Origin of the sequence: Herbidospora cretacea (assembly GCF_001570605.1) — a bacterium.
Taxonomy (GTDB): domain Bacteria; phylum Actinomycetota; class Actinomycetes; order Streptosporangiales; family Streptosporangiaceae; genus Herbidospora; species Herbidospora cretacea.
Map to the genome: position 1 here is coordinate 570,832 of NZ_BBXG01000001.1, position 108,814 is coordinate 679,645.

The 108,814-nt window shown below is 72.0% G+C and carries 112 protein-coding genes and 2 riboswitches (1 of these 114 cut by a window edge); of the genes, 60 read left to right on the forward strand and 52 right to left on the reverse strand.

Annotation, left to right across the window (positions count from 1 at the left end; translation table 11 throughout):
• On the forward strand, positions 1-694 hold the 3' portion of the coding sequence (locus tag AW270_RS01825) for a PEP/pyruvate-binding domain-containing protein (protein ID WP_061289720.1). The gene continues 629 nt to the left of window position 1, outside the view; the window shows 694 of its 1,323 coding nt (coding positions 630-1,323); its start codon lies beyond the left edge, outside the window; the stop codon is at positions 692-694.
• Here the strand turns inward: AW270_RS01825 and AW270_RS01830 are convergent, their stop codons facing one another.
• From AW270_RS01830 to AW270_RS01840, 3 genes are all read right to left on the reverse strand, one after another.
• Positions 695-1,825 (reverse strand): AI-2E family transporter, encoded by a 1,131-nt coding sequence (locus AW270_RS01830; RefSeq protein WP_245674528.1) that lies wholly within the window; start codon positions 1,823-1,825, stop codon positions 695-697.
• A gap of 165 nt (positions 1,826-1,990) precedes the next feature.
• Complete coding sequence (gene mctP, locus AW270_RS01835) at positions 1,991-3,589, reverse strand: monocarboxylate uptake permease MctP (RefSeq protein ID WP_061289723.1); 1,599 nt, start codon at positions 3,587-3,589, stop codon at positions 1,991-1,993.
• A complete protein-coding gene (locus AW270_RS01840; RefSeq protein ID WP_245674529.1) occupies positions 3,586-3,744 on the reverse strand; it encodes a DUF3311 domain-containing protein in 159 nt (52 codons plus the stop codon). The genes mctP and AW270_RS01840 overlap by 4 nt, the downstream gene beginning before the upstream one ends.
• Positions 3,745-4,081: 337 nt before the next feature.
• Between AW270_RS01840 and AW270_RS01845 the strand changes: the two genes are divergently transcribed.
• The 6 genes from AW270_RS01845 to AW270_RS01870 all read left to right on the forward strand — a co-directional run bounded on the left by AW270_RS01845 (position 4,082) and on the right by AW270_RS01870 (position 12,815).
• Complete coding sequence (locus AW270_RS01845; protein ID WP_061289729.1) at positions 4,082-6,205, forward strand: anthranilate synthase component I; 2,124 nt, start codon at positions 4,082-4,084, stop codon at positions 6,203-6,205.
• 86 nt (positions 6,206-6,291) lie between these two features.
• The gene (locus AW270_RS01850) at positions 6,292-7,407 is read left to right on the forward strand and encodes an amidohydrolase family protein (RefSeq protein ID WP_061289732.1); all 1,116 of its coding nucleotides are present in this window, start codon (positions 6,292-6,294) and stop codon (positions 7,405-7,407) included.
• A 54-nt stretch (positions 7,408-7,461) separates the two neighbouring features.
• Entirely contained in the window at positions 7,462-8,355 is an 894-nt protein-coding gene (locus AW270_RS01855) for an ABC transporter ATP-binding protein (RefSeq protein WP_061289735.1), read from the forward strand.
• Entirely contained in the window at positions 8,352-9,137 is a 786-nt protein-coding gene (locus AW270_RS01860) for an ABC transporter permease (protein WP_061289738.1), read from the forward strand. The genes AW270_RS01855 and AW270_RS01860 overlap by 4 nt, the downstream gene beginning before the upstream one ends.
• Before the next feature lie 23 nt (positions 9,138-9,160).
• Complete coding sequence (gene thyX, locus AW270_RS01865) at positions 9,161-9,871, forward strand: FAD-dependent thymidylate synthase (RefSeq protein WP_061289741.1); 711 nt, start codon at positions 9,161-9,163, stop codon at positions 9,869-9,871.
• Positions 9,872-9,956: 85 nt separating this feature from the next.
• Positions 9,957-12,815 carry a CLIPPER-2 domain-containing protein gene (locus AW270_RS01870; RefSeq protein ID WP_082801214.1) on the forward strand — a complete coding sequence of 953 codons (2,859 nt, stop codon included), beginning with the start codon at positions 9,957-9,959 and terminating at the stop codon, positions 12,813-12,815.
• Here the strand turns inward: AW270_RS01870 and AW270_RS01875 are convergent.
• Together AW270_RS01875 and AW270_RS01880 are read right to left on the reverse strand one after the other, a co-directional pair.
• The gene (locus AW270_RS01875) at positions 12,812-13,123 is read right to left on the reverse strand and encodes a ubiquitin family protein (protein ID WP_061289746.1); all 312 of its coding nucleotides are present in this window, start codon (positions 13,121-13,123) and stop codon (positions 12,812-12,814) included. The genes AW270_RS01870 and AW270_RS01875 overlap by 4 nt on opposite strands.
• Positions 13,124-13,164: 41 nt before the next feature.
• Positions 13,165-14,280: an FAD-binding oxidoreductase gene (locus AW270_RS01880; protein WP_061289749.1), complete on the reverse strand. Its 1,116-nt coding sequence runs from the start codon at positions 14,278-14,280 to the stop codon at positions 13,165-13,167.
• 375 nt (positions 14,281-14,655) lie between these two features.
• Between AW270_RS01880 and AW270_RS01885 the strand changes: the two genes are divergently transcribed.
• Together AW270_RS01885 and AW270_RS01890 are read left to right on the forward strand one after the other, a co-directional pair.
• Positions 14,656-15,342, forward strand: a complete 687-nt coding sequence (locus tag AW270_RS01885) for a gamma-glutamyl-gamma-aminobutyrate hydrolase family protein (RefSeq protein ID WP_061289752.1) — start codon at positions 14,656-14,658, stop codon at positions 15,340-15,342.
• A gap of 91 nt (positions 15,343-15,433) precedes the next feature.
• On the forward strand, positions 15,434-16,300 hold the full coding sequence (locus AW270_RS01890) for an alpha/beta hydrolase (RefSeq protein ID WP_061289755.1): 867 nt from the start codon (positions 15,434-15,436) through the stop codon (positions 16,298-16,300).
• Here the strand turns inward: AW270_RS01890 and AW270_RS01895 are convergent.
• On the reverse strand, positions 16,297-17,478 hold the full coding sequence (locus AW270_RS01895) for an acyl-CoA dehydrogenase family protein (RefSeq protein ID WP_061289758.1): 1,182 nt from the start codon (positions 17,476-17,478) through the stop codon (positions 16,297-16,299). The two genes, AW270_RS01890 and AW270_RS01895, sit on opposite strands and share 4 nt — an antisense overlap.
• Before the next feature lie 8 nt (positions 17,479-17,486).
• Positions 17,487-18,086 carry a class I SAM-dependent methyltransferase gene (locus tag AW270_RS01900; protein ID WP_061289761.1) on the reverse strand — a complete coding sequence of 200 codons (600 nt, stop codon included), beginning with the start codon at positions 18,084-18,086 and terminating at the stop codon, positions 17,487-17,489.
• Positions 18,087-18,260: 174 nt separating this feature from the next.
• Between AW270_RS01900 and AW270_RS01905 the strand changes: the two genes are divergently transcribed.
• The 10 genes from AW270_RS01905 (at position 18,261) to AW270_RS01950 (ending at position 30,076) form a co-directional block, all read left to right on the forward strand.
• Positions 18,261-19,871, forward strand: a complete 1,611-nt coding sequence (locus AW270_RS01905) for a sensor histidine kinase (protein ID WP_082801215.1) — start codon at positions 18,261-18,263, stop codon at positions 19,869-19,871.
• A complete protein-coding gene (locus AW270_RS01910; RefSeq protein ID WP_061289764.1) occupies positions 19,868-20,533 on the forward strand; it encodes a response regulator in 666 nt (221 codons plus the stop codon). Before AW270_RS01905 ends, AW270_RS01910 begins: the two co-directional genes overlap by 4 nt.
• A 10-nt stretch (positions 20,534-20,543) precedes the next feature.
• Entirely contained in the window at positions 20,544-21,113 is a 570-nt protein-coding gene (gene clsA, locus AW270_RS01915; RefSeq protein ID WP_061289767.1) for a cardiolipin synthase ClsA, read from the forward strand.
• A gap of 16 nt (positions 21,114-21,129) precedes the next feature.
• Positions 21,130-23,634 carry a mannose-1-phosphate guanyltransferase gene (locus tag AW270_RS01920; protein ID WP_061289770.1) on the forward strand — a complete coding sequence of 835 codons (2,505 nt, stop codon included), beginning with the start codon at positions 21,130-21,132 and terminating at the stop codon, positions 23,632-23,634.
• Positions 23,635-23,820: 186 nt separating this feature from the next.
• Positions 23,821-24,354, forward strand: a complete 534-nt coding sequence (locus AW270_RS01925; RefSeq protein ID WP_061289773.1) for a zinc-ribbon and FHA domain-containing protein — start codon at positions 23,821-23,823, stop codon at positions 24,352-24,354.
• A gap of 2 nt (positions 24,355-24,356) precedes the next feature.
• Positions 24,357-25,010, forward strand: a complete 654-nt coding sequence (gene ftsR / locus AW270_RS01930) for a transcriptional regulator FtsR (RefSeq protein WP_061289776.1) — start codon at positions 24,357-24,359, stop codon at positions 25,008-25,010.
• Positions 25,011-25,095: 85 nt separating this feature from the next.
• Positions 25,096-25,566: a bifunctional nuclease family protein gene (locus AW270_RS01935; RefSeq protein ID WP_157521615.1), complete on the forward strand. Its 471-nt coding sequence runs from the start codon at positions 25,096-25,098 to the stop codon at positions 25,564-25,566.
• Between the two features lie 146 nt (positions 25,567-25,712).
• A complete protein-coding gene (locus AW270_RS01940; protein ID WP_061289782.1) occupies positions 25,713-26,333 on the forward strand; it encodes a MerR family transcriptional regulator in 621 nt (206 codons plus the stop codon).
• Between the two features lie 40 nt (positions 26,334-26,373).
• Positions 26,374-26,479, forward strand: a riboswitch (glycine riboswitch).
• A riboswitch (glycine riboswitch) is annotated at positions 26,480-26,581 on the forward strand.
• A gap of 36 nt (positions 26,582-26,617) precedes the next feature.
• Positions 26,618-29,458, forward strand: a complete 2,841-nt coding sequence (gene gcvP / locus AW270_RS01945; RefSeq protein ID WP_061289785.1) for an aminomethyl-transferring glycine dehydrogenase — start codon at positions 26,618-26,620, stop codon at positions 29,456-29,458.
• A 129-nt stretch (positions 29,459-29,587) separates the two neighbouring features.
• A complete protein-coding gene (locus AW270_RS01950) occupies positions 29,588-30,076 on the forward strand; it encodes a hypothetical protein (protein ID WP_061289788.1) in 489 nt (162 codons plus the stop codon).
• 80 nt (positions 30,077-30,156) lie between these two features.
• Here the strand turns inward: AW270_RS01950 and AW270_RS01955 are convergent, their stop codons facing one another.
• Complete coding sequence (locus tag AW270_RS01955; RefSeq protein ID WP_061289790.1) at positions 30,157-30,495, reverse strand: hypothetical protein; 339 nt, start codon at positions 30,493-30,495, stop codon at positions 30,157-30,159.
• A gap of 95 nt (positions 30,496-30,590) precedes the next feature.
• Here AW270_RS01955 and AW270_RS01960 point away from each other — a divergent pair, with 95 nt between their 5' ends.
• On the forward strand, positions 30,591-31,181 hold the full coding sequence (locus AW270_RS01960) for an alpha/beta hydrolase family protein (protein ID WP_061289793.1): 591 nt from the start codon (positions 30,591-30,593) through the stop codon (positions 31,179-31,181).
• 21 nt (positions 31,182-31,202) lie between these two features.
• Here the strand turns inward: AW270_RS01960 and AW270_RS01965 are convergent, their stop codons facing one another.
• The gene (locus tag AW270_RS01965; RefSeq protein WP_061289796.1) at positions 31,203-31,403 is read right to left on the reverse strand and encodes a DUF5999 family protein; all 201 of its coding nucleotides are present in this window, start codon (positions 31,401-31,403) and stop codon (positions 31,203-31,205) included.
• A gap of 281 nt (positions 31,404-31,684) precedes the next feature.
• On the reverse strand, positions 31,685-32,251 hold the full coding sequence (locus AW270_RS01970) for a TetR/AcrR family transcriptional regulator C-terminal domain-containing protein (protein ID WP_061289799.1): 567 nt from the start codon (positions 32,249-32,251) through the stop codon (positions 31,685-31,687).
• A gap of 104 nt (positions 32,252-32,355) precedes the next feature.
• Between AW270_RS01970 and AW270_RS01975 the strand changes: the two genes are divergently transcribed.
• The gene (locus AW270_RS01975) at positions 32,356-32,736 is read left to right on the forward strand and encodes a hypothetical protein (protein ID WP_245674530.1); all 381 of its coding nucleotides are present in this window, start codon (positions 32,356-32,358) and stop codon (positions 32,734-32,736) included.
• 88 nt (positions 32,737-32,824) lie between these two features.
• The gene (locus AW270_RS01980) at positions 32,825-33,601 is read left to right on the forward strand and encodes a VOC family protein (RefSeq protein WP_061289805.1); all 777 of its coding nucleotides are present in this window, start codon (positions 32,825-32,827) and stop codon (positions 33,599-33,601) included.
• Positions 33,602-33,689: 88 nt separating this feature from the next.
• Here AW270_RS01980 and AW270_RS01985 read toward each other — a convergent pair whose 3' ends face one another.
• From AW270_RS01985 to AW270_RS01995, 3 genes are all read right to left on the reverse strand, one after another.
• A complete protein-coding gene (locus AW270_RS01985; protein WP_061289807.1) occupies positions 33,690-34,946 on the reverse strand; it encodes an RNA polymerase sigma factor in 1,257 nt (418 codons plus the stop codon).
• A gap of 158 nt (positions 34,947-35,104) precedes the next feature.
• Positions 35,105-35,407: a hypothetical protein gene (locus tag AW270_RS01990; protein ID WP_061289810.1), complete on the reverse strand. Its 303-nt coding sequence runs from the start codon at positions 35,405-35,407 to the stop codon at positions 35,105-35,107.
• Between the two features lie 48 nt (positions 35,408-35,455).
• Positions 35,456-36,562: an AMP-binding protein gene (locus tag AW270_RS01995; protein WP_061289813.1), complete on the reverse strand. Its 1,107-nt coding sequence runs from the start codon at positions 36,560-36,562 to the stop codon at positions 35,456-35,458.
• A 51-nt stretch (positions 36,563-36,613) separates the two neighbouring features.
• On the opposite strand from AW270_RS01995, the gene AW270_RS02000 reads away from it, so the two are divergent.
• The 5 genes from AW270_RS02000 (at position 36,614) to AW270_RS02020 (ending at position 41,039) form a co-directional block, all read left to right on the forward strand.
• Complete coding sequence (locus AW270_RS02000; RefSeq protein ID WP_082801247.1) at positions 36,614-37,528, forward strand: o-succinylbenzoate synthase; 915 nt, start codon at positions 36,614-36,616, stop codon at positions 37,526-37,528.
• On the forward strand, positions 37,525-39,165 hold the full coding sequence (gene menD, locus AW270_RS02005; RefSeq protein WP_174549833.1) for a 2-succinyl-5-enolpyruvyl-6-hydroxy-3-cyclohexene-1-carboxylic-acid synthase: 1,641 nt from the start codon (positions 37,525-37,527) through the stop codon (positions 39,163-39,165). Before AW270_RS02000 ends, menD begins: the two co-directional genes overlap by 4 nt.
• Positions 39,166-39,174: 9 nt before the next feature.
• On the forward strand, positions 39,175-39,771 hold the full coding sequence (locus AW270_RS02010; protein ID WP_061289819.1) for a DedA family protein: 597 nt from the start codon (positions 39,175-39,177) through the stop codon (positions 39,769-39,771).
• A 101-nt stretch (positions 39,772-39,872) separates the two neighbouring features.
• Positions 39,873-40,406 carry a flavin reductase family protein gene (locus AW270_RS02015; protein ID WP_082801217.1) on the forward strand — a complete coding sequence of 178 codons (534 nt, stop codon included), beginning with the start codon at positions 39,873-39,875 and terminating at the stop codon, positions 40,404-40,406.
• 18 nt (positions 40,407-40,424) lie between these two features.
• Positions 40,425-41,039, forward strand: a complete 615-nt coding sequence (locus tag AW270_RS02020; RefSeq protein WP_061289823.1) for an IMPACT family protein — start codon at positions 40,425-40,427, stop codon at positions 41,037-41,039.
• Here AW270_RS02020 and AW270_RS02025 read toward each other — a convergent pair.
• Together AW270_RS02025 and AW270_RS02030 are read right to left on the reverse strand one after the other, a co-directional pair.
• The gene (locus tag AW270_RS02025) at positions 40,998-42,182 is read right to left on the reverse strand and encodes an MFS transporter (RefSeq protein ID WP_061289826.1); all 1,185 of its coding nucleotides are present in this window, start codon (positions 42,180-42,182) and stop codon (positions 40,998-41,000) included. The genes AW270_RS02020 and AW270_RS02025 overlap by 42 nt on opposite strands.
• Positions 42,183-42,210: 28 nt before the next feature.
• The gene (locus AW270_RS02030) at positions 42,211-43,419 is read right to left on the reverse strand and encodes an isochorismate synthase (protein WP_061290169.1); all 1,209 of its coding nucleotides are present in this window, start codon (positions 43,417-43,419) and stop codon (positions 42,211-42,213) included.
• Positions 43,420-43,584: 165 nt separating this feature from the next.
• On the opposite strand from AW270_RS02030, the gene AW270_RS02035 reads away from it, so the two are divergent.
• On the forward strand, positions 43,585-44,394 hold the full coding sequence (locus AW270_RS02035; protein WP_061289829.1) for a GDSL-type esterase/lipase family protein: 810 nt from the start codon (positions 43,585-43,587) through the stop codon (positions 44,392-44,394).
• Between the two features lie 5 nt (positions 44,395-44,399).
• On the opposite strand, the gene AW270_RS02040 is transcribed toward AW270_RS02035, so the two are convergent.
• The 5 genes from AW270_RS02040 to AW270_RS02060 all read right to left on the reverse strand — a co-directional run bounded on the left by AW270_RS02040 (position 44,400) and on the right by AW270_RS02060 (position 48,612).
• Positions 44,400-45,005, reverse strand: coding sequence for a response regulator transcription factor (locus tag AW270_RS02040; protein ID WP_061289832.1), 606 nt, complete (start codon positions 45,003-45,005; stop codon positions 44,400-44,402).
• Complete coding sequence (locus AW270_RS02045; protein WP_061289835.1) at positions 45,002-46,039, reverse strand: sensor histidine kinase; 1,038 nt, start codon at positions 46,037-46,039, stop codon at positions 45,002-45,004. Before AW270_RS02045 ends, AW270_RS02040 begins: the two co-directional genes overlap by 4 nt.
• Positions 46,036-46,770: an ABC transporter permease gene (locus AW270_RS02050; protein WP_061289838.1), complete on the reverse strand. Its 735-nt coding sequence runs from the start codon at positions 46,768-46,770 to the stop codon at positions 46,036-46,038. The genes AW270_RS02045 and AW270_RS02050 overlap by 4 nt, the downstream gene beginning before the upstream one ends.
• 31 nt (positions 46,771-46,801) lie before the next feature.
• Positions 46,802-47,497 carry an ABC transporter ATP-binding protein gene (locus AW270_RS02055; protein WP_061289841.1) on the reverse strand — a complete coding sequence of 232 codons (696 nt, stop codon included), beginning with the start codon at positions 47,495-47,497 and terminating at the stop codon, positions 46,802-46,804.
• Positions 47,498-47,595: 98 nt separating this feature from the next.
• Entirely contained in the window at positions 47,596-48,612 is a 1,017-nt protein-coding gene (locus AW270_RS02060; protein ID WP_061289845.1) for an Rv2578c family radical SAM protein, read from the reverse strand.
• Positions 48,613-48,745: 133 nt separating this feature from the next.
• Here AW270_RS02060 and AW270_RS02065 point away from each other — a divergent pair, with 133 nt between their 5' ends.
• Both AW270_RS02065 and erm read left to right on the forward strand, forming a co-directional pair.
• Positions 48,746-49,012 (forward strand): DUF3040 domain-containing protein, encoded by a 267-nt coding sequence (locus AW270_RS02065; RefSeq protein WP_061289847.1) that lies wholly within the window; start codon positions 48,746-48,748, stop codon positions 49,010-49,012.
• Between the two features lie 458 nt (positions 49,013-49,470).
• Complete coding sequence (erm, locus tag AW270_RS02070) at positions 49,471-50,196, forward strand: 23S ribosomal RNA methyltransferase Erm (protein ID WP_063819072.1); 726 nt, start codon at positions 49,471-49,473, stop codon at positions 50,194-50,196.
• On the opposite strand, the gene AW270_RS02075 is transcribed toward erm, so the two are convergent.
• Positions 50,189-51,289 carry an FAD-dependent monooxygenase gene (locus AW270_RS02075; RefSeq protein WP_061289853.1) on the reverse strand — a complete coding sequence of 367 codons (1,101 nt, stop codon included), beginning with the start codon at positions 51,287-51,289 and terminating at the stop codon, positions 50,189-50,191. The two genes, erm and AW270_RS02075, sit on opposite strands and share 8 nt — an antisense overlap.
• A 57-nt stretch (positions 51,290-51,346) precedes the next feature.
• Here AW270_RS02075 and AW270_RS02080 point away from each other — a divergent pair, with 57 nt between their 5' ends.
• A complete protein-coding gene (locus tag AW270_RS02080) occupies positions 51,347-51,919 on the forward strand; it encodes a TetR/AcrR family transcriptional regulator (RefSeq protein ID WP_061289856.1) in 573 nt (190 codons plus the stop codon).
• Here the strand turns inward: AW270_RS02080 and AW270_RS02085 are convergent.
• From AW270_RS02085 to AW270_RS02095, 3 genes are read right to left on the reverse strand one after another with little or no spacing between them, the layout of a single operon-like run.
• Entirely contained in the window at positions 51,916-52,506 is a 591-nt protein-coding gene (locus AW270_RS02085; protein WP_174549834.1) for an ArsR/SmtB family transcription factor, read from the reverse strand. The genes AW270_RS02080 and AW270_RS02085 overlap by 4 nt on opposite strands.
• Positions 52,507-52,537: 31 nt before the next feature.
• Positions 52,538-54,148: a penicillin-binding transpeptidase domain-containing protein gene (locus AW270_RS02090; RefSeq protein ID WP_245674531.1), complete on the reverse strand. Its 1,611-nt coding sequence runs from the start codon at positions 54,146-54,148 to the stop codon at positions 52,538-52,540.
• A gap of 44 nt (positions 54,149-54,192) precedes the next feature.
• Complete coding sequence (locus tag AW270_RS02095; RefSeq protein ID WP_245674532.1) at positions 54,193-54,840, reverse strand: lysophospholipid acyltransferase family protein; 648 nt, start codon at positions 54,838-54,840, stop codon at positions 54,193-54,195.
• Positions 54,841-55,105: 265 nt separating this feature from the next.
• Here AW270_RS02095 and AW270_RS02100 point away from each other — a divergent pair, with 265 nt between their 5' ends.
• Positions 55,106-56,218, forward strand: coding sequence for a winged helix DNA-binding domain-containing protein (locus AW270_RS02100; protein WP_061289862.1), 1,113 nt, complete (start codon positions 55,106-55,108; stop codon positions 56,216-56,218).
• On the opposite strand, the gene AW270_RS02105 is transcribed toward AW270_RS02100, so the two are convergent.
• Both AW270_RS02105 and AW270_RS02110 read right to left on the reverse strand, forming a co-directional pair.
• Complete coding sequence (locus AW270_RS02105) at positions 56,215-56,964, reverse strand: ABC transporter permease (protein ID WP_061289866.1); 750 nt, start codon at positions 56,962-56,964, stop codon at positions 56,215-56,217. The genes AW270_RS02100 and AW270_RS02105 overlap by 4 nt on opposite strands.
• Positions 56,965-56,969: 5 nt before the next feature.
• On the reverse strand, positions 56,970-57,929 hold the full coding sequence (locus tag AW270_RS02110) for an ATP-binding cassette domain-containing protein (RefSeq protein WP_061289869.1): 960 nt from the start codon (positions 57,927-57,929) through the stop codon (positions 56,970-56,972).
• Positions 57,930-58,244: 315 nt separating this feature from the next.
• Here AW270_RS02110 and AW270_RS02115 point away from each other — a divergent pair, with 315 nt between their 5' ends.
• From AW270_RS02115 to AW270_RS02135, 5 genes are read left to right on the forward strand one after another with little or no spacing between them, the layout of a single operon-like run.
• Complete coding sequence (locus AW270_RS02115) at positions 58,245-59,462, forward strand: RNA polymerase sigma factor (protein ID WP_061289871.1); 1,218 nt, start codon at positions 58,245-58,247, stop codon at positions 59,460-59,462.
• Complete coding sequence (locus AW270_RS02120; protein WP_061289874.1) at positions 59,462-60,268, forward strand: NAD-dependent protein deacetylase; 807 nt, start codon at positions 59,462-59,464, stop codon at positions 60,266-60,268. Before AW270_RS02115 ends, AW270_RS02120 begins: the two co-directional genes overlap by 1 nt.
• Before the next feature lie 58 nt (positions 60,269-60,326).
• Positions 60,327-60,824: a SigE family RNA polymerase sigma factor gene (locus tag AW270_RS02125; protein WP_061289877.1), complete on the forward strand. Its 498-nt coding sequence runs from the start codon at positions 60,327-60,329 to the stop codon at positions 60,822-60,824.
• Positions 60,821-62,005, forward strand: a complete 1,185-nt coding sequence (locus AW270_RS02130) for a TolB family protein (protein ID WP_061289880.1) — start codon at positions 60,821-60,823, stop codon at positions 62,003-62,005. The genes AW270_RS02125 and AW270_RS02130 overlap by 4 nt, the downstream gene beginning before the upstream one ends.
• Before the next feature lie 53 nt (positions 62,006-62,058).
• Complete coding sequence (locus AW270_RS02135; RefSeq protein WP_439649031.1) at positions 62,059-62,850, forward strand: phosphotransferase family protein; 792 nt, start codon at positions 62,059-62,061, stop codon at positions 62,848-62,850.
• Here the strand turns inward: AW270_RS02135 and AW270_RS02140 are convergent.
• From AW270_RS02140 to AW270_RS02150, 3 genes are read right to left on the reverse strand one after another with little or no spacing between them, the layout of a single operon-like run.
• Positions 62,802-63,209, reverse strand: coding sequence for an ACT domain-containing protein (locus tag AW270_RS02140; protein WP_061289887.1), 408 nt, complete (start codon positions 63,207-63,209; stop codon positions 62,802-62,804). The genes AW270_RS02135 and AW270_RS02140 overlap by 49 nt on opposite strands.
• Positions 63,206-64,150 carry a tyrosine-type recombinase/integrase gene (locus AW270_RS02145; protein WP_061289890.1) on the reverse strand — a complete coding sequence of 315 codons (945 nt, stop codon included), beginning with the start codon at positions 64,148-64,150 and terminating at the stop codon, positions 63,206-63,208. Before AW270_RS02145 ends, AW270_RS02140 begins: the two co-directional genes overlap by 4 nt.
• 5 nt (positions 64,151-64,155) lie before the next feature.
• Positions 64,156-65,373, reverse strand: coding sequence for an RNA polymerase sigma factor (locus tag AW270_RS02150; protein WP_245674533.1), 1,218 nt, complete (start codon positions 65,371-65,373; stop codon positions 64,156-64,158).
• A 25-nt stretch (positions 65,374-65,398) separates the two neighbouring features.
• On the opposite strand from AW270_RS02150, the gene AW270_RS02155 reads away from it, so the two are divergent.
• Both AW270_RS02155 and AW270_RS02160 read left to right on the forward strand, forming a co-directional pair.
• Positions 65,399-65,794, forward strand: coding sequence for a YciI family protein (locus AW270_RS02155; RefSeq protein WP_061289894.1), 396 nt, complete (start codon positions 65,399-65,401; stop codon positions 65,792-65,794).
• Positions 65,791-66,555 (forward strand): class I SAM-dependent methyltransferase, encoded by a 765-nt coding sequence (locus tag AW270_RS02160; RefSeq protein ID WP_061289896.1) that lies wholly within the window; start codon positions 65,791-65,793, stop codon positions 66,553-66,555. The genes AW270_RS02155 and AW270_RS02160 overlap by 4 nt, the downstream gene beginning before the upstream one ends.
• Here AW270_RS02160 and AW270_RS02165 read toward each other — a convergent pair.
• From AW270_RS02165 to AW270_RS02190, 6 genes are all read right to left on the reverse strand, one after another.
• Positions 66,536-67,240, reverse strand: a complete 705-nt coding sequence (locus tag AW270_RS02165; RefSeq protein ID WP_061289898.1) for a response regulator — start codon at positions 67,238-67,240, stop codon at positions 66,536-66,538. The genes AW270_RS02160 and AW270_RS02165 overlap by 20 nt on opposite strands.
• Positions 67,237-68,373: a sensor histidine kinase gene (locus tag AW270_RS02170; RefSeq protein ID WP_061290175.1), complete on the reverse strand. Its 1,137-nt coding sequence runs from the start codon at positions 68,371-68,373 to the stop codon at positions 67,237-67,239. Before AW270_RS02170 ends, AW270_RS02165 begins: the two co-directional genes overlap by 4 nt.
• Positions 68,374-68,444: 71 nt before the next feature.
• Positions 68,445-68,990, reverse strand: coding sequence for a TrmH family RNA methyltransferase (locus AW270_RS02175; RefSeq protein WP_061289903.1), 546 nt, complete (start codon positions 68,988-68,990; stop codon positions 68,445-68,447).
• Positions 68,987-69,577 (reverse strand): class I SAM-dependent methyltransferase, encoded by a 591-nt coding sequence (locus AW270_RS02180; RefSeq protein ID WP_061289907.1) that lies wholly within the window; start codon positions 69,575-69,577, stop codon positions 68,987-68,989. The genes AW270_RS02175 and AW270_RS02180 overlap by 4 nt, the downstream gene beginning before the upstream one ends.
• Before the next feature lie 72 nt (positions 69,578-69,649).
• Positions 69,650-69,988: a TraR/DksA family transcriptional regulator gene (locus AW270_RS02185; protein ID WP_061289910.1), complete on the reverse strand. Its 339-nt coding sequence runs from the start codon at positions 69,986-69,988 to the stop codon at positions 69,650-69,652.
• 169 nt (positions 69,989-70,157) lie between these two features.
• Positions 70,158-70,658, reverse strand: a complete 501-nt coding sequence (locus AW270_RS02190; protein ID WP_157521616.1) for a hypothetical protein — start codon at positions 70,656-70,658, stop codon at positions 70,158-70,160.
• A gap of 406 nt (positions 70,659-71,064) precedes the next feature.
• Between AW270_RS02190 and AW270_RS38355 the strand changes: the two genes are divergently transcribed.
• Complete coding sequence (locus AW270_RS38355) at positions 71,065-71,319, forward strand: hypothetical protein (RefSeq protein WP_157521617.1); 255 nt, start codon at positions 71,065-71,067, stop codon at positions 71,317-71,319.
• Positions 71,320-71,358: 39 nt separating this feature from the next.
• Positions 71,359-73,605, forward strand: coding sequence for a protein translocase subunit SecD (gene secD, locus AW270_RS02195; RefSeq protein WP_061289916.1), 2,247 nt, complete (start codon positions 71,359-71,361; stop codon positions 73,603-73,605).
• Positions 73,606-73,651: 46 nt separating this feature from the next.
• Here secD and AW270_RS02200 read toward each other — a convergent pair whose 3' ends face one another.
• The 3 genes from AW270_RS02200 to AW270_RS02210 are packed head-to-tail and all read right to left on the reverse strand — an operon-like array spanning position 73,652 to position 76,499.
• Positions 73,652-74,599 carry a VWA domain-containing protein gene (locus tag AW270_RS02200; RefSeq protein WP_061289919.1) on the reverse strand — a complete coding sequence of 316 codons (948 nt, stop codon included), beginning with the start codon at positions 74,597-74,599 and terminating at the stop codon, positions 73,652-73,654.
• Positions 74,596-75,498 (reverse strand): DUF58 domain-containing protein, encoded by a 903-nt coding sequence (locus AW270_RS02205; RefSeq protein WP_061289922.1) that lies wholly within the window; start codon positions 75,496-75,498, stop codon positions 74,596-74,598. The genes AW270_RS02200 and AW270_RS02205 overlap by 4 nt, the downstream gene beginning before the upstream one ends.
• Entirely contained in the window at positions 75,495-76,499 is a 1,005-nt protein-coding gene (locus tag AW270_RS02210; protein WP_157521628.1) for an AAA family ATPase, read from the reverse strand. Before AW270_RS02210 ends, AW270_RS02205 begins: the two co-directional genes overlap by 4 nt.
• Before the next feature lie 188 nt (positions 76,500-76,687).
• Here AW270_RS02210 and AW270_RS02215 point away from each other — a divergent pair, with 188 nt between their 5' ends.
• The 7 genes from AW270_RS02215 to AW270_RS02245 are packed head-to-tail and all read left to right on the forward strand — an operon-like array spanning position 76,688 to position 82,359.
• Positions 76,688-77,377: a hypothetical protein gene (locus AW270_RS02215; protein WP_061290178.1), complete on the forward strand. Its 690-nt coding sequence runs from the start codon at positions 76,688-76,690 to the stop codon at positions 77,375-77,377.
• 25 nt (positions 77,378-77,402) lie between these two features.
• On the forward strand, positions 77,403-77,999 hold the full coding sequence (locus AW270_RS02220; RefSeq protein ID WP_061289929.1) for a TetR/AcrR family transcriptional regulator: 597 nt from the start codon (positions 77,403-77,405) through the stop codon (positions 77,997-77,999).
• Between the two features lie 24 nt (positions 78,000-78,023).
• The gene (locus AW270_RS02225) at positions 78,024-79,163 is read left to right on the forward strand and encodes an acyl-CoA dehydrogenase family protein (RefSeq protein ID WP_061289932.1); all 1,140 of its coding nucleotides are present in this window, start codon (positions 78,024-78,026) and stop codon (positions 79,161-79,163) included.
• 1 nt (position 79,164) lies between these two features.
• Positions 79,165-79,605, forward strand: a complete 441-nt coding sequence (locus tag AW270_RS02230) for an acyl-CoA thioesterase (RefSeq protein ID WP_245674534.1) — start codon at positions 79,165-79,167, stop codon at positions 79,603-79,605.
• Positions 79,602-80,708: a zinc-binding dehydrogenase gene (locus tag AW270_RS02235; protein WP_061289935.1), complete on the forward strand. Its 1,107-nt coding sequence runs from the start codon at positions 79,602-79,604 to the stop codon at positions 80,706-80,708. The genes AW270_RS02230 and AW270_RS02235 overlap by 4 nt, the downstream gene beginning before the upstream one ends.
• 34 nt (positions 80,709-80,742) lie before the next feature.
• Positions 80,743-81,588 carry a DUF2268 domain-containing putative Zn-dependent protease gene (locus AW270_RS02240; RefSeq protein ID WP_061289938.1) on the forward strand — a complete coding sequence of 282 codons (846 nt, stop codon included), beginning with the start codon at positions 80,743-80,745 and terminating at the stop codon, positions 81,586-81,588.
• A 48-nt stretch (positions 81,589-81,636) separates the two neighbouring features.
• Positions 81,637-82,359, forward strand: a complete 723-nt coding sequence (locus tag AW270_RS02245; protein WP_061290182.1) for a sulfite exporter TauE/SafE family protein — start codon at positions 81,637-81,639, stop codon at positions 82,357-82,359.
• Here AW270_RS02245 and AW270_RS02250 read toward each other — a convergent pair.
• Together AW270_RS02250 and AW270_RS02255 are read right to left on the reverse strand one after the other, a co-directional pair.
• Positions 82,292-83,500, reverse strand: a complete 1,209-nt coding sequence (locus tag AW270_RS02250; protein WP_061289941.1) for an MFS transporter — start codon at positions 83,498-83,500, stop codon at positions 82,292-82,294. The two genes, AW270_RS02245 and AW270_RS02250, sit on opposite strands and share 68 nt — an antisense overlap.
• A gap of 68 nt (positions 83,501-83,568) precedes the next feature.
• The gene (locus tag AW270_RS02255; RefSeq protein ID WP_061289944.1) at positions 83,569-84,327 is read right to left on the reverse strand and encodes a DeoR/GlpR family DNA-binding transcription regulator; all 759 of its coding nucleotides are present in this window, start codon (positions 84,325-84,327) and stop codon (positions 83,569-83,571) included.
• A gap of 56 nt (positions 84,328-84,383) precedes the next feature.
• On the opposite strand from AW270_RS02255, the gene AW270_RS02260 reads away from it, so the two are divergent.
• Positions 84,384-85,352 (forward strand): helix-turn-helix transcriptional regulator, encoded by a 969-nt coding sequence (locus tag AW270_RS02260; RefSeq protein WP_061289947.1) that lies wholly within the window; start codon positions 84,384-84,386, stop codon positions 85,350-85,352.
• Positions 85,353-85,498: 146 nt separating this feature from the next.
• The gene (locus AW270_RS02265) at positions 85,499-86,254 is read left to right on the forward strand and encodes an alpha/beta fold hydrolase (RefSeq protein ID WP_061289950.1); all 756 of its coding nucleotides are present in this window, start codon (positions 85,499-85,501) and stop codon (positions 86,252-86,254) included.
• A gap of 12 nt (positions 86,255-86,266) precedes the next feature.
• Here AW270_RS02265 and AW270_RS02270 read toward each other — a convergent pair whose 3' ends face one another.
• Together AW270_RS02270 and AW270_RS02275 are read right to left on the reverse strand one after the other, a co-directional pair.
• Positions 86,267-86,944, reverse strand: a complete 678-nt coding sequence (locus tag AW270_RS02270) for a class I SAM-dependent methyltransferase (protein WP_061289953.1) — start codon at positions 86,942-86,944, stop codon at positions 86,267-86,269.
• Positions 86,931-87,545 carry a class I SAM-dependent methyltransferase gene (locus AW270_RS02275; RefSeq protein WP_245674535.1) on the reverse strand — a complete coding sequence of 205 codons (615 nt, stop codon included), beginning with the start codon at positions 87,543-87,545 and terminating at the stop codon, positions 86,931-86,933. Before AW270_RS02275 ends, AW270_RS02270 begins: the two co-directional genes overlap by 14 nt.
• 36 nt (positions 87,546-87,581) lie before the next feature.
• Here AW270_RS02275 and AW270_RS02280 point away from each other — a divergent pair, with 36 nt between their 5' ends.
• Both AW270_RS02280 and AW270_RS02285 read left to right on the forward strand, forming a co-directional pair.
• On the forward strand, positions 87,582-88,220 hold the full coding sequence (locus AW270_RS02280) for a TetR/AcrR family transcriptional regulator (RefSeq protein WP_061289959.1): 639 nt from the start codon (positions 87,582-87,584) through the stop codon (positions 88,218-88,220).
• 59 nt (positions 88,221-88,279) lie between these two features.
• Complete coding sequence (locus AW270_RS02285; RefSeq protein WP_061289961.1) at positions 88,280-88,852, forward strand: TetR/AcrR family transcriptional regulator; 573 nt, start codon at positions 88,280-88,282, stop codon at positions 88,850-88,852.
• A 574-nt stretch (positions 88,853-89,426) separates the two neighbouring features.
• Here AW270_RS02285 and AW270_RS02290 read toward each other — a convergent pair.
• Entirely contained in the window at positions 89,427-89,789 is a 363-nt protein-coding gene (locus AW270_RS02290; RefSeq protein WP_061289964.1) for a DUF1330 domain-containing protein, read from the reverse strand.
• Between the two features lie 356 nt (positions 89,790-90,145).
• On the opposite strand from AW270_RS02290, the gene AW270_RS02295 reads away from it, so the two are divergent.
• From AW270_RS02295 to AW270_RS02305, 3 genes are all read left to right on the forward strand, one after another.
• Positions 90,146-90,841, forward strand: a complete 696-nt coding sequence (locus AW270_RS02295) for an alpha/beta hydrolase (RefSeq protein WP_061289968.1) — start codon at positions 90,146-90,148, stop codon at positions 90,839-90,841.
• A gap of 79 nt (positions 90,842-90,920) precedes the next feature.
• The gene (locus AW270_RS40955) at positions 90,921-91,757 is read left to right on the forward strand and encodes a GNAT family N-acetyltransferase (RefSeq protein WP_061289971.1); all 837 of its coding nucleotides are present in this window, start codon (positions 90,921-90,923) and stop codon (positions 91,755-91,757) included.
• A 541-nt stretch (positions 91,758-92,298) separates the two neighbouring features.
• Complete coding sequence (locus tag AW270_RS02305) at positions 92,299-92,772, forward strand: pyridoxamine 5'-phosphate oxidase family protein (RefSeq protein WP_061290184.1); 474 nt, start codon at positions 92,299-92,301, stop codon at positions 92,770-92,772.
• Between the two features lie 162 nt (positions 92,773-92,934).
• Here the strand turns inward: AW270_RS02305 and AW270_RS02310 are convergent, their stop codons facing one another.
• Together AW270_RS02310 and AW270_RS02315 are read right to left on the reverse strand one after the other, a co-directional pair.
• Complete coding sequence (locus AW270_RS02310; protein WP_061289974.1) at positions 92,935-93,708, reverse strand: SDR family NAD(P)-dependent oxidoreductase; 774 nt, start codon at positions 93,706-93,708, stop codon at positions 92,935-92,937.
• Positions 93,677-94,219: a MarR family winged helix-turn-helix transcriptional regulator gene (locus AW270_RS02315; RefSeq protein ID WP_245674536.1), complete on the reverse strand. Its 543-nt coding sequence runs from the start codon at positions 94,217-94,219 to the stop codon at positions 93,677-93,679. The genes AW270_RS02310 and AW270_RS02315 overlap by 32 nt, the downstream gene beginning before the upstream one ends.
• Before the next feature lie 174 nt (positions 94,220-94,393).
• Between AW270_RS02315 and AW270_RS02320 the strand changes: the two genes are divergently transcribed.
• From AW270_RS02320 to AW270_RS02335, 4 genes are all read left to right on the forward strand, one after another.
• The gene (locus AW270_RS02320) at positions 94,394-97,594 is read left to right on the forward strand and encodes an efflux RND transporter permease subunit (RefSeq protein WP_061289977.1); all 3,201 of its coding nucleotides are present in this window, start codon (positions 94,394-94,396) and stop codon (positions 97,592-97,594) included.
• A 77-nt stretch (positions 97,595-97,671) separates the two neighbouring features.
• Positions 97,672-99,096: an adenylosuccinate lyase gene (purB, locus tag AW270_RS02325; protein WP_061289980.1), complete on the forward strand. Its 1,425-nt coding sequence runs from the start codon at positions 97,672-97,674 to the stop codon at positions 99,094-99,096.
• A complete protein-coding gene (locus tag AW270_RS02330) occupies positions 99,093-100,007 on the forward strand; it encodes a GNAT family N-acetyltransferase (protein ID WP_061289983.1) in 915 nt (304 codons plus the stop codon). Before purB ends, AW270_RS02330 begins: the two co-directional genes overlap by 4 nt.
• A gap of 44 nt (positions 100,008-100,051) precedes the next feature.
• Entirely contained in the window at positions 100,052-101,077 is a 1,026-nt protein-coding gene (locus AW270_RS02335) for a DUF4037 domain-containing protein (RefSeq protein WP_061290186.1), read from the forward strand.
• Positions 101,078-101,092: 15 nt separating this feature from the next.
• Here the strand turns inward: AW270_RS02335 and AW270_RS02340 are convergent, their stop codons facing one another.
• The 3 genes from AW270_RS02340 to AW270_RS02350 form a co-directional block, all read right to left on the reverse strand.
• Positions 101,093-101,815: an HAD family hydrolase gene (locus tag AW270_RS02340; RefSeq protein WP_169807236.1), complete on the reverse strand. Its 723-nt coding sequence runs from the start codon at positions 101,813-101,815 to the stop codon at positions 101,093-101,095.
• A gap of 236 nt (positions 101,816-102,051) precedes the next feature.
• Positions 102,052-102,822, reverse strand: a complete 771-nt coding sequence (locus AW270_RS02345) for a MerR family transcriptional regulator (protein ID WP_061289989.1) — start codon at positions 102,820-102,822, stop codon at positions 102,052-102,054.
• 85 nt (positions 102,823-102,907) lie between these two features.
• Positions 102,908-103,924 (reverse strand): tyrosine-type recombinase/integrase, encoded by a 1,017-nt coding sequence (locus AW270_RS02350; RefSeq protein ID WP_061290188.1) that lies wholly within the window; start codon positions 103,922-103,924, stop codon positions 102,908-102,910.
• Between the two features lie 58 nt (positions 103,925-103,982).
• On the opposite strand from AW270_RS02350, the gene AW270_RS02355 reads away from it, so the two are divergent.
• Positions 103,983-104,468, forward strand: coding sequence for a cupin domain-containing protein (locus AW270_RS02355; RefSeq protein ID WP_061289992.1), 486 nt, complete (start codon positions 103,983-103,985; stop codon positions 104,466-104,468).
• A 182-nt stretch (positions 104,469-104,650) separates the two neighbouring features.
• On the opposite strand, the gene AW270_RS02360 is transcribed toward AW270_RS02355, so the two are convergent.
• The 4 genes from AW270_RS02360 to AW270_RS02375 form a co-directional block, all read right to left on the reverse strand.
• Positions 104,651-105,292: a response regulator gene (locus AW270_RS02360; protein ID WP_061289995.1), complete on the reverse strand. Its 642-nt coding sequence runs from the start codon at positions 105,290-105,292 to the stop codon at positions 104,651-104,653.
• Positions 105,289-106,377, reverse strand: coding sequence for a sensor histidine kinase (locus tag AW270_RS41700; RefSeq protein WP_061289997.1), 1,089 nt, complete (start codon positions 106,375-106,377; stop codon positions 105,289-105,291). The genes AW270_RS02360 and AW270_RS41700 overlap by 4 nt, the downstream gene beginning before the upstream one ends.
• Before the next feature lie 10 nt (positions 106,378-106,387).
• Positions 106,388-106,963 (reverse strand): hypothetical protein, encoded by a 576-nt coding sequence (locus AW270_RS02370; RefSeq protein ID WP_061290000.1) that lies wholly within the window; start codon positions 106,961-106,963, stop codon positions 106,388-106,390.
• 630 nt (positions 106,964-107,593) lie between these two features.
• A complete protein-coding gene (locus tag AW270_RS02375) occupies positions 107,594-108,043 on the reverse strand; it encodes a hypothetical protein (RefSeq protein ID WP_061290003.1) in 450 nt (149 codons plus the stop codon).
• Positions 108,044-108,814: the final 771 nt, after the last annotated feature.

Sequence of the window (108,814 nt, forward strand, 5' to 3'; positions counted from 1 at the left end):
CCGCGACGCCTGCTACCTGGAGTTCACCTGGGAGAGCGGCCGGTTGTGGCTGCTCCAGGCGCGGCCGGGCCGCTTCACCGGCACCGCCGCCGTCGTGGTCGCCACCGCTCTCGCCGACGCCGGCGTCATCGGCAGGGAGGAGGCGCTGCGCCGCGTCTCCCCGCACGACCTGAGAAGGACGGCCCGCATCGTCCCGCCCGCCGACGTCCTGGCCCGGGGCCTGGGCGCCTGCCCCGGCGTGGCCGTCGGCCGCATCGCGACCAGCGCCGACGCGGCGGTCCGGATGGCCGCCGAGGGGCCGGTCGTCCTGGTGCGTCCCGAGACGTCCCCCCACGACCTGCGCGGCATGGCGGCCGCCGCCGGGATCGTCACGGCCCGGGGCGGCCGGGCCAGCCACGCGGCGGTGGTCGCCCGCGCGATGGGCAGACCGGCGGTGGTCGGCACGGCGGGCCTGCTCGTCGGGCCCGACTCGATCAGCGTCGCCGGCCGCGCCCTGGCGGCGGGGACCGTGGTCACCATCGACGGCACCAGCGGGGAGGTGGCCGTGGGCGAGCCCGCCGTGACGACCTCACTGGCCGAGGCCGAGGTGGAGCGCCTGCTCGGCTGGGCCGACGCCGTCTCCGGCGACACGTCCGGCCGCCCCGGCCCCGACCGTCTCAGAGCGGCTCACGACGCCCTGACCGCACAGGCGTGATCAGGCCGACCGGGGCCACCGCAGGTGGCGCGGGCGGCGGAGCGGCGCGGGCGGCGGCGGTTCCGGCGGAGCCGTGGGCGGCCCCGAGTCGGGGGAGCGGCCCTGGGAGTTGCGGATGAGGGCCACGATCACCGACGCCACCGGGGCCGCCAGGAACGCGCCGATGATGCCCGCGACGACGCTGCCCACCGTCAGCGCCACCAGGATCACCGCGCCCGGCAGGTCGAGCGCCTTGCCGTAGATCATCGGCGCCAGCACGTGCCCTTCGAGCTGTTGCACCAGGATCGTCACCGCGATCACGATCACGGCCACGATCCACCCCTTGGCCACGAACGCCACCACGGCCGCCAGCAGGCCTGCGAACAGCGCCCCGATGACCGGCAGGAACGCCCCGACGAACGTCAGCACCGCCAGCGGCAGCGCGATCGGCACCCCGAGGATCCACAGCGTGATGCCGATGAAGAACGCGTCGACGAACCCGACCGCCGCCACCCCCCTTACGTAGCGGCCGACCACGTCGAACACGACCCGGCAGGTGGTGAGGATGTGGGGGCGGCTGCCGCGCGGCGCGAGGTCGGCCACCCAGTGGACCAGGTGGTCGCCGCCGTGGACCAGGTAGACCGCCAGGATCAGGGCCAGCACCGCGCCGACCAGGATCTCGCCGACGGTGCGGACCCCCGTCCACGCTCCCGAGGCGATCTCCGTGCCGCGCTGCGACAGGTAGTTCTGGACGCTGGTGATGGCCTCCTGGATCCTCGTGTGGTCCAGCCCGAACCCGGCGGCGGTCTTCTGCAGGTCGGTGACGACCTGGCCGATGCTGGCGTTCAGCTCGGCGAACCCGTCGATGGTCGGCGGGACCAGCACCGCGATGAACGCGGCCAGCAGCACGATCACACCGATGAAGGCGCCCATGGTGGACAGCGTTCGGTTCAGGCCGATCCGCCGCAGCGAGCGGGCCGGAGGCATCATCAGCACCGTGATGAAGATCGCCAGAACGAGGCTGATCGCGACCGTCCTGACCTGGTAGATCACCCAAAGGATCACGGCCGTCAGGGCGAGGAGGACCAGGATCTGCCCCGCCTTCCTCGCGGCCCTGGCCAGGCCGTCTCCCGTTCCCACCGGATGCGCCATCGGCATTCCCTCCCCGTTACGTTCGGTGCTCGCCGATGATCGCAGAGATGCGGGGAGGCGGCTAGCTTCCGTCACCGGGGCGGGGCCGATCGAGCCCACCCCGGTGACCAACGTGCGTCGGCTGAGCCGTCTTTTGAATCTACGTTGTAAAGGCGACGTGAGGGATCACGTCGACCCGGCGAGCTCCACGTCCTCCTTGACCTCCGGGTCGCCCGCGTCGGCGGTGTAGTCGCGCGGCGCGGTGCCGTCCACGCCCTCCGACGCCCCCATGCGCCGGGCCAGCAGCGTCACCAGGGCGGCGACCACCAGGTTGACCAGCAGCGCCAGGAACCCGGCGTAGATCGTCATCGAGGTGTCGAGGCCGAGCTTGTTCAGCGGGAACGCCGACCCGCCGAAGTGGGCGTGGTTGTTGGCCGGGTTGGAGATGTTGTAGAGCAGCACCATCCCGGCCGTCATCCCGGCCGCCCAGCCGGAGATCAGCCCCACCCGGTGGAACCACCGCGTGTACAGGCCCAGCGCGACGGCCGGCAGCGTCTGCAGGATGATGACGCCGCCGATGAGCTGGAGGTCGATCGAGAACTGCGGGTCGATCAGCAGGATGCACAGCACCGCCCCGACCTTCACGACCAGCGAGGTCAGCTTGCTGACCCGGGCCTCCTGCGCGTCGGTGGCGTCGCGGCGGATGTATTCCTTGTAGATGTTGCGGGTGAACAGGTTCGCCGCCGCGATCGACATGATCGCGGCCGGCACGAGCGCGCCGATGCCGATGGCCGCGAACGCGACGCCGGTGAACCAGTCGGGGAACATCTGGTCGAACAGCTGCGGCACGACCGTGTTGACGTCCTTGCCGATCGGGGTGATCCCGGCCGCGATGGCCATGTAGCCGAGCAGCGCGATCAGCCCCAGCAGCAGGCTGTAGGCGGGCAGCGCCGACATGTTCCGCTTGATGACGTCCCGCGACCGCGACGCCAGCACCCCGGTCACGCTGTGCGGATAGAGGAACAGCGCCAGCGCCGAGCCGAGCGCCAGGGTGATGTACTGGAGCTGGTTGTTGGCGTTGAGCAGGATCCCGTCCCCGGGCGCCGGCGTCCCGGCGAACTTGTCCGCCGCCGCGTCGAAGATCGCCCCGAACCCGCCGAGCCGCGCCGGGATGTAGATGATCGCCACCAGGATCACGATGTAGATCAGCGTGTCCTTGACGAAGGCGATGAGCGCCGGTGCGCGCAGCCCGCTCTGGTAGGTGTAGGCCGCCAGGATGGCGAACGCGATGATCAACGGAAGGTCACCGGTCACCCCCATCGTCTTCAGCACGGCCTCGATGCCGATGAGCTGCAGCGCGATGTACGGCATCGTCGCCACGATCCCCGTGACGGCGACCAGCAGCGCGAGGGTGGGCGAGCCGAAACGTACCCGCACGAAATCGGCCGGGGTGACCAGACCGTGCACGTGGGACACCGACCACAGCCGGATCAGCACCAGCATGACCAGCGGATAGACCACCACCGTGTAGGGAACGGCGAAGAAGCCCATGGCCCCGGCCCCGAAGAGCAGCGCGGGCACCGCCACGAACGTGTACGCCGTGTAGAGGTCGCCGCCCACCAGGAACCAGGTGATCCACGACCCGAAGTTGCGCCCGCCCAGCCCCCACTCGTTCAGGGACGCCAGGTCGTCGGCCCGCCGCCACCGGGCGGCCACGAAGCCCATGCCGCTGACCAGTAGGAACAGCGCCGTGAAGATGACGATCTCGGTGATGTGCTCGTTCATCGGCGGGTCGCCCGGTAGACGAGGAGGGTGGCCGCCACGCTGACCAGGATGAACGCGAGCTGCAGCCAGTAGAACAGCGGGATGCCGAGGAGCCGGGGTTCAGCGTGGTTGAACAGCACCGGGATGAGCGGGATGACCACAGCAGGCAACAACACCCAGTTCCAGGGACTGCGGTCTGATCTGGGGGAGCGTGGTTCCGTCAACGGACTCTCCTTCCGACAAGTTGTCGATTGGAGCGTAAGTGACTCGCGTCACACTGGGAGCTCCCATCGACGAGCGGCAGGCTGGGCGCGCCGAGCGGTCATCTGCCCGACATGTAGGGTCCGGCGTGTTATTGTGTGCCGCATGCGAATTCCTCAGCAGCAGTGGTGGCGCCGCTAACGGCGGCCCCTAGCTCAGGTTTCTCGCGAATCGAAACAGGCCGCCCCGGAAGCAGGGCGGCCTTCTGTGTTTCCGCCCCCGGGGCCTCAACATCGGATCAAGGGGCGACACGTGGAGACCAGCGGTTACACCACGGCGGGCGGCATCGGGGTCGAGCGCGTGGTGCGCGCCGTCCCTGAGGCGGCTCTGGAGGAGATCGTCGACTCGCTCGGCACCCGCCGGGGCGGGGCGTTCTCCTCAGGCATGGACTATCCGGGCAGGTACAGCCGATGGGCGTTCGGCTACGTCGACCCCTGCCTCGAACTCGTCGCGAAGGGCCGCCGCATCTCGGCCCGCGCGCTCAACGACCGGGGCGCCGTCGTGCTCCCCGCCGTCGCGGCCTGTCTCCGCGCCGCCGGAGAGGTCGTCGGGACGCCGTCGGCCACCTTCGTCGAGGTCGAGGTCCACCCGTCCGACGAGTGGCTGCCCGAGGAGATGCGCTCCCGGCGGCCCACCGTCTTCACCGCGATCCGCGAGGTCATCGCCGCGTTCAAGGGCGACGACCAGCACCTCGGGCTCTACGGCGCCTTCGGCTACGACCTGGCCTTCCAGTTCGAGCCGATCCGCTACGCGCTCACCCGCCCCGACGACCAGCGCGACCTGGTCCTCCACCTGCCCGACCGCCTCGTGGTGATCGACCGGGTGAAGGAGACCGTGCTGGAGTACGGCTACGAGTTCGAGTACGCCGGGAAGTCGACCAGGGGCCTGCCGCGCGACGGCGACTCCCGCGAGCTGACCAGGGCGACCGACATCCCGGCCGACCCCGTCAGGGGCGCCTACGCCGACGTCGTGGCCAAGGCCAAGGAGAAGTTCAAGCGCGGCGACCTGTTCGAGGTCGTGCCCGGCCAGGTCTTCCACGCCCCCTGCGACGACCCGCCCGCCTTCTACCGGGGGCTGCGCACCAGCAACCCGGCCCCCTACGAGTTCATCATCAGCCTGGGCGAGGGCGAGCACCTGGTGGGCGCGTCCCCGGAGATGTACGTCCGGGTCACCGGCGAGCGGGTCGAGACCTGCCCGATCTCCGGCACGATCGCCCGGGGCGCCAACCCGGTCGAGGACGCCGAGGCGATCCGCACCCTCCTGTCCAGCGTGAAGGAGGAGTCGGAGCTGACCATGTGCACCGACGTCGACCGCAACGACAAGTCGCGCATCTGCGTGCCCGGCTCGGTCACGGTCATCGGCCGCCGCCAGATCGAGATGTACTCCCGCCTGATCCACACCGTCGACCACATCGAGGGCTACCTGCGCCCCGAGTTCGACGCCCTCGACGCCTTCCTCACCCACATGTGGGCGGTGACCGTCACGGGCGCGCCGAAGACGTGGGCGATGCAGTTCATCGAGGACCACGAGGCCACCACCCGCCGCTGGTACGGCGGCGCGGTCGGCTTCATCGGCTTCGACGGCTCCATGAACACCGGCCTGACCCTGCGCACCGCCCAGATCAAGAACGGCGTGGCGACGGTCCGGGCCGGCGCGACCCTGCTGTTCGACTCCGACCCCGACGCCGAGGAGCGCGAGACCGAGCTCAAGGCCAGCGCCCTGCTGGGCGCGCTGGCGGCGGTCGGCCGGGGCGAGGTCGCCCAGGAGGCCGTCGCCGCCGAGCAGCCGGGCGAGGGCCACACCGTGCTCCTCGTCGACTACGAGGACTCGTTCGTCAACACCCTGGCCGACTACTTCCGCCAGCAGGGCGCGAAGGTCGTCACGCTGCGCCACGGGTTCCCGCTCACCATGATCGAGGAGGTCGCGCCGACCCTGGTCGTGCTGTCGCCCGGCCCCGGCTGGCCGACCGACTTCGGCACCGAGCGGCTGATCGCCGCCCTCTACGAGCGGAAGCTGCCGGTCTTCGGGGTCTGCCTCGGCCTGCAGGCCATGGTCGAGCAGGCGGGCGGCCAGCTCGACCTGCTGCCCTACCCGGAGCACGGCAAGCGCGGGCAGATCAAGCGCGAGGGCGACAGCGCGCTGCTCGACGGGCTGCCCGAGACGTTCACCGCGGCCCGCTACCACTCGGTGCACGCCAAGCACCCGGCCGTGCAGGGCTTCACGGTCACGGCGGCGACCTCCGACGGCGCGGTGATGGCGATCGAGGACGTCGTCAACCGCCGGTTCGGCGTGCAGTTCCACCCGGAGTCGATCCTCACCACCGAGGGCGGCGCGGGGGCCAAGATCATCGCCAACGTGCTGAAGCTGGCGCGGTAAAGATCGCGCCGAACGCCTGACCGCCCGGCGCCACCGGCCCTAAAGTCCTGACCCTGTCGTAGCGGTCGTAAGAGGGGGACGAAGGAATGACGCCGGTGTTGCCGGGTCCGGTCCGGGCGGCGCTGGCGGCGCCTCTCGTCGACCACCACTGCCAGGGAGTCCGCCGCGACTCCCTGGTCAGGGCGCAGTTCGAGACGCTGATCACCCGGGCGGGCCATCCCGCCCCGCCCGGGACGACCCATTTCGACACCCCCGAGGGCATCGCGATCCGGCGCTGGTGCGCGCCCGTCCTCGGGCTCGACCCGCACGCCCCGGCCGCCGTCTACCTGGCCAGACGCACCGAACTGGGCGCGGCGGAGGTCAACCGGACGCTGCTGCGGGCCGCCGGGGTGGTCGCGTTCCTCGTCGACACCGGCACCCAGCCGGCGCCCGACCTGCTGTCGGTGGCCGAGACGGGGCGGCTCGGGGGAGCGGCCTCCGACGAGATCGTCCGGCTGGAGCGGGTCGAGCAGGACGTCGCCGAAGAAGGGCTCAGCGCGCCCGGCTACCTCGACCGGCTGCGGAGCGAGGTCGCGGCGCGGGCCTCCCGGGCGGTCGGGCTGTCGACCGTGATCGGCTACCGCTGCGGCCTGGACGTCGACCCGGTCAGGCCCTCGCGCGGAGCCGTGCTGGCGGCGGCGGGGCGGCGGGTGGCCGAGCCGAAGGCCACTCTCACCGACCCCGTGCTGCTGCGCCACCTGCTCTGGACCGGCGTGGACGTCGCGCGTGAACGGGCGATGCCGCTGCAGATCCCGTGCGGGACCTCCGGGGTCGAACCGGGCGTGCTGCACAAGTCCGACCCGACCGCGCTCGCGCCGTTCGTCAGGGTTCTGGGCCCGCTCGGGGTGCCGGTGATCCTGCTGCACTGCTCGCCCTACCACCGCGAGGCCGCGTTCCTGGCCGCCGCCTTCCCTCACGTGCACATCGACGTCCGCGACGGGCTCGCCGACGTGCTCGACCTGGCGCCGTTCCACAAGATCATGTTCGGCTCGGGCGGCTGGGGCGTCGCCGAGACCGTCTACCTGGGCGCCCTGCGCCACCGGACCGTGCTGGCCCGTGAGCTGGCCGCCCGGATCGAGTCGGGCGACTGGTCGGGCGGGGACGCGGAACGGGTCGCGGGGATGATCGGATCCGGGAACGCTCGTCGGATCTACCGACTCTAGATCCTCTTCAGGTAGGAGGAATGGCCGGATCAAGGACGAAAGACTTGAAAGGCCATGACTGCCATAGAGATCCGGAACCTCAGCAAGTCGTTCGGCGCCGTCCGCGCCGTCGACGACGTCTCCTTCACGGTGGAGGCCGGAACCGTCACGGGATACCTCGGTCCCAACGGTGCCGGCAAGACCACCACTCTGCGCTCCCTGCTCGGCCTGGTCACCCCCGACACGGGGGAGGCCCTGGTCAACGGGCAGAGGTACGCGTCACTCTCCCATCCGCTGGGCGAGGTCGGCGCGGTGCTGGAGGCCACCAGCTTCCACCCGGGCCGCACCGCCCGCGACCACCTGCGCATCCTGACGACCGCGGCGGGCCTCCCCGCCACCCGGCCCGACGAGGCGCTCGAACAGGTCGGCCTCGCCGACGCCGCCAGGAAGCGGGTCGGCGGGTTCTCCCTCGGCATGCGCCAGCGCCTCGCCCTCGCGGGCGCGCTGCTCGGCCAGCCGAAGATCTTCATCCTGGACGAGCCCGCCAACGGCCTCGACCCGGCGGGCATCCAGTGGCTGCGGGGCTTCCTGCGCCACCTGGCCCGCGACACCGGCGCGGCCGTGCTGGTCTCCAGCCACGTGCTGGCCGAGGTCGAGCAGACCGTCGACAACGTGGTCATCATCGCCAAGGGCCGCATGATCCGCCAGGGCACCCTGGCCGAGCTCACCGGCAACGGCGGCGGCGCGGTCCGGGTCAGGACCAAGGACGACTTCGCCCCCGCCCTGCGCGCCGCCGGCGCCCAGGTCGAGGAGGTCGAACCGGGCCTGCTGCGGGTCAAGGGGATGGACGCCGAGGAGATCGGCCGGCTGGCCCTCGACCAGCGCGTGCTGCTCACCGAGGTCATCCACGAGCGCTCCGACCTGCAGAGCGTGTTCCTCGAACTGACCGGCGAGGGGGCCGCGCCGTGACGAACCTGATCCGCGCCGAACTCCAGAAGCTGTTCACCACCCGGCTGTGGTGGGCGATGGCCCTGGTCATGTTCGCCTTCACCGCGTTCGGCCTGGCGTTCCTGATCGCCCAAGCCGGGGCCGCGCCGGCCAACGGCCAGCCCGGCCTGCCCGCGCTCGACGACCCGGCGTGGCTGCCGCTGGCCCTCAGCTTTGCGTCCGGGGCCAACATCTTCACGATGATCCTCGGCATCGTGCTGATGACCAGCGAATACCGCTACCAGACGATCACCGGCACGTTCCTCACCACGCCCCGGCGGGGCCGCGTCATCGCGGCCAAGCTCGGCGCCGGTGTGATCATCGGGGTGTTCTTCGCGGTCATCTCGCTGCTGTTCACCGGTGTCATCGCCATCACCGCCGTGCTCATCGGCGGCGGGTCGGTCGACCTGACCGGGGGCCGCATCCCGCAGCTCACCCTCGGGGTCTTCGCCACCCTGGTCCTGTACGCCCTGTTCGGCATCGGCCTCGGTGCGCTCGTGCGCAACCAGGTCGCGGCGCTGATCGGCGGCATCGTCTGGGCCTACGTGATCGAGTCGATCCTGGGCGCCTTCCCGGCCCTCCAGACGGTCGGCAAGTGGCTGCCCGGCGGCGCCGCGCAGGCGCTCATGAACATCGACTTCGACACCGGCCTCGGGCAGTCCAACCTCCTGCCCGCCTGGGGCGGCGCCCTCGTCCTGGTCGCCTACGCCCTGCTCTTCGCGGTCGTCGCCAACCTCACGACCACCCGGAGAGACATCACCTGAGACCAGGGCTAGGCTCGTGGCCCATGGTGAAGTTGCAAAGTGACGTATCCGTTGAACTGGTCAAACACAGCGCGTCCGACTCGGACGTGCTGTGGGCGGCCCGGGTCTCGACGGCGGGGGAGCAGTCGCTGGAGGAGGTCCACAAGGACCCCGAGAAGTCCAAGGGACTCATCAACTTTCTGATGCGCGACCGGCACGGCTCCCCCTTCGAGCACAACTCGATGACCTTTTTCATCAGCGCGCCCATCTTCGTGTTCCGCGAGTTCCACCGTCACCGCGTGTGGTCGTACAACGAGGAGAGCGGCCGCTACCGGGAGCTGCAGCCGGTCTTCTACGTGCCCGGCCCCGACCGGCAGCTCGTCCAGCAGGGCCGCCCCGGGAAGTACGAGTTCGTCGACGGCACCCCCGAGCAGCACGCCCTCGTCTCCGAGACGATGGAGGAGTCCTACCGGGCGTCCTACGCGGCGTACCAGAAGATGCTGGATGCGGGCATCGCCCGGGAGGTGGCCCGCGCGGTGCTCCCCGTCGGGCTGTTCTCCTCCATGTACGCCACCTGCAACGCCCGCGCGCTGATGCACTTCCTGTCGCTGCGCACCAAGGACGAGCGGGCCACCGTGCCCTCGTTCCCGCAGCGCGAGATCGAGATGGTCGGCGAGAAGATGGAGGCCCTGTGGGCCGGGCTGATGCCGCTCACCCACGCCGCCTTCAACGCCAACGGGCGCGTGGCCCCGTGAATTGAGTAGGCGGGTGCTCACGCGCCCGCACCAGGGCTGACCCGATTCTGCGACAACGAGCATCGCGGAAAAGGAGCACCCTGACATGAGGACAGTGCGGGCCGCCCTGACCGGGCTACTGGTCATGGCGGCCTTTCTCGTCGCACCACCCGCCCACGCCGCGACCGTCAGGGTCACGGTCCACCTCTACCGGGTCGTCGAGATCTCCTGCGACGAGGGCGCGACGGTGCCCTGCCCCAACGACTACTACCCGAAGTTCAAGATCGGCTCCGAGGACCTCTACGACGGCAAGGACGACTACTGCTGCGCCCACGGCACCGACTTCCGGACCAACTGGGTCCACTCGGCCGACGTCGACACCGGCCAGAACCCGATCGACATCCACATGGAGCTGTGGGACCAGGACGACTCCAGCGACGACGACCCCATCGACTGGGGCGCGCCGGGTGACCACGTCGACCTGAAGTTCGACCTGAACACGTGCGTCTTCACCGGCGGCGGGCTGACGGCGCAGCAGGGCGCGGGCGTCACCTCGCTCGCCGGTGAGAGCGAGCAGAGCGCCGTCGACTCGGCCCGCGGCTACTTCACCATCACCACCCCCGACTGCCTCCAGAAGGCCAAGACCACCGACGGCGACGGCGACGGTCTCATGGACGTCTGGGAGACCCCCGGCCAGGGCCTCGACGCCGACGGGAACGGCACGGTCGACCTGGACCTGGCCGCCATGGGCGCGCTGCCCTACCGCAAGGACCTGTTCGTCGAGGCCGACCACATGGAGGGCGCGGCCCCGCAGGCCGGCGGGCTCACCGATGTGGTCGACGCGTTCGCCGCCGCCCCGGTCGACATGTACGAACCGGGCAAATACCGGGGGGTCAACCTCCACGTGCTGAGCGGCGAGCAGGTGCCCCGCATCGACGTCGTGAAGTTCAACGACACCGGCCCCGGCCCGCTCGACGACTTCAACGACCTCAAGAGCGGCAGACCGGACGTCGACTGCGACGGCTTCCTCGGCACCGCCGCCGACCGGAGCAGCCCGAACTGCGAGAACATCCTGGACGCCCGCCGCAAGGTCTACCGCTACATGATCTTCGGCCACAAGTACGAGCAGTTCCCCGACTCCTCGGGCCAGGCCGAGATCGACGACGCCACCCTTCAGGGCGGCAACGACTTCATCGTCACCGCCGCCACCTGGGACTTCGACGACGACGCCGAACGGCGCGTGATCGAGTCGTCCACCTTCATGCACGAGTTCGGCCACACCCTCGGCCTGGGCCACGGCGGCGGCGACCACGTCAACTGCAAGCCCAACTACCTCAGCGTGATGAGCTACGCCTTCCAGTTCCCGCGCCGCGACCCCAACCGCCCGCTCGACTACAGCAGCGCCGCCAAGGGCACCGCCTTCACCACCCCGCTGGACGAGAGCGGCCTCGACGAGAGGAAGCGCCTCCACGCGACGCCGGACCCGGCCCGCAAGACGGTCTACGGCGTGAACGGCAAGCTCAGGGTCGCCGACGCCAACGACCAGCCGATCGACTGGAACGACACGAACGGCAACCAGGAGAGCGCCGCCAAGGCCGACATCAACTGGATCGACTCCATCGGCGACCCGGGCGAGGGCTGCAACATCAGGGCGACCCAGACCCTCGACGGTCACGACGACTGGGCCGGCATCCAGTACGACCCCCGGCTGAACGCGGGCTTCCTCGCCGACGGCGCACGCAACGACCTGCCCAGGGAACTGACCCAGACCGACTACAGGGCGATGGCGCAGCAGGCCGACGTCAGGCTCACCAAGACCGCCGACCGCGCCGAGGCGACCGGCGGGCAGACCATCTCCTACACCGTCGGCGTCACCGACCTCGGCCCCGGCCCGGCGAAGTCGATCGAGGTCACCGACACCCTCCCCGACGGGACGGTCCAGCGCCGCACGCTGCCCGACCTGGCCGCCGGCGCGACCACGACCACCCCGTTCACCTACCAGGTGCCGTGCGCGGTCACCGACGGGACAGTGATCACCAACACCGCCACGGTCACCGGCGCCGACGCCGAGGGCGTGCCCGACCCGTCGCGGACCGACAACACCGCCACCGCCTCCACGACCGCGCGGGCGCCCAAGCTGACCGTGACCCAGACGGCCACCCCGTCGGCCGGCGCGGGCGAGGCGATCACGTACACGATCACCTACGCGAACGCGGGCGGCGACGCCGCCTCGAACGTGGCCGTCACGGCGACCCTGCCGAAGGACGTCTACTACAGCACCGCCCTCGACCTGGGCGCCGGGCCGAGACCGGCCACCGCGACGCTCAACCCCGACGGCACCCGGACGCTCACCTGGAACCCGGGTACGGTGCCCGCCCACTCGGGCGACCAGAAGATCGTCTTCACCGCGCGGCCGACCCTGCTGGCCCTGCCGGGCGCGACCTTCACCGGGGGCGTGTCGATCGCGTACAGGAACGGGAGCGGGGCCTGCGTGTTCGCCCCGGTCACCGCCTCGTCGACGACCACGGTCACCGCGGTCGCACCGAGCCGCGACCCGATGCTCCCGCCCCTGTGGGCGCTGCGGACCGACCTGCGCACGGCCGAGACGCTCGCCCGGGTGCAGGCGACCGACACCCGCTGGGACGGCGCCGACGGGTCGGCGCCCGACGGCAGGCTGTCGCAGCAGGAGGCCGCGGCGGTGTTCTTCCCGCCGGTCACCCAGCCGCGCACGCTCCGCGCCGACCTGCTGGCCGCCACGCTCAACCTGGCGACCCGCAGGATCAACGCGGGCACCGTCGTCAGCACGCCCGTGACCAGGGCCCTCGGCCTCGGCACGGTCGGCGACGCCGTCCGCTACGCCCAGGCGACGCTGGCCCAGCCGCCGTCGCCGCCGAACCTCGTGCGGTACGCCAAGACCGGCGTGGTCCTCAACGAGGTCAACGCGGGGGTCGCGGAGCGCTACTAGTTCAGCGCCGGGAGCACGTAGACCTCGGCGCCCGGGGGGAGCTCGCAGTCGAGCCCTCCCAGGCGCCGGGCGTTCTCCCCGCACACGAAGATGCCGATGTGCCGCCGCAGCACGCCGTATTCGTCGCGCAGCCGCCCCTCCAGGTCGGGGTGGGTGCGGCGCAGCGTGTCGAGCGCACCGCCGAGCGTCGGGGTCTCCGACTCCTCGGGAGCCACGGCGAACACCCTCACCTGGGTGTCGTCGCCGATCCAGTGGCGCAGCGTACTGGGCAGCACGAAGGTCACCAGGGTGACCGGCCGGGCGTTCATCGCCCTATCGTGCCAGGGCGCGACGCGATCGCGGGCAGGGTTCAGGGTTCGCCCTGGATCGCGTCCCGGTGGATGCTCGACAGCGGCACCCCGCTATCGAGCAGCCGCCGCACGGTCGTGTTCACCATGGTCGCCGGCCCGCACACGTACACCTCGTGGCCGGTCCACGAATGGATGCGCGGCACCACCTCGTCGAGATCCCCTCTCATCCCGGTGTACGAGTCGTCCTGCGACACCACCGGCAGCACGCTGAGCCACGGGAAGCCCGACTCCATGCGGCGCAGGTCGGGCAGGTCGTAGAGCTCGGCGGCCCGGCGGGCGCCCACGATCATGGAGATGTTGGGCCGCCGCCCCGAGGCGATGACGTGCTCGACGACGGCCTTCAGCGGGGCGAGGCCGGTGCCGCCCGCCACGCAGAGGATGTCGCGGTCGCCGTCCGGCGGCGCCATGGTGCCGACCGGCGGCCCGAGGAGGACCTGGTCGCCGGGCTTGGTGTGCTGGGCCAGCGCGGTGCTCACCCAGCCGCCGGGCAGGGTGCGCACGTGCAGGGTGATCGTGTTGTCGGCCCGGGGCGCGTTGGCGATGGAGTAGGTCCGCCAGACGCGGGGCCAGCGGGCGACCTGCACGTTGACGTACTGACCCGGGGTGAAGTCCATGCGCTGGCCGGGCCGCAGCGTGACGACGGTGATGTCCGGCGCCCGGCGGTCGTGGTCGACCACCTCGGCCAGCCACCAGGCGGGGTTCACGCCCGCGTCGGCGTCGGCGGCCCCGATCATGAGATCGGCCGCCGCGGTGTAGGCGGCCACCCAGGCCGCCTCGATCTCCGCGTTCCAGATCTCGGCCGCGAAGCGTTTGATCGTCGCCAGCAACGCGTTGCCGACGGCGGTGTAGTGCTCGGCCATGACCCCGTATTTACGGTGGTCCCGACCGAGTTGTCCCAGATAACCCCCCAGGCTGTCCGGGCTGTCCAGCATCCAGACGATCCGGGTCAGCGAGCCGAACAAACGGTCTCGCGTGATGTCCATCGCCGGGGGGAACATGCCCCGGAGATGCGGACTCTGCGCGAACAGGCGGCCGTAGAAGTACGCGGCTGCTCGCTCCGCGACAGGCTCGACGACGGAGAAACTCTCTTTGACGAGGCGCGGATTCAACGACATGTATTGGTCCCACCCTTGTGACCGGAACAGGTTCTTCCGGTCTGCCGATCCACCTCCCTGACGGTTCCGGGTGAACGAGCGCGGCGGCCCCCCGGCTCATACCATCGCTCATTTGGGAGTCTTCCACTCGGAGATGGACGTCACAACTGATTCACCTCAAAGGAGACTGCCTGTAACGGGTGTGTCATCCTCCGTGACTACTGGTCGCGACATTTTCGGACAAGAAACGCGAATCCCATTCGCGTTGTCATGGGACGTCCTGACCCCTTGTGGAACGCGCTGTGAATCTGCCGCAAGAGGCCGGGATACGTGACAAAACCGAAATCATGTGCGCCATGATGGGCATGCCGTCGCGCGCAACTCACTGGAGACCCCATGGCCCGTCCGATCATTGGCATCACCAGCTACCTTGAGGCCGCCCGCTGGGGTGCGTGGGTGCGGGAGGCCGTGGTCTCCCCGCAGGGATACTCGCGGGCCGTGGAGAAGGCCGGCGGAGTGCCGGTCCTGCTGCCCCCGCTGCTGCCCGCCAACGCCGACGACCACCTGCGCGGCCTCGACGGTGTGCTGCTGGCCGGCGGCATCGAGCTCGACCCCGCGCTCTACGGCGAGCCCCGCGAGCCGCGGGTCGACGAGCCCCAGGCCCACCGCGACCGTTTTGAGATCGCCCTGGCCAAGGCCGCCGTCGCGGCGGGCAAGCCGGTGCTGGCGGTCTCGCGCGGCATGCACGTGCTGAACGTGGCGCTGGGCGGTTCGCTGATCCCGTGGCTGCCCGACGTGGTCGCGCACGACCGCCACGCGGGGGCGAGGCACACCGTGATCGTCAGCGTGTCCAGCAAGATCGGCAAGGCCGTCGGCGACCGCATCGAGGTGAACGCGCCCCACCACCAGGCGGTGAAGAAGCTCGGCCAGGGCCTGCTCGCGGTGGCGTGGGGCGACGACCAGATCGTGGAGGGCGTCGAGCTCCAGGGCCACCGTTTCTGCGTGGGCGTCCAGTGGCACCCGGAGCGCGGCGCCGACAACCGCCTGATGGAGTCCCTGATCGAGGCCGCCCAGCCCTTCTAAGGAAGGGGATGGCCGGATGTGCGCGGATCCGAACGGAATCACCCGGTAGTCAGACCGGGGCGCGTGCCGCCCCTGTTCTAGGGTGCGACCCATGACATTGCACGACCGCGCCCGCGCGTACCTGGACCGATTCCCCCCGGCCGTCGACTACGTCCCGCCGACCCTCGCCGAGATCCAGGAGAGCCGTCCCGTCGACGGCGACGCCGAGGGCCGGAGCCCGCGGATCCCGCTCCACGAGATCACCGGCACCGAGATCGCCGGGGTGCCGGTGCGGGTCTTCCGGCCCGCGCCCGGGGACCTGCCGGTCGTCGTCTACATCCACGGCGGCGGTTTCGTCTTCGGCAGCGCCGACGTCGACGACCCGATGTGCCGCGACCTGGCCGTCCGGACGGGCGCGCTGGTGATCTCGGTCGACTACCGGCTCGCGCCCGAGCACCCGTTCCCGGCCGCCGTCGACGACTGCTGGGCCGTGGTGGAGCGGGTCGTCCGCGACCACGAGAGGGTCGCGGTCATGGGCGAGAGCGCGGGGGCCAACCTCGCCACCGTCTGCGCCGCCCTCGCGCGCGACGCGGGCCTGTCCCTCACGCACCAGATGCTGATCTATCCGTGCACGGAGATGCGTACCGACACCCAGGGCTTCGAGGACCAGGGCCACCACAACTTGGAGACCGACCGGGTGGCCTGGCTGTTCGACCAGTACGCCGGGACGGCCGACCGCACCGACCCCCGCTTCGCCCCCGCGCTGCTGAAGGACAAGGAGGGCCTGGCCCCGGCCACGGTCATCACCGCCGAGCACGACCCGCTGACCGCCGAGTGCGAGCGGTACGCCGCCGAGCTCCACGCGGAGTACCGCTGCTTCGACGGCTCGCTCCACGGCTTCTTCGGCCTGCCCGGCTTCTTCCCCGAGGCGGCCGAGGCCAGGCAATTGGCCGCCGACCGGCTCAGGGCGTCGTTCTAGAACGACCGGGGCAGCCCGAGCACCTGCGTCGCCAGGTAGTTGAGCAGGAGTTCCTCGGTGACCGGCGCGACCAGCCCGATCCGGGCGTCGGCGAGCAGCCGGGCCACCGGGTACTCCAGCGAGTAGGCCATCCCGCCGTGGGTCTGGAACGCCGCGTCGGCCGCCTCCCAGAACGCCTGGGAGGCGGTCAGCTTGGCGATGTTGGCCTCGGTCCCGCACGGCTCGCCGCGGTCGAACAGCCACGCCGCTTTGTAGAGCATCAGCCGGGCCAGCTCGATCTTGGCCTTCACCCGCGCGAGCGGGAACGCGATGCCCTGGTTCGACCCGATGGCCCGCCCGAACACCTCGCGCTCCTTGGCGTAGTCGACGCCCACCCGCAGCGCCACCTCGGCCCCGCCGAGCGCGGCGGCCCCGAGCAGGATGCGCTCGGGGTTGAGGATGTCCCACAGCACGACGGCCCCGCCGTGCACCTCGCCCACCACGTTGGCGGCCGGGACCCGCAGGTCGTCGAGGAACACCATGTTGGAGGGCGTCGTGTTCGCCCCCATCTTGGGGATCGGCCGGTAGGACAGCGTCCCCGCCGCCACCGCCTCGGGCACGTTCACCAGCAGCACGGTCAGCCCGCTGGTGCGCGGCCTGGCCTCGGCGGCCGGGATGGTCCGGGTGACGAGCAGCATCCACGTGGCCCGCTGCACCCCGGTGATCCAGATCTTCTGCCCGTTGACCACGAACTCCGACCCGTCGAGCCGCGCCGACGTGGTGATCGCCAGCGAGTTCGACCCGGCGTCGGGCTCGGTCAGCGCGAAACAGGTCTCGATCTCCCCGGCCGCCAGCCGGGGCAGCAGGTCGGCCTTCTGCGCCGGGGAGCCGTGCCGGGCGATGGTCATGGCCCCGAAACCGGGCGTCAGCACGTAGGTGAACGCCGACCCGCCGGCCGACCCGGACGCCGACAGCGTCTCGGTCGCCACCGTGAGCTCCAGCAGCCCCTGCCCGCCCCCGCCGAACTCCTCGGGGACGGCGAGGCCGAGCCAGCCACCCTTGGCGAGCTCGGCCCACACCTCCTCAGGCCACTTCTTCTCCGCCTCGCACCGCTGCCAGTAGGCCATGTCGTAGTGGGAGCAGATCTCCCCGATGCCGTCCTGTACGGCCCGCGCGCTCTCCGGCAGCCTGAAATCCATGCCGCATTCTAGAACGTGTTCTCCCGAGGCCGGCGCGCGTGGTAGACGAACGCCGGAGGCAGGTTCGGCCACACCGTCCGCCCCATCACGACCTCCTCGAACGACCCGAACAGCGACCGCCGGATCCGCAGCGCGGGCGGCAGCAGCATCGCGTGGACGTAGGCGAACATCGTGAACGCCCCGCCGGGAGCCATCGACCCGAGGATCGCCTTCAGCAGGCTGTCCTGCAGCTTCGGGGAGAACGCGGCCCACGGCAGGCCGCTGATGATCACGTCGGCCTTGGCCACGCCCCGGTCGGCCAGGAGCGCCGGCAGCCCGCACGCGTCGTCGACGACGACCTCGACCCCGGGGTGCCGGTCGGACAGGTGCGCCGCCAGTTTCGGGTTGATCTCCACCGCGAGGTGCCGCCCCCGCCCGCCCAGCCGGCGCTGGATCTCGGCGGTGAAGGAACCCGTTCCAGGTCCCAGCTCGACCACCACGGGGTCGCCCTGCTCGGGGATCGGCACGCACACCGCCTCGGCGAGCCGCCGGGAACTGGGGGCGATCGCGCCGACGGACGCGGGGGAGCGCATGAACTGCCCGAAGAAGAGGGCTGATTCGTTGGCCATACCTGCAAGGTAGGCGTCCGGGCGAGGTATGTGAGCCGTCCGACCGGCCAACTGAGCGGCCACTTGGCGGAGGCGAGACGCAGCCGGCCGCAGGACGGTTGTGGCTCGCCCACTGAATCCGCCCAATAGACAGGGAGGGATACGGGCTACCATTTGGGCCGCTACCGTGCATTCATGTCATACCTCCGGTGGCGCGTCACCTGGTGGCCGGACCTGGTCCTGGCCGCCTCCGGTGTCGCGCTCTCGGCGCTCGCGAGCGAGTCGTGGGCCGGGGACCCGGCCCCGCGCGGCTACCAGGTGGCGCTGATCGCGGTCTGCACCGGCCTGCCGCTGGCGTTCCTGCGGCACCGGCCGGTCGCGGTCGCGTTCGCGCTGGCCGCGCTCCTGCTCGCGTTCGACGACGCGGGGTCGGGGCTGGCCGACGGCATCCAGATCCTGCTGCCGATAGTGGTCGGCGTGGTGGCCCGCGAGCGCACCCTGTTCTGGACGGCCCTGGCCGCCACCGCGGCATGCCTGGCCACGGCCGTCAACCTGGCCGACCCGGGCGTCGCGTTCACCACCAACTACTGGTACTACGTCGTCGGCATCGTGCTGCTGCCGGTCCTCATCGGCCGCTACCTGCAGGGGGCGGCCGACCGGCGCGACCGGGGCGAGGAGCCCGCGCCGCTGCTCGACGTGCTGTTCGCCGCCGGGGGAGTGGCCTACGCCGTGCTCGGCACCTGGTCCTACTGGGACGGCCACGACATGCGCGTCGGCGGGGTCGGCCTGCTGGCGGTGCTGTCGGGGCTGGCGCTCGGCGCGATCCGCTGGCTGCCCGGGGCGGTGCTGCTGTTCGAGAGCGCGCTCGTGCTGCTGGCCGACAACCTGGTGCCTCCCGTCGCCGACACCCTCAGGGTGGTGCTGTTCGTCGCCCTGGCGGTGTTCGCCGGCCAGGCCACCTGGCGCTGGCTGGGCGCGGGCTACCTGCTGACCTGCGGGGTCACCCTGGCCACGGTGATCGACTCGCGCGGCGACGTCACCGGCCTGACCTACGGGGTCGTCGCCACCATGGTGCTGGCCCCGGCGGCCATCGGGGCCTATGTGGGGGTCCGGCGTACCGCCGCCAGAAGAGAGGAGGAGCTGCGGGCCGAACGGGCCCGCAGCGACCGCCTGGCCGAACGCGAGCGGATCGCCCGCGAGGTCCACGACATCGTGGCCCACCACGTCGGCGCGATCGTGCTCCGGGCGGGCGCCGCCCAGTACGCCGGCGCGGGCGGCCCGGCCGCCGAGGCGCTGGCCGACATCCGCGACACCGGCCACCAGGTCCTCGACGACCTGCGCGGCCTGCTCACGGTCCTGCGCGACCCCGGCCCGGGTGGGCTGCCGGGCACGGCCCTGCCGGTGGCCGACCCCGACGAGGTCATGCGCGACGCCGCCGCCCGGGTGACCGCCGCCGGCATAGAGGTGGTGCTGGAGATCGCCCCCGAGACGGCCAGGGCCGCGCTGGTGGCGCGCGCGTCGGCGGCCCGGATCGTCCAGGAGGGTCTGACCAACGTGCTCAAGCACGCAGGAGAGGGAAGCCGGGCGACCGTGCGCGTCTCGGCCGATGACAAGGAGCTCGAAGTAGAAATCCGCAACACCCCCGGCAGGGCCCCGACGAACCTCCCGTCGTCCGGGCACGGCGTGGCCGGCATGCGGGAACGCACCCGCGCGCTCGGCGGACGGCTGACCGCGGGCCCGCTGCCCGACGGCGGCTGGCGCCTGGTGGCCACCTTCGTCCTGCCGGTGGAGGTGGGGAACCGATGATCCGGGTCGTGGTCGCCGACGACCAGGCGCTGGTCCGCGCCGGGGTCCGCATGATGCTGGAGGCCGCCGGGGACGTGTCGGTCTGCGGCGAGGCCGCCGACGGCAACGACGCCGTCCGCGTGGTCGAGCGCGAACGCCCCGACGTCGTGCTGATGGACCTGCGGATGCCGCGCGTCGACGGCCTGGAGGCCACCCGCCGGATCCTGGCCGCCCATCCCTCGGCCCGCGTGGTCGTCCTGACGACCTTCGCCGAGGACGAGAACGTGTACGCCGCGCTGCGCGCCGGCGCGACGGGCTTCCTGGTCAAGGACGACCCGCCCGACCGCATGGTCGACGCCGTCCGCCGGGCCGCCCACGGCGAGCAGCTGCTGGCCCCCTCGGTCCTGCGCCGCGTGGTCGCCCGCGCGCTCGCCGCCGAGGACCGGCGCGCCCCCGAGCGCCCGTCGTTCCTGACCGACCGCGAGATCCAGGTCCTCACCCTGGTCGGCGCCGGACTGTCCAACCAGGAGATCGCCGCCCGGCTCCACGTCGGGGTGACCACGGTGAAGACGCACGTCGCGGCGCTCATGGAGAAACTGCGGCTGCGCAACCGCACGCAGGTCGCGGTGGTCGCCCACCGGCTGGGTCTGGTCGGCCCCGACTTCAGTCCGGCCGACATGTAGGGTCGGGGTCGTGACTACCGGCGAGGACCGGATCTGGACGATCCCCAACCTGCTGAGCTTCCTGCGGCTGCTCGGCGTCCCGGTCTTCCTCTGGCTCGTCCTCGGCCCCAAGGCCGACGGGTGGGCGATCGCGCTGCTGATGGTGGCGGGCTTCTCCGACTGGCTCGACGGCAAGCTCGCCCGCGCGTGGAACCAGACGAGCAAACTGGGCCGCTTCATCGACCCGGCCGCCGACCGCCTCTACATCCTGGCCACCCTGGCGGGCCTGGTGCTGCGCGACATCATCCCGTGGTGGCTGGCCGCCCTCGTGATCGGCCGCGACGTCCTGCTGCTGTTCACGGTGCCGTTCCTGCGCCGCATGGGCTACGGCTACACGCTGCCCGTCCACTTCCTCGGCAAGGCCGCGACCGCCAACCTGATGTACGCCTTCCCGCTGCTGTTCCTCGCCTCCCACCCCGGCTGGTATGCGGAGATCTGCGGGATTTTCGGGTGGGCGTTCGTCATCTGGGGTACGGGTCTGTACTGGTGGGCAGGGGTGCTTTACGTGGTGCAGGTGCGGCAGCTCGCACGCGTTTCCTGAAGAGGGTGATCATCCCGTGAAGGCCGTGGTGATGGCGGGCGGGGAAGGAACCAGGTTGCGGCCGATGACCGCCAACCAGCCCAAGCCTCTTCTCCCCGTGATCAACCGGCCCATCATGGAACACGTGCTGCGGCTGCTGAAGCGCCACGGCTACACCGAGACCGTCGTGACCGTCCAGTTCCTCGCGGCGCTGATCCGCAACTACTTCGGCGACGGCGACGAACTCGGCATGACCCTCCACTACGCCACCGAGGAGAGCCCCCTCGGCACCGCCGGGAGCGTCAAGAACGCCGCCGACCGGCTGCGCGAAGACCGCTTCCTGGTCATCTCGGGCGACGCGCTCACCGACATCGACCTGACCGACATGCTCCGCTTCCACCGCGAGAACCGGGCGCTGGTCACCATCGGCCTCAAGCGGGTGCCCAACCCGCTGGAGTTCGGCATCATCATCGTCGACGACCACGGACGCATCCAGCGCTTCCTGGAGAAGCCCACGTGGGGCCAGGTCTTCTCCGACACCGTCAACACCGGCATCTACATCATGGAGCCGGCCGTCCTCGACGAGGTGCCTGCGGGGCGGTCGGTCGACTGGTCCTCCGACGTGTTCCCCAAGCTGCTGGAGCGCGGCGAGCGGCTGTTCGGCTACGTAGCCGAGGGCTACTGGGAGGACGTCGGCACTCATGAGAGCTACCTGAAGGCCCAGGCCGACGTGCTGGAGGGCCGCGTCAAGATCGACTTCGACGCGTTCGAGCTCTCGCCCGGCGTGTGGGCCGCCGAGGGCGCCTCGGTCGACCCCGAGGCGGTGCTCAAGGGCCCGTTGTTCATCGGCGACTACGCCAAGGTCGAGGCCGGGGCCGAGCTGCGCGAATACACCGTGCTCGGCAGCAACGCGGTGGTGAAGGAGGGCGCGTTCCTGCACCGCGCGGTCGTCCACGACAACGTCTACGTCGGCCCGGCCGCCAACCTGCGCGGCTGCGTGATCGGCAAGAACACCGACGTCATGGCCGCCGCCCGCATCGAGGAGAACGCGGTCGTCGGCGACGAGTGCGTCATCGAGGCCGAGGCCTACGTCTCCAGCGGCGTCAAGATCTACCCCTTCAAGACCGTCGAGGCCGGGGCCGTCGTCAACACCAGCGTCATCTGGGAGTCGCGCGGCCAGCGCAGCCTCTTCGGCCCGAGGGGCGTCAGCGGCCTGGTCAACGTGGAGATCACCCCCGAGCTGTGCGTACGCCTGGCCAGCTCCTACGCCACCACCCTCAGCAAGGGCGACACCGTCGTCACCAGCCGCGACGGCTCCCGGGCGGCCCGCGCCCTCAAGCGCGCCGTCATCAGCGCCCTCAACGCCAGCGCGATCAACGTGGTCGACCTGGAGGCCGCCGCCATGCCGGTGGCCCGCTTCCACACCTCCCGCGAGACCGTGAAGGGCGGCATCGCCCTGCGCACGACCGCGGGCGACCCCCAGAGCGTCGACATCGTCTTCATGGACGAGACGGGCGCCGACCTCTCCCAGGCCGCGCAGCGCAAGCTGGAGCGCGTCTTCTCCCGGCAGGAGTACCGCCGTGCCTTCCCCGGCGAGATCGCCGAGCTGTCCTTCCCCGCCCGCGCCCTCGACACCTACTCCCGCGACCTGGTCCGCTGCGTCGACATGACCGGCGTGAAGGACGCCGAGATGAAGGTCGTCGTCGACTGCGCCGGGGGCACCTCCTCCCTCGTGCTGCCCAGCCTGCTCGGCCGGGTCGGGGTCGGCGTCCTGACCGTCAACAACCGGCTCGACGACGCCTCGCCCACCGAGACCTTCGCCGAACGCCGCCGCGACCTCCAGCGCCTGGCCGAACTGGTGGCCTCCTCGCGGGCCGCGTTCGGGGTCCGTTTCGATCCGGTGGGGGAGCGGGTCTCCCTCGTCGACGAGAAGGGCCAGCTCATCAGCGAGGAGCGGGCCCTTCTCGTGGTGCTCGACCTGGTGGCCGCCGAACGCCGGGGCGGGCGGGTGGCCCTGCCGGTGACCACGACGCGGGTCGCCGAGATGGTCTGCCGCTTCCACGGCGTCCACGTCGACTGGACCGCCACCAGCACCGACGCGCTGACCACGGCGGCCCGCCACCCCGAGATGGTCTTCGCCTGCGACGGGCGCGGCGGCTTCATCGTGCCGGAGTTCGGCCCCACCATCGACGGCCTGGCCGTCTTCCTGCGGCTGCTCGGCCTGGTCGCCCGCACCCGCCTGTCGCTCAGCCAGATCGACGCCCGCATCCCCGAGACCAAGCTGCTGCGCCGGACCGTGCCGACCCCGTGGGCCCACAAGGGCGCGGTCATGCGCTCGGTGGTCGAGGCCGCCGAGGGCGACCGCATCGACACCACCGACGGCGTCAGGGTCGTGGGGGAGGACGGGAGCTGGGCGCTCGTGCTGCCCGACCCCTCAGAGGCGGTCACGCACCTGTGGGCGGAAGGTCATGACATGGACACCGCTCAGTCGCTTCTCGAACGCTGGGCCGACGTGGTCGAGCGTGCCGCCGGTTCGGCATGAAACGATAGCCTGACCGGGAAGCGGTGATCACATGTGGTTGGTGTGGCGCCATGGACCGTGGCCGGTGCCTGACGATAGCGTTGGGTGGCCATTGTCCGGCGCGTCTGCCTTGACCTTTGTGCCTGATCAGCGTAAGTTTCGGCATTCGCAAGTTTGAGCTAGTCGTGAGAGAGGCCGAGCCGTTCGATGCCCAGCGTCTACTGCACGCAGTGCGGTCACCCCAACCCCGAGGATGCCCGTTTCTGTTCGCGATGCGGTTCGCCGCTGAGCTCCCCGGCCCCTGCTCCGGCACCTCCGCAGAACCCCTACGCGACCGGTCAGGGCTTCGTGCCCGACAACACCTCCACGATCTCCCTTGAGGCGATCGAGGAGGCGACCGGCCAGGGCCTGCTCCCGGACCGTTCCGCGATCGAGCAGCTGCCGCCCGGAACCGCTCTCCTCGTCGTGATGCGCGGCCCCAACGCGGGCAGCAGGTTCCTGCTCGACAGCGACCTGACGACGGCCGGCCGCCACCCCGAGAGCGACATCTTCCTCGACGACGTCACCGTGTCCCGGCGTCACGCCGAGTTCTACCGGCGCGGCGGCCAGTTCACCGCCCGTGACGTGGGCAGCCTCAACGGCACCTACGTGAACCGGGAGCGCATCGAGGAGTTCCCCCTCGCGGGCGGCGACGAGGTGCAGATCGGGAAGTTCCGGCTGGTGTTCCTGACCCGGGGCTGATCATGGGCGCCGAGGCGGCCAGGGCCTACATGAGCATCGGAGAGGTGCTCGCCCAGCTTCAGGGCGAGTTCCCCGACGTCACGATCTCCAAGATCCGGTTCCTGGAGGGCGAAGGGCTCATCGAGCCCGAGCGCAGCCCCTCCGGCTACCGGAAGTTCACCCCCGGCGACGTGGAGCGCCTGCGGTTCATCCTGACCGCCCAGCGCGACCGCTATCTGCCGCTGCGGGTGATCAAGACGCAGCTCGACGAGTCGGCCCGCCCCCGGGGGGTCGACAGCGAGCCGGTCACCGTGCGGCTCAGCCGTGAGGAGCTGCTGGCCGCCGCCGAGATCGACGAGGAGACGCTGGCCGAGCTGGAGGACTACGGCCTGATCACCCCGTCGGCCCGGTTCTACGACGAGGCCGCCCTCGAGATCGCCCGCAGCGTGGGCGTGCTGGCCGGTTTCGGCCTCCACGCCCGTCACCTGCGCGCCGTCAAAGCCGCCGCCGAGCGCGAGGCGGGCCTGGTCGAACAGGCCGTCGCGCCGCTGCTGCGCCGCCGGGCCCCGGGCGCGATCGACCACGCCGGGGAATCCGCGCGGGAGATCACCGGGTTGTTATTACGTATCCACGCCGCGCTGCTGGAAGGGGCCGTCCGCGGCTCACTCGGCCGTTGACGCGGGTCCGGCGCGTGGGTGTTACGTTGAATGCCTGGTGAGTTGAATACCTGGTGAAATGCCGCATCCCGGAGAGTGAGCGCCTGTGTTGCAGATGGAGTTCGTGGGGGTCCGGGTGGAGATGCCCTCGAACCAGCCGATCGTCCTTCTCAAGGAGGCGAACGGCGACCGCTACCTGCCGATCTGGATTGGCATGACCGAGGCGACCGCCATAGCGCTCGCCCAGGCAGACGAACCGCCGCCCCGGCCGCTGACCCACGACCTGTTCCGCAACGTGCTGGGCGCGCTCAAGGTGTCACTCGAACGCGTCAACATCGTCGCGCTGCGTGACGGGATCTTCTACGCCGACCTCGTGTTCTCCAACGGCGTAGAGGTAAGCGCGCGTCCTTCCGACTCCATCGCGCTGGCCCTGCGGACCGACGCGCTGATCTTCGCCAGCGAGGACGTCATGCGCGAGAACGGCGTCAGCATGGCCGATGACCAGGAGGACGAGGTCGAGAAGTTCCGGGAGTTCCTGGACAACATCAACCCTGAGGATTTCGGCCGTGCCGGTTGAGTTGAGGGGTTATCTCACCTTCACGACGCGCCGGGGGCGGTCGTTGACTGTGCCTTTCCCCAGTCCTACGGTGCAAGGGAATCCACGGTTGTAGTTCGCGTACCCCCAGATCAGACCGTGGGATGAGAGAAAGCCGGAGGTCCGCAGTGGCGGTCAGCAGCGGCGAGGGTAACAAGGCCGACCAGCACGACGCGGTTCAGCGTGAGTCGGCGCGGGAGCGCGCCGGCGAGCAGGGTCTGCTGTTCGACGAGCGGCCCGCGGCGGTGCGTGACGACATCGGCTACCGCGGCCCCACGGCCTGCTCCGCCGCCGGGATCACCTACCGCCAGCTCGACTACTGGGCCCGCACCGACCTGGTGCAGCCGACCATCCGGGCGGCCCAGGGCTCCGGCTCCCAGCGGCTCTACAGCTTCCGCGACATCCTGGTGCTCAAGGTCGTCAAGCGGCTCCTCGACACCGGCGTCTCCCTCCAGCAGATCCGCACCGCCGTCCAGCACCTGCGCGACCGCGGGGTCAACGACCTCGCCCAGATCACCCTGATGAGCGACGGCGTCAGCGTCTACGAGTGCACCTCCGCCGACGAGGTCATCGACCTCCTCCAAGGAGGGCAGGGGGTCTTCGGCATCGCCCTCGGCCGGGTCTGGCGAGAGGTCGAGGGGTCACTCGCGGAGCTGCCGGGGGAACTCGCGGTCGGCCCCGACAGTGACGCGGCCGACCACCCCTCAGACGAACTGGCCCAGCGCCGGAGGGCTCGCAAGACCGGTTGAGACTCCAGCTCCCGGGTACCGGTAAGGTTGAGGTAGCCATCGACCCTGCGCGGGAGAGTCCTCACCAGCCGTTATGCGGCGAGGTGAGGCGCCGAAGGAGCAAACCTCCCCGGAATCTCTCAGGCACCCGGTACCGCCAGGCGAGGCAGCTCTGAAAAGCAGGCCCGCCGTCCAGGCGGCGCCTCACCGAAGGGGAAAGCCGGCCTCATCTGGCCGGTGAAGCTCTCAGGTCCCATGACAGAGGGGGAGACCGCCCTGGTCTCGCCTGCCCTGGAGTTCCTGTCATGACCGACCGCACACCGCTCCGTGACCTGAACGCCCCGCCGTTCGCCACCCGCCACATCGGTCCGTCCGACGCCGCCCAGGCCCGCATGCTGGAGGCCGTCGGCTATGAGACCATCGCCGACCTGGTCGCGGTGGCCGTCCCCGAATCGATCCGCACCACCGGCGCGCTGGGCCTGCCCGCCGCCGTGTCGGAGCCGGAGGCGCTCGCCGAACTGCGCGCGCTGGCCGCCCGCAACACCGTGCTGACCTCGATGATCGGCCTGGGCTACCACGACACGATCACGCCCGGCGTCGTCCTGCGCAACGTGCTGGAGAACCCGGGCTGGTACACCGCGTACACGCCCTACCAGCCGGAGATCTCCCAGGGGCGCCTGGAGGCGCTGCTCAACTTCCAGACCGTGGTCAGCGACCTGACCGGCCTCGACGTGGCCGGGGCCTCGCTGCTCGACGAGGCCACCGCCGCCGCCGAGGCGATGACGCTGGCCCGGCGGGCCTCCAAGGTCAAGGCCGACGTCTTCGTCGTGGACGCCGACGCGCTCCCGCAGACCAAGGCGGTGCTCGCCACCCGGGCCGAGCCCCTCGGCATCACCCTCGTCGAGTCGGACTTCTCCGGCGACCTGCCCGAGTGCTTCGGCGTCCTGGTGCAGTACCCGGGGGCCTCCGGCCGGGTGGCCGACTTCCGTGAGCTGGCCGCGGCGGCCAAGGCGGCCGGGGCGGTCGTGACCGTGGCGGCCGACCTGCTGGCGCTGACCGTGCTGGAGGCCCCCGGCACGCTCGGGGCCGACATCGCGGTCGGGTCGTCGCAGCGCTTCGGCGTGCCGCTCGGGTTCGGCGGGCCCCACGCCGCGTACATGTCGGTCCGCGAGGGCCTCCAGCGGCAGATGCCCGGCCGCCTGGTCGGGGTATCGCTGGACGCCGACGGCCGGCCCGCCTACCGGCTGGCGCTGCAGACCCGTGAGCAGCACATCCGCCGGGAGAAGGCGACCAGCAACATCTGCACCGCCCAGGTGCTCCTGGCCGTGATCGCCTCCATGTACGCCGTCTACCACGGCCCCGAGGGGCTGCGCCGGATCGCCCAGCGGACGCACCGGCACGCCGCCGTGCTGGCCGCCGGGCTGCGCGCGGGGGGCGTCGAGGTCGTCCACGACGAGTTCTTCGACACCGTGTCGGCCCACGTGTCGGGCCGCGCGGCCGCGATCGCCGAGGCGGCGCGGGAGCGCGGGATCAACGTGCGCCAGGACGGCGCCGACCGGATCGCGGTGGCCTGTGACGAGAAGACCACCTCCGCGCACCTGAGCGCCGTCTGGGCGGCCTTCGAGGTCGACGGGCTCTCGGTGGACGATCTGGACATCTCCACCGACGACGCGCTGCCCCAGGGGCTCCAGCGGACCACCGACTACCTGACGCACCCGGTCTTCCAGGCCTACCGGTCGGAGACGGCCATGCTGCGCTACCTGCGCAAGCTCCAGGACAAGGACATCGCCCTCGACCGGTCGATGATCCCCCTCGGGTCGTGCACGATGAAGCTCAACGCGACCACCGAGATGGAGCCGATCACCTGGCCCGAGTTCGCGTCGATCCACCCGTTCGCGCCGGCCGGCCAGACCGGCGGCTACACCGAGCTCATCGGCACCCTGGAGGGCTGGCTGGCCGAGGTGACCGGCTACGACGCCGTCTCGATCCAGCCCAACGCCGGGTCGCAGGGCGAGTTCGCCGGCCTGCTGGCCATCCGGGCCTACCACCACGCCCGTGGCGACGCCGGGCGCGACGTGTGCCTGATCCCCTCGTCGGCCCACGGCACCAACGCCGCTTCGGCCGTCATGGCGGGCATGCGGGTCGTCGTGGTCGCCTGCGACGCCGACGGCAACGTCGACATGGCCGACCTCGACGCCAAGATCGCCAAGCACGCCGACCGGCTCGCCGCGATCATGGTGACCTACCCGTCGACCCACGGCGTCTACGAGGAGACCATCGTCGAGCTGTGCGCCAAGGTCCACGAGGCCGGCGGCCAGGTCTACGTCGACGGCGCCAACCTCAACGCCCTCGTCGGCCTGGCCAAGCTGGGCGAGTTCGGCGCGGACGTGTCCCACCTCAACCTGCACAAGACCTTCTGCATCCCGCACGGCGGCGGCGGCCCCGGCGTCGGCCCGGTCGCGGTCAAGGCCCACCTGGCGGAGTTCCTCCCCGGTCGCGGCGTCGTCGGCCCGGTCTCGGCCGCGCCGTTCGGCTCGGCGGGCATCCTGCCGATCTCCTGGGCGTACGTCCGGATGATGGGCGCAGACGGTCTCCAGGCCGCGACCGAGCAGGCGATCCTGTCGGCCAACTACCTGGCCCGGCGGCTGGCCCCGCACTACCCCGTCCTCTACACCGGGCGCGAGGGCCTGGTGGCCCACGAGTGCATCGTCGACCTGCGGGCGATCACCAAGGAGACCGGCGTCACCGTCGACGACGTCGCCAAGCGGCTCATCGACTACGGCTTCCACGCCCCGACCATGTCGTTCCCGGTCGCCGGGACCCTCATGATCGAGCCCACCGAGTCGGAGGACCTGGCCGAGCTCGACCGCTTCGTCGACGCGATGGTGGCGATCCGCGCGGAGATCGGGAAGGTCGCCTCCGAGGTGTACGACGCCAAGGACAACCCCCTGCGCAACGCCCCCCACACGGCCGACGTGCTGACGGCCGACGAGTGGGACCACCCGTACACGCGGACCGAGGCCGCCTACCCGGTGGCGACGCTGCGCGACCAGAAGTACTGGGTGCCGGTCCGGCGGATCGACCAGGCGTACGGCGACCGGAACCTGGTCTGCGCCTGCCCGCCGCTCTCCTCCTACGAGGACTGAACCCCTGGCCCTTCCCTGGAGGGGGAGACAGAAACCCATCACCTTCAGCATGTCTGCCGCCTAATGGGGGACCCGGTCGTTAGGATCTTCGCAATCCCTTTCGGCCCGGTTCCCTGGAGGCCCCCCGAGATGACGGCCATCGACTCCGGACGGCAGATCGACGAGGCCCGGCGCCTCTACGACGCCGGGGATCTCGACGCCGCGGCCGCGATATTCGCGACGCTGGCGTCCGACGCGGCGGGCCCCGACCAGGCGAGCGCCGCGGTCGGCCTGTCGGTCACGGCCGAACGCATGGCCCAGATCCTCCTGGAGGAGAACGCCCCGGCCGAGGCGGCCGACCTGCTCCTGCAGGCGCTGGCCGTCCCGGGGGTCGCCGACGCGGCGCGGCTGCGGGTCCTGCTGGGCATCGCCCACCTGGAGATGGCCTGCGCCGAGTTCGAGGTGGCGGTCGAGGCCGGGCCCGACGCCGACACGGCGGCGCTGGCGATCGAGCTGCTGGCCCGGACGCTGCCGCTGCGCGGGCGCGACGCCGACGCCGAGACGGTCTGGAGCTACGGCCTCGACCACGAGGACGCCGACCTGGCGGCCCAGGTGGAGATGCGCCGGGGCCGGGCGTAGAAACCCGAAAAGGCGCCGGGGCGGCGGGATGCCGCCGTCGGCGCCGGGTGTGACCGGTGTGACCGGTTGACGTTGCTGGGCTAGGGGCGCTTGCGGCGGATGGCCGCGGCCATGTTGACCAGGACGATGCCGCCCCAGGCCAGCAGCAGGCCGAAGCTGCCCGCCTGGCTCGCCGCGATGGCGGTCAGCGGGATGCCGATGCCCAGCGACCCCAGGGCGATGGGGATCTGGCTGTTGTCGGGCTTGGCGGGCTTGACCTCCTGGCGTCGGGCCACCTCGGCTTGGACACGCGCGGTGATCTCGTTGTCGAGTTTCTCGATGAACGAGTCGACCAGGGCGTCTTCGTAGGCCGGCCCGAGGTCGCGCCGGGCCGCCAGGGTGGCGCGCAGGTCCTCATGCGGGAGAGATGTGTCAGGCACGTCCCCAAATCTGACACAACCCCTCCGGGGGCGTCATCATCCATTCGGATGACACGACCGTCATGCGGCCGGTGGACCCGCGATAACGTGCGGTTATGGAGATCGACACACCTCACGGGCCGGGCCGGGCCGAGATCGACGAGCCGGGGTCGGCGGGCATGGTCCTGCTGCTGACCCACGGGTCGGCCGGGGGAGTGGACGCGCCCGACCTGCTCGCGGTGCGCGACGCGTGCCTGAGGGAGGACATCGCCGTCGCCCGGATCACCCAGCCGTTCCGTCTGAGGGGGGCGCGGGCGCCGGGGTCGGCGGTCAGGCAGGACGAGAGCTGGCTCGCCATCGCCTCGGTGATCAAGGAGCGCTTCCCCGGATTGCCGGTCGCCCAAGGGGGGCGGAGCAACGGGGCCCGGGTCGCCTGCCGTACCGCCGGGGACGTGGGGGCCGTCGGGGTGGTGGCGCTGGCGTTCCCGCTGCATCCGCCCGGTCACCCGGAGAAGTCACGGGTCGCCGAACTGCGGGGTGCGGGGGCCGGGGTGCTGGTGATCAATGGTGACCGGGACCCGTTCGGGGTGCCTGATGAGGCGGACGCGGAACGGCTGGTCGTCGTGCCCGGAGACAATCACGATCTCCGGAAGAACCCCGCCCTGATCGGGGCGGAGGTGGCGCGCTGGCTGGTGGCGCGCCGGTGATCCCCCGTGGAAGGCGCGCGGTCAGGCGGCGGTGACGGCCATGTCGGTCGGCCGGTGCGGGGCGATGATCGCGCCGCTGGGGAGCAGTTCGCCGGTGTCCTCGAAGAGGACGACGCCGTTGCAGAGGAGGCTCCACCCTTGTTCGGGGTGGGCCGCCACAGTGCGGGCGGCTTCGCGGTCCTGCGCTTCCGCGTGAGGACAGCAGGGCTCATGAGGGCACATCGCCGGGGCTCCGTGTCTTTCTCTTGTCGCTCGTGATGTGGGTCCGCCCAGCGATGTGGGGGACGAGCGGTATGGGGTTGAGTTGACGCAAATTGGCCTACACCACTTCTTGGCCTCCACCAGTGTGCGCCAGGTCACTCCACAAGGACATAGCCCGTTCGGACGATTTCGCCCACACCCTGGTAGGGGGGTGTGATCATGTGTGTGACCTAAGACACAAGGGTGCCCGATGCACGATAACACCCCAAGCGCGACACGCCGTCAGTCTGGTAAATGACCCGTTACGAACTCTCCAGCCCGCTGAGCACGGCGGTCAGCCCGCGCTCGAAGTCGGCGTCGCCCGTGGCCACCCGCGCCTTCTCCACCTCGGCGTCGGGGTCGGCCCAGCCGGAGGCCTGCATCTCGACCGCGACGGCCCCGTAGACGTAGGCGCGCAGGGTGTGCACGGCCTCCTGGGGGCGGCCGAGACCGGCGTCCCTGAGCTGCTCGACCTGGCTCGACATGGCCAGCAGGGCCATCCCCTTGGGCGGTTTGGTCAGCGCCAGGGACAGCACCCCGGGATGCTCCAGCAGGGCGGCCCGCGCCGCGCGGGCCCAGTCGCGGGCGATCTCCTGCCAGGGGGCCTCCCTCGGTTCCACCTGCACGGCGGTCACGTGTTCGGCCAGGGCGTCCATCAGCGCCTCCTTGCCCCGGGGGAGGTGGTGGTAGATCGCCATCGCCTCCACCTGGAGCGCGTCGCCCAGCCGTCGCATGGTCAACCGGCGCAGCCCCTGCCCGTCGGCGATGTGGAGGGCGGCGTCGATGATGCGTTCGCGGGAGAGGGGCGTCGGAGGTCGCTTGGCCGGCATGCGATCATCCTGCCATCCCGGCCGGACAGGGGAGGGTCTACGCTGTCGACCAGTGCGTTTCAATCAGGACTGAGAGGTTGACGATGGCGTTTTTCCGTCCGCGGGTGAGCCGGGAGGCGGAGGTCAGGTACCACGCCGACCAGGAGATCACCAAGAGCTACGGTGACCTGCTCGACAAGGCCCGCCAGGCCGAGGCCCACCTGCGCGCCCGCCGCGCCGCCGGCGCCCCCGGAACCGAACTGCGCGCCGCCGGGATCGCCTACGACGAGGCGCTCACCGCCGCGCTGCGCGCCGCCGAGGCGGCCCAGCGGGCGACCTTCGGCGTGAAGGCCTACGACGACCGCATCCGCCGTCGCAAGGGCCGGGCGACCCCCGAGGGCGCGAAGTGGACGACCGAGGTGAGCAAGCTGCGCACCCTCCGCGAGGAGAACCGGCTGACCGGTATCGTGCGGCTGCCGCGTCCGGCGACGGCCTCGGCCCGCTGACAGATACCCACCCGGAATATCCGGGGCGTCAACGGACCGGCACGCTGCGCCGTCTAAGGATTACCTTGGGGTCAGGGAGGCCGGAGAGATGCCCGGACGGGTGAGATACGCGGCGGGCCGGCCGTGCTGGGTCGAGGTCGGCACGACCGATCTCGCGCTCAGCGAGCAGTTCTACCACGGCGTGTTCGGCTGGGACTTCGAGCCGCGCGGGCGCACCGCCTCGACGGCGCTGCTGCGCGGCGAACCGGTCGCCGGGCTGGGCCCGGCCCGTCCCGGCGGGCCGGCCTGGCTGGTCCACATCGCGGCCGACGACATCGACGAGTCGACCCGCCGCGCCGACGACGCCGGGGCCCAGGTCCTCGACGGGCCCGAACGCGTCTACGACGAGGGGCGCGAGCAGGGCTGGCGGACCGTGCTGGCCGATCCGTCGGGGGCCGAGTTCGCCTTGTGGGAGGCGGTCGCGCTGGAGGGCGCGGGCGTGCGCGGCACGCCGGGGGCCTTCTGCTGGACGGAACTCGCCGCCCGCGACGCCGACGAGGCGGCGGCCTTCTACGGGAGGGTCTTCGGCTGGACCGGCCGCCGGGCGCCCTTCCTGAGCGGCAGCGGCAGCTACACCGAGTTCGACCTCAGGCGGTCGAAGACGACGGTGGCCGGAATGGTCGAGATGACCGACTCCTGGCCCGCGGAGATCCCGCCCCACTGGATGGTCTACTTCGCGGTCGCCGACTGCGAGGAGTCGTGCCGGGTCGTGACCGGCCTCGGCGGGACCGTCACGGTCCCGCCGTTCGACCTGCCCTCCGGCTGGGCGGCGGTCGTGGCCGACCCCGCCGGGGCCGTCCTGTCGCTGATCGAGCTGACGTCGTGAGAGAGCCGGCCCGGTCGAGCGAGGTGATGGCCGGGCCGGCCGAGGGGCGGTGCGGGTCGGGGAGCGGGACCCCGTACCGGGAGGTTCTCTAGCTCGCCCAGTCGAGCAGCGGCCGGGCGTTGCTGGGGTGGCGGAGCTTGGAGAGGGACTCCTTCTCCAGCTGGCGGATGCGCTCGCGGGTCAGGCCGAGGTGCTTGCCGATCTCGTCGAGCGTGTGGGGCTTGCCGTCGGCCAGGCCGAAGCGCAGGGCCATGATCTTGGCCTCGCGCGGCGACAGGTTGTTCAGCACGCCCTTGAGCTGCTCGGCCAGCAGCTGCCGGTCGACGACCTCGGAGGCCTCCAGCGAGTCGACGTCCTCGATGAGGTCGCCAATGCGGGTCTCGCCGTCCTCGCCGATGGTGCTGTCGAGGCTGATCGGCTGGCGGCTGGTGCGCAGCAGCTCCTCGATCTGGTCGGGGGTCTTGTCGAGCTCGACCGCCAGTTCCTCGGGGGTGGGTTCCCGGCCGAGGCGCTGGTGCATGTCACGCTCCACCCGGGAGAGCTTGGAGAGCATCTCCAGGACGTGGACGGGGAGCCGGATCGTCCGGGCCGAGTCGGCGAAGCCGCGCTGGATGGCCTGGCGGATCCACCACATCGCGTAGGTGGAGAACTTGAAGCCCTTGGTGTAGTCGAACTTCTCCACGGCCCTGATGAGGCCGAGGTTGCCCTCCTGCACCACGTCGAGCAGGGCCATGCCCCGGTCGGTGTACTTCTTGGCCACGGACACGACCAGGCGGAGGTTGGCCTCCAGCATGTGGTCCTTGGCGCGGCGGCCGTCCTCGATGACCCATTCCAGGTCCTCGCGGGCCGCGGCCGACAGGTGCTCACCGCTCTCCTCGGCCGCGTCGAGCTTGTACTCGGCGTACAGACCGGCCTCGATGCGGCGGGCCAGCTCGACCTCCTGGGCGGCGGTGAGCAGGGTCCGGCGGCCGATCGACTTCAGGTAGGTGTGGACGGAGTCGCCCATCGCCGAGGAGGTGTCGTCGAGGTCGCCGACCGCGTCGGCCACGTCGGCCTCGGTGACCTCGTCGTCGTCCTTGACGGAATCCTTGCCGGGGGCTTCCTTGACAGGGGACGTAGTCTTCAGAGTGTCGTCGGTGGTCTCGGCCAGGCTCACTCCGGCCTCGGTCAGGCCGCGCAGGATGCCACGGGCCTTGGTCGCACTCACGTTGGCGTTCACGAACGCCTCGCGCAGTTCGGTCAGGGAAAGGCGACCCTGCTTCCGCCCCCGCTCCAGGAGCTGGTCGAGAGTCGTCGGAACTGCCTCGCGCACGGGCGGGCTAGACGCCACGGCGGTTCGGGGCATGAGGACACCTCCTCCTTCGCGGAGATCAAAAATTCGTCGTCAGTGAGTTCTCGGCAACGCCTGGGCGCCCATACGCCACCACGGCTGCCTTAGTAAGAACGCCAACGCCGGATATTTGTTCCCGTGTTACCTAAACCGCACGGAAACCGGGGTGCCGGTCAGTTGAGGGTGACCTCGACCCGGGGGATCTCCATGGGCTCGGCCCGCTCGAGGTTCTCGGGGGTCCAGTAGCCGCCGACCTCCTCGGGGTCGGACTCCAGCTCCCTGACCACCACGTTGGAGGGGACCGGCTCGGGCTCAGGCGCCGGGGTCGCGGTCTTCTCACCCTCGACGGTCTTCAGCAGGCGCTGCTGCTCGAACTCCAGCCGCCCGTCGGCCGCGGCCGCGGCCACGCTCAGGCCACCGACGACGATGACACCGACGATCCCGGCGGAGATCAGCATCTTCGGAGTCGGGATCATGGATCTGCGTCCTTTCGTCGGGCCACCTGATCGTATGACGGATGATTGTCACACTTGGTTCCGTATGGCGACCATATCGGGTTTGCCGTTGGGGAGCAGGGGAAGCGCCGTGACCTGGACCAACACCTTCGGGGCGGCGTAGGCGGGCAGTTCCGATTTGGCATGGCTGCGGAGCTCGGCCAGGGTCGCCTCGCCCGCCACGACGGCCACCACCACCTGCCCCCACTCGGGGTCGGGACGCCCGATCACGACCACCTCCCGGACCTTGGGGTGGCTGGCCAGGACGTCCTGGACGACCCCCGCGACCACCTTCTGGCCGCCCGTGTTGATCACGTCGTCGGCCCGGCCGAGGACCTTCAGGCGGCCGTCGTCCAGCTCGCCGAGGTCGTTGGTGGTGAACCACGGGCCCGTGTGCCGGGGGCCCAGGCGCAGGCCGTTGAGGAGCATCGGGCCGGCGATCATGATGCGGCCGTCGGGGCCCAGTTTGAGATCTACATTGTCAAGGGGGCGGCCGTCGTACACGCAGCCGCCGCAGGTCTCGGTCATGCCGTAGGTGGTGAAGATCCGCGGATGGCGGCCGAGCAGGTCGGGGCCGGCCGCCGCGCCGCCCAGCAGGATCGTGGTGAACGCCGACACGTCGGGCAGGCGGCGCAGCTGCGTGGGGACCAGCGAGACGTGGTCGGCGCCGGAGGCCATGACGGCCGACGGATCGAAGGTCTCGTGGACGATCGGGTCGGTGCCGCACAGCAGCGCCCGGGTGATCACTTGGAGGCCCGACACGTGGGAGGGCGGCAGGCAGCACAGCCAGCGGTCGCCGGGCTCGGCGCCGATCCGGTCGAGCGAGGCCCGCGCCGAGGCCAGCAGCGCCTCCGCCGAGAGCTCGACGCCCTTCGGGACGCCGGTGGACCCCGAGGTGGCGATGACGACGGCGGTGTCCTCCTGGGCGGGGACGCCCTCCGGGAGCGCGGTCGTGCCGCCGGGTGTGGTGACATGGGTGGGCCGTAGCGTGTCGAACAGCGCCGTGACCGCCCGTGGGGGCAACGATGGCGCGACCGGCAGGACGGCCGGGCCGCTGCCGTCGAGCGCGGCGGCCACCGCCTCGGCGAGGGCGGGGCCAGGGGGCAGGACAAGTGCGTGCACCGGACGATCGACCACCTGGTCAGGGTAGCCGGGCCGGTGCGGGAGAGCGGGGAGGGTGGCGTGGAGCTGCGGGTGTTCCGGATTCCGATGACGGTCCGGTTCCGGGGGCAGACCCGGCGGGAGGGCGTCCTGATCAGGGGCCCGCACGGATGGGGCGAGTTCTCCCCGTTCCCGGAGTACGGCCCGGCCGAGTGCGCGCGCTGGCTCGCCTGCGCCCGGGAGGCCGCCTTCGAGGGCTGGCCCGCACCGCTGCGCGAGGCGATCCCGGTCAACACGACCGTGCCGGCCGTCGGGCCGGAGAAGGCCGCCGCGATGGTGCGCGCGTCGGGCTGCGCGACGGCCAAGGTCAAGGTCGCCGAGGCCGGCCAGACGCTCGCCGACGACCTGGCCCGGGTGGAGGCGGTCCGCGACGCGCTGGGGCCGGGCGGGCGGATCCGGGTCGACGCCAACGGCGGCTGGGACGTCGACGAGGCGGTCCGCGCGATCAAGGAGCTCGACCGGTTCACGCTGGAGTACGCCGAGCAGCCCAGCGCCACCCTCGACGAGCTGGCCCGGGTCCGGCGGCGGGTCGACGTGCCCGTCGCGGCCGACGAGTCGATCCGCAAGGCGGAGGACCCGCTCAAGGTCAGGGCCGCCGAGGCGGCCGACATCGCGGTGGTGAAGGTGCAGCCCCTCGGCGGGGTGCGCCAGGCGTTGCGGGTGGTCGAGGCGTGCGGTCTGCCGGCGGTCGTGTCGTCGGCGGTGGAGACCTCCGTGGGCCTGGCGGCGGGGCTGGCGCTGGCCGCCGCGCTGCCGGAATTGCCGTACGCTTGCGGACTCGGGACCATGTCGCTCTTGGCCGGGGACGTCGTCGCCGATCCGCTCGTCGAGGAGCGAGGGGTCATCCGCGTGCGCCGTCCCGAGGTGGACGACGACGCCCTGGCGCAGTTCGTGATCGAGTCGCCGGAGTGGATCCGGCGGATGGAGGGGGCCGCCGTGTGAACCCGGCTACCGCGCTGGCGACCGTACTCGTCGATGAACTGGCGCGGTGCGGAGTCACCGAAGCGGTGGTCGCACCCGGTTCCCGGTCCGCGCCCTTGGCGCTGGCGATCCACGACGACCCGCGGGTCCGGCTCCACGTGCGGACCGACGAGCGTTCGGCCGGTTTCCTCGCGCTGGGCCTGGCCAAACGGCTGGAGAAGCCGGTCGCCGTGATCACGACGTCGGGCACGGCCGCCGCCAACCTCCACCCCGCCGTGATCGAGGCGAGCGAGGCGGGGGTGCCGCTGCTGCTGCTCACCGCCGACCGGCCGCCCGAGCTGCGTGGCACGGGCGCCAACCAGACGATCGACCAGGTGAAACTGTTCGGCTCGGCCGTGCGGTGGTTCGCCGAGATCGGCGTGCCCGAGGAGCGTCCGGGGCAGGTGGCCTACTGGCGGTCGCTGGCCTGCCGCGCCTACCAGCGCGCCGAGGGGCCGGGCGACCCCGGTCCGGTGCACCTCAACGTGGCGTTCCGGGAGCCGCTCGTCCCCGACGGCGACGACGACTGGCCCGAGACGCTGGAGGCGAACGGGCCGTGGGTGCGGGCCAGGGTGGCGCCGCCGTCCTCGGCGCTGCACATCCCGGCGACCCGGCGGGGCGTGCTGGTCGTGGGCGACGGCGCGGCCAACGTGCGGCGCTACGTCGCGGCGGCCGGGATGGCCGGGTGGCCGGTGCTGTCGGAGCCCAACGGCGGCGGCCGCTACGGCGACACGGCGATCTCGACCTACCACTTCCTGCTCGGCACCCCCGGCTTCGCCGAGGCCCACCAGCCCGACGTGGTCGTCACCCTCGGGCGTCCCGGGCTGTCCCGGCCGCTGATGGCCTGGCTGAAGCGGGCGCAGGAGCACGTCGTGGTCGCCCGCGACCTGACCCGCTGGCCCGACCCGACCCGGTCGGCCACCCAGGTGGCGCAGGCCGTGGAGATCCCGGTCGCGGCCGGCGGCGACCAGTGGCTCAACACGTGGCGGCGGGCCGAGATGGCCGCCCGCCACGCCGTCGACGACGTGCTCGACGCCGGTGGGCTGAGCGAGCCCCGGCTGGCCCGCGACCTGGCGGCGCTGATCCCGAACGGGTCGCTGCTGTTCTGCGGCTCCTCGATGCCGATCCGCGACCTCGACCAGGCCATGCGGCCCCGGCGCGGGGTGCGGCTGATGGCCAACCGGGGGGCGTCCGGGATCGACGGCCTGGTCTCGACGGCGGCCGGGGCGGCGCTGGCCCACCACGGGCGCGCCTACGCGCTGCTGGGCGACCTGTCCTTCCTCCACGACCACAACGGCCTGGTCATCGGGCCCCGGGAACCCCGGCCCGACCTGTGCGTCGTGGTGGTCAACAACGACGGCGGCGGGATCTTCTCGCTGCTGCCGCAGTCGTCGCTCGGCGGCTCGTTCGAGCGGATCTTCGGCACCCCCCACGGCGTCGACCTCGGATATCTCGCGGCGGCGACGGGCACCTCGTACACCGTGGTGACCGACCCCGACGACCTGGAGAAGGCGATCCGCGGCGAGGGGCCCCGCCTGGTGGAGGCCCGCACCGACCGGAACTCCAACGCGGCCGTGCACGTCGCCATGCGCGACGCGGTGCGGGCCGCGATCAGCTAAGGAACTCTGATGCACCTCGAACAGTGGCTGGAGCGGATCCCGGACCTCTGGGTCTATGTCGTGGTCGGTCTCGTCATCGGGATCGAGAGCCTCGGGATCCCGCTGCCGGGGGAGATCGTGCTGGTCAGCGCGGCTCTCATGGCGGCGAAGGGGTTCGTCGACCCGGTGCTGGTCGGGGGGTGCGCGATCGGCGGGGCGATCGTCGGCGACTCGATCGGCTTCTACATCGGGCACCGGGGCGGACAGGGGCTGTTCGACCGGCTGGGGCGGCGCTTCCCCCGGCACTTCGGGCCCGGCCATGTCGACCGGGCCAAGACGCTGTTCCGGCGCTGGGGCGTGTGGGCGGTGTTCTTCGGGCGGTTCGTCGCGCTGCTCCGCATACTCGCCGGGCCGCTGGCGGGGGCGTTGCACCTGCCCTACTGGCGCTTCCTGTGCGCCAACGTGCTCGGGGCGATCGCGTGGGCCGGGGGGACCACGGCGGTGGTCTTCTATCTGGGCATCGTGGCCGAGAAGTGGATGAGCCAGGCGTCGTGGGTGGCGCTGGTCGTCGTGGTGGTGTTCGGCGTGGTCAGCGTGGTGTGGGTGCGGCGGCGGACCCAGTCGTAATCGGGCGTTCACCATCGAAAAGGACGGGCCGGTATTCCCTACTATATTGACAGGTTTTGGGGGTATTTCTACGATGAGAGGAACTGATCGAGAGGAACCCCATGTCAGCGAAGCGGTTTGCCGTCCTGCGCGGCGACGTCCCGCGACCGTCGGTCTCTCCTGAAACCGGAACGGACACCCGCGACCTCTTCCGGAGCGCCTTCCGCCGGCACGCCGCCGGGGTGGCCGTCGTCACCACGGCGGGCCCGGTCGGTTTCACCGCCACCTCGCTGGCCTCGGTCTCGGCCGAGCCCCCGCTGGTCACGTTCGGCATCGGGCTCGGCTCGTCGAGCTGGCCCGCGATCCGCGACCAGGACAGTTTCGTCGTCCACATCCTCGGCGAGTCCCAGCGCGACCTGGCCGCCCTGTTCGCCCGCAGCGGGGCCGACCGGTTCGGCCCGGAGACGGCCTACACCGCCCTGCCCACCGGCGAGCCCGTCCTCCACGGCGTGGCGGCGTGGCTGCGGTGCGAGATCAGGGAGCGGTTCGTGGCGGGGGACCACCGGCTGGTGGTCGGCCTGATCACCGAGGGGGAGACGGTCCCCGGCCGCCGGCCGCTGCTCTACCACGACGGGACGTTCGGGTCCTTCGCCTAGGCGGGATAGCCTGGCGCGGTGCCGTACAAGACCCTCGACGACGTGGTCGAACACGAGACGGAGGTGCGGCGGTCGCGGTTCGTCTGCGCCGTCGCGCCCGCGCCCTCGGAACAGGCCGCCCGCGAGTTCATCACGGCCCACCGGGCGCTCTACGCCGACGCCACCCACAACTGCACCGCCTACGTGATCGGCGCCGGCGCGCGCCGCTCCGACGACGACGGCGAACCCGGCGGCACGGCCGGCACCCCGATGCTCGACGTGCTGCTGAAACGCGGCTACGCCGACGTGGTCGCCGTGGTGACCCGCTACTTCGGCGGCGTCCTGCTCGGCGCGGGCGGGCTCGTGCGCGCCTACGGCGGCGCGGTCGGGGAGACCCTCGACCGGGTCACCCCGGTGACGATGGTCGAGGCCCGGCTGGTCACGGTGTCGATCGACCACGCCCACGCGGGCCGGCTGGAGAACGACCTGAGGGGCCGCCACGACGTGCGCGCCGTCACCTACGGAGCCGAGGCGGCCTTCGACGTCGCGGTGACCGACCTCGGGGGGTTCGAGGAGTGGCTGGCCACCGCGACGGCCGGACGGGCGAGGGCGTCAGCCGGCGGCACGCTGTTCGTGCGGGCGGAAGACGCCTGAACACAGGACCACGACGATCCCGGCGACCGGCACCAGCAGCAGCCCGAGCCGGAGCGAGCTGGCGTCGGCGACGAGCCCGACCAGCGGCGGGGTGAGCAGGAACCCGGCCCGCAGCAGCCACGACAGCAGGGTCAGCCCGGTGCCCGGCCGGAAACCGGGAAGCTGGTCGGCGGTGTGCATGGCGCCGGGGATGAGCGTGGCGCTGCCGAACCCGGCCAGCCCGAACCCGGCGATGGTGCCGGGCACGCTCGGGAAGGCCAGCGCGAGCCCGATGCCGAGCGCGATGAGCAGCCCGCCGGCCTGGGCGACCGTGCGCTGCCCCCACCGGTCGACGAACCGGTCGCCCAGCGCCCGCCCGACGAACTGCGCGCCCACGACCGCGACCAGGCCGAACGCCGCGATGCCCGGCGCCGCGCCGAGCGACCCCGACAGGTAGACGGCGGCCCAGGTGCCCCCGGCGTCCTCGACGGTGGCGCCGCAGATCGCGATGACCGCCAGCAGCGCGAGCGCGCCGTAGGCGACCGTCCTGACCGGGACGGCGGGACCGTCGGTGACGGCCGCCTCGATCGGGTCCTGGGGTTCGGGGCCGGGCAGCAGGAAGCGGTAGGCGACCAGGTTGACGATGACGAACGTCACCGCCGAGATGGTCAGGTGCAGCCCGAGCGACAGGCCGAGCGCGGCGGCCGCGCCGCCCATGAGCCCGCCGGTGACGGCTCCCAGGCTCCAGATGGCGTGGAAGGAGTTGATGATCGAGCGTCCGTAGAGCCGCTGCACCCGCAGGCCGTGGGTGTTCTGGGCGACGTCCACGACCGAGTCGAGCGCGCCGACCGCGAACAGGGCCCCGGCGAACAGCGCCCAGCTGGGCGCGAGACCGGCGAGCAGCACGAACCCGCTGGTCAGGATCATGCCGCCGACCGCGACCCGGGACGACCGCAACCGCCGGATGAGGATCCCGGCGAGCAGCCCCGAGGCCAGCGACCCGGCGGGCACGGCGGCGACGGCGAGCCCGAACTGGGCGTTGGACAGCTCCAGCGACTCGATGATGGCGGGGTAGCGCGGCATCAGGTTGGCGAAGATGGCGCCGTTGGTGAGGAACAGCAGGGCGACCGCGACCCGGGCACGGCGTTCGGCGGGGGAGATCAGGGGAGCCCTCCAATTAAGGGGAGTCGCGTCAGCCTTCGAGGGCGTACTGCATGGCGCGGAACTTCGACTGGGCCTCGGCGAGCTCGGCCGCCAGGTCGGATCCGCCCATGATGCCGCATCCTGCGAAAAGGCGGGCGCGCGGCCCGTCGAGCTGGGCGCAGCGCAGCGCGATGCCCCACTCGCCGTCGCCCCGGGCGTCGATCCAGCCGACCGGCCCGGCGTAGCCGCCCCGGTCCATGTTCTCCAGCTGGGGGATCAGCGCGAGCGCGTCTTCGGTCGGGGTGCCGCCGACGGCGGCCGTCGGGTGGAGGGCGGCCACGACGTCGAGGACCGACGCGCCGTCGCTCAGCCTGCCGGTGACCCGGCTGGCCAGGTGCTGGACGTTGGGCAGCGACAGCAGCTCGGGCGAGGCCGGCACGTCGAGCTCGGCGCACAGCGGCTTCAGCGCGGCCTCCACCGAGGCGACGGCGCACGTGTGCTCGTAGCGGTCCTTGGGGGAGTCGAACAGCGTCGCCGGGTCGGCGCCGCTGGGGATCGTGCCGGCCAGCACGAGCGACTCGATGGCCTGGCCGGTGTGCCGCACGAGCAGCTCGGGCGTCGCGCCGATGAGGCCGCCGACCGAGAAGGTGTAGCACTCGGGGTAGCGCGCCGCGAGCCGGGCCAGCGGGACGCGCGGGTCGATGTCGGCCTCGGCGGTCGCGATGAGGTCGCGGGCCAGCACGACCTTCTCCAGCCCGCCCGATGTGATGTTCTTCACCGCGGTCGCGACGGCGTGTTCCCAGCCGGGCGCGGTCAGGGCGCCGTCGGAGTAGCGGATGCGGCCGGGCGGGGTGGCCGGGGTCACCAGCCCGAGGTTCTCCTCGCCGACGGTGGTCAGCCACGCCCGGCCGTCGCGGCGGGCGACCACGACACGCGGCACGACCAGCACCGACCCCGCCGAGGCGGGGTCGAAGGTGAAGCTGCCGAACGCGACGGGACCGGAGCCGGGACGGCCCACCTGGTCGTCGATGTCGGTGTGGCCGAACGCGGTGGCCAGCCAGTCGCGGGCCCAGGCGAACCGGCCGGGGCCCGGCGGTATCGTCACCCGCAGCGCCTCGCCCCACGCCACCAGGCCGTCGCCGTGGTGCACCCACGAGTAGGACGCGGGGCCGGGGAGCAGGGAGATGAGGTCACCGGGGTCGCGAACCGGGACCGTGCGGACCGGGAGCGGGGGATGGAGTCCGAGGGCGACGCTCACCTCACCCACTTTACGCAGAAACTGAACGTGTTCGACATCGGGGGCCCATCGGCCGCCCGCGGGTGTCAAGACCCGATAGCAGCTTGGTCATGGAAGAGACGCCTGCCGCCTCGGTAATAGAGCCTGGCCGTTCGTGATCTCTACCTTTGGCTCCCGGAGGTGTCCATGATCAAGAAGATCACGCCGGTGGTCGCTGCCGCCGTGCTGCTCGTCTGGCCGGGAACGGTCCAGGCGGCCGCCCAGCCGATCACGCTGGCGGCGCTCGGCGACTCGATCAGCGCGGGCTTCAACGCCTGCGGGTGGTACGTGGCGTGCACGTCGCGCTCGTGGTCGGCCGGTGACCACAAGGAGATCAACAGCCACTACCTGCGGCTGCTCGGCGACGGCGCGGACGTCAGGGGCCGCAACCGCAACTTCGCCTACAACGGCGCGACGAGCGCGGACCTGATGGAGCAGATGGAGGAGGCCCTCAAGGCCAAGGCCGGCTACGTGACGATCCTCATCGGCGCCCAGGACGCGTGCGTGCGGACCGAGCAGCAGATGACCCCGGTGGCCACCTACCGGGCGCGGGTCGACGCGGCGCTGGCCAAGCTGGCTCCGACGGGCGCGCAGGTCCGCATCGTCAGCATCCCCGACCTCAAGCGCCTGTGGCGGGTCGGCAAGGACAACGCGATCGCGCGGGCCTTCTGGGGCATCGCGCGCATCTGCCAGACGATGCTGGCCAACCCGACCTCGACCGCCCAGAAGGACGAGGACCGGCGCGACCGGGTCCGCGCCCGCGTGATCGCCTACAACGAGGAGATGGGCAAGGCCTGCGCCGCCTACGGCCCGAACTGCCGCTACGACGACGGCGAGGTGTTCAAGTTCCCGTTCACCCTGTCGATGGTGAGCAAGTGGGACTACTTCCACCCCAACGCCGAGGGCCAGCGGACGATCGCCCGGCTGTCCTTCCGGACCGTGGAGGCGCCGGTCTAGACGGTCTAGAGCCAGCCGTTCCGCCGGGCCACCCCGGCGGCCTCGACGCGGTTGCGGGTCCCGGTCTTGCCGATGGCCGACGACAGGTAGTTGCGCACCGTGCTCTCCGACAGGTGCAGCCGGGCGGCCAGGTCGGCGATGGCCGCGCCGTCCCCGGCGATGGCCAGGATCTCCCGTTCCCGTTCGGTGAGCGGGCTCGGCCCGGCCGACAGCGCGGCGGCGGCCAGGGCGGGGTCGACGACCCGCTCGCCCCGCAGCACGCGGCGGATGGCGTCGGCGAGCTCCTCGACGGGCCCGTCCTTGACGAGGAACCCGCGCGCGCCGGCGTCCATGGCGCGGCGCAGGTAGCCGGGCCGGCCGAACGTGGTGAGGATCAGGACCCGGCAGGCCGGCAGCCGGTCGCGCAGGTCGGCGGCGGCCTCCAGACCGCCCCGGCCGGGCATCTCGATGTCGAGCAGGGCGACGTCGGGGCGGGCCTCCAGCGCGGCGGGCACGACCTCGGTCCCGTCGCCGACCTGGGCGACGACCTCGATGTCGGGTTCGAGCCCGAGCAGCAGGGCCAGCGCGCCGCGCATCATGCCCTGGTCTTCGGCGAGCAGCACGCGGATCACGGACCGGCTCCTTCGGGGATGTTCACGAGCAGGCGGAATCCACCGCCGGGGACGTTCTCGGCGGTCAGCCGCCCACCGGCGGCCTCGACGCGTTCGCGCAGGCCGCCCAGGCCGTTGCCGACGGCCTTCGCCGCGCCGACGCCGTCGTCGGTGATCTCCAGCTCGGTCGCCTCGCCCAGCCGGACGGCGATGCCGCACGTCCGGGCGGAGCTGTGCCGGATGACGTTGGTCACACCCTCCCGGACCGCCCACCCGAGCAGCGCGTCGGTCTCGGGGGTGAGCGCGGTGTCGGCGGCCCGTACGGTCAGGTCGACCCCCGCGTCGGCCAGCGCGCCCCGGGCGGAGGCGAGCTCGGCGTCCAGCCCCCGGCCCCGGTAGCCGGTGACGGCGGCCCTGACCTGGGTGAGCGCCTCGCGGCCGATCTTCTCGATGTCGGCGGCCTGCCGGGCGGCGGCCTCGCCGTCACGCGGGGCGAGCCGGCGCACCACCTCCGCCTTGACGACCATGACCGACAGGGTGTGGCCGAGCAGGTCGTGCAGGTCGCGGGAGAACCGCAGGCGCTCCTCCGAGACGGCCACCCGGGCCAGCTCCTTCCGGGTGGTGCGCAGCTCCGCGATGGTGTCCCAGAGCTGCACGATGATCCAGGGCACCAGCCCGGCGACGAACACGCCCCAGCCGGAGAAGACGATGGACATGCCGTCGTACCCGCTCCGGGCGGCCGACAGGACCGCGACGCCGGTGATGGGCACAAGCAAGGCCACGCCGGGCCACTTCCGGACGATGGCGCCGGTGGCGACCGCGCTCATCGTGAGGGTGAAGGACCAGGAGCCGCCGAAGGCCAGCGCCGCCGCCGAGCTGGTGGTCACGAGCAGCGCCAGGGCGAGCCGCGACTGGCGGCGGGCGGTCCACACGTACAGTGCGGCGATCGCGGCGACGGCCGCCCAGCGGAGGATCGAGGGCCGGGCGACCGTTTCCAAGACGGGGAGGACCATGAGGAGGATCCAGAAGGTGAACCCTCCCTGACGGCTCGTCATGCACTCCTCCCGGCACGGCGGAAACCGTACAAAGCGTAGAGGGTGAAGGCGGCGGTCCACCCCAGCAGAGTGAGCAGCGCGCGCGGCGAGGGGGCCTCGCCGAACAGCACCGCGTAGGGCAGGTGCGTGTACGCCGCCACCGGGCTCCACTCGCTGACGGCCTGGAGCCACCCGGGGAAGCCCTGGGCAGGGAACCACAGGCCGCCGACGATCGACAGGGTGAGATATCCGGCCAGGTTGGCGGCGGCGGAGTTCTGCGGGCTGAGCAGGTAGGCGTTGCCGAGGGCGAAGAGGCTGAACGGGATGGTCCCGACCCACAGCAGCGCCGTCACCGCGACCCACTCGAACGGCGTGAGCGGCACCCCGTTGGCCAGCCCGCCCGCGGTGAGCACGAGCAGGATCGACGGCACCACGATGATCGCCCCGGTGGCGGCCTTCCCGGCGATCACCCGCCAGGGCCGGATCGGCAGCACCGCGAGCTGGGCGAGCCATCCGAGCGCCTTGTCCTCGCTGGTCCCGGTCCCGTTGCTGAACGCGCCGCCGAGCGCGCCGTAGGCGGCCATGGCCACCATGCTCCACGCCGCCGCGGCGGCCTGCGCCTCGGCGGTCTGCGCGCCGAGCCCGAGGTTGCTGAACAGCAGGTACATCACGACGGGCAGCGTGAGGCTCATGACGATGAAGCCGTGGTCGCGCAGCATCTTGCGGACCTCGAGCCGGATGTAGGCGGTCATGTCACTTCTCCTGGGGGACGAAGGGGGGTGGTCAGGCCAGGCGGCCGGAGACCAGGGCGAGGAAGGCGTCCTCCAGGTCGCCGCCCTTCTTGATCTCCTCGCCGGTGCCGTCGGCCACGATCCGGCCGTGGTTCATGACGACGATGCGGTCGGCGAAGCGGTCGGCCTCGTCGAGGTGGTGGGTGGAGAAGACGACGGTGCGCCCGGCGGCGGACAGGCCGTCCCAGAACTCGCGGCGGGCCTCGACGTCGAGCCCGGCGGTGGGCTCGTCGAGCACCAGCAGCTTCGGGTCCCCGGCCAGGGCCATGGCGAACCGCGCCCGCTGGCGCTGCCCGCCCGAGAGCCGGTCGACCCGCTGCCGGTCGAGGCCGGTGAGGCCGGTCTGGGCGACGATCCGGTCGTAGGGGAGGGCGTGGGGGGAGACGGCGCGGGCGAACCGGATCAGTTCCCGGACGGTGACCCGGGGCGGCATCCCGGCCTCCTGCTGCATGACCCCGACGAGCCCGGCGTTCAGCGCGGGCCGGGGCTCCTGCCCGAAGAGGGTGGCGCTGCCGGCGTCCGGGGGGAGGAGGCCGAGCAGCACGTTGATGGTGGTGGTCTTGCCCGCCCCGTTGGGGCCGAGCAGGGCGAGGCGCTGACCCTGGGGGACCGTCAGGGTGAGGCCGTCGACGGCGAGAACGTGCCGGTAGGCCTTGCGCAGGCCCTGGATGACGATGGCGTCGGTCATGGGAACGACGTTATTTCCGCCGCTCGCGGCCCTGTAGGGAGCCGAATCCCTGATTCGGCGGTACGAAAGTCCTGTTAGAGATCTACTTTGTAAAGGCGTCAGCCGCCGAACAGGTCGAGCTGCTCCGGTTCCGGAGCCCGCGCCGGCGGGACGGGCTGCGGCCGCGTCGCGCGCTCCCTGATGCCGTGTCTGCGGGCGAGCTCCGCCACCTGGGCGGTGATCCTCTGCTGGTAGGCCTTCGGCGCGTAGGCCCCGCGCCCGTAGAGCTCCCGGTAGCGCGGCACCAGCCTCGGGTGTTCGCGCTCCAGCCACTGGAGCCACCACTCGCGCGCGCCGGTGCGCAGGTGCAGCACGAGCGGGCTCAGCCCGGTCGCGCCCGCCTCGGCGATCTCCTTGACGGTCGCCTCCAGCTGGGCGGGGGAGTCGGTGAGGTAGGGCAGGATCGGCGCCATCAGCACCGAACACGGGACGCCGGCCTCGTTGAGCGCCGCGACCGCGCCCAGGCGGGCGCGCGGGCCGGGAGTGCCGGGCTCGGTGGCCCGCCAGGCGGCCGGATGGGTCGTGCCGATCGACATGGCGGTGGAGACGCGGGTGCGCGCGGCGGCCTCGGCGAGCAGGTCGAGGTCGCGGAGGATGAGCGTCCCCTTGGTCAGGATGGAGAAGGGGTTGGCGAACTCGGTGAGGACCCGGATGATGCCCGGCATCAGCCGATAGCGCCCCTCGCACCGCTGGTAGGGGTCGACGTTGGTGCCCATCGCGATGGGCTCGCCCCGCCAGCGCGGCCCGGCGAGCTCCCGGCGCAGCAGGTCGGCCGCGTTGGTCTTCACGACGATCTTCGTGTCGAAGTCGTGGCCGGCGTCGAGGTCGAGGTAGGTGTGGGTGTTGCGGGCGAAGCAGTAGACGCAGGCGTGGGTGCAGCCCCGATAGGGGTTGAGGGTCCATTCGAAGGGGACCCGGCTGGGACCGGGGACGCGGTTGACGATGCTCCGGGCCTGGATCTCGTAGAAGGTGACGCCGCGGAACTCCGGGGTGTCGATGGTCCGGACGACCGCACCCCTGGTGATCAGGGCGTTGTCGGGCCGGTCGGGGATGAGTTGCAGGTTGTCCCAGCGCATCCCATGATTGGAACATCTGTTCGATCATGATCGCAACGGAAAGCGCGGGCAAATCAGGCCCCACCAAACGGCTAACGATCTTCTTTAGGGGGAACGACCTCCGCACACACCTTGCATCCCTGGGAGGTGCGCCATGTCCTGGTCGCAAGACGAGGAACGGATGCTGGCGATGATCGAGCGGCACCTCACCGACGAGGATCCGAGGCTGGCCGCCCGTTTAGAGTCGTTCAACGAGCGGGTGGTGCGGGGCGAGCGCAATCGCCGCCGCACCGACGACAAGAGACGCCGGTGGCGGCGGTCGACGGTGGTGATCGCGGTGAGCTGGTTGCTGATCGCGACGTTGATCGCGACGCTGCTGGTGATGGCCTTCCACAACGAAGCCGCGGCGGTGCCCTTCTAGTTCGAGCCGTCCGTGGTCTCTTTTCTCCGTTACGGCTCCCGCACGCCCGCCGCCGCCCGCCGCCCCCGGTCCCCGCCGCACCCGGCGCCGGCCGCCCGCTCCCGCCCGCGCGCCATGACGGACAGGTGAGACGCCCCGTCGTTCTTAAATGCTTTGTCCGGGCCGCGATCCCGTGCGTAGGGTGCAGCGCATGGCTTCCCATTTCTGCTGCCCCGTTTTCATCCGCATCCGTCACAGCCGGGCTCTGGCCCGCTAGCGGACGCGATCATTTGCTGAACTAAAGGGCAGTTTCGCGTCCCCGGCGCGCCCAGGGCCCTTCGAGACCCGATTCCTCTCGAAGACCCTGAAAGGGCATTGCTGTGGCGCAGAATTTCGCGCACGGAAACTATTCGCACACCCAGAAGAAGGCCAGGAACAGCGGCGGGGGTCGCACGCCCGTCGACGGCGCGCGGCGGGACCTGTCGCAGAACTTCCTGGCCGACCGGCACGCGGTCGAGCTGATGGTGAAGGCCGCCGCCCCGGAAGGGCTCGTCCTGGAGCCCGGTGCGGGCGAGGGGGCGCTCACTTTCGCGCTGGCCGAGGTGGCCACGCGGGTGATCGCCTACGAGATCGATCCCCGGTTGGCGGGGCGGCTCGCCGCCCGTACGAAGGACAACGAGAACATCGACGTGGTCAGAGGTGATTTCACGCGTGCGCGGATACCACGGGAACCGTTCGCGGTGGTGGGGAACATTCCATACTCGGTCACTTCGAAGATGGTCGACTGGTGTCTACGGGCGCCGTCTCTATCGTCGGCGACACTTCTGACCCAGCGGGAGTACGCCCGCAAGCGTTCCGGCGACTACGGCCGGTGGAGCCTGGTCACGGTGGAGTCGTGGCCGTGGTTCGACTGGCGGCTGGGGCAGACCGTCTTCCGGGAGTCGTTCCGGCCGGTGCCCTCGGTCGACTCGGCGATCCTGCGGATCGACCGGCGGCCGGAGCCGCTGGTGTCCGACCGCCGGTCGTACCGTGAGCTGGTCGCGCTCGGGTTCGGCGGGGCCGGGGGTTCGGTCCGGGCGTCGCTGAGGTCCCGTCACGACGGGGTGGACGCGGCCCTGCGGGCGGCGGGCGTGCCCTACGACGCGGTGGTGGGACACGTCCACCCCGACCAGTGGGTGACCCTGTGGCGGCGCCTGATCAGGTGAGCCAGATCGCGGCGAGCCGGCGGGCCGCCAAGGGCGGTGGCGTGGCGCGGAGCATCGCGTCGCGCAGCCAGGCCCCCGGCCCGGTCAGCGTGGTCAGCCGTGACTGGCGGCTGGAGGCGAGCATGATCCGGTTGGCCCGGGGACGCCGTTCGGCGTCGTAGCGGCGCAGCCGTTCGGCCGCCTCCTCCGGTCCGGCGCCCTTCAGGTGCCGGACCAGCGCGGCGGCGTCCTCGAAGGCCTGGCTGGCTCCTTGCCCCAGGTCGGGGGTCATGCCGTGGGCGGCGTCGCCGAGCAGCGCGACGGTCCCCTTCGTGTACGAGTCCAGCGGCCGCGCCAGCCGGCTGATCGGGTCGACGTGGATGTCGGGCCCTGCGGTCGCCCGCAGAAGGGCGGGCACGGCCGGGTGCCAGTCGGCCATGAGCCTGGCCATCCCTTCCCTGGCCTCCTCCGCCGCCGGGACGGTCGCGGGCATGGCCGCGTCGGTGAACCAGTAGAGGCGGTCGGCCCCGAGCGGGAACAGGCCGAACATGGCGCCGCTGTGGCGGTCGATCAGGATCGCGGTGAGCAGGTCGTCGACGCCGGGCGGACGGGGCAGGGTGCCGCGCAGGTCCAGGCGGCCGGTGCGCCGGGTTCCCGGGTGGCCGGGGAAGAGGCGGGCGCGCAGGCGGCTGTTGATCCCGTCGGCCACCACGACCGCGTCGGCGGTGACCGACGCGAGGTCGTCGACGGGCGTGCCGGTGCGGACGCGGTCGAGGGGCAGCCGGGCGCGCAGCGCGCGGTGCAGGACGGCGCGGTCGACGACGACGGTCGGGCCGTACCGTTCCTGCGCCTTGACGGCGTCGGTGACCAGGAGCGGCCGCCCCTTCCGGTCGCGGAGACCGCCCTGCGCGGTCGGCATGACGTGTTCGCGGAGAGGGCCGGCCAGCCCGAGCGTGTCGAGGGCGGCCAGGCCGTTGGGCATGACGACCACCCCGGTGCCGGTCTCGCGCAGCTCGGGGGCGCGCTCGTGGAGGGTGACGTCGTGGCCGGTCAGATGGAGGCCGGTGGCGGCCGTGACGCCGCCGAGCCCGGCGCCGATGATGGCGATCTTCATGGGGGGTCCCGTCATTCACTACGGTCGTACTACTACGCCTATTGGTAACATGACCGGGTGCCGCCCTCCAATCCGGACCGCCGCCGCGCGCTGACCGACGCCGCGATCCGGCTCCTGGCCTCCTCCGGGGTCCACGGCCTGACCCACCGCACCGCCGAACGCGCCGCCGGCCTGCCGACCGGCACGGCCTCCAACTACTTCCGCAACCGCGAGGCGCTGCTGGTGGCCGCCGCCGAACGCGTGGTGGAGCTCCACCTGACCGACATGGACGCGGCGGCCGAGCACCAGGTGGGCGAGCCCGACCTGGCCGAGCTGCTGACGGACTCACTGCTGGGCGCGGCGACCGTGCTGCGCGACCGCTACCTGGCCATCTTCGAACTGCGGCTGGAGGCGGTCCGCCGCCCCGAGCTCAACCGGGCGCTGGAGGGCCTCCAGGCGGCGGCGACCGTCTTCACGACCGGCCACCACGCCCAATTGGGCCTGGCGATCCCGCCCGAGAGGGTGCCCGCGCTGATGGCGCTGTACGGAGGCGCGCTGTTCACCCTGGTCACGGCCCCGCCGGGCACGGTCACCCGGGAGGGCGTCGAGATGATCGTGCGGGCGATGGTGTCCGGCGGAGCGCCGGACTAGGGCTCCTGGCGGGTGATCGACGGGTGGAGGGCGATGACCACGCGGTGGTCGCGGCCGCCCGGTGACTGTTCGTCGTGGTAGCGCGACACCAGGGACGCCACGGCGGCCGACAGCTCCTCGGCGAAGGCGGCGCGGTCGCGGGCGCTGGCGAAGCGGACGGTCCCGTCGACGGCGAACGTCGCCACCTTCTGCTGGGCGCGCTCCGAGCGGGTGATCAGGGTCCCGACGTCCTTGACGAGCTGGGCGGCCAGGGCCAGCAGCCACGCGGCCGACAGGCGGTCGGGGCGCTTGGCGGGGTCGGGTTCGACGGCGGCCAGCGCGGCGGGGGAGATGACGTAGGCCCCGGCGGTCGCGCGCATGACGCGTTCGGTCACGTTGCCCTTGCGGCGCTCCTCGACCAGCTCGACGAGGCCGTGCTTCTCCAGCGTCTTGAGGTGGTAGTTGACCTTCTGCCGGGGCAGGCCGATCTTGGCGGCGAGCTGGGTGGCCGAGCCGGGCAGCGAGAGTTCGGCCAGGATGCGGGCGCGGACCGGGTCGAGGGACACCTCGGCCGCAGCCGCGTCGTCGATGACCGCCACTTCGAGCATGGGCTCAGCGTCTCACCGACAAAAATATTTGTCAAAGGCCGCGCAGGAAGTCGGCCGCCACCGGCGCGGCCACCTTGCCGCCGCCTCCGCCGCCCTCCACGACGACCGCGAACGCCACGTCGCCCCGGTAGCCGTGGAACCACGCGTGGGAGGGCAGTTCGGGGCCGCTGCCGTATTCGGCCGTGCCCGTCTTGCCGTAGGCGCCGCTCGGGAGCCCGGCCGCCTTGGCGGTGCCCTTGGAGACCACGGCGCGCATCATGGCCCGCAGGTCGTCGGCCACGCCGTCGGGCAGCGGGGTCTCCTCGGCCTTCTGCTTCAGGCCCGGCACCAGGGTCGGCGGACGCCAGGTCCCGTCGGCGACCGCGGCGGCGACCGAGGCCATGACCAGCGGGCTGGCGATGATCTTCGCCTGGCCGAACGACTCGGCGGCCAGCTCGGCGTCGGAGGTCGCCTTAGGCATGCTGCCCTTGGTCGCCGGGACGCCGATGTTGAGCGGCTGGTTAAACCCCAGGCTGCCGGCGATCTCGTAGAGGCCCTCGGCGCCGAGGTGCTCCTCGGCCAGCGGCGCGAAGGTGGTGTTGCAGGAGTAGGCGTAGGAGTCGCTGAAGCTGATCGTGCCGTATTCGGCGTTGTCGCTGTTGCGGATCTTGAGGCCGCCGACGTTGGCGTTCTCCGGGCAGGTCACGCTCTCGCCCGGCCCGACGCCCTTGGCCAGCAGGCCGGCGGCGGTGACCGTCTTGAAGGTCGAGCCGGGGGCGTACTGGCCGTTGAGGGCGCGGTTGAAGTCGCCGCGGTTGTTGGCGATGGCCAGGATCTCGCCGGTCGCGGGGCGGACGGCCACCAGCGAGGCGGGCTTGTCGAGGTCGCGGATGGCGTCGGCGGCGGCGTTCTGGACGTTCATGTCCAGACTCGTTCTGACCGGCTCGCCCTCCTTGCCCTTGATCGACTCCAGCGGCTTGTCGCCCGCCATGACGTCGGTGGTGGGGGTCCCGGCCAGCCGCTTCTGGAAGGTCTCCTGGAGGCCGCCGCGTCCGATCGCCTGGTTCTTGCGGTAGGCGGGGCCGAGTTTGGCGATGTCCTTGGCGGTCGCCTTGTCGAGGAAACCGGCCAGCTGCTGGACCGACCCGCCGACGTCGGTGCCGTCGATGCGGTTGCCCTGGGAGTCGGTCAGCGCGGCCCGCTGCGGCCAGGTGGTCTTCAGGGCGAGCTTGGACGTGCCGTCGATGCCGGGGTGGAGCGCCTGCGGTCTCCAGTCGACCTTCCAGTGCCGGTCGAACACGACCAGGTCGAAGGTGCCCGTGTACGTCCAGGGCCCGACGTCGGCGATGTCGAGGGTGGCCGTGTAGGAGGCCTCGTAGCGGTCTTCGCCCGCGGGCGTCACGTTCCCCAGCTCGACGCTCTTGAAGGTCGCCTTGAGATCCTTGGCGATCGAGGCGGTCACCGTGTCGAAGGTCGCCGGGACCGGGGTGACCAGCTGCGTCTTCATCGCCGCCAGGTCGCCCGCGCCCCAGGCCGCGGCATATTGCCGGGCCGTCTCCTGCGGGGTGCCGCGCGTGTGCAGCACCCACCACGCCCCGGCGCCGCCGCCCGCCGCGGCGACCACTCCGGCCACCGAGATGATCGCTATCGTTCGTCCCCGCACGCCGGAGAGCTTAGCGAACCCCATTCTTTACATATCGGGATTTGTTACGCATTGGGCCTTTTGGCGTAGCTGGGCACGTACTCCTGGCCGGACAGCTCGCGGATCGCCTCCATGATCTGGTCGGTGACCTCGCGCCGGTCGCGGGCCTTGCCGGCCTCTCCTTCGAAGGTCATCGGCTTGCCGATCTTCACCGTGATGCGGTGGACGCGCGGCACCGACGCGCCGGGCGGGAGCACCTTGTCGGTGCCCTCCAGCGCCACCGGCAGCACGGGCGCGCCGGTCGTCAGGGTCAGCCAGGCCACGCCGATCTTGCCCTTGTAGAGGCGGCCGTCGGGGGAGCGGGTGCCCTCGGGGTAGATGCCGAACAGGCCGCCCTCGTCGAGGATCCCGGCGGCGGCGTCGAGCATCGCCTGGGCGGCGCCGGCGCTGTCGCGGTCGATCGCCAGGTTGCCGCTCATGATCATGCGGGTGATCGGGTTGCCGGTGAAGTATTCGTTCTTGGCGACGAAGGTCACGCGGCGAGGCATCAGGGCGGGCAGGAAGAAGGAGTCGAGCGCGGACAGGTGGTTCGCGGCGATGATCGCCGGCCCGCGCTCGGGGACGTGCTCCATCCCCTCGACGCGGGGCCGCCAGACGGCATGCATCACCGGGATGCTGACGAGTTTGGCGGCACGGTAGAACAGCGACGACAAGGGGGCTCCTCCCTCGGTTGACCGCTCCCAGCCTAGATCTCGCCGCCACCCCGAAACGACGATGCCCCGCGCGGAGGCGGGGCATCGCTGGAGAACGTTTTAGGCCGGTGTGGTGGTCGCCTCCTCGGCGAGATGCACAACACGGTTCCAGCCGAACGGTATTCCGTGAAGGCGGTATATGCGGCCCGGGGGACACATCCACACCGGCACTACGTAGTTAACCACACGCGGGGGCTCGCTGTTCCCCGGCCCGTAGGCTGGCGGCATGCCGATCACGATCCGTGCCCTCAATCGCGCCCTGCTGGCCCGGCAGGGACTGCTGGAACGGATGCGGATGCCGCTGCCCGAGGTGGCCGAGCGGGCCGGCGCGTTGCAGATGCAATACTGGCCCGCGCTGGGCCCGGCGCTGTGGACCCGCGCCCACGAGTGCCCGCCCGAGTCGCCGTGGCAGGCCCACTCGACCGGCGACCTGGTGACCGGGACCCTGCTGCGCGGCACCATCCACACCGTCACCCCGGGTGACTATCCGGCCTACGCGGCCGTGTCGGCGGCCTCCAAGGTGGGCTCGTTCCGGGCCGGGCCCGAGCCGGAGATCGGCGAGCTGCTGACCATGGTGCGCGAGCTCGGCGACACGCCGCGCCCGGCCGCCGACATCGTCACCGCGATCGACACCTGGGTCGAGGCGAACCCGGGCGTGTTCTCCGACCGCGAGATCGAGCTCCAGCGCCTCTACCGGTGGACGTCGGTGGTGATGCGGGTCGGCTTCATCCGCGTCCCGGCCGAGGGAACCTGGTCCCGCCGCACCCCGGTCCTCTACGCGCGCGGCCCCGCGACGCAGTTCCCGCCGCTGCGGGAGGCGCTCGACTTCGTGATCCGCCGCCATCTGCGGGCGTTCGGGCCGGCCGCCGCCGAGGACGTGGCCGCCTGGATCGCCTGGAACATCACCCCCGTGCGCACGGCCCTGGAGGCCATGCCCGACCTGGAGCGGTTCCTCGACGACGAGGGCCGGACCCTGTTCGACCTGCCCGACGCGCCCCGCCCCGGCGAGGACGTCGAGGCGCCGGTCAGGCTGCTGCCGTGGTTCGACAGCACCCTGCTGGCCTACGCCACCGGCCGGCGCGCCCGCATCCTGCCCGACCCCCACAAGGACCACGTCTACGTGAAGGCCAACGGCCAGCTCAAGCCGTCGTTCCTGGTCGACGGCCGGGTGGCCGGGCTGTGGACGATCAGCGTCGCCAAGGGCGCGGCGGCGCTGATCCTGACCCCGCTGGAGCAGGTCCCGATCCTGGCCAAGGCCGAGCTGATCGCCGAGGCCAAGCGGCTGCTGGAGTTCACCCACCCCGACGCCGCCTCCCACGAGGTGGCCTTCCGGGGTTAGACGCCCATCGCGATGCGCCGTCTGCCCAGGTGGAGGCCGATGATGGCGGTGAGGAGGGCGGCGAGGGCGCCGTACAGGACCGGAGTGTCCAGGAACCTTCCGGCGAACAGGGCGCGTTCGGCCTCCACGATGTAGGTGACCGGGTTGACCGACGCCGCCGCCCGGAGCCAGCCGGGCCCGTTCTCGACCGGCAGCAGCACGCCCGACAGCAGCAGCAGCGGGAACATGACGACCTGGGTGACGCCGTAGAACAGCTCACCGCCGGGCGCCGAGACGATGGCCAGCACGAACGAGAGCGCGCCGAGCCCGATCCCGAACACCACCAGCAGCGCCAGCCCGGTCAGCACGCCGGGCAGGTGCGGGTCGAGCCCGAGCGGGACGGCCAGCCCGATGATCAGCACGGCCTGGGCGAGCAGCACCACGAACTCCTTGAGCGTGCGGCCGACCAGCAGCGCGGTCCGGCTGACCGGGGTGACCAGCAGGCGCTCCATGGACCCGCCGATGAGGTCGAGCAGCAGGAAGTATCCGGCCATCAGCGGCCCGGACAGGCACATCATGATCAGGATGCCGGGCACGAACCACTGCCAGGCGGGGCCGGGCGTGGCGGTGCCCTCCGCCAGCAGCGGGCCGAACAGGTAGAGGAACAGCAGCGGCTGGGCCATGGTGAAGACCAACGAGAGGGGGTCGCGCCAGACGGGCGCGAACTCGCGGGTGAAGATCGTGGCGGTGTCGCGGAGGAAGGCCATGGGGGTCAGGCGTCCTTGTCTCGGATGGTCCGGCCGGTGAGGGCGAGGAAGACGTCGTCGAGGGTCGGGCGGGAGCTCTCGGCCGTGTCGACCTTGACGCCCGCCGCGTCCAGCGCCCGCACGAACTCCGGCAGCGCCCGGTCGGCGGCGGCGACGCGCAGGGTCAGCGCCCCGCCGTCGACGGTGACGCCGTCCGCTCCGGGCAGGCCCGCCGCGAGCTCGGCGGCGCGGGGGAGGTCGGCCGGGTCGTGGAGGGTGACGGTGAGGCGGTCGCCGGCCAGGTCGGCCTTCAGGCGGCGGGCGGTGCCGTCGGCGATGAGGCGGCCCTGGTCGATGACGACGACGCGTTCGGCCATCGCGTCGGCCTCGTCCAGGTAGTGGGTGGTGAGCAGCAGGGTCGTGCCGTGGTCGGCGCGCAGGCGCAGGATGTGCGACCAGATCTCGGCGCGGCTGGCCGGGTCGAGGCCGGTGGAGGGTTCGTCCAGGAACAGCAGGGGCGGGCGGTTCATCAGGCCGAGCGCGATGTCCAGGCGGCGGCGCTGGCCGCCCGACAGGGTCGACGGCTTGCGGGCGAACAGCCCGTCGAGGCCCACCACGGCCAGCAGCTCCTCGGCGCGGGCCCGTGCCTCGCGGCGGGGCATGCCGTGGCAGCGGCCCTGCGTGACGAGCTCGTCGCCGATGCGGAAGGCCTCCCCGGCGCCGTTCTTCTGGCCGATGTAGCCGATCTTGGCGCGCACGGCCGCGCGTTCGGTCGTGACGTCGTGCCCGGCGACCCTGGCGGTGCCGGACGTGGGCGGGAGCAGGCCGGTCAGCATGCGCAGGCAGGTCGACTTGCCCGCGCCGTTCGGGCCGAGGAAGGCGACGAGCTGCCCGGCCTCCACATCCAGGTCGACGCCGCGCACCGCCTCGACGGTGGTCTTCCTCTTGATCGTGTACGTCTTGGTCAGGCCACGGGCATGGATCACGGACGCTCCTTCACATTCGGGCACGCCGAACAGACCCCTGGTGGGGGGCGGTGGGGGATCGATCCATCCTGACCTGCGGCAGGGCACCCAGGCAAACGTGAAATGTACGTTCACGTTCGCTCCGACCTGCGGAAACGCCATAGCGTGCCGATGGCGTACATAGCGTGAAAAGGGGCGGTGAGCTGCGGGGCAATCGCTTGGTGAAGATTTTTTGATCGGGGGCGATACGGTCGGTGCCATGACGTACGCGCTGATGATCCATGGCACCCGGGCCGAGTTCCCGGCCGTCGGGATACGGCCGGTGATCGAAGGCTCATGACCGGCTTGGACGCGGTGACCGACCGCCTGCTGCGCGACCTGGCGCCGCAGGTGCTGGCGGTGCTGGTCCGCCGCTGGGGCCGTTTCGACGCGTGCGAGGACGCCGTCCAGGACGCCCTGCTCGCGGCGGCGCTCCAGTGGCCCGTCGAGGGGATCGCGGCCAACCCGAAGGCGTGGCTGGTGACCGTCGCCTCGCGCCGCCTGGCAGCCGAGGCGCGCGAGCGCCGCGAGGAGCGCGCCGCGTCCACGCCCGGTCCGATCGACGACGTGGAGAGCCACGACGACACCCTCACCCTGCTGTTCCTGTGCTGCCACCCCTCGATCCCGCCGTCGTCGCAGATCGCGCTGACCCTTCGGGCGGTCGGCGGCTTGACGACCGGGCAGATCGCACGGGCGTTCCTGGTGCCCGAGGCGACCGTCGGTCAGCGCATCGGCCGCGCCAAGGAGGCGATCACGAGCGCGGGGGCGCGCTTCGAGCTCCCGTCCGCCCACGAGTGGGAGGAGCGGCTGGCGGTCGTCCTGCACGTCCTCCATCTGATCTTCAACGAGGGCTACGCCGCCGACGCCGGGGCGGGGCTGGTGGACGTCCGGCTCACCTCCGAGGCGATCCGGCTGACCCGGCGGCTCCACCGGCTGCTGCCCGGCGAGGGCGAGGTGGCCGGGCTGCTCGCGCTCATGCTGCTCACCGACGCGCGCCGCCCGGCCCGCACCGGCCCGGGCGGGATCCTCGTCCCGCTGGCCGAGCAGGACCGTTCCCGCTGGAACCGGATCCTCGTTTCCGAGGGCGTCGCCCTGATCGCCGACAGCCTGCGCTCCGCGCCGCTGGGCCCCTACCAGGTGCGGGCGGCGATCGCGGCCGTCCACGACGAGGCCCCCAGCGACGAGGAGACCGACTGGCGGCGGATCCTGGCCCTCTACGAGACCCTCCAGCGCTACTGGCCCGGCCCCATGGTCTCCCTCGACCACGCCGTCGCCGTGGCCATGGTCCACGGCCCCGCCGCCGGCCTCGACCTGGTGGCCGCCCTGGAGGAGGAGAGCGTGTGGAGGGGCCACCACCGGGTGGAGACCGTCCGGGCCCACCTGCTCGACATGGCCGGGGACCTCGACGGCGCGCGCGCCGCCTACGCCAAGGCCGCGCGCCGGACCGCGAGCCTGCCCGAACGGCGCTACCTGGAGCACAAGGCACGCCAGGCGGACCCCAGAATGGACAGGTGATGCGAGAACTCGCCGGCCTGGTCGGCGACGGGGGCGTGGTGGTCCTCAGCGGCGCGGGACTGTCCACGGAGTCGGGCATCCCCGACTACCGGGGCGAGACCGGCCGGGCCCGCCGCGCCGACCCGATGACCTACCAGACCTTCACCACCAGCGCCGCCGCCCGCCGCCGCTACTGGGCCCGCAGCCACGTCGGCTGGCGCCACATGCGCCGGGTCGAACCCAACGCCGGCCACCACGCGGTCGCCGAGCTGGAACGCCTCGGCCTGCTCGACGGCGTGGTCACCCAGAACGTCGACGGCCTCCACCAGGCGGCCGGCAGCCGCCGCGTGATCGAACTCCACGGCGGCCTCGACCGGGTGGCCTGCCTGGCCTGCCGCGAGCGCACCCCCCGCACCGAGCTCGACGCCCGCCTCAAGGCGGCCAACCCCGGCTTCGACGCGGCCGTCGGCCCGATCAACCCCGACGGCGACGCCGCGCTGGCCGACGAGCTGGTGGCCGGTTTCACCGTCGTCGACTGCACCGGCTGCGGCGGCCTGCTCAAGCCCGACGTGGTCTTCTTCGGCGAGAACGTCCCCCAGCCGAGGGTCGACGAGTGCTTCGCCATGGTGGCGGCGTCCCGGCTGCTGCTGGTGCTGGGCTCGTCGCTGGCCGTGCGGTCGGGCCGCCGGTTCGTCGACCGGGCCGAGTCGCTCGGCATCCCGATCGCGATCGTCAACCAGGGCCCGACGGGCGGCGACGCCCAGGCGCTGCTCAAACTGGACGCGCCCCTGGGGGCGACGCTGACGCGGCTGGTCGGGACTGCCTGATCGCGCCACATCCGGCCGCGGCGTCAACACCCGGGCGGGATCGCCCGTCTGAGGGGGTGTGAGCCAGGACCCCGACTTCGCCGCGTTCGCCGCCGAACGCGCCGACGCCCTCCTCCGGTACGGCTACGTCCTCAGCGGCAACCCGCACGACGCCGCCGACCTCACCCAGGAGGCGCTGGCGCGGCTGCACCGGGCGTGGCCCCGCGTCCGGCGGCGGGACGACCCCGAGGCGTACGTCCGGGTGACCATGGCGCGGCTCCACATCAGCGTCTGGCGCGGCCGCCGCCGCGAGCACCTGGCCTGGGACCCGCCCGACCTGACCTGGGACGACGATCGGCCCGCCGACCGCGAGCAGGGCCTGTGGCGGGCGCTGGCCGGGCTGCCCCACAGGCAGCGCGCCGTGCTGGTGCTGCGCTACTACGAGGACCGGACCGACGCCGAGATCGCCCAGGTGCTGGGCATCTCGCGCGGCACCGTCCGCAGCCACGCCAGCCACGGCCTGGCCCGCCTGCGATCCGTCATCGGGGACACCGAAGCCGACAGGAGCCTGCGATGACGATCGAGGACGACCTGCGCACCACCCTGCGCCGGGCCGCCGCCCACGCCCCCCTCGCCCCGCCCGCGCTGGTGGCCGGGATCGGCCGCCGGAGCCGCCGCCGGACCCGGGCCCGGCTGCTCGCCTCGGCCGCCGCCGTCGTCGTGGTCACGGCCGGGACGGTCCTGGCGATCCGGCAGGAGAGCCCCCGGCCCGTGGTGGTCAACCCGTCCCTGCCGGCCATCACCCGCGAGCAGGTGGTGGGCGCGCCGCCGGTGGAGGAGGTGTGGCCGGAGGCGGTCCGGGTCGTCCCGGCGGCCCTGCGCGACGGCCGCCGCCTGCGCGCCCTGGCCCTCGCCGGCGACCGCACCGCGCTGCTGTCGACCTGGGGCTCCCACGAGAACGCCAACGCCGTCTACGCCTACGACCAGGTCACCCGCCAGATCCGCAAGGTCACCGACGTCCGCACGCGGAAGGGCGAGATCTCCGACGGCTTCCTCGTCGACGGCGACCGGCTGATCTGGCACGTCACGACCGGCACGTCGGCGGTCCTGTGGCAGGCGCCGCTGTCCGGCGGCCCCGCGCGGCGGCTGCCCGGCGGGCTCCCGCACGTCCCGGCGCGGATGGAACTCCACGGCGACCGGCTGGTCTACTCCGCGCGGGAGGGCGTGTTCACCGTCCCGGCCACCGGCGGGCGGCCCGAGCCGGTGCCCGGCGGGCAGGGGCTGTTCCTGCTGGAGTGGCCGTGGGCGGGCGCCTTCGAGCCGGCCGACATGATCGAGATCGCGTTCCGGCGGCTGGTCAACCTGGAGACGGGCGAGGTCTCCGAGGTCACCCCCGGGCCGGGGGAGAAGAACGTGATCTGCGGGGTGACCACCTGCTCGGGGCTGCGCGCCGACGGCGGCGCGTTCGTCCGGGGCCGGGACGGGACCGGGGAGCGGGCGCTGCCGGGACTTCCACACGGCCTGGCCGCCGACCGGATCATGGGGCTGACCGACTCCCGGCCGGAGGAGTCCGAGCAGTACCTCCTCGACGTGACGACCGGCCGGGCCGGCAGCCTGGAGCTCGACATCCCGGCCGACGACGAGTCGTACACCACGATCGCCGTCACCGTCGACCGGCGGGACATGCTCAGCGCGCATCGGATCGGCGCCGAAACGTTGGTGATCATCGACCTGCGGCGGATAGTCTCCGGCTCGTGATCGACGGGATCGGCGCCCTGGTGGCGCGTCATCTGGGCCGTCCGGCCCAGTCGGTGGTCAAGCTCGGCGAAGGCTGGGACAACGTCGCCTTCGAGGTCGACGGCGACCTCATCGTGCGCGGCAGCAAGGAGGGCGGCGCCGAGGAGGTCCGCCGGGAGGCCCGCCTCCTCGCCCTCGTCGCGCAGGTGTCGCCCGTGCCCGTCCCCCGGGTCGTCTTCGTCGACGAGGGGGCGGGCGTGATGGCGTACCGGAAACTGCCGGGAGAACCCCTCGACAGCCGGCTCGGGATCGCGGTCGCCGAACCCCTGGGAGCCTTCCTCGCCGCCATGAACGCGGTGCCCGCCGAGCGGGTCGAGGGGCTGGTCGAGGTCGACGACGACCCCTTCTACGCCTGGCTGGCCGGGACCATCGAGGAGTACCACGAGGTCGTCCGCGACCACGTGCCGGACGACCTGCGCGGCGACGTCGAGAAGTTCCTGCGCGCCGACCCGCCCCGCGACCAGACCAGGCGGATGGCCTTCTGCCACAACGACCTCGGCTGCGAGCACGTCCTGACCGACGGGACCGCCGTCACCGGCGTCATCGACTGGACCGACGCCGCGATCTCCGACCCCGCTTACGACCTGGGCCTGATCCTGCGCGACCTCGGCCCCGACGTGTTCGCCGGGACGCTGCGCAGCTACCGCGAGCACGGCGGCGACGCGGGCCCCGACGCGGAGGTCCGGGCCCGGTTCTACGCCCGCTGCGCGATCATCGAGGACATCGCCTACGGCCTGACCCAGCCCGGCGCGCAGCACTACGCCGACGAGGGCCTGTCCCACCTGGCCTGGACGTTCGCCGGCTGACTGAGCACCCGCAGGGTGTCGGCGGCCCGGTCGGGCGGCACGAACAGGTGGTCGTGGAAGTAGGCCGACACCGCGTTCGACGGGATGCCCTCCGCCGCGAGCGCGGTGGCGACGGCGGCCAGCATGCCGACCGCCGCCAGCGACGAGTGCACCCGCAGGGTGATCCACCGGCACGGGAACACGCCCTCGGCCTGCCCCTCGGGCACGACCAGGGTCAGCCCTTCGGGCTCGGTGAAGGTCAGCACCGGCGTCACGCCCGGCGGGGTCTCGCGGGCGGTGACGAAGACGTAGACGCCGTCGTGGAGCACCGGGTCGAGGTCCGCCAGCAGGGTCGCCAGGTCGCTCTCGCCGGGGGTCACCCGATCACCGCCGCGACGATCTGCGACGGGTCGCGCTCCAGATTGTCGCGGCTGTGGATGTAGATGTCGGTGGTGGAGGAGCTCGCGTGGCCGAGCGCCTGCTGGAGCTGCTTCACCGACGCGCCCCGGTCGCTGGCGACGGTCGCGAAGGTGTGGCGCAGCGCGTGGGGCGTCACCTTCGACTCCAGCCCGGCCGCCTTGGCGACCTTCACGACCAGCCGGTAGGCGTCGGCCCGGTCGAGCGCCCGGCCGCCCGCGGTGGCGAACAGCGGCCCGGTCAGCTTCTCCCTGGTGATCCCGGCGAGGCGGGCGCGGTCGTCGAGGTAGGCGTCGAGCGCCGCCGCGGTGGCCGGGGGCAGGTTCCGCACGCGGGTCTTCTGGCCCTTGCCGACGATCCTGAGGGTACGGTGGCCGCGCTGATGCCCCAGGTCGTCGACGGTGGCGGCCAGGGCCTCCGACACGCGCGGCCCGAGTTCGATCATCAGGCGGACGAACGCGGCCGTCCGCAGGGCGGTGGGCCCCTTCGCGGCGTCGGCGGCGGCCACCAGGGCGCGGGCCTCGTCCTCGGTGAGGCCGACGGTCTCGGACTGGAAGCGCTCGACCTTGGGGCGGCGGACCCGCGTGAACGGGTTGGCCTCCAGCAGCCCTTCGTCGGTGGCGTAGGCGTACCAGGAGGAGACGGCCGACAGCTTCCTGGCGAGGGTGCGCGGCGAGACGGGCTCCAGCCAGCGGGCGAACGCGTCGCCGTGGACGCGGATGACCCGCAGCGGGTGGATCTCGTGCCGTTCGCAGAAGGCCAGCCACTGGGCCAGGTCGGAGCCGTAGGCCGAACGGGTGTGCGGCGAGGCGAACGACAGCAGCCAGGCCTGGGTGAGCCGGTCGAGCACCGCCTGCCCGTCGCGGGCCAGCACGCCGTCGATCACGCGTTCGGGCAGACTCATGATCGTCAGGATACTCCGGCGCGGGCCAGCAGCAGCGCCTTCTCGCGGGCGTTCCTGGTCAGCTCGGCCGCCCTGCGGAACTCGGCCCTGGCCTCCTCGTCGCGGCCGAGCCTGGCCAGCAGGTCCCCCCGGACGGTGGGCAGCAGGTGGTAGCCCGCCAGCGCCGGATCTTCGGTGAGCTCGTCGACCAGGGCGAGCCCGGCCTGGGGCCCGTAGGCCATCGACAGGGCCACCGCCCGGTTGAGCTCGACGACCGGGGAGGGGACCTGTTCGGCCAGCCGTTCGTAGAGGGCCGCGATCCGGCCCCAGTCGGTCGCCTCGGCGGTCTCGGCCCGCGCGTGGCAGGCGGCGATGGCGGCCTGGAGCGCGTAGGGGCCGTGGCCCGCCTTCTCCAGGGCGGCCAGCCCCGCCGCGATGCGGCCCCGGTCCCATCTCGCGCGGTCCTGGTCGAGGAGCAGGATCGGGACGCCGGCGTCGTCGGTGCGGGCGTCCAGGCGGGAGGCCTGGATCTCCAGGAGCGCCCGCAGCCCGTGCACCTCGGGCTCGGCGGGCAGCAGGTCCTCCAGCAGGCGGGCCAGCCGCAGCGCCTCCTCGCACAGGTGGGGCCGGATCCAGTCGTCGCCCGCGGTCGCCGTGTAGCCCTCGTTGAAGATCAGGTAGATGACCTCCAGGACCGCCTCCAGCCGTTCGCCGAGCTCCTCGCGGGGCGGGACCTCGAACGGGACCCGCTCCTTGGCCAGGGTCTTCTTGGCGCGGGAGATCCGCTGCGCCAGCGTGGCCTCCGGGGTGAGGAACGCGCGGGCGATCTCGTCGGTGCTCAGCCCGCCGAGCAGCCGCAGCGTCAGCGCCACCCGGGTCTGCGTGGTGAGCACCGGGTGGCAGGCGACGAACACCAGCCGCAGGACGTCGTCCTCGATGGCGTCGGGGTCGGGCTGCTCCGCCACGCCGCTCGCCCGCCGGGCCAGTTCGGCCAGCCGCTCGTCGTGGCGCTCCCGCCGCCGGAACAGGTCGACCGCGCGGCGCTTGGCGACCGTGGTCAGCCACGCCCCCGGGTTGCGGGGCACGCCGTCGCGGGGCCACTGTTCGAGGGCCGCGACGAGCGCGTCCTGGGCCAGCTCCTCGGCCAGGCCGACGTCGCCGGTCAGCCGCGTCAGGCCCGCGATGACCCGGGCCGCCTCGGTCCGCCAGACCTCCTCCGCCGCCTGGTTCGCCTTGTTGGTCACCGGGACATTCCACCAGACTGGGCGGATGCGATTCATGATCATGGGCCTGGGGAGCGAGGCCAGCGAGGCGGGCGTGCTGCCGAGCGACGACCTCATCGAGGCCATGCGCGCCTACAACGCCTCGATGACGGAGGCCGGGGTGCTGGTGACGGCCGAGGCGCTCCACCCGATGTCGACGGGGGCGCGGATCTCGTACCGGAAGGGGAAGGCCGTCGTCATCGACGGGCCCTTCACCGAGACGAAGGAGGTCATCGCCGGGTTCTGGATCATCGAGGTGGCCTCCAAGGAGGAGGCGGTGGCCTGGGCGCTGAAGATGCCCTACGTCCAGGACGGCGAGGAGGGGATCGAGATCCGCGAGGTCTTCGAGGTGCCCGAGCTCGACGAGCGGATCGCGGCCGAGCGGGAACGCGGCGAGCGGTGACCTTCGACGATCGCCTGGCCGAGGGCGGGGCGGTGCCCGTCGAGGGGTGGGACTTCTCCTGGTTCGACGGGCGCGCCACCGAGCAGCGGCCCTCGTGGGGGTACGCGCGGCTGCTCGCCGAACGGGCCGCCACGTCCACGGCGCTGCTCGACGTGCAGACCGGCGGCGGGGAGGTCCTCGCGGCGGTGCCCGGTCTGCCGCCGGTGGTGGCGGCGACCGAGTCGTGGGAACCCAACCTGGCCCTGGCCCGGCGGCGGCTCGGCGAGGGCGTCGCCCACGTCGCCGACGACGCCGACCTGCCCTTCCCCGACGGGCGCTTCGACCTGGTCGTCTCCCGTCATCCCGTCACCACCCGCTGGGACGAGATCGCCCGGGTGCTCACCCCCGGCGGCCGCTACCTGGCCCAGCACGTCGGGTCGGGGTCGGTGCGGGAGCTGACCGAGTTCATGATGGGCCCCGTCGTCGGAGGCCGCCGATCGCGCGATCCGCTGACGACCCATTCGGGCGTCGACGTCGTCGGGCTCACCGCCGCCGCCGAACGCGCCGGGCTCACCGTGACCGACGTGCGGCACGAGGCGCTCCGGATGGAGTTCTTCGACGTCGCAGCCGTCGTGGTGTTCCTGCGGAAGGTCGTCTGGACGGTCCCCGGCTTCACCGTCGAGGCCTACCGCGACCGCCTGGAGGTCCTCCATGCCTTCATCGAGCGGCACGGCCCGTTCGTGGCCCACTCGCAGCGTTTCCTCATCGAGGCGGTTCGCTGATCAGACCGGCGTCGTGGACGAGCAGCGCGATCTGCACCCGGTTGTTGAAGCCCAGTTTCGCCAGGATGCTCGACACGTGGGTCTTGACCGTCGGGACGCTCAGATAGAGCTCGGCGCCGATCCGGGCGTTCGACCCGCCGTGGCCGACCGCGACGGCGACCTCGCGCTCCCGGGCGTTGAGTGCCTCCAGCCGGGCCAGGGCGACGGCTCTGCGGCGGTCGTGGCCGGACTCGGCGACGCGGTCCATCAGGCGGCGGGTCACCCCCGGCGACAGCACGGGGTTGCCGCGCGCCACCTCCCGCACCGCCTCGACGATCTCCGCCGGAGGGGTGTCCTTGAGCAGGAACCCGGCCGCGCCCGCCCGCAGGGCCCGCAGGACGTGTTCGTCGGCGTCGAAGGTGGTCAGCACGATGACCTCGGGGGCGCCGGGCTTCGCGCGCACCACTTCGGTCGCGGCCAGACCGTCCATGGACGGCATGCGGATGTCCATCAGGATCACGTCGGGCGCCAGGGCGTCGACCAGCCCGGCGACCTGCGAGCCGTCGGCGGCCTCACCCAGGACGCGAAGGTCGGGGGCGCCGCCGAGCATCATCGTCAGCCCGGCCCGGACCAGCGGGTCGTCGTCCACGATGAGCACGGCGATGGTCGCGGGGTCGGTGACGGGGTCGGTCGCCGGGGTGGTCATGCGGGCCAGGGTAGCCAAGCCGCCAGCACCCAGCCGCCGTCCGGCCGCGCGCCGTGGGTGAGCCGTCCCCCGGCCAGCGCCACCCGCTCGGCCAGGCCGGTCAGCCCCTGCCCGCCGGAGTGGACGGCCGGAGCGCCGGGCGGCCGTTCGTTGCGGACCTCGACCGTCAGCCCCGGCCCGGCCGACCCGGCGACCGTCACCTCGACGGACGCGCCGGGGGCGTGCTTGCGGGCGTTGGTCAGGCCCTCCTGGACGATGCGGTAGCCGGTCCGCCCGATCAGGCCGGGCACCTCGCCCTCGACCTTCCCGGTCAGCGCCACCCGCATCCCCGCCGCCGCCGACTCCTCGGTCAGCCGGCCGACCTCGGCGAGGGTCGGCTGGGGCAGCTCGCGCACGGGGGCGCGGAGCACCCCGATCACGTCGCGCAGGTCCTGGAGGGCCTGGTGGGCGCTCTCCCGGATGATCTTCGCGGCGCGGGCCACGTCGTCGGGCGGCGCGTCGGGACGGAACTCCAGCGCGCCCGCGTGCACGCTGAGCAGCGACAACCGGTGGCCGAGGACGTCGTGCATCTCCCGGGCGATCGCCTCGCGGGCCTGCAACTGGGCCTGCTCGGCGCGCAGCCGCACCTCGACGGCCATCTGGGCCTCCCGGTCCCGGCGGGAGGCGGCGAGCTGGCGGCGGTGGTGGATCACCATGCCCCAGCCGGTGGCCATCCCGTAGATGGAGGCGCCCAGCACGAACACCAGCGCGCCCGGGTCCTCCGGATCGGGCCGCAGCAGGACGAAGACCAGGCACGACAGCAGGCCCAGCCCGAAGATCCCGCCGGTGACGCGCGGCGGCCGGTGCACGGCGACGTTGAACAGCGCCACGATGGTCGCCCCGGCGATCAGCTCCGACCAGGATGAGACGACCACCACGACGACCGCCAGCTCCACCGGGAACCGGCGCCGCCACCACAGGGCCGCGCAGCCCAGCACCCCCAGCACCTGGTCGACGTAGAACAGGGCCGGGTGGGGCAGCAGGTGGAGCGTCTCGACCCGCACGTATCCGGTCAGCAGGCCGAAGGCGACCGCGAACCCGAACAGCAGCGAGTCGGCGATCCAGTCACGGGGGCGGCGGGGGGACAGGTCCATCGCGTCCGAGCGTAACCACGACGCCTCCGGCGCGGCCATCCGCCGAAGGTCGCTCCCGCTCCGACTTCCGTCTACGGCGCGGACCACTCCTGGCGGCGGGCCTCGGCCAGCGCGATGGCCGCCGCCACCGCGACGTTGAACGACCCCACCCGGCCCACCTGCGGGATGTAGGCGACCGCGTCGGCGGCCTCCAGGACGGCGGGGGAGCAGCCGTGGTCCTCGCTGCCGACCACCAGGCACACGTCGCCGGTCAGTTTCGCCTCGTGCAGCGGGAGGGCGTCGCCGGTGAGCTCGATCGCCACGATCGTGAAGCCGTCTTCCTTGGCGGCCTTCACCGCCTGGGCGGCCGGGACCGGCTCGTGCCACTCGACCAGCCGGTCGGTGCCCAGCGCGGTCTTCTGCGCCTTGGGGTTGGTCGGCGGGGTCGCGTTGCCCGCCAGCCAGATGACGTCGACGCCGAACGCGGCGGCCGTACGGAAGATCGAACCGATGTTGAACGGCCCGGTGACCGACTCGACGATCATCCCGAGGCGGCCGGCCGTGTTGCGGCGCCAGGTGCGGTTGAGCCGCTTGACGTCGGTCGGGCGGAGCTGGCGGCGCGGGTTCGGGGTGCTCATCTCGGGGTCACTTCCAGGATGCGGTAGGCGGCGCGGGAGGCGTGGCGGGTGGCCGTCCAGCCCTGCTCGGTGAGCCACTTCTGCAGGGAGTCGGAGCCGAGGTGCTTCTGGACGACCAGGTAGGCGGCCCCGCCGGGGAGCAGCCGGTCGAGCCAGCGGGTGAGCATGGCGTGGAGGGCGGGCTTGCCGATCCGGATGGCCGGGTTGGACCAGATGGCCGAGAACCTCACGTCGTCGGGCATCTCGTCGGCGTGCACGCACCTTACTTTGTCAAGGCGGGCGGCCGTGGCGTTACGCTCCGTGAGCTCCAGTGACCGCCGGTTGACGTCCACCGCCCAGACGGTCGCCTGCGGCGACCGGGTCGCCATCGTGAGCGCGATCGGCCCGTAGCCGCACCCCAGATCGAGCAGGTCGCCCTCGGCGGGCGGGGGCGGCACGGACTCCAGCAGGATCTTGGTGCCGGTGTCGACGCGGTCGGGGGAGAACACGCCCCGGTCGGTCTCCAGGCGCAGGTGCAGGTCGGGCAGCACCAGGGTGACCGTGGCGGGGCGGCTCTCGGCCTGCGGCCGCTCGTCGAAGTAGTGCACGGGCCGGAACGTTACCCCAGCTTCCGGGGGCGCGGGTCCGGCCCGGAGCGGGTCCGCCCCGGGCCGGCCGGATCAGGCGGCCTCGTGCCGCCGCTGACAGTCGATGCAGGTGCGTGCCAGCGGCCGGATCTTGAGCCGCTCGAAGGGGATGGCGCCCGAGCAGTCCGCGCAGCGGCCGTAGGTGCCCGCCGCCAGCCGCTTCAGAGCGTGGGACAGCTCGGCGACGGCACGCTCGGCGACGACGATCGAGACGGCCAGCTCCTGCCAGGTGTCGTCGGCTCCGCTGCTGTCGCGCTGCTGCCCGCGCAGCCCGTCGAGGTGGCGGCCGCGCCGCTCCAGTTGGTCCTGCAGCTCCTCGCGCAGCGACTGGATCTGGACGCTGCTGATAGGGGTGGTAGGCCGGGTTGTCATGATCTTTGTGTTCCTTCGCGCGCGTGGGAAGGCGTCGGCGGAGGCCCGCGCGGCCATGGGAGGTGGCCGGCGCGTGGCGTCTCGGTGCCGCGCCGAGGAAGAGCCCTGTGAGGGCATGCGGCCGGGCGCCGCGGCTTGCAGGGCCACGGAACTGGCCGGGAAGGGTCGGTCAGGCGCCGGGCGGGCTGCGCGGTCCCGCGGTGCGGTGGGCCGGGCGCTGCGGATGACGGAACGCGTCCGTGTCCGCGGCCGGCGGCGTCATGAGGGCCTGATAGGCGAGCGCGTCGTGGAACCCGCCACGCGACGGCCACGGCGAGGGCGCGTGGTGCTCGCGGGCGACGCCGGTCTGCGGCGGCAGGCTCGACACGTCGGCCCCGGCGTCGCGCCGACTCCACGACTGGTCGGAGCCGGTGTGCGCGTGGTCCGCGTTCGCGGTGCCGCTGTGCGCGTGGTCCGCGTTCGCGGTGCCGCTGTGCGCGTGGCTCGCGTTCGTAGTGCTGCTGTGCGCGTGGCCTGCGTTCGCGGCGCTGCCGTGCAGAGGGCCGCCGTTCACGGCGCCCCAGGCGCCGGTCGGCAGTAGCGACGAGGCGATCAGGCAGAGCAGGACCAGGACCGTCGCGGCGGCGTCGCCGGCGACGGACCTTCGTGGTGTTCTCCACGGTCCTGTCATGACGCCGACCATAGCCGAGCGCATCAGTGAACGCGCCGGTCCCGGTCGCCGGGTACGGTGGCCCGCAAACCCCCAAAAGTCAGGAGGAGACGTGCGCAGCAGACTGCCCGTCGCGCTGCTCCTGCTGCTGTCCGCCTTCCTGCTGGGGCCCGCACCGGCGACCGCGACTCCTGGATCGCTCGGTTCCCCTCTGGGGACCGCGACTGTTGGAGCGTTCGGTTCCCCCGTGGCGGTCTCGAACGTGGAGCTCGTTTCGCCGGTGGGGGGCTCGAACGTGGCGTTCGGTTCCCTGGTGGGGGTTCCGAGTGCGGCGCCGGGTTTCCCGGTGGCGGTTTCGAGCGCGGTCCCTGGTTTCCCGGTGGGGATCTCGAGCGCGGCGCCCAGTTTCCCGGCGAGGGTTGTGAGCGTGACGAGTGGCGCGGAGCCGCTTGCCGCGTTGGGTGGTCCCACTTCGCACGTCGATCGTGACACCGTCCCGCCCCGGCTGAGTTCCGGCTGGGGTGTGGCCGTTCCCCCGCTGCTGCCGGCGGTGCTGCCGTCCGCCGGGTGGGCCGCCCCGCTCGTGCGGGCGGTCGCGGACGTCGCCGGGTTCTCCTCCGCGATGCCGCGACCGGCGGCCGGGCGGGCTCCGGCACGGGCTCCTCCTTCCACGACGCGCTGAGGTCCTTTTCCCTTCTGCGATGGCCGTGGAGGCTTTCTCATGTTCCGTGCGCCCTTTTGGCGCGCGGTGGCGGCGTGTGTCGTCGTCGTCACCGCTCTGCTGCTCACGCTCACCCTTTCGCCACGTCTCGGTCTGGACCTGCGTGGCGGCACCCAGCTCGTGTTCGAGACGCGGGACGGCCCGGCGGTCAAGGCCGACGCCGGGGCCGCCGACCGCGCGCTGGACGTGCTGCGCCGACGCGCCGACGCGCTCGGCGTGGTCGACCCGACCCTGCTCCGCTCCGGGGAGCGGCGCATCATCGTCGAACTGCCCGGTGTGCTCGACCCGCGCCAGGCCGCCGAGGTCATCGGCAGGACGGCGCAGCTCACCTTCCATCCCGTGCTCGGACCGGGCGGGGACGCCGGGGAGGTCCTGGCCGACGAGTCCGGCCGGCCTCTGCGCGTCGGCCCGGCCGCGATCACCGGCGGCGACGTGCGGGACGCCGCCGCGCGCACCGATCCGGGGCAGGGCCCCGGCTGGTTCGTCGGCCTCGATTTCCACGGTGCCGACGCCTGGCGGCGGCTGACGGCCGAGGCGGCGTGTCACGACCCCGGCGACCCCCGGCGGCGGGTGGCCATCGTGCTGGACGGCGAGGTCGTCTCCTCGCCCCAGGTCGACGCGAGAGTGGCGTGCCAGGCCGGCATCCCGGGTGGGTCGACCCAGATCACCGGCTCCTTCGCCCACCAGGAGGCGCGGGACCTGGCCATGCTGATCAAGGGTGGCGCCCTGCCCGTGCCGCTGACGCTGATCGAGCAGCGGACCGTCGGGCCGACGCTCGGCGCGGAGGCGATCGAGGCGAGCGCCAAGGCTGGCGTCGCCGGGGTGCTGCTCACGGCGCTGTTCATCGTCGTCACCTACCGGCTGTCGGGGCTGATGGCGGCGGTGGCGCTGGCGACGTACGGGTTGATCTCCTACGCCGCGCTGCTGGCTCTGGGGGCGACGCTCACCCTGCCGGGTCTGGCCGGGTTCGTCCTGGCCGTCGGCATGGCGGTGGACGCCAACGTGCTGGTCTTCGAGCGGGCCCGCGAGGAGTACGGCCGGGCGCCGGGCCGGGGCCTGCGGCCGGCGCTGGATCGCGGTTTCGCCAGGGCGTGGAGCGCCATCGCCGACTCCAACGTCACCACCCTCCTGGCGGCCGGTCTGCTGTTCTGGCTGGCGTCCGGGCCGGTGCGCGGCTTCGGTGTGACGCTGGCCATCGGCGTGTTCGCCGCGCTCGTCTCGGCCATGCTCGTCACCCGGGTGCTGACGCGCTCCCTCGCCGGCGTGATCGGCGCGCGGTGGTCGGGTCTGGCCTCGCCCGGCCGGGTCAGGACGTGGATCGCGCGCCGCGACCCTCGGCTGATGGCCGCCGGGCGGCGGTGGCTGGCCGGATCGGTCCTGCTGGCCGGGGTGGCCGTGGCCGGGCTGGTCGTGCACGGGCTGAACTTCGGGGTGGAGTTCACCGGGGGCCGGATGGTCGAGTTCACCGCCGCGCGGCCGGTGAGCGGGGAAGTGGCCCGGCAGGCGGTGGCCGAGGCGGGCCACGCGTCAGCGACCGTGCAGATCTCGGGGCAGACCTCGGGCGCCGAGGTGTCGGTACGAGCGGGGCAGATCGGCGCGGACGACGTCGCGGCGATCGAACGCGCGCTGGAGGCGCGGGTGGGTGAGGTGACCAAGCAGCGCGACGAGCTGGTCGGCCCCAGCCTGGGCGAGGAGTTGCGCCGCAACGCGCTGGTCGCGCTCGGCGTCGCGCTGGCGGCGCAGCTGGCCTACCTGACGATCAGGTTCCGCTGGACCTTCGCCGCGGCGTCGGTGCTGGCGCTGGTCGTGGACGTGCTGGCGGTGGCCGGTCTGTTCGCCTGGCTGGGCCGGCCGGTCGACGGGGTGTTCCTGGCCGCCGTGCTGACCGTCATCGGCTACTCCATCAACGACAAGGTGGTCGTCTTCGACCGGGTCCGCGAGCTGTGGCAGGCGAGCCCCGCGGCCCGGCTGCCCGACGTCGTGAACGCGGCGATCCTGCAGACGGTGCCGCGGACGGTCAACACCGGGCTGGGGGCGCTGTTCATCCTGGTGGCCCTGGCGGTGTTCGGCGGCGACTCGCTGCGGGACTTCGCCGTCGCGCTGGTCACCGGGATCGTCGTCGGGACGGCGTCGTCGTCGCTGGTGGCCGGTCCGCTGGCGGTCGAGTTCGAGCGGTTCAGCGGGCGGCCGCCGCCCGAGCCGCCCGCGCCCCGACGGCGCCGGACGGGCACCGGCGCCGTCGTGTGATCCCGGTAATGTGAGCCGGGAGTGTGAGCCGGGGTCGGCGCCCGCGTCAGGGGATGCGGGTGCCGAGCACCAGGGCCGACCCCGCGACCAGCATCCCGGCGAGGACGGCGGCGATGATGAACCGCTGGGTGATCTCCTGGTGGACGACCCGGTAGCCCAGGCTGGTGCCGATCTGGGCGTAAACGTCGCGCAGTTCGTCGCCGGACTCGGCGGTGTAGGCGCGGCCGTTGGTGCCGTCGGCGAGCGTCTGGAGGGTCTGCTTGTTGACCGGCACCTGGACGCTGCGGCCGTCGATGGCCACGGTGCCCTCGGGGGTGCCGTAGGCGATGGTGGAGACCGGGACCTTGCCGCCGGCGGCGGCCTCGACGGCCTCGTTGACCGAGCGGCCCGAGGTGTTGTCGCCGTCGGACAGCAGCACGATGGCGGCGGGCGGCGGGTCGGTGACGGCCTGCTGGTCGAAGGAGCGGATGGCGTCCAGGGAGTTGAAGACCGCCTCGCCGATCGCGGTGCCGGGCCGGGTGGTGAGGTTGCGGATGGTGTTGATCACCGCCGCGTGGTCGGTGGTGGGCGGGATGGCCACGGCGGCCGAGCGGGCGAAGGAGACGACGCCGACGTTGAAGCGCTCGGGCAGGTCCTGGATGAAGCGTTCGGCGGCCTGGCGGGCGGCGACCATCCGGGTGGGGGCGACGTCGGCGGCCTCCATCGACAGGGAGATGTCGACGGCGATCATGATGGTGGCGCGGTCGCGCGGCACGCGGACCTCGTCGGCGGGCCGGGCGGCGCCCAGGACCAGCAGGCTCATCATGGCCAGGAACAGCCCGGCGGTCAGGTGGCGGCGCCAGCCGGGCCGCTCGGGCGCGACCAGCGACAGCAGCGCCAGGTTGGTGAAGCGGACCGCGTAGCGCCGCCGGACGTACTGCATGACCACGTAGAAGACGGCCAGTGCGACCAGCGCGGCGAACAGCCAGAGCCACGCGGGGGACAGGAAGATCATGCGCGGGCCCTCCGGGCCATCAGGTGTGCGGTTCGGCGCTGCCGGAGCACGAACTGGGCGATGTCGGTCATCCAGTCGCGGTCGGTGCGCAGGACGAGGTGGGCGGCGCCGGCCCGCCGCAGCGCGGCCCGGTTGCCGTCGCGCTGTTCGGCGGCGGCCTCGGCGTAGCGTTCGCGGATGCGGCGGGTCAGGTGGATGTCGCGGTGGCGGCCGGTCTCCGGGTCGAGCAGGGTGATCTGGCCGACGTCGGGCAGTTCCAGCTCGCGCGGGTCGATGACCTCGATGGCCAGGACCTGCTGGCGGGCGGCCAGGCGGCGGATGGGCCGCTCCCAGTCGCCGGGGTCGTCGAGGAAGTCGGAGATGACGACGCGCATGCCGCGGCGGCGGTGGGCGGCGGCGAGCATCTCGACCGCACCGCCCAGGCTGCTGGTGCCCTTCGCGCGCGGCGCGTCGGTGAGCGACTGGAGCAGCCCGAACAGGTTGGCGCGGCCGGGCCTGGCCGGGTAGCGGTGCACCTCGTCGCCGTGCAGGACGTAGGCGCCGAAGCGGTCGCCGACGCGGCTGGACAGGAAGCCGAGCGCGCCGACGGCGTGGATGACCAGGGTGCGCTTGTCCATGTCGGCGGTGCCGAAGTCCATGCTCGCGGTCAGGTCGACCAGCGCCCAGGTCTCCAGTTCGCGGTCGGAGATGAGGTCGCGGACGTGCGGGACGGTGGTGCGGGCGGTGACGTTCCAGTCCATCCGCCGGGTGTCGTCCTCGCCGGGGACGTAGACGCGGGTGTCGCCGAACTCGCTGCCGGGGCCGGGCAGCAGGCCCAGGTGGCCGCCCTGGAGGAGACCGTCGAGTTTGCGCACGACGGTCAGCTCCAGTTTGCGCAGCGCGGAGTCGGCCCCTTTCATCGCTGGCCCTGGTTCCAGACCACGAGGGGCGGCGGCACGGAGTGGAGGATCTGGCGGACCACGTCCTCGGGCTCGACGCCGTCGGCCAGGGCGTCGAAGGTGAGCATGAGCCGGTGGGACATGACGTCGACGGCGACGTCGCGGATGTCGTCGGGCAGCAGGTAGTCGCGGCCGCGCAGCAGCGCCAGGGCGCGCCCGGCGGCGACCAGGCCGAGGGTGGCGCGGGGGCTGACCCCGATCTCGATGGTCTCCTCCAGCTCGCGCAGCCCGTAGTCGGCGGGGGTGCGGGTGGCCATCACCAGGCGCACGACGTAGTCGGCGACGAGCTGGTGGACCGACACGGCCTCGGCCGACTTCTGCAGCGCGAGCAGGCGCGGCGCGTCGAGGACCGGGTCGGGCGTGGGCGGGGTGACGCTCATCCGGTGGAGGATCTCCAGCTCCTCGTGGGCGCTGGGGTGCTCGACGCGGACCTTGAACAGGAACCGGTCGCGCTGCACCTCGGGCAGCGGGTAGACGCCCTCGGACTCGATCGGGTTCTGGGTGGCCAGCACGATGAAGGGGCGCGGCAGCGGATGGGTCACCCCGGCGAGTGAGACCTGGCGTTCGGCCATGACCTCCAGCAGCGCCGACTGCACCTTGGCGGGGGCGCGGTTGATCTCGTCGGCGAGCAGGAAGTTGACGAACACGGGCCCGAGTTCGACGTCGAAGCGCTCGGTGCCGGGGTGGTAGACGCGGGTGCCGACGATGTCGCTGGGAACCAGGTCGGGCGTGAACTGGATGCGGGCGAAGGTGCCGCCGACGACGGTGGCCAGCGTCGAGGCGGCCAGCGTCTTGGCCACGCCCGGGACGCCCTCCAGCAGGCAGTGGCCGCGCGCCAGGAGGGCGACCAGGAGCCGTTCGACCATGTGGTCCTGCCCCACGATGACCCGCCGGACCTCCGCCAGGGCGTCGCGCAGCGCGCCCATGTCGGCGTCGGTGGAGGCGCCGCCACCTGCGGACATCTTCGCCGGCACGACGGACGTGCCCGGCCCTTCATCAGCAACCATCATGCGTGTTATTCAATCGTGACTTGGCGGGAAAGACCATGGTCTCACCCTGCCCGTTGCGATCGCCGGAAACACCCTGTGTGTTTTGATGGGGTGTGGCCACTCCTCTCCAGTATGGCGACCCGCCCCGACTGGGTCCGTTCGTGTTGCAGGCGCGCCTGCAGTCGGCGCCGGCGGGGCTGGTCTACCTGGGGCAGGCGCCTGACGGGCGGGCGGTCTCGGTGGTCGTGCTGACGCGGGGCGCGGCGCTGGACGCGGCGGCCAGGGACCGGTTCGTGACCGGCATCAGGGAGGCCGAGGCGGCCCGGTCGGGCGTGCGCGGCCTGCTGTCGCGGGTGCGCCGGGCGGGTCACGCCGCCCCTTTCGTGGTGGCGTGGGACGGCGGCGAGGCGCCGTGGGCGGCGACCCCTTTCGTGCCGGGCGGCCCGGGGGCCGAGAAGTTCCTTGAGCCGGTCATGGTGTCGGGGATGCTGATCGGTGACCGGCTCGGTCCTGACTTCGTGCCCTACTGGCTGGGCGACCGCAACCCGGCCCTGCCCGCGCCGCCTCCGCCGGCTCCGCCGCCCACCGCGACGCCGCGTCAGGTGGCCCTGGCGTCGGCGGCGCTGGCGCTGCTGGTGCTGCTGCTCATGGTCATGGTGTGGATGTTCCTGTTCCGGGGCGACGGCGAGGTGGAGCCGGCGCAGCCGCTGCCGCCGACGGTGTTCGTGCCGACCCCGCCGCCGGTGCCCGAGCAGTCGGAGCCCACCGAGCCGTCGCCGTCGCCCGGCCCGAGCCAGGGCGGCAGCCCGACGCCGATCCCGGGGCAGGACGATCCGGGCGACGCGATCTGAGCGATTGCTTAGTACCCTGCTCGTCATGGACCTGTGGGACACGGTCGAACCCCCGGCCGCGCGCCGCCTGGTGGCGGGCGCGGTCGACCTGTTCGCCGAGCGCGGTTTCGGCGGCGCCTCGACGCGCGACATCGCCTCGGCGGCCTCGCTGAGCCCGGGGGCGATGTACGTCCACTTCCCCTCCAAGGCCGAGCTGCTGGCCCGGATCGTGCTGATCGTCCACGAGGCGGCCTGCCAGGTGGTGGCCGGGTCGCTCGTCCACGCGGAGGGGCCGGCGGCCCGCTTCCGGGCGCTGGTCTACGCCCTGGCCCGCTTCCACGCCGCTCACCAGCGCGGATGCCGGGTCGTCCAGAACGAGCTCGGCGCGCTCGCCCCGGAGGACTGGGTGAAGGTGCGCGAGCTGCGCCGCCGGGTCGACGCGCTGTTCCGCGAGGAGGTCGCGGCCGGGGTCGCCCGGGGCGCGTTCGAGGTGGCCGACGTCGACGGCACCACCCGGGCGGTCGTGTCGATGTGCGTGGACGTCTCCCGCTGGTACCGGCCCGGCGGTCCCGACACCCCCGAGGACGTCGGGGCGCTGTACGCCCATCTGGCCCTGCGGATGGTGCGGGCGCTACCCTGCTAAGCGATCGCTTACCAGGAGGGTGTCATGCGGCGGACGGTCTATGCGGCGGATCACGAGGCGTTCCGGGCGTCGGTCCGGGAGTTCGTCACCCGGGAGGTCGAGCCCCGCGCCGAGTCGTTCGCCGAGCGGCGGCTCATCGGCCCCGAGGTGTGGCGCGCGGCCGGGAGCCAGGGCCTGCTCGGGCTGGAGATCCCGGAGGAGTACGGCGGCTCCGAGGCGGGCGACTACCGGTTCAACGCGGTCCTGCACGAGGAACTGGCCGCCCACGGCATGGCGCTGGCCTCGGGGTTCGGCATCCACTTCGACATCGTCGCCCCCTACCTGGTCGACCTGACCACCGCCGAGCAGAAGAAGCGGTGGCTGCCCGGCTTCTGCTCGGGCGAGCTGGTGACCGCGATCGGGATGACCGAGCCCGGCGGCGGCTCGGACCTGGGCGCGCTGACGACCAGTGCCGTGCCCGACGGGGACCACTGGGTGCTCGACGGGTCCAAGACCTTCATCACCAACGGGATCCAGGCCGGGCTGGTGATCGTCGCGGCCCGGACCGGCCCCGGCAAGAAGGGCGTCACGCTGTTCGGCGTCGAGGCCGGGACGCCCGGGTTCGAACGCGGCCGCAAGCTCGACAAGATGGGCCAGCACGAGGCCGACACGGCCGAGCTGTTCTTCCGCGACGTCCGCGTCCCCTCCGGCAATGTGATCGGCGAGGTCGACGGCGGGTTCGTCGCGATGATGGAGCGCCTGCCGCAGGAACGGCTCGGCGCGGCCGTGGCCAACCTCGCCCACGCCTGGTCGGCCCTGGAGGAGACGCTCGCCTACGTGAGGGAGCGGCGGGCGTTCGGGCAGCCGGTGGGGTCCTTCCAGTACAACAAGTTCACCCTCGCGGGCCTGGTCACCGAGCTGGAGGTGACCCGCGCCTACGTCGACCAGTGCGTCGCCGCCCACGCGGGCGGGGAGCTGACGGCGGTGGACGCCGCCAAGGCCAAGCTGTGGTCCTCGGAGGTGCAGGGCCGGGTCCTGGACGCGTGTGTGCAGCTGTTCGGCGGATATGGCTACATGCGTGAATACCGGGTCGCGCGGGCGTGGGCCGACGCGCGGGTGACCCGCATCTGGGCCGGGTCGAGCGAGATCATGCGCGAGATCATCGGCCGGGACCTGGGGCTCTGACATGGACGACGACATGGACGACGACATGGACGACGACGTGGACTACGCGCACTGGGACGAGATGCCGACCCGCTGGCGGGACAACGACGTCTACGGCCACCTGAACAACGTCGTCCACTACGAGCTGATGGACTCGGTGATCAACCGCTGGCTGATCGCCGAGGCGGGCCTGGACCCGGCGCGGAGCCCCTCGATCGGGCTGTGCGTGGAGTCGCGCTGCTCCTACCGCGCCGAGGCCGCCTACCCGGCGACCATCCGCGTCGGGCTGCGGATCGGCAAGCTCGGCACCTCCTCGGTCCGCTATGAGCTGGGCCTGTTCGAGGGCGCGCGGCTGCTGGCGGAGGGGGAGTTCACCCACGTGTTCGTCGACCGGGTCACCCGCCGCCCCGCGCCGATCTCCGGCGCGGCGCGGTCGGCGATGGAGAGGCTGGTGGTCGCGTGAAGGTCCGTTCTGCCGTGCTGGTGGAGTCGGGAAGGCCGTTCCCGTACGGGGAGAGCCGTCCGCTGGAGGTCAGGGAGCTGACGCTCGGCCCGCCGGGTGAGGGGGAGCTGCTGGTCCGGATCGAGGCCGCCGGGCTGTGCCACTCCGACCTGTCGGTGATCGACGGCTCCCGTCCCCGGCCGCTGCCGATGGCGCTCGGGCACGAGGCCGCCGGGGTGGTCGCGGCGTCCGAGGCGGCGGGGTTCGCGCCCGGCGACCACGTGGTGCTCACCTTCGTCCCGGCGTGCGGGGCGTGCCCGGCCTGCGCCGCAGGGCGGCCCGCGCTGTGCGGTCCGGGAGCAGAGGCCAACCGGGCCGGGACGCTGCTCGGCGGCGGCAACCGGCTCGGCGGCGTGTTCCACCATCTGGGGGTCTCGGCCTTCTCCGAGTACGCCGTGGTGTCGGCCCGCTCGGCGGTGAAGATCCCGCCCGGCCTGCCCTGGGAGGTGGCCGCGCTGTTCGGGTGCGCCGTGCTGACCGGGGCCGGGGCCGCCCTGTACGCCGCCGAGGCCGGCCCGCGCGACAGCGTGGCGGTGTTCGGCCTCGGCGGGGTGGGCCTGTCGGCGCTGCTGGCGGCGCGGGCGGCCGGGGTGACCACGCTGATCGGGGTCGACGTCGTGGCGGGCAAACGGGACCTCGCGCTGGCGCTGGGGGCCTCCGACGTCGTCCAGGGCGGGGACGACGCGGTCGAGCGGGTCAGGGAGCTGACCGGCGGGGGAGCGGTCAAGGTCGTCGACACGACCGGGGTGGCGGCGGTGCTGGCGCAGGCCTACGCGGCCACCGCGCCGGGCGGCGTCACCGTCACCGTCGGCCTGCCTTCCGCGCACGCGGGGCTGACGATCCCGGCGCTGTCGCTGGTCGCCGAGGAGCGGACGCTGCGCGGCAGCTACCTGGGGTCGTGCGTGCCGCGCCGGGACGTGCCCAAGTTCATCGGCATGTACGAGGCGGGGCTGCTGCCCGTCGACCGGCTGCTGTCCGACCGGCTGAGGCTCGACCAGGTGAACGAGGGGTTCGACCGGCTGCGCTCCGGCGAGGCCGTGCGGCAGGTCGTCATATTGCGTTGAGCCTCACGTAACGGGAGTGTCTAGGTTCGGCGGCATGAGACTCAACGTGATCGACACCGTCGCGGTGATGCGCCGGATCCTGGCCACCCCGCTGGCCGAGCGCGGGGTGGAGGAGCTGCTCGGGCCGATGGTCGCGGCGATGCCGTGGCTGGCCGCCATGCCGCTGAACGACTTCCACCAGCACGGCATGGGCTTCCGCGTCGACCGCGACGACGACCGCTACCCGGCCGCGCTCGACCGGCTCGACGGCGTGCTCCCGCGCGTGGAGGCCGCGCTGCTGCGCGCCTGGGACCACCAGGTCGCGGCGGTGCCGGGCATCAGGGCGGCCGACACCGTGAACGTCCTGCTCGTGCTGGGCGACCCCGACGACCGCTACCTGATGGAGACCTGCCACGGCTATCTGGGCATGGGCGGCATCCCCGGCTGGATCCACCTGACGATGTGGCCGACCGAGGAGACCCTGGCCGGGATCGCCGACTGCGCGGTGCACGAGTTCCACCACAACGTCCGCTACGCCAACGTGGTCTGGGACCCGCCGACCGTCCAGCTCGGGGAGCAGATCGTCTCCGAGGGGCTGGCCGACGCGTTCGTGGCCGAACTGGGCGGGGTGCCCGGCTACTGGACGGCCCCGGTCTCCGAGGAGGCGTACACGACGATCGTGGAGAAGCTGCCGCTGACCGGGATGCAGAACTTCTCCCCCTACGTCCTGGGCGACGAGGCCGCGGCCCGGTTCGGCGCCACCCCGGCCGGGCTGCCGGCGATGGCCGGATACCCGGTCGGGCGCAGGATCGTCGAGGCCCACCTGAAGGCGACCGGCCTGACCGCGGCGCAGTCGACCGCCCTGCCCAGCGCGGCGATCATCGCGAACGCGGGGCTATAGTCGTCGGCCGTGACCGGGGGACAAATCGCATTGTTGCTGGTGGCCGCCATGGCGGCCGGGTGGGTCGACGCCGTGGTCGGCGGCGGCGGGCTGCTGCAACTGCCCGCGCTGCTGCTGGCCGGGCTCACCCCGGTCGAGGCCCTGGCCACCAACAAGAGCGCCTCCGTCCTCGGCACGTCCAGCGCCGCCTGGACCTACGCCCGCAGGACCGGCGTCGACCGTGGGATCGCCGTCCCCGCCGGGGTGGCGGCGGTGGTGAGCTCGGCCTGCGGCGCGCTGCTGGCGGCGCTGCTCGACCCCGCCTTCCTCAAACCGCTGATCATCGTGGTGCTGGTCGGGGTGGCGGGGTTCGTGGCGCTGCGCCCCTCCTTCGGCGTCGCGGCCCACCCGGAACGGCGGACCCGGGCCCGGACGGTGGCCGCCGTGCTGGCGGCGGGCGGGGTGGTCGCCTTCTACGACGGGCTGCTCGGGCCCGGCACCGGCACCTTCCTCATCATCGCGTTCACCTTGATCGTCGGGATGGACTTCGTCCGCGCCTCCGGCACCGCGAAGATCATCAACATGGGGACCAACCTCGGGGCCATCGCGGTGTTCGCCGCGCAGGGGCACGTGGTGTGGGGGCTGGGGCTGGCGATGGGCGTGGCCAACATCGCCGGCGCCCAGCTCGGCGCGCGGATGGCGCTCAAGCGGGGCGCCGGGTTCGTCAGGGTCGTTCTGCTGACCGTGGTGTCGGCGCTGGTACTGCGGCTGGGCTGGGACCTGATGGCGTGACGGGCCGCAGCGCCCCCGCCGCGAGCGCGACGAACAGCGCCATCACCGCCGGGACGGCCAGCGCGAACGGCAGCGTGATCAGCTCGGCCAGGCCGCCGATCAGGACGGGACCGGCGAGCAGCCCGGCGTACCCGAGACTGGCGACCCGGGCCAGCGCCCGGCCGCTGGTGGCCGGGTCGCGGTGCCCGGCGGCGGAGAACACCTGCGGGATGATGCACGACAGCCCGGCGCCGAAGAGGCCGAACCCGGCGATGGCCGCCACCGGGTGGCCGACGAGCAGCGCCACCAGCAGCCCGGTCCCGGCCAGCGCGCCGCAGCAGCGGACGAGGGTGACCGGGCCGAGCCAGGCGGCGAGCCGGTCGCCGGCGAACCGACCGGCGGTCATCATGATCGAGAAGGCGGCGTATCCGGCCGCGCCGACGCTCTCGTCCGACAGCAGGTCCTCCACCAGGTAGACCGAGCTCCAGTCGGCCATCGACCCCTCGCCGACCAGGCAGCAGAAGGCCAGCACGCCCAGGAACAGCACCCATCCGGCCATCGCGTTGCCGGTCTTGCCGGGGGCGCCCTGCGCCGGGGCGCGGGACAGGTCGAGCTCGTCGGGCAGCGCCATCCGGGCGCAGGCGACGGAGACGAGCAGGATGAGCGCGCCGACCGTGCCGAACGTCAGCGCCACACTGGCGCCGAGGTGGGCGAACAGGCCGCCGGTCGAGGCTCCGAGGAACCCGCCGACGGAGAAGACGGCGTGGAAGGAGGACATGATCGGGCGGGCGTAGTGGCGTTCGACGATGACCGCGTTGGCGTTCATCGACACGTCCAGCACGCCGTGCACGACGCCGAACACCAGCAGCGCCGCCGCCAGCCCGGCCAGGCCCGGCGAGAAGGCGGGCAGGACCAGCACCGGCCCCTGCAGCAGCGCGAAGGGGATCATGACGCGGCGGGAGCCGTACCGGTCGACCAGACGGCCGACGGCCTGCATCCCGGCGATCGCGCCGGCGGCGATGCCCAGCAGGGCCAGGCTCAGCTCGCCGTCGCTGAGGTGGAGGTCGGATTTGATGGCGGGGATACGGGAGGTCCAGGTGCCCAGGGCGACACCGGAGATGAGGAACAGCCCGTAGACGGCCAGGCGGGCGCGCAACAGCATGGAGGGGCTCTGCTTTCAGGCGGTGGTTTCGTGGCGGGCGCCCGCGCCGTCGGGGGCACCGGGTCGTGTCAGGCCGTGACGACGGTGACGCCCGCTCCGGTGAGGGCGTCCTTCTCGTCCGGGGGGATGCCGGTGTCGGTGACGACGACGTCGATCCCGGTGTAGAAGCAGACGGCGCCGAAGGCCGTGCGGGTGAACTTGCCGGAGTCGCAGGCGACGATGACGCGGCGGGCGGAGGCGATGGCGGCCTGCTTGACCGCGACGTCCTCCAGGTCGTGGGCGGTGACGCCGTGTTTGGCCGACAGGCCGCAGCAGCCGATGACCGCCGTGTCGAACCGCAGCGCCTTCAGGGAGGCCTCGGTGAGGGGGCCGACGAAGTTGAGCTCGACCGGCCTGACCTCGCCGCCGGGGACGACGAGCTTCACGCGCGGCGCGGTGGCCAGCTCGTCGGCGCACCGCAGTGCCAGGGGCAGCACGGTCAGCCGGCGGTCGTGGACCGCCCTGGCCACCTCCAGCAGGGTCGAGCCACCGTCGAAGACGACCGCCTCCCCGTCGGCCAGTAAGGCGGCGACGGCCTGCGCGATGCGTTTCTTGGCGTCGACGGCCTCACGTTCGCGGACGCCGTAGGGCGGCTCCTCGCCCCGCAGCAGCAGGCTGAGCGCGCCGCCCCTGACCCGCCGGACGACGCCCTGCTGGGCGAGCTCGTCGAGGTCGCGGCGGATCGTCATCTCGGACACGCCGTAGTGGCCGGCCAGTTCGGTCACCGTGACGCTGTCGGCGGTCCGGAGCGTGTTCATGATCGCGTTGAGCCTGTCGGCACTTTCCATGTGTTCATTTGAACACGAACCATGTTCGATGAGCAATATGGGGGAGACTGGGGCGTATGCGTGCCAGCCGGTTGCTCTCCCTCCTCCTGCTCCTGCAGACCCGGGGACGGATGACGGCGGCGGAGATGTCCGCCGAGCTGGAGGTGTCGATCCGGACCGTCTACCGCGACATGGACGCGCTGGCCTCCGCCGGGGTGCCGATCTACGCCGACCGGGGGCCCGCCGGGGGATACCAGCTGCTCGACGGCTACCGCACCCGGCTCAACGGGCTGACCGAGGCCGAGGCGTCCTCGCTGTTCCTGACCGGTCTCCCCGGGCCGGCCGCCGAACTGGGGCTGGCCGAGGTGGCCGCCGCGGCCGAGCTCAAACTGCTGGCCGCGCTCCCGCCGGGGCCGCGCTCGCAGGCGGCGCGGATGCGGGAGCGGTTCCTGCTCGACGTCCCGGGGTGGCACCGGGGGGCGGAGGACGTGCCGTTCCTGGCCGAGGTGGCCTCGGCGGTGTGGGAGCAGCGGCCGCTGCGGCTGACCTACCGGCGGTGGGGTCCCGCCGACGTGTGCCGGGACGTCGCGCCCTACGGGCTCGTGCTCAAGGGCGGGTCCTGGTACCTGGCGGCCGAGTGCGACGGGTCGATGCGGACCTACCGGGTGGCCCGGATCCTGTCGGTGGCCGAACTGCCCGGCCGGTTCGAGCGGGCGGAGTTCGACCTGCCGAGCTTCTGGGAGAAGTTCGCGGCCGAGTTCGCCGAGCGCCTGTACACCGGGACGGCCCGGATCCGGCTGGCCCCCGGCGGCGAGGGGCTGCTGAGGTACACGATCGGGGAGGAGCGGGCGGCGCCCGCGCTGGCCGAGGCCGCCGAGGACCCGGAGCGGCCCGGGTGGGTGGTGCTGGAGATCCCGGTGGAGGGGCTCAACGGCGCGCGGTGGACGCTGCTGCGGATGGGCGCGCTGATCGAGGTGCTGGGCCCGCCGGACCTGCGCGCGATGATGGCCGAGTCGGCGCACCGGATGGCGGCGATGTACCAGTGAATCTTACTTTGTAAAGCCGCTGGGCCGGGACAGCTTTCAGCACGGGCTAAACCAGTTGCCTCATCGAGAGGCGGCTGGTGACCATGGATGAGGGGCGCTCTGCCACGGGGGCTGGAGCGCCCCTCCTTCGTTCTCCGAGAGAGGTCATGTCGTTGGGTGTGTGGTTCGAGGAGTCCGGTTCCGGCGCTCCTGTGGTGTTGTTGCACGCGGGCGTCGCGGACGCGCGGATGTGGGACCCGCTGATGGCGGCGCTGACGGCGCGGTTCCGGGTGGTGCGGCTGGACTTCCGCGGGTTCGGGCGCAGCCCGTGGGCGGCCGACAAGCCGTACACCGATGCCTCGGACGTGGCCGATGTGCTCGACGCGCTGGGCGTCGGCGGGGCCGCCGTCGTGGGGGCCTCCCACGGCGGGCGGATCGCGCTGGAGCTGGCCACCGCCCGCGCCGACCTGGTCGGGCGGCTGGTGCTGCTGAACGCCGGGATGGATCTGCCGGCCACGCCGGAGCTGCGGGCCTTCGCCGAGGCCGAGGGGGCGTTCATCGAGGCGGGGGACGTCGAGGGGGCCGTCCGGCTGAATGTGGCGACCTGGCTGGGGCCCGATGCGGGGGAGCGGGAGCGGGCCTGGCTGGGGGACATGCAGCGGCACGCGTTCGAGCTCCAGCTCGCCGCCGACCCCGAGCCGGAGGCGGGGCACCTGCCGATCGACCTGCCGGTGATCACGGCGCCGTCGGTCGTGGTGGCGGGGGCGCACGACCTGCCGTACTTCCGGGAGTCGGCGCGGGTGATCGCGGCCGGGCTGGCGTCGGCGGAGCTGGTGGAGCTCGGCTGGGCGGGGCACCTGCCCGCGATCGAGCGGCCCGGCGAGGTGGCGAAGCTGCTGCTGGAGTGGCTCGGCCGGGGGTAGCGCCGGCCGTGGTCATGGGGTGACCGGTTTGCGGCCGACGTAGCGGATGCCGTTGGCCTGGATGTCGCCGGAGTCGATGGCGGCCTGCTCGTCGGCGGCGGTGACGCCGGGCAGGTCGCAGAAGAAGTAGGGGCCCTCCTCTGCCAGGCAGGTGTCGAACCGGGCTCTCAGTCCCCGCATGATGTCCTGGCCGGTGTGCAGGTGGTCGTCCTGGCTCCAGATCTGGGTGTAGTCGTCCCAGGGTCGGCCCGACGCCTGCCAGGCGTCGCGGTGCCGATGGAGCCAGCCGTCGCCACCGGCCGGCAGGCGGGCGAAGCACCACTGCGCGGTGGCGTCGTCGAAGCGTTCCCGCGCCCACTCCACGACCACCGCGACCCCGCCCGGCGTCACGGCCGCGGCCATGCGGTCCAGGACGTCGTCGAGGCCGGTGACGTGGTGCAGCGACGTGCAGGCGATGACCCCGGCCACCGGTTCGGCCGGCGTGTACTGCTCGAACACCGTCTGGTGGTATCCGGGCCCCGGCGGGGCCTGGGGGTCGATGCCCACCGCGGCGTAGCCGTGGGCCCGCAGGCGGGGGACGAATCCGCCGAGCGGCCCGCAGCCGATCTCCAGTATCGGCGCCGGTGGGGACGGCAGGTGCTCGCGGACGAACGGCCATGTCGCGGCGAGCCAGCGTTCATCGGGGGTCACGGGCGCTCTCCTCCGGGTGTCGGCGCAGGGTGAACCAGAAGGTGGGCACGGGGTTCGTGCCCGGTGTGACGTCGGCCAGGTCCCAGCCGGTGAATCTGGCGCGCAGCTCGTCGGCGGTGACGCCGGATATGGGGTCGTCGAACGCCTCGGGGCCGTACCCGAACATGAGCAGCCGGGCGCCGGGAGCGGCGCGGCGGGTGAGCCCGGCGGCGTAGGCGTCGCGGCGGTGCGGGGGGATCCCGCAGTAACAGCTCAGGTCGAAGAACAGGTCGTAGGGTCCGGGCGCGTCCAGCTCGTCGAGGCGCGTGGCGTCTCCGCGCAGCAGCCGCACCGCCGCTCCCGAGGCGGCGGCCTTGGCCCTGGCCTGCTCGACCGCCTCGCCGATCAGGTCGACGGCCACGACCTCCCAGCCGTGCCGGGCCAGGTAGACGGCGTTGGTCCCGGTGCCGCAGCCGAGTTCCAGGGCGCGGCCGGGCGGCTCCACGAGGGCGACCAGTTCGGGCGGTGTGACGCCGGTGTCCCAGGGCGGCTTGCCGGCGCGGTAGTAGTCCTCCAGCGCGCGCCGGACGGCCTCCTCCTGCTCCATTGCCTCCTCCTTCACGTTTTTAGAGTTGAACTCTAGAGATAGACTCTTTTCATGAACGTCGTCAAGCGGCCGGACAAACGGGCCGAGCGGTCACGCCGCACCCGCGAGAAGATCGTCGAGGCGGCGCGGGAGCTGTTCCTCGCGCAGGGCTACGGCGCGACGAGCCTGCAGGAGGTCGCCGACCGGGCGGGCGTGGCCGTGCAGACCGTCTATTTCGTCTTCGGCAACAAGCGCACGCTGTTCAAGGACGTCGTCGACACGTCCATCGCGGGCGACACCGAGCCGGTGGCGACCATGGATCGCGAGTGGTTCCAGGCCGCGTGCGCCGCCCCCAGCGCGGCCGAGCAGTTGCGCGCGCACGTGCGCGGCACCCGCGAGATCCTGGGCCGGGTGGCCCCGATCATGCCGCTGATCGCGGCCGCCGCGGCCACCGACCCGCAGATCGCCGCGCAGTGGCCGGAGGGTCCCGACCCGCGTTACACCGTGCAGCACGCGGCGGCCCAGGCGCTGGCCGGCAAGCCCGACGTCCGGACCGGCGTCTCCGTCGTGACGGCGGCCGATCTGCTGTTCGGCCTGCTCAGCCCGCAGCTGTACCTGCTCTTCGTCCAGGACCGAGGCTGGTCACCGGAGAGCTGGGAGGAGTGGGCCCTCGCCACCTTGACCGCCCAGCTCTGCGCCGCACCGCGATAGACGTCAGGCGTAATCTAAACTCGGGATGGTCGGTGTGAAGCCATGACGGAGGGTGATGGATGAGTCGCGTCTCGCAAGCGGAAGCGAAGGTCAACCGAGAGCGAGTGGTGGCCGCGGCCTCTCGGCTGTTCCGTGAGAACGGTGTGGCCAAGGTCGGCGTGGCGGAGGTGATGAAGTCGATCGGACTGACGCAAGGCGGCTTCTACAAGCAGTTCGCCTCCAAAGACGCTCTCGTCGACGAGGCCGCCGCCAAGGCCTTCGCGGACAACCTGCACGACCTCGTGGCCCTGGACGACGAGGCCGGGGAGCATCAGGCGGCGTGGCAGTCGCTGCTGGAGTCCTACTTCTCCGTCGAACATCGCGACAACCCCGGCACCGGTTGCCCGGCCGCCGGTTTCGCGGGCGACATCGCGCGTGAGCCCGAGCATCGGGAGACCTATGCCACGGGGGTCCAGGAACTCGCGGCGTGGATCGCACCTGGTGACGCCGGTTTGGCTGCTTATGCCACGCTCGTCGGCGGCATACTTCTGGCCCGTGCCACCGCAGGGACGCCGTTGTCGGAGCAGATCCTGCAGGCGGCGTATGGGGCAGCGGTGAGGGCTGTCGACAGCGGTCAACCGGAAGACGAGTAGGCAACGTCGGTGTCTATGAGCGGAAAGGTTTACTCGGTTCGGGCCTGATCGTCACGAGCTGACGAGCCCACCGGTGAACTCGCCTCAGCCATAGCCGAGCAGGTCTTCGACGCATTCCGCGCCGCCAACGAAAAGCTCGGCACAGCCATCGTGTTCGCCACTCACGACAGCACCCTTTGCGCGTCACCCTTTGCGCGGTCGTCCGCCACGAACGCCGCACCCATGCCAGTGAGCACGCCTCCGTCGACCGTGTCGATCGCCTCCGGCTTCCCTGGGAGCTTTCAGCTACGCCCTCGCTATCCGCAACGGCGTCCGGCATGAACCCGATCCCATATCCGCCCTGAAAGCTCTGGCAGCGTTCGTCCTTGGCGATGTGATGCGCCGTTCGGGTTCCCCGCATTGGACGGAGTGCAGCCGTCAGGCTGTGCCCGGCAGGACGAGTATGTGTTCCCGAGACCGATGACGTGAAGCCAAGTCCCTCACGCGCAACGGCCCTGACCGCAGGAGGGCAGGGCCGTTGCGTCTCCAGTCCCCCGGCCATTCAGCTGGCCAATTCGGGTGGGGGATGACGACGTCACTCGGAGGCGGTGGCCGCCGCGACCGCGGCACGTACTTCCTGGGCGAACCCCTTCACGGTGTAGCCCGAGGGCAGGCTGTCGATCAGGACGATGTCCGAGATCGCGTTGCGCACGCGCAGCGGCAGGATCGCCTGGTACTCGGGCGAGCGGTACCAGGCCTCGGCGGCGGCCCGGTCGGGGAACTCCATCAGCACGACCAGACCCGGCCACGCACCCTCGACCGTGTCGGCTGCTCCGTTGGCCAGCCACTTCCCGCCGAACGGCTGGACGGTCGCCTCGACCTGCTCCAGATAAGACAGTCCCTGCTCGTTCGGGACGTCGCCGGGGATGCGGAGATGGTTGATCAGGTAGGTGCTCATCGGAGGTTCCTTTCGAGGCGGCTGAGCAGGGGTAGACGTTTAGATTACGAGTGCAATCTAAACCAGATGGCGGCGATTCGCACAACTCAACTGTCAGCCGTGATCCAAATAAGGGTGGGTGCCTCATCGAGGCATTCGTCGACACTGCGCGGGTTGTGTGGACCTCGCGGCCGTCACCGAATGCGGTCGGGCGGACAGTCCGACCAAGTCGCGCCGCCCGCAGCCGAGGAGGGGGATGATCTCCTGGGTCTCATAGATTATGAGTGACATCTATCACGTAGACGCCGTGAGGCGGCGGTCTGCATGATGGGCCCGCACATCAGGCCCGACGCACCACCTGCCCCCAAGAGGTTCGCATGACCCTGCCGTCGCTGTTGCTGGTCCCCGGAGCGTGGCACAGGCCCGAGCACCTGCAACTCCTCATCGACGACCTGCCCGGCATCGATGTCCATACCGTGGCCCTCACCTCGTGTGGCGACGATCCCCAGGCGCTGGGCGACATGTACTCCGACGCGGCCGCCATCAGGGCCGCCGTCGAGGCGATCGGCGGGCCCGTGGTCGTCGTCGCCCACTCCTACGGCGGCGTCCCCGCCACACAGGCGCTCACTGACGCGCCCAACGTCAAGAGCATCGTCTACCTCGCCGCGTTCCAGCTCGGCGCGGGGGAGTCCCTGCTGTCGAGCGCGGGCGGCGACCCGCCCCTGTGGTGGGAGTTCCACCGGCAGGAGGGCGCCGGCGACTACCTGACCGTCGCGAACCCGGTCGAGGTGTTCTACGGCGACGTGGACAGGGACGTCGCCGAGAAGGCGGCGGCAGCCCTGGGTTACCAGTCCTACGCCGCCACCACCCAGGAGCTGACCGCGGTCGCCTGGCAGACGATTCCGAGCACGTACATCATCTGCGAAGCCGACGGCGCCATCCCGCCCTTCGTCCAGGAACTCTTCGCGAAGCGCGCCGACAGGACGCTGCGGCTGAACAGCTCCCACTCGCCCTTCCTGTCGCAGCCCTCCGCACTCGCCCAGCTCATCAGGCAGGAACTCACCCTGCCCTGAGGCAGTCCAGCCGGAGCGTGATCCCGGCGCCCCTACCGCCCGCCAGCCGCGTCCACGGCGATCGGGGAGATGCGATCTCGTGACCTGGTTCATCACCGACAAGCCCGAAGTGTTCCGCTCCGAGGCGGGACCTTTTCTCGCCGCACGTCCCGACCTGCACACCATGCTGCTGTCCGGACTCGACACGATCGAGCATCCGCGGTCCGCGGGTGAACCTCCGCCCAAGATGCTGGGCTGGTGGCGGGAACCGGATGCGACAGCGACGACGGCCGCGTTCGTGTGGATGCCACCGCACCTGCTGACCGCCAGCCGCCTTTCCCCTGCCGCGGCATCGCACCTGGCCGGACTCCTGGCCGCCCAAACCCGGCCGTTCACCCAGCTCCTGGCCGACGACTCATCGGCCCGTGCCTTCTCCCGAGCGTGGCGGACGACCACCGGCGCCGCGCCGAAGAACGGACCGCGCCTGCGCCTCCATCGTCTTGGCCGGCTCGTGTCCCCTGACGTCGCTGGGGCGCCGCGGACGGCGACCGATGATGACCGGGCTCTTCTCCACGGCTGGTGCACCCGTTTCGTCGCGGAAGCCGGCTCGCTCGGAGCGGATCTCGACGCTTTCATCGACGAGCGGATGAGCCGGGGCGGCTGGCGGTTGTGGACGGTCGAGGACGAACCCGTGGCCATGGCCGCCATGACGTCCGTGGTGGTGGGCGTGGCTCGCCTCACCCCCGTCTACACGCTCCCCGAACACCGTGGCCGGGGCTACGGCTCCGCCGTCACCGCGGCCGTGTCCCGAGCAGCCCGCGAAGCCGGTGCGGAACACGTACTCCTGTTCACCGACCTCGCCAACCCGACGAGCAACGGCGTCTACCGGCGCATCGGATACCGCCCCGTCGCGGACTACCGAATCGTGGTGCCCTGACACCGCAAGTTCAGTGAGCCGTAGCTCACGCACCCGCGCGGATCCGTCCCGCCCATCCTGGAAAGCGGGAGCAGATCTCGGCGCGGCCCGGTCTGCGACAGCTTTCAGGGAAGTGGGCTCAGAACCGGCGTTCGAAGAAGGCCCCCTTGAGACGACTCTCAGCTTGATCACCGCGCGGCCGCCCTGCACGCGTCGCGGAGCAGGTCCCGGCGGACTTGCCCGGCCGGACAGCTCTTCGTGCAGCCCGAATCCGGCCCGGTGAGAAACGGCCAGCCGTGGTCGACAGGGCCGCCCCAAGTGGGGGAGCCCGGCCCTTGCCCGGCACGACACCGCTGCATGGAGGACGACGGGCGCGCCTGCATCACGGGGCGGTGGGCATCGATGGTTCGAGACCATGCTCGGCGGCAATCCCCGGTGACACTTCGGCCTCTAACTTACTTTGTAAAGCCGTTGAGTTAAGAGAAAAAAAACTTCAGGCATTTTCAACCCCGCAACGACGAGGAAGCCGATTTTGTCGGTGGCGGGGTGCACCATGGCGGGCATGGCCACGTGGCAGGAGATCGAGAACGACGCCCCCGAGTTCGCAGCGCGCTTCCTGCGGCTGTTCGAGGCGGGCAAGCACAAGACGATGGCGACGCTGCGCCGGGACGGCTCGCCGCGGATCAGCGGCACGGAGACCCAGTTCAAGCAGGGGGAGCTGTGGCTGGGGTCGATGGCCAAGGCGGTGAAGGCGGCCGATCTGCTGCGTGATGGCCGGGTGGCGGTGCATGGGCCGACGACCGATCCGGGGGTGGAGGGGTCGGGCACGTGGCCGGGTGAGGCGAAGCTGTGGGGGCGTGCGGTGGAGGTGACCGACGCCGAGGTGGTGAAGGCCGTGGTGGGCGGGGAGGCGGGGGAGTCTCATCTGTTCCGGGTGGACATCGAGGGTGCGGTGATCACGCGGGTGGAGGAGGCGATGCTGGTGATCGAGAGCTGGGCTCCGGGCCGTGGGGTGAGTGTGGTCCGGCGCCGTTAGGGCCCCATCGGCCGCCCGCTCTTCCCCCTCCGGCGGGCGGCCGATGGGTACGGGTGTTTTCTGCTTCCGTCACGGCTTTTGCGTGGCCGGCCCCGCCCGCCGTCTCCGGTGCGGCTCGTCGTGGGCGCCGGCCGGTCGCGTCCGCATCACACGGGACGGATGTCAGGTGATGGAGAAGCCGCCGTCGACGCAGATCATCTGGCCGGTGACGTAGGTGGCGGCGTTGGAGGCGAGCCAGACGGCGGCGCCGGCGAAGTCTTCGGGGTGGCCGTTGCGGCCGATGGCGGTGCGGGCGGCGAGGGCTTCGACGCGGCCGGGGATCGATTGGGCGATCTGGGTGAGGGGGGTCAGGACGAAGCCGGGGATGATCGTGTTGGCGGTGACGCCGCTGCGGCTCCAGGCTTCGGCCTGTGAGCGGGACAGGCCGGCGATGGCGGCTTTGCTGACGCCGTAGGCGCCGCTGTTGCCGAAGGCGCGGTGGCTCTGCTGGGAGCCGATGTTGATGATGCGTCCCCAGCCGCGGCGGGCCATGCGGGGGCCGTGGTGCTGGCCGAGGCGGTAGGGGGCGGTGAGGTTGACGGCGATGGTCTGGTCGTAGTCGTCGGCGCTGAGGTCGCCCATGGGGTGGCGGATGTTGTTGGCGGCGCTGGTGACGAGGATGTCGACGTCGGGGACGGTGTCGATGAGGCGGGTGACGTCGTCGGGGTCGGCCATGTCGGCGCTGATGGCGGTGGCGGTGACGCCGTGGCCGCGCAGGCGGGTGAGGGCTTGGTCGAGGTCGTATTGGCGGCGGGCGGCGATGGTGATGTGGGCGCCGGCGCGGCCGAGGGCCTGGGCGATGGCGTGGCCGATGCCGCTGCTTCCGCCGGTGATGAGGGCGGTGCGGCCGTGGAGGCCGAACAGGTCAGTGAGGTAGGGGGCGGCCGCATCGTTCATGGCCAGCAATCCTATCGTCGGATGATCCGATTTCCTCTGCGATTTCTTCGGTGATGATGTCGCTGATGCGGGTCATGACGCGCTGGAGGTCGCGCAGGGTGTCGGTGTCCAGGCGGGTGAGGAGGTGGCGCCAGTTGGCGGTGCCGGCGTCGAGCATCTCGTCGGTGAGGGTGCGGCCCTGGGTGGTGAGGGTGAGGCGGCGGACGCGGCGGTCGGCGGGGTCTTCGCGGCGGGTGAGCAGGCCGTGGGCGACGAGGCGGTCGACGATGCCGGTGAGGGTGCCCAGGCCGATGCCGAGTTCGCGGGCGAGTTCCTGGCCGGAGGCCGATTCGTGGAAGGACAGGGCGACGATGACCTTGAGCTGCTGCATGGTGAGGGTGGTGGCGAGCAGGGGGAGGGTGCGGTCGCGGGCGAACAGGCGGCCGAGGCCGCGCTGGGTGTCGGCGATCCAGTCGATGAGCTGGTCGCGTTCGTCAGGGCGGTTCGGGCCGTCTTCCACCGGGGTGTTCACCTGTTGTATTCGCTTTGCATTCGCTGGTGGCTTCACTGGGGCGTTCGGGGCGCTGTCGCAAACCTGAGAAGGTTATCAGGAACGTCATGCCGCATTAAATATTCGTGCGAGGCGAAGTGTTAGGGTGAGCCGCACTAATCTTCCGGCCCTCATCTGTCAAGGAGCCCTCGCGCCATGACCTTCCTGGCCAGGCTGAGCCTCGCCAACCGCACTCTTGTGATCATGATTGCGGTGGTGGCCAGCGCTTTCGGCGCCTTCGCCATCCCCTCGCTGAAGCAGCAGCTGTTCCCGTCGCTGGAGTTCCCGGGGGCGTTCGTCGTGGCGCCGTATGCCGGTGCGGCGCCGGACATCGTGGAAGACCAGGTCGTCAAGCCGATCGAGAGCAGCTTCCAGGGTATCGCCGGGGTGACGCAGGTCAGCTCGACCTCCCGGGAGGGCATGGCCCAGATCCAGGTGGCGTTCGAGTTCGGCACCGACATCGACGAGGCCATCGGGCAGATGCAGCAGGCGATCTCGCGGATCCAGGCGCAGCTGCCCTCCACGGTCGACCCGCAGGTGATCGCGGGCAGCACCGACGACATCCCGGTCGTGGTGCTGGCCGCCTCCGGCGGCGACGAGGCGACGCTGCTCGACCGGCTGGAGTCGGCGGCGCTGCCGTCGCTGCAGGGGATCGAGGGGGTGCGGGAGGCGGAGGTCACCGGCGCCCGCGGCAAGCAGGTGACGATCACGCCCGACACGGCGGAGATGGCCGAGAAGGGGCTGTCGCCGGCGGCGATCCCCGAGGTGCTGCGCGCCAACGGCGTGGCGATCCCGGCGGGGTCGGTGACCGAGGACGGGGTGAACCTGACCGTCCAGATCGGTGACCGGGTGGCGACGGTGGAGGACCTGAAGAACCTCTACCTGACGCCGCCGGCCGCCCCGGCGGTCCAGCCGCAGGCGCAGCAGCCGCAGATCCCGGGCCGGCCGGTCGCGGCGGTGAAGCCGCCGGCGCCGCCCAAGCCGGTGACGCTGGGGTCGGTGGCCGACATCGAGGTCGTCGACGCCACCGCCTCGACGCTGACCCGCACCGACGGCAAACCGAGCCTGGGCGTGTCGATCACGATGAAGCCCGACGGGAACGCGGTGGCGATCTCCCACGCGGTGCGTGACCTGATCCCGGAGCTGACGACCACGCTGGGCGCGGGCACGGCCCTGACGGTGGTGTTCGACCAGGCGCCGTTCGTGGAGCGGTCGATCCACGACCTGACGACCGAGGGCCTGCTGGGCCTGACGTTCGCCGTGATCATCATTCTGATCTTCCTGCTGTCGATCCGGTCGACGGTGGTGACGGCGGTGTCGATCCCGCTGTCGGTGGTGATCGCGCTGATCGCGCTGTGGGTGGGCGACTACTCGCTGAACATCCTGACGCTGGGCGCGATGACGATCGCGGTGGGCCGGGTGGTCGACGACTCGATCGTGGTCCTGGAGAACATCAAGCGCCATCTGGGCTACGGCGAGCCGAAGCGGCAGGCGATCCTGGGCGCGGTCGGCGAGGTGGCGGGCGCGGTGACGGCCTCGACGCTGACGACGGTGGCGGTGTTCGCGCCGATCGCGTTCGTGGGCGGCATGGTGGGCCAGTTGTTCTCGCCTTTCGCGGTGACGGTCACGGTGGCGCTGCTGGCCTCGCTGCTGGTGTCGCTGACGGTGATCCCGGTGCTGGCCTACTGGTTCCTGAAGGCGCCGGCGCTGTCGCCGGAGGAGGCGCGGCGGGTCCGTGAGGAGGCCGAGGCCAAGGAGCTGCGCTCGCCGTTGCAGCGCGCCTATCTGCCGGTGCTGCGGTTCGCGACGCAGCGCCGCTGGATCACCCTGGCGATCGGCCTGGTGATCTTCGCGGGGACGATGGCGCTGGCGGGGAACCTGAAGACCAACTTCCTCGACTCGGCCGGGATGAACAGCATCAACGTCACCCAGCGGATGCCGGTGGGCACCAACCTGGAGGTGACCGACGCGGCGGCCCGCAAGGTCGAGCAGGTCATCGCCGACGAGCCGGGCGTGGCGTCCTACCAGGTGAACGTCGGCGGCGGCAACCAGTTCATGGGCGGCGCGGGCGGCAGCGCCGACCGTGCCTCGTACTCGGTGACGCTGGACGAGGACGTCGACGCGACCGCGCTGCAGGACGGCCTGCGCGCCAAGCTGGCGGCGCTCGGCGCGGGCGTGGGGGAGATCACCGTGGGCGGCGGGCAGGGCGGCGGCGGGTTGTCGTCCAACCAGCTGCAGGTGCTGCTGCAGGGCCCCGACGTCGACCAGCTGCGCGCGGCCTCGGCGACGGTCACGCAGGCGCTGGCCGACGTGCCGGGGCTGCGGGACGTGTCCTCCAACCTGGCCGACAGCGGTGAGCGGATCGAGGTCCACGTCGACCGGCAGGAGGCCGCCGAGCGCGGCCTGACCGAGGCGGGCATCGGCCAGCAGGTGGCCACGGCCTTCCGGGGCGCGCCGGTGGGGTCGATCGACATCGACGGCCGGGCCGCCGACATCGTGCTGCGGACCGGTGACGCGCCGGAGGACGTGGCGGCGGTCAGGGATCTGGAGCTGCCGACGGCGGCCGGCACGGTGAAGCTGTCGGAGGTGGCCGAGGTCGTCAAGGAGGCCGGCCCGACGCAGATCAGCCGCCTGGACGGGGAGCGGACGGCGACCGTCTCGGGTGACGCCGACGCCTCCAACCTGGGCGCGGTCACCACCGACGTCACCGCCAGGCTCGACACGCTGAAGCTGCCGGCGGGGGTGACGGCGACGGTGGGCGGCGCCTCGGCCGACCAGGCCGACGCGTTCGCCGACCTGGGGCTGGCGATGCTGCTGGCCATCGCGATCGTCTTCATGATCATGGTGGCGACGTTCTCCAGCTTCGTCCAGCCGCTGATCCTGCTGGTGTCGATCCCGTTCGCCGCGACCGGCGCCGTCGGCCTGCTGCTGATCACCGACACGGCGCTGGGCGTGCCGGCGCTGATCGGCATGCTGATGCTGATCGGCATCGTGGTGACCAACGCGATCGTGCTGATCGACCTGATCAACCAGTACCGCGAGCAGGGCATGGGCATCGTCGAGGCGGTCATGGAGGGCGGCCGCCGACGGGTGCGGCCGATCCTGATGACGGCGCTGGCCACCATCGGCGCGCTCACCCCGATGGCGGTCGGGCTGACCGGCTCGGGCGGGTTCATCTCCCAGGCGCTGGCGATCGTGGTGATCGGCGGCCTGGTCTCCTCCACGCTGCTGACGCTGGTCCTGGTGCCGACGCTGTACGTGATGGTGGAGCGGGTCAAGGAGCGCTTCACCCGCACGCCCAAGCACGAACGCCACATCGAGGTCTACGACGAGGAGGCCCTGGCCCCGACCCGCTAGACGCGGGGGAGACCTGGGAGACCTGGGAGACCCCGGGTCACGTGGGGGGATGCGCGGTTTCGATAAGCTTCGGGAACGTGACCGACAAGCCGCGCATCCCCAACGTCCTGGCCACCCGCTACGCCTCGCCCGCTCTGGCCCGCCTGTGGTCTCCCGACCACAAGGTCGTTCTGGAGCGGCGGCTGTGGGTGGCCGTGCTCAAGGCCCAGGCCGATCTCGGGATCCCGGTCCCGGCCGAGGTGATCACGGCTTACGAGAAGGCGGCCGACACCGTCGACCTGCCGTCGATCGCGGCGCGTGAGCGCGTCACCCGCCACGACGTGAAGGCCCGCATCGAGGAGTTCAACGCGCTGGCCGGGCACGAACACGTCCACAAGGGCATGACCTCGCGTGACCTGACCGAGAACGTCGAGCAGCTCCAGGTCCGCGACAGCCTGGAGCTGGTCCGCTCCCGCGTGGTGGCGCTGCTGGCCCGCCTGGCCCGCCTGGCCGCCGAGCACTCGGCGACCGTGATGGCCGGCCGTTCCCACAACGTCGCCGCGCAGGCCACCACGCTGGGCAAGCGGTTCGCCACCGCCGCCGACGAGCTCACCACCGCCTTCGAACGCCTCGAGGATCTGATCGCCCGCTATCCGCTGCGCGGCGTCAAGGGCCCGGTCGGGACCGCCCAGGACATGCTCGACCTGCTCGGCGCCGACCGCCTCGCCGACCTGGAGGACCGCGTCGCCGCCCACCTGGGGTTCGCGCGCCGCTTCACCAGCGTCGGCCAGGTCTACCCGCGCTCCCTCGACTACGACGTCCTCACCACCCTGGTGCAGCTGGCGGCCGCGCCGTCGTCGCTGGCCAAGACGATCCGCCTCATGGCGGGCCACGAACTGGTCACCGAGGGCTTCCAGGAGGGACAGGTCGGCTCCTCGGCCATGCCCCACAAGATGAACACCCGCTCCTGCGAGCGCGTCAACGGCCTGACGGTGATCCTGCGCGGCTACGCCTCCATGGCCGGCGAGCTGGCCGGCGACCAGTGGAACGAGGGCGACGTGTCCTGCTCGGTCGTGCGCCGGGTCGCCCTGCCCGACGCGTTCTTCGCCTTCGACGGCCTGGTCGAGACGATGCTGACGGTCCTGGACGAGTTCGGCGCCTTCCCCGCCGTCATCGAGGCCGAACTCGACCGCTACCTGCCCTTCCTCGGCACGACCAAGATGCTCATGGCCGCCGTCAAAGCCGGTCTGGGCCGCGAGGCCGGCCACGAGCTGATCAAGGAACACGCGGTCGCGGCGGCGCTGGCGATGCGCCAGGACGGCGGCGGCAACACCCTGCTCGACCGGCTGGGCGCCGACCCCCGCTTCCCGCTGTCACGCCAGGACCTCGACGCGCTGCTGGCCGACCGGGTGTCCTTTACCGGCGCGGCCGCCGACCAGGTCGCCGCCGTGGTGTCCCGGGTGGGCGAGATCACCTCCCGGTATCCGGACGCGGCCCGGTACGCGCCCGGCGCCATTCTGTGAGAGAACTGCGCCACCTGGAGGAGGTCGTGTCCGCCACCGGCGGGGACGACCTGCTGGTGTGGACCGCCCAGCGCCTGCCCCGCGGGGGAGCGCGGGCGTGGACGCTGGGGGAGGCCGTGGTGGTGGCCTGCCCCCAGGTGTCCAAACACGACCGGCTGGCGGTGTGGGGGAGGGCGGGCGACCCGTCGCTGGCGGCGCTGGTCCGCCAGGTGTGGCGGGAGATGGGGACCGGCTACCGGCCGTTCGGCGACCGGGAGGTGATCCACCGGCTGGTGGAGCGGATGCCGGGCGACCTCGGCCCGGCCGGGAACTTCACCTGGATGACGGTGGACCCCGGCACGGTGCGGCCCGGCGCGGCTTCCCCGTCCCCGCCGTATCGCGGGGCCGGACACGAGAGCGGGGCCGCCGGGGACCGGCGGTGTCCGTCCGGTCCGGCCCCGCTGCTGGTGGGGGCAGCGGCAGGCTCGTGTTCGTCGCCGACGGGACCCGGGTCCGTGGATCCGCGGCGGCCGTCGGCCCCCGAGGCGGCCTGGCTGCTGGACCCCGGGGCCGGGGAGGAGGTGGCGCGGGTGCTCGCCGTCGCCAACCCCGACGCCTACGCGCGGCCCGGGATGCCCGGCATCAGCCGATGGGCCGGGATCCGGGACGCCGCGGGCCGTCTGGTCACCGTCGGCGCGGACGCCTGGTCGGCGCCGGCGGTCGGGTTCATCGGCGGGGTCGCGACGCTGCCCGAGGCGCGGGGGAGCGGGCTGGCGGGGGTGATCTGCCGGTTCCTGACCGGGGCGTTGCTGGCGCGGCACGGCCGGGTCTCGCTCATGGTGGACGACGTCAACGCCGCCGCGCTAGCGGTTTACCGGCGGCTGGGGTACACGCGCAGGCTCGTGGCGGCGTCAAGGGTACCCGACGCATAAAACCAGGTGAGCGCGGCGTCCGCACGATGCACAGTGAGGGAATGATGTCCGCTTTCGTTCCCGGCCTGGAGCTGTCCCGCGCCTACTACCACGATGTGCTGCGGCCGCTCCTGGGCGACGTTCCCCATAGTTCCGCCCTCATCGGCCCCGGCTCGGAGGTCCTCGGTTTCGACACCGCCCGCTCGGCCGACCACGACTGGGGCCCCCGCGCGCTGATCTTCGTGCCGTGCGGGCGCGCCGAGGAGATCCGCGACCGGGTGTGGAGCCGGCTGCCCGCCGAATACGGCGGTTTCGCGACCGCGTTCGGCTCCGACGTCCATCCGGTACGCCCCGGCGTGACCGTCACCGAGTTCACCCCGTGGGCCAGACAGCAGCTCGGCTTCGACCCGCGTGGCCCGATCAGCGTCGACGACTGGCTGGCCGTGCCGTGGCAGCGGCTGGCCGAGTTCACCGGCGGCGACGTCTTCCACGACGGCCTGGGCGAACTCGGCCCCGCCCGCAGCCGCCTGCGCTGGTATCCCGCCGACGTGTGGCGGTACGTCCTGGCCTGCCAGTGGACCCGCATCGCCCAGGAGGAGAGCTTCCCCGGACGCGCCGGGGAGGTCGGCGACGACCTGGGGTCGGTCCTGGCCACCGGGCGCATCGCCCGCGACCTGATGCGGCTGACGCTGCTGATGCGGCGGCGCTACCCGCCGTACACCAAATGGCTCGGCAGCGCCTTCCACCGGCTGTCGGGTTCGGCCGAACTCGGCGACGCCCTCACCGGCGCGCTGCGGGAGTCGACCTGGCAGGGCCGCGAACGCCACCTGTCGGCCGCCTACCTGCGCGTCGCCGCCCTCCACAACCGGCTCGCGCTCACCGAACCGCTCCAGCCGTGCCTGCGCCCCTACCATGAGCGGCCCTTCCAGGTCATCGGCGGCCACCGCTACGCCCGCGCCCTCATGGACGCCGTCACTGACCCCGCCGTCGCCCGCCTGGACCTCGTCGGCACCGTCGACCAGGTCGCCGACAACACCGACGCCCTCACCCACCCCCGCCGGGCCCGCAACGTCGCCGCCGCCGTCCGCTGACCCCCTGTGATCCGGTCAGACGAGTGCGAGTGGCCGTACCGACGCCATCTCCGGCAGCAGCGCGGGCAGCTCCAGCAGGGTCCGGATCGCCCGCACCCCCGCCGGGGCGGGCGAGGACCCGTAGCGGTCCAGCCAGACGCCGTGCATGCCCGCCCGCGTCGGCCCGATCGCGTCCAGGTTCAGGTTGTCGCCGACCAGCACCACCTCGGCCGGGTCCAGTCCCAGCTTGGCCGCGGCGGCGGTGTACACCTCGGCCGACGGCTTGAAGTTGCCGCCCAGCGCGTCGGGCGTCAGCACCGGGTCGAGCCGGTCGAGCAGCCCCAGCCGCCGCAGCTTCGCCTCCTGCTGCACCGGCTGCCCGTTGGTCAGCACCCCCAGCGTCACCCCGGTCCCGGCCAGCCTGTTCACCACCACGGCGGCGTCGGGGAAGGCGGTCCACGCCTGCTCGTACAGGTCCAGGAACTCCGCGTACGCGGCGTCGAGATCCCCGGGCACCGGCAGCCCCAGCCGTCGGCAGTAGTCCCGCAGCCGGCGGCGGCGCTGCTCACCGAAGGAGCACTCACCCCGATGCCAGGCCGGCAGATGGACGTCCTCCAGCCGCAGCCACAGCCCCGGCCCCTCGGCCAGCAGCGGATGGAACGGAGACCGGTCGGCCGTCCACGCCGTCACGGCGTGCGCCACCGCCGCCCGATGATCGAACAGCGTCTCGTCCAGGTCGAAGAGAATGGCCCTGATCATGCCGCCCATCCTCCGGAACCCCTATTACAACGGCGTTTCCACGACGTGAAAGGGGAAACCGGGCTTACCCACAGCCAGTCATGCCCATCATGACAAAGATCACAGACCACCGCCCGGCAAACCGGGGAAAAGGGGCGAGCGTCCCGAACCGCGCGGCCGGGGGAGGAAGGGTACCTACCACCACGGCCGAGACCGGGGGAGAGGCGGGGAGACGCACCCGCCACCTTCGCGTGAGGTCAGACGGGACCCCCGGCCGCCCTCGCGTTCGCGGTGATCGAGTCACGCACGTACACCGCCAGCCCTTCGGCCACCTGCTCGTAGTTACGGGCGAACCGCTCGTCGGCCACGTACATCTCCCCGAGGCACCCGTGGATCTCGTGGGTGCACTCGTAGAACCACCGGCTGATGTGCCGCCGGTGCCCCTCGGCCACCGCCATCGCCTCGGCCGAGCCGGCCGGGACCCCCTGCTCGAACAGGGCCCGCCACGCCTCCACCAGCTCCCCGGCCTCCGACGTGATGCGCTGCCAGTCGGCCTTCCCGTACGACGACGTGCGCCGCCGGCTCTCCGCCCACGCCGACGTGCCACCCCACCGGCTCTCCGCCTCCTCGGCGTGATCCTCCGGCCGGAACTCCCCGAACACCTCGTAACGCTCCTCGGGCGTCAACGACACTCCCATCCTCGCCGCCTCCAACGCGGTCTCCACCGCCTCCGCCAACGACTCCAGCCGGGCGATGCGCCGCCGCAGCAGCTCGCGCTGACGCCGCAGATGCGTCGCCGCGTCGGCCCCCGGATCGTCGAGGATCGCGGTGATCTCCTCCAGGGGGAAACCCAGCTCCCGGTAGAACAGCACCTGCTGCAACCGGTCCAGGTCCGGCTCCGCGTAACGGCGGTACCCCGCCGCGGTGCGCTCACTGGGCGACAACAGACCGATCTCGTCGTAGTGGTGCAGCGTCCGCACCGTCACACCCGCGAACGCCGCCACCTGCCCGACCGAAAACCCCGCCACGCTTCCCCCTCCTTCCTGACGCCGACCAGCCTGCGGCCTCCCGTAACGTGAGAGTCAAGCCTTATACGGCCGTCTACCGGCCGTTCTAGACACCCGTATCGTGGGCAAGCGGATGGGCCCGCATCGCCGCCTCCAGCTCACCCGGCAGCTCGTCGCGGTAACGGCCCAGCGTGCTCAGATCACTGTGACCCAGCACCCGCCGCACCGCGTCCATGTCCGTCCCGCCCGCCAGCAGATGCGTCGCCGTCGTGTGCCGCAACCCATGAGGCGTCACCGACCGCCGCCGCTCCGGATCGACCCGCGCCTGCACCCGGTCGATCACCCCCTGCACATCACCCCGCGCCAGCCGCCGCCCCCGCCACGACAGCAGCAGCGCCTTGTCCTCGCCCTCCCGCACCTCCAGATAGGCCGCCAGCACGTCGGCCACCAGCCGGGGGAGCGGCACATCCCGCGTCCTGCCGCCCTTGCCGAAGATCCGCCAATAACGGTCGCCGTCGTTGGTGTAGAAATCCTCCACATTCGCCCGGACCAGTTCCGACACTCGCGGCCCCACCATCGTCAGCAGCAGCACGATCAGCGCGTCCCGCACCTCCGTCCGCTGATCACGCCGCCCCCGCGCCTCCTCCGGCGCCGCCGACGCCGCCGCCCCGATCAGACCCTGCGCCTGCTCCCGCGTCAGCGCCCGCCGCTCGGCCCGCAGCCCGCCCCGCTCCTTGGCCACCACCGTCGCCGACGCCATCGGGTTCAGCTGCACCCACCCCGCCAGCGCCGCATGCTTGAACAGCGCCGACACCGACCGCCGGAACCGCGCCTGCGACGCCGCGCTCTGCAACGCCCCGCCCTCCACCGGCTCACGCCGCCGCTCATCGGGCTTGCGGGCGAACGCCAGCAGCACCGCGTCGACATCGTCACCCGACAGATCATCGAGCACCCCCGACAGACGGCACCCGCGCGTCAGCCGCACGAACGTCTGCACATCCCGCGCGTACACCTCAGCGGTCGCCCGGGACAGACCCCCCGTCACCACCTTCGCACGGACCAGCTCCACATAACGATCCGCCGCCTCTTCCACCGACAACCGATTCAGCTCCGCCGGACGCATGACCCCAGACCCTAACCCCGCCCACCGACAATCCCAGCTCAGTGGCATGATCGATAACATGACATATCCGGAACCGCGCTACCTGGGGGACACCGGGGACATCAACGCCACCCACCTCCCCGCCGGCGCCCCGCCCGACATCACCTACCGCAACGGCGGCACCTGCACCTACCTCGCCACCGGCGCCACCACCGACGGCAAATTCGGCCTCTACCGCTGGGACATGGGCCCCCAGCCCAGCGGCCCCGAACCCCACTTCCACCGCAGCCTCACCGAATCGTTCTTCATCCTCACCGGCACCGTCCGCATCTACAACGGCCTCGAATGGATCACCACCGTCCCCGGAGACTTCGTCCACGTCCCCGAAGGCGGCATCCACGGCTTCCGCAACGAATCCGGCGAACCCGCCAGCCTGCTCCTGCTCTTCTCACCCGGCGCACCCCGCGAGGCCTACTTCGAAGGCATCGCCGAATGGGCCTCCTCCGGACGCACCGACCAGGACTTCTTCACCCGCCACGACACCTTCTGGGTCGACGAGAGATAACGCCCGCCGCCGCGCAGGCATGCTCAAGCCCTTCTTCCGTTACGGCTCCGCCCGGCCCGCACCGCCCGCCGCATCCGCTCGGCGCCGCATCCGGCGCCAACCGGCCGCGCCACGGCCGCGAGCCCGACGAACCACGGCACCGAACCGACCAGGAAGAACCCCCGCCCAGCCGGCGGAAGAAGTCAGGGAAACAGCCCGTGGTCGCGGGCGTAGACCGCCGCCTGAGTGCGGTCACGCAGGCCGAGCCGCTGGAGGATACGCGAGAGGTGGTTCTTCACCGTGCCCTCGCTGAGGTAGAGCCGCTCGGCGATCTCCCGGTTCGACGCCCCGCCCGCCACCAGCCGCAGCACATCCAGTTCCCGCGCCGTCAACGGCACCCGCGCCACCGCTCCACCGGCGCCCCCGGACGCCACCAGGCGGGCCGTCACCGCCGGATCCAGCTGGGCGACCCCGGCGTGCGCAAGCCGCACCGCCGCCGCCAGCTCCCGCACCGGCAGATCCTTCAACAGGTAACCGACAGCGCCCGCCCGCAGCGCCTCGACGACGTACTCCTCGTCGTCGAACGTCGTCAGCATCACCACCCGCACCTCCGGCACCCGCTCTCGGAGCGCCGCCACCGCCCGCACCCCGTCCATCCGCGGCATCCGCACATCCATCAACACGACACCGGGCCCCAGCGCGACCGCCTGCTCCACCGCCTCAAGCCCGTCGGCCGCCGTGCCGACCACGCAGATGCCCGGCTGCACCGCGAGCAGCGACGCGATGGCCTCCCGGATCAGCCCCTGATCATCGACGACCAGCACCCGCACCGGCTCCTCACTCACCGCGCGCCCCTGCGCGGGATGGTGACGGTCAGCCGGGTCCCCCCACCCGGCGGACTCCCGATGTCGACCCGCCCACCGGCGAGCTCCACCCGCTCCCGCATGCCCAGCAGCCCGAACCCCTCCCTCTCCGGCGCGAAGCCCCGCCCGTCGTCACCGACCACCAGCTCCGCCCCACGCGGGCCCAGCGACACGGCGACCGACACCCGCGAGGCCCCGGCGTGCCGCCGGGCGTTCGTGATCCCCTCCTGCGCCGCCCGGTACAGCGCCCGCAACGCCGCCGCATCATGACCGCCCTCCTCCCCGGAGAACGTCAGAACCACATCCCCCTGACCGTCGACCAGCGCCACCAGGGCCTCATGGAGGCTGAAGGACTCACGCAGCGTCCGCACCGAACGCCGCACATCCTCCAACGCCCGCCGCGCCGAACCGTGCGCGTCCGCGACCGCCCGATCAGCCGCCCCCGCATCAAGGTCACGGAACGCCGTCGCCTTCTCCAGCAACACCACCACCGCCGTCAGATGGTGCCCCAGATCATCGTGGATGTCCCTGGCCACCCGATTACGCTCGGCCGTCGCCGACAACTCCGCGACCACCGCCGCCGAAGCCGCCAGCTCCACCCGCGCCCGCCGCTCCTCAGCCGCCACCGCCGCCATGGTCACCGCCAGGACCAGCCCCACACAGAACATCAAAAGATCGGAGACCTGCCCGGCGTCGGCCAGCCAGTGCGGATCACGAACCGTGCCGGCCACCGCGAAACCCGCCACACACCCCACAGCGAGCACCACCGACACCGCCCGCCCGAACGCGAAATACGCCGTGAACGGCACCAGCACGAACAACACCCGCGACAGCCCCGCCCCGTCCGCCGACGCCACCAGCGCGAACAACCCCACCCGCACGACCAGCAGCACCACCGGACCGACCCGGCCCTCCCACCGATCAAGCACGGCCAGCGCCACCAGCCCCGCCACGAACGGAACCGGCCGGGTCTCACCCAACCCCGCCAGCCACGCGTACAGACCCGCGATGAGAACCGCGCCATAGAGCACCGGCGACACCCACGGCACCGGACGGGACACCGCCATGCCCGAAAGCCTACGATCGCTCCGCATACCGCCGCACCGGTCCCCGCATCGACAACGACAACCACACGAGCGTCACCGCGACCAGCACATGCAGCACACTCGTCACCACGCCATCCGGCAACGACGCACCGACGGCCAACCCCGTCAACGCGACCCCATACCCGGCGGCCGGCACCCTCGGAAAAACCCCCGCACGCAGCATCGCCACCGAGAACAGAACCGTGCCCACCACGAACACCGCCGTCCCACCCAACACGACGACCCTCGCAGGCCCCCGCAAAAGCTCCCGCGTCACCGCCTCGTCCAGGAAGAAGACGACCACGTTGAGCGCGAAGGCGATCCCCGCGAACAGGGTGAGCCCGATCATGTTGACGGCATACGCCACCTCACCGAACCACCCGCAGACCCCGCTCTGCCGCGCGTGGAAGGCCGTGAGCACCAGCGGCCCCAAAGCGACACCCACACCGATGACGAGACTGGTGACCGCCGTCTCACCGATGAACGCCTCGACAGCACCGGGAACACCGACAGACAGACCCATGACGACGCCGCCCACGACGCCGAACCGAACCAGGGGAGAGGACATACCAGCACTCCTTGACCGAAGGGATTCCGACGGTAGGAGCAGCAGACCTCCCGGATAAGTGCCCCCGGTCATGGTCACGTCACGGATTCCGCAGCCGAGGTCATGTGCCGCCTCGGTGGGACCGCGCGACCCGGCCCGCCGGATCCGCCGACCGGAACAGATACCAGGCCCGCCAGTGGGAGAACGGCGAAGTGGAATCGGCGACTGGATCAGCCCCGCCGACGGGTGGCGATCGTCGTTCACAACCCGCCCGACCTCCCGTAGGCCCCCGGCGCCGGGGGTGTTCCTCGACGAGTCAAGGACGTGGAGGCGCAGGTCATCCGCGACACGCGCCGAGCGGCTGGACTGTGCCGAACGGACAAGTCCGCTGATCTTGGGCGCGGCCGACGCTGGCGCTGAAGCACAACAAACCGGTCAAACGATGCGAATGGTGATCCATGGTGAGCCCATCGGGATCTTCGGCTCCCAGATGCGGGCCCTCAGGGCCGACGCCTTGCCGGGGCTTCGGGCACAGCATCAGCCAGGCGCGGTCGTGACGGTGGGGAACCTTGACTGATCATGAACGAACATTTCATACCAGACAGAATCCACCTTCTGTCTGGTATGGCTATCTTTTACCGTTTTGACCGGTTACAGCAGCCCGACGAACGCCTCGGCCTGCTGCTGGTTCATGCCGGTCTCGCCGCGCACCAGGAAGATCGCCTGTTCGGTCCGGCCGGCCTCTTTGAGCTCGCGGACGCGGGTGGCCAGGTCGGGGCCGGTCTGGAGGGCGCGTTCGGTGCTGGTGGGCAGGTAGCGGCCGGCGATGATCGACTCGGTGACGAATTTGGCGTCGCGCAGGCCGAGGCCGGTCTCCTGGCGGACGAGTTTGATGGCCTCGATGAGGCGGTTCTCAGCGCCGAGTTCGCGGACGCGTTCGCGGATGGGTTCGGCGATCTGCGGGATGACGCCGGGTGCCCAGTAGGCGACTTGGGCGCGTGGTCGGCCGCCGGCGGCGCGGATGGCGAGCAGGATGATGCCGGCGATGGTGCCGAGGATGATCAGCAGGATGATGAGTTCGGTGGGTCCGACGTTGCCCATGGCTGTGATCTTACGGTGGCTTTGCCTGCTCGATAATGAACATTATGTCAAGTTGGGTGGGTGGGGTGAAAGGTTCAGTGCTGCATGGCTGCGGTGGGGTGCTCGGTGTGCTGGTGGGTGTGGGTGCGGGGCCGGTTGTGAGCCGGTCTCGTGGTTGACCGGCGCGGGTGCGGGGGCTGAGCATCGCGGTTCGTCCGGTACGGCGGGCGTGAGGTGTTGGCGGGATCGGGTGGTCCCTGGTGTGCGGGTGGTCGGGTGCGGCGGTGCCGGGCGCCCGAGTGTCGCCGGGGTCGCCGCGGTGGGCGGCTGGGCGGGTTACGGCGGTGGCCTGTGCCTGGTTCGTCCCCGTCGCCCGCGGGTGCCGGTGCGTGTGGGGGGCCTCTTTCTTGTTCTGTACGAGGAAGGGGCCCCTTCCTTTGTGGTGGGGTGGCCACTCCCCTGTCGTCGGCTTGCGGTGCGGGCGCGGCCGGTGGGCGCCGGTTACGGTGCGTGACCGGGAGTGGTGGTCGGGGCCGGGGTGGGCGGAGCCGTAACGGAAGAAGCTTGGTCCCGCTCTCCCCCGCCGGTGCTGGGGTGCGGCCGTGGGTAGGGATGTCCTCGTCTGCTGGAGAGAGTGAGGGGGCGTCGTGGCGGTGCGGTTGAGGGTGTCGGCGGAGGCGGATGTGCCGGCGGAGCGGTTGTTCGGGGTGATGACGGACTGGCCGCGGCATCGGGAGTGGATGGTGCTGACCGATGCGCGGGTGACGTCGGGTGACGGGCTGGGGGTGGGGT

Bases quoted from the DNA above. Each gene is read 5' to 3' on its own strand.
- AW270_RS01830 (WP_245674528.1), bottom strand. From the start codon at position 1,825: ATGGCGCATCCGGTGGGAACGGGAGACGGCCTGGCCAGGGCCGCGAGG.
- mctP (WP_061289723.1), bottom strand. From the start codon at position 3,589: ATGAACGAGCACATCACCGAGATCGTCATCTTCACGGCGCTGTTCCTA.
- AW270_RS01850 (WP_061289732.1), top strand. From the start codon at position 6,292: ATGACGCCGGTGTTGCCGGGTCCGGTCCGGGCGGCGCTGGCGGCGCCT.
- AW270_RS01855 (WP_061289735.1), top strand. From the start codon at position 7,462: ATGACTGCCATAGAGATCCGGAACCTCAGCAAGTCGTTCGGCGCCGTC.
- thyX (WP_061289741.1), top strand. From the start codon at position 9,161: ATGGTGAAGTTGCAAAGTGACGTATCCGTTGAACTGGTCAAACACAGC.
- AW270_RS01870 (WP_082801214.1), top strand. From the start codon at position 9,957: ATGAGGACAGTGCGGGCCGCCCTGACCGGGCTACTGGTCATGGCGGCC.
- AW270_RS01875 (WP_061289746.1), bottom strand. From the start codon at position 13,123: ATGAACGCCCGGCCGGTCACCCTGGTGACCTTCGTGCTGCCCAGTACG.
- AW270_RS01880 (WP_061289749.1), bottom strand. From the start codon at position 14,280: ATGTCGTTGAATCCGCGCCTCGTCAAAGAGAGTTTCTCCGTCGTCGAG.
- AW270_RS01885 (WP_061289752.1), top strand. From the start codon at position 14,656: ATGGCCCGTCCGATCATTGGCATCACCAGCTACCTTGAGGCCGCCCGC.
- AW270_RS01890 (WP_061289755.1), top strand. From the start codon at position 15,434: ATGACATTGCACGACCGCGCCCGCGCGTACCTGGACCGATTCCCCCCG.
- AW270_RS01895 (WP_061289758.1), bottom strand. From the start codon at position 17,478: ATGGATTTCAGGCTGCCGGAGAGCGCGCGGGCCGTACAGGACGGCATC.
- AW270_RS01900 (WP_061289761.1), bottom strand. From the start codon at position 18,086: ATGGCCAACGAATCAGCCCTCTTCTTCGGGCAGTTCATGCGCTCCCCC.
- AW270_RS01905 (WP_082801215.1), top strand. From the start codon at position 18,261: ATGTCATACCTCCGGTGGCGCGTCACCTGGTGGCCGGACCTGGTCCTG.
- AW270_RS01910 (WP_061289764.1), top strand. From the start codon at position 19,868: ATGATCCGGGTCGTGGTCGCCGACGACCAGGCGCTGGTCCGCGCCGGG.
- AW270_RS01925 (WP_061289773.1), top strand. From the start codon at position 23,821: ATGCCCAGCGTCTACTGCACGCAGTGCGGTCACCCCAACCCCGAGGAT.
- ftsR (WP_061289776.1), top strand. From the start codon at position 24,357: ATGGGCGCCGAGGCGGCCAGGGCCTACATGAGCATCGGAGAGGTGCTC.
- gcvP (WP_061289785.1), top strand. From the start codon at position 26,618: ATGACCGACCGCACACCGCTCCGTGACCTGAACGCCCCGCCGTTCGCC.
- AW270_RS01950 (WP_061289788.1), top strand. From the start codon at position 29,588: ATGACGGCCATCGACTCCGGACGGCAGATCGACGAGGCCCGGCGCCTC.
- AW270_RS01960 (WP_061289793.1), top strand. From the start codon at position 30,591: ATGGAGATCGACACACCTCACGGGCCGGGCCGGGCCGAGATCGACGAG.
- AW270_RS01965 (WP_061289796.1), bottom strand. From the start codon at position 31,403: ATGTGCCCTCATGAGCCCTGCTGTCCTCACGCGGAAGCGCAGGACCGC.
- AW270_RS01970 (WP_061289799.1), bottom strand. From the start codon at position 32,251: ATGCCGGCCAAGCGACCTCCGACGCCCCTCTCCCGCGAACGCATCATC.
- AW270_RS01980 (WP_061289805.1), top strand. From the start codon at position 32,825: ATGCCCGGACGGGTGAGATACGCGGCGGGCCGGCCGTGCTGGGTCGAG.
- AW270_RS01985 (WP_061289807.1), bottom strand. From the start codon at position 34,946: ATGCCCCGAACCGCCGTGGCGTCTAGCCCGCCCGTGCGCGAGGCAGTT.
- AW270_RS01990 (WP_061289810.1), bottom strand. From the start codon at position 35,407: ATGATCCCGACTCCGAAGATGCTGATCTCCGCCGGGATCGTCGGTGTC.
- AW270_RS02010 (WP_061289819.1), top strand. From the start codon at position 39,175: ATGCACCTCGAACAGTGGCTGGAGCGGATCCCGGACCTCTGGGTCTAT.
- AW270_RS02015 (WP_082801217.1), top strand. From the start codon at position 39,873: ATGTCAGCGAAGCGGTTTGCCGTCCTGCGCGGCGACGTCCCGCGACCG.
- AW270_RS02035 (WP_061289829.1), top strand. From the start codon at position 43,585: ATGATCAAGAAGATCACGCCGGTGGTCGCTGCCGCCGTGCTGCTCGTC.
- AW270_RS02045 (WP_061289835.1), bottom strand. From the start codon at position 46,039: ATGACGAGCCGTCAGGGAGGGTTCACCTTCTGGATCCTCCTCATGGTC.
- AW270_RS02050 (WP_061289838.1), bottom strand. From the start codon at position 46,770: ATGACCGCCTACATCCGGCTCGAGGTCCGCAAGATGCTGCGCGACCAC.
- AW270_RS02055 (WP_061289841.1), bottom strand. From the start codon at position 47,497: ATGACCGACGCCATCGTCATCCAGGGCCTGCGCAAGGCCTACCGGCAC.
- AW270_RS02060 (WP_061289845.1), bottom strand. From the start codon at position 48,612: ATGCGCTGGGACAACCTGCAACTCATCCCCGACCGGCCCGACAACGCC.
- AW270_RS02065 (WP_061289847.1), top strand. From the start codon at position 48,746: ATGTCCTGGTCGCAAGACGAGGAACGGATGCTGGCGATGATCGAGCGG.
- AW270_RS02075 (WP_061289853.1), bottom strand. From the start codon at position 51,289: ATGAAGATCGCCATCATCGGCGCCGGGCTCGGCGGCGTCACGGCCGCC.
- AW270_RS02085 (WP_174549834.1), bottom strand. From the start codon at position 52,506: ATGCTCGAAGTGGCGGTCATCGACGACGCGGCTGCGGCCGAGGTGTCC.
- AW270_RS02100 (WP_061289862.1), top strand. From the start codon at position 55,106: ATGCCGATCACGATCCGTGCCCTCAATCGCGCCCTGCTGGCCCGGCAG.
- AW270_RS02105 (WP_061289866.1), bottom strand. From the start codon at position 56,964: ATGGCCTTCCTCCGCGACACCGCCACGATCTTCACCCGCGAGTTCGCG.
- AW270_RS02115 (WP_061289871.1), top strand. From the start codon at position 58,245: ATGACCGGCTTGGACGCGGTGACCGACCGCCTGCTGCGCGACCTGGCG.
- AW270_RS02120 (WP_061289874.1), top strand. From the start codon at position 59,462: ATGCGAGAACTCGCCGGCCTGGTCGGCGACGGGGGCGTGGTGGTCCTC.
- AW270_RS02130 (WP_061289880.1), top strand. From the start codon at position 60,821: ATGACGATCGAGGACGACCTGCGCACCACCCTGCGCCGGGCCGCCGCC.
- AW270_RS02145 (WP_061289890.1), bottom strand. From the start codon at position 64,150: ATGAGTCTGCCCGAACGCGTGATCGACGGCGTGCTGGCCCGCGACGGG.
- AW270_RS02155 (WP_061289894.1), top strand. From the start codon at position 65,399: ATGCGATTCATGATCATGGGCCTGGGGAGCGAGGCCAGCGAGGCGGGC.
- AW270_RS02165 (WP_061289898.1), bottom strand. From the start codon at position 67,240: ATGACCACCCCGGCGACCGACCCCGTCACCGACCCCGCGACCATCGCC.
- AW270_RS02170 (WP_061290175.1), bottom strand. From the start codon at position 68,373: ATGGACCTGTCCCCCCGCCGCCCCCGTGACTGGATCGCCGACTCGCTG.
- AW270_RS02175 (WP_061289903.1), bottom strand. From the start codon at position 68,990: ATGAGCACCCCGAACCCGCGCCGCCAGCTCCGCCCGACCGACGTCAAG.
- AW270_RS02185 (WP_061289910.1), bottom strand. From the start codon at position 69,988: ATGACAACCCGGCCTACCACCCCTATCAGCAGCGTCCAGATCCAGTCG.
- AW270_RS02190 (WP_157521616.1), bottom strand. From the start codon at position 70,658: ATGACAGGACCGTGGAGAACACCACGAAGGTCCGTCGCCGGCGACGCC.
- secD (WP_061289916.1), top strand. From the start codon at position 71,359: ATGTTCCGTGCGCCCTTTTGGCGCGCGGTGGCGGCGTGTGTCGTCGTC.
- AW270_RS02200 (WP_061289919.1), bottom strand. From the start codon at position 74,599: ATGATCTTCCTGTCCCCCGCGTGGCTCTGGCTGTTCGCCGCGCTGGTC.
- AW270_RS02205 (WP_061289922.1), bottom strand. From the start codon at position 75,498: ATGAAAGGGGCCGACTCCGCGCTGCGCAAACTGGAGCTGACCGTCGTG.
- AW270_RS02210 (WP_157521628.1), bottom strand. From the start codon at position 76,499: ATGTCCGCAGGTGGCGGCGCCTCCACCGACGCCGACATGGGCGCGCTG.
- AW270_RS02220 (WP_061289929.1), top strand. From the start codon at position 77,403: ATGGACCTGTGGGACACGGTCGAACCCCCGGCCGCGCGCCGCCTGGTG.
- AW270_RS02225 (WP_061289932.1), top strand. From the start codon at position 78,024: ATGCGGCGGACGGTCTATGCGGCGGATCACGAGGCGTTCCGGGCGTCG.
- AW270_RS02230 (WP_245674534.1), top strand. From the start codon at position 79,165: ATGGACGACGACATGGACGACGACATGGACGACGACGTGGACTACGCG.
- AW270_RS02240 (WP_061289938.1), top strand. From the start codon at position 80,743: ATGAGACTCAACGTGATCGACACCGTCGCGGTGATGCGCCGGATCCTG.
- AW270_RS02245 (WP_061290182.1), top strand. From the start codon at position 81,637: ATGGCGGCCGGGTGGGTCGACGCCGTGGTCGGCGGCGGCGGGCTGCTG.
- AW270_RS02250 (WP_061289941.1), bottom strand. From the start codon at position 83,500: ATGCTGTTGCGCGCCCGCCTGGCCGTCTACGGGCTGTTCCTCATCTCC.
- AW270_RS02255 (WP_061289944.1), bottom strand. From the start codon at position 84,327: ATGGAAAGTGCCGACAGGCTCAACGCGATCATGAACACGCTCCGGACC.
- AW270_RS02260 (WP_061289947.1), top strand. From the start codon at position 84,384: ATGCGTGCCAGCCGGTTGCTCTCCCTCCTCCTGCTCCTGCAGACCCGG.
- AW270_RS02265 (WP_061289950.1), top strand. From the start codon at position 85,499: ATGTCGTTGGGTGTGTGGTTCGAGGAGTCCGGTTCCGGCGCTCCTGTG.
- AW270_RS02280 (WP_061289959.1), top strand. From the start codon at position 87,582: ATGAACGTCGTCAAGCGGCCGGACAAACGGGCCGAGCGGTCACGCCGC.
- AW270_RS02285 (WP_061289961.1), top strand. From the start codon at position 88,280: ATGAGTCGCGTCTCGCAAGCGGAAGCGAAGGTCAACCGAGAGCGAGTG.
- AW270_RS02290 (WP_061289964.1), bottom strand. From the start codon at position 89,789: ATGAGCACCTACCTGATCAACCATCTCCGCATCCCCGGCGACGTCCCG.
- AW270_RS02295 (WP_061289968.1), top strand. From the start codon at position 90,146: ATGACCCTGCCGTCGCTGTTGCTGGTCCCCGGAGCGTGGCACAGGCCC.
- AW270_RS02305 (WP_061290184.1), top strand. From the start codon at position 92,299: ATGGCCACGTGGCAGGAGATCGAGAACGACGCCCCCGAGTTCGCAGCG.
- AW270_RS02310 (WP_061289974.1), bottom strand. From the start codon at position 93,708: ATGAACGATGCGGCCGCCCCCTACCTCACTGACCTGTTCGGCCTCCAC.
- AW270_RS02320 (WP_061289977.1), top strand. From the start codon at position 94,394: ATGACCTTCCTGGCCAGGCTGAGCCTCGCCAACCGCACTCTTGTGATC.
- AW270_RS02335 (WP_061290186.1), top strand. From the start codon at position 100,052: ATGTCCGCTTTCGTTCCCGGCCTGGAGCTGTCCCGCGCCTACTACCAC.
- AW270_RS02340 (WP_169807236.1), bottom strand. From the start codon at position 101,815: ATGATCAGGGCCATTCTCTTCGACCTGGACGAGACGCTGTTCGATCAT.
- AW270_RS02350 (WP_061290188.1), bottom strand. From the start codon at position 103,924: ATGCGTCCGGCGGAGCTGAATCGGTTGTCGGTGGAAGAGGCGGCGGAT.
- AW270_RS02355 (WP_061289992.1), top strand. From the start codon at position 103,983: ATGACATATCCGGAACCGCGCTACCTGGGGGACACCGGGGACATCAAC.
- AW270_RS41700 (WP_061289997.1), bottom strand. From the start codon at position 106,377: ATGGCGGTGTCCCGTCCGGTGCCGTGGGTGTCGCCGGTGCTCTATGGC.
- AW270_RS02370 (WP_061290000.1), bottom strand. From the start codon at position 106,963: ATGTCCTCTCCCCTGGTTCGGTTCGGCGTCGTGGGCGGCGTCGTCATG.
- AW270_RS02375 (WP_061290003.1), bottom strand. From the start codon at position 108,043: ATGGGCAACGTCGGACCCACCGAACTCATCATCCTGCTGATCATCCTC.